Below are 115,343 nucleotides of genomic sequence, written 5' to 3' on the forward strand. Positions count from 1 at the left end.
TGAGCCGCCAACTCCTGGGCCCAGTACAGCGCGAGGTAGAAGTGGCTGCCGCGGTTGTCGATCGTGCCCAGCGCGCGGCCCGGCGACTTGTCCTGCTCGAGGAACGTTCCGGTCGCGGCATCCAGCGTGTCGGCGAGCACCTTCGCGTGAGCGTTCCCGGTGTACTCGGCGAGGTGCTCGAACGAGGCGGCGAGGGCGAAGAACTCGCCCAGCGAGTCCCACCGGAGGTAGTTCTCGGCGACGAGCTGCTGCACGTGCTTCGGAGCCGAACCGCCCGCGCCGGTCTCGAACAGACCACCACCGGCCAGCAGCGGGACGATCGAGAGCATCTTGGCGCTCGTGCCCACCTCGAGGATCGGGAAGAGGTCGGTCAGGTAATCGCGCAGCACGTTGCCGGTGACCGAGATGGTGTCCTCGCCACGACGGATGCGCTCGAGCGAGTAGCGCGTCGCGTCGGCGGGAGCCAGGATCTCGATCGTGAGGCCGTCGGTGTCGTGGTCGGCGAGGTAGGTCTTCACCTTCGCGATGAGGTTCGCGTCGTGCGCCCGGTTCTCGTCGAGCCAGAACACCGCGGGCACGCCCGTCGCACGCGCGCGGGTGACGGCGAGCTTCACCCAGTCGCGCACCGCGACATCCTTCGTCTGCGTCGCACGCCAGATGTCGCCGGCCTGGACCTCGTGCGACAGCAGGACACCGCCCGACGAGTCGACGACCTCGACGGTTCCCGCGGCGGGGATCTCGAAGGTCTTGTCGTGCGAGCCGTACTCCTCGGCGGCCTGAGCCATCAGACCGACGTTGGGCACCGAGCCGATGGTGGCGGGGTCGAGGGGGCCGTGCTCGATGACGTCCTCGATCGTCGCCTGGTAGACGCCGGCGTAGGAGGAGTCGGGGATGACGGCGATCGTGTCGTCCTCGCCGCCGTCGGCGCCCCACAGCTTGCCGCCGTTGCGGATGAGGGCGGGCATCGAGGCGTCGACGATCACGTCGGAGGGCACGTGCAGGTTCGTGATGCCCTTGTCGGAGTTGACGTACGACAGGCGCGGGCCGGAGGCGATGGCCGCTTCGAAGGCCGCGCGGATCTCGTCGCCGTTCGCGAGCTGCGAGAGCCCCGCGAGGATGGCGCCGAGACCGTCGTTGGGGGTGAGGCCGGCGGCGGCCAGGTCTTCGCCGTAGCGCGCGAAGACGTCGGCGAAGAAGGCGCGCACGACGTGGCCGAAGATGATCGGGTCGCTGACCTTCATCATCGTCGCCTTCAGGTGCACCGAGTACAGCACGTCGTCCGACGCGGCCTGCGCGACGGTGTCGGCGAGGAATGCGTCGAGGGCCGCGGCCGAGAGGAACGTCGCGTCGACGACCTCGCCCGGCAGGACCTTCAGGCCCGACTTCAGCTCGGTGACGGTGCCGTCCTGAGCCGTGAAGCGGATGGCGAGGACGTCGTCGCCCTCGATGACCGTCGAGGTCTCGTTCGACTTGAAGTCGTCGTGACCCAGCGTCGCGACGCGGGTCTTCGACCCCTCGGCGAACGGCTTGTTGCGGTGCGGGTGCTTGCGCGCGTAGTTCTTCACCGACAGGGGCGCACGGCGGTCGCTGTTGCCCTCGCGCAGCACGGGGTTCACGGCGGAGCCCTTGATGCGGTCGTAGCGCGCGCGGACGTCCTTCTCGTCGACGTTCTGCGGCTCGTCCGGGTAGTTCGGGATGTCGTACCCCGCGGCCTGCAGCTCGGCGATGGCCGCCTTCAGCTGCGGGATCGAGGCCGAGATGTTCGGCAGCTTGATGATGTTGGCCTCGGGCAGCGTCGCCAGGCCGCCGAGCTCGGCCAGGGCGTCGCCGACCTGCTGCTCGGGGGTGAGGTTCTGCGGGAAGGCGGCGAGGATGCGGCCCGCCAGCGAGATGTCGCGGGTTTCGATGGCCACGCCGGCCGCACCGGCGAAGGCCTCGACGATGGGCAGGAAGGAGGCGGTGGCCAGTGCCGGCGCCTCGTCGGTGTACGTGTAGATGATGGTCGAGTCGGGCACGTGTCGTCTCTCCAAAAAGCGCGTCGAGGGTCGATCCTCAGCGTATCGCACGGGCGTGGTTCTCTCGATGTCGAGATATCTCTCACGCCTGCGGGCTTCGCGCTAGGGTGAGCGCGTGCCGCGCTTCGATCTCTCGCTCGCCGAACTTCAGGACTACCGCCCGGAGGTGAGCGAGCCCAGCGATTTCGACGATTTCTGGTCCGCCACGATCGCGGGCTCGCGTGAGGCCGGCGGCGAGGTGACCGTGTCTGCGGCATCCGAGCTGTACGCGACGGTCGACGTGCACGACGTGACCTTCCCGGGGTACGGCGGCGACCCCGTGAAGGCGTGGCTGATCCTCCCCGCGCATCGCGAGAGGCCGCTGCCGGCGGTCGTGGAGTTCGTCGGCTACGGCGGCGGACGCGGTCTGCCGACCGAGCGGCTCGCCTGGGCCACCGCGGGGTACGCCTCGTTCGTCATGGACACCCGCGGACAGGGCAGCGTGTGGGGCAGCGGCGGCGAGACCCCCGACCCCCACGGCTCGGGCCCGGCCGTGCCCGGCTTCATGACGCGCGGCATCGAGTCGCCCGAGACCTATTACTACCGGCGGGTGTTCACCGACGCGGTGCGCGCGGTCGACGCCGTGCGATCGCTGCCGGAGGTCGACGCCTCCCGGGTCGCCGTCACCGGCGGCAGCCAGGGCGGCGGCATCGCGATCGCCGCAGCCGGCCTGAGCGAGGGTCTCGTCGCGGCGATGCCCGACGTCCCCTTCCTCTGCCACTTCGAGCGTGCCATCGGCTTCACCGGCAGCGACCCCTACCAGGAGGTCGTGCGCTGGCTCGCCGTGCACCGCGGCGCCGAGGCGCGGGCCTTCGAGACACTGTCGTACTTCGACGGCGTGAACTTCGCTCGCCGCGCCGACGCGCCGACCCTGTTCTCGGTCGGACTGCTCGATCCCGTGTGCCCGCCCTCGACGGTCTACGCCGCGTTCAACGCCTACCGCGGCGAGCACAAGGAGATGTCGGTCTTCCCCTTCAACGAGCACGAGGGCGGCCAGGGATACCAGTGGGAGGCGCAGGCCGCCTTCCTGCGTCGTGTGCTCGGCGGCAGCGCATGAGCACACGACGAGTGCTCGCGATCGACGCGGGACAGAGCGGGATCAAGGTGCGCGCGGCTGCGGCATCCGGCGGCGACCTGCTCTTTCCCGGCATCCGGACCGGCGAGCCGCTCCTCCCCCAGCTCGCATCCGTCGTGGCCGAGACGATCGCACGCACGGGCGCACCGCCAGACGTGGTGGTCGCGGGCATCTCGGGGCTGACCGACGCGAATGCCGACGCCGACGCGATGCTCGCTCTCACGGCGGCCCACGGCGTGCGCCGCGTCGTCCTCGCCCACGACTCGACGACGTCCTTCCTCGGCGCGCTCGGCGACCGGCGTGGGGCTGTCGTCGCGGCCGGCACCGGGGTCGTCACGCTCGCCGTCGGCGCGGAGACCACCGCTCGCGTCGACGGGTGGGGCTGGATCATGGGCGACGCCGGCAGCGGATACTGGATCGGCCGTGAGGCCCTGGATGCCGTGATGCGCGCCTATGACGGCCGGGGGCCGACGACCGAGCTGACGGCGGCGGTCTCGGACCGCTGGCCGGACCTGTCGCAGGCCTACATGAGTCTGCAGGCCGACCCCGACCGAGTCCGCATCGTCGCGAGCTTCGCGGCCGTCGTCGCGCGTGCCGCAGTCGCCGGCGACGCCGTCGCGCAGGACATCTCGGTGCGTGCCGCGCATGAGCTCGCGCAGAGTGTGCGCGCGGCGATCGCCCAGGTCCGCACCGACGAGGAGACCTTCCCGGTGTGCGCGATCGGCGGTGTCTTCGGCTCGGCACCGCTGCTCGAGGCATTCACCGCCGACCTGCACGCCGGCGACGCGTCGGTGCGGCTGGTTGACCCCGTCGGCGTCGGCATCGACGGGGTGATGGCCCTCGCCGATCTCGACACCGCGCATCCCCTCGCCGCGGTCACCCACCGCGCCGGCTGAGCCGCCGCCACCGAGAACGCATCGCGCCCGCGAGAACGCACCGTTTCGGGTGCGTTCTCGCGACGGCGGTGCGTTCTCGGCGGGCCTCAGACGAGCGACTCGCGCCAGGCGCTGTGCAGCTGGGCGAACTTGCCGGTGCCGGCGATGAGCGCGGCGGGGGTGTCGTCCTCGATGATGCGACCGTGCTCCATCACGAGCACCCGGTCGGCGATGGCGACCGTCGACAGGCGGTGCGCGATGATGATCGCCGTACGGTCGGCCAGCAGCGTGCCCAGGGCTTCCTGGATCTGCCGCTCGCTCGGGATGTCGAGCGACGCCGTCGCCTCGTCGAGGATCAGCACCGCCGGGTCGGCGAGGAAGGCTCGCGCGAACGAGATCAGCTGACGCTGCCCCGCCGACACCCGGCCGCCGCGCTTGTTGACGTCGGTGGCGTAACCGTCGGGCAGCCGCTCGATGAACTCGTGCGCCCCGACGGCCTTCGCCGCCGCCTGGATCTCGTCCATCGTCGCGTCGGGCTTGCCGAGCGCGATGTTGTCGGCGACCGTCCCGCTGAACAGGTACGCCTCCTGCGTGACCATGACGATCGCCCGGCGCAGATCCTTCGGGTGCAGCTGGCGCAGGTCGACGCCGTCGAGCGTGACGCGCCCCTTCGTGGGGTCGTAGAACCGCGCGACGAGCTTGGCGAGCGTGGACTTGCCCGCACCTGTCGTGCCGACCAGCGCGATCGTCTGCCCGGCGGGCATGTCGAGCGCGAAGTCGGGCAGGATCGTCACGGCATCCGAGTACCCGAACGTCACGTCCTCGAAGCGCAGGTGCCCGCGGGCTTCGCGCAGCTCGACCGGATCGGTCGGGTCGGGGACCGTCGGGTCTTCCTCGAGCACACCCGACACCTTCTCGAGCGCTGCCGTCGCCGACTGGTACGAGTTGAGGAAGAACGCGACCTCCTGCATGGGCGCGAAGAAGTTCCGCACGTACAGCACGGCCGACAGCAGGAATCCGAGGCTCAGCGTGCCGTCGACCACCCGGAATCCGCCCCAGGCCAGCACGAGGGCGAGCGAGACGGATGCCACCGCCATGAGCGCCGGCTCGAACGTTCCGAACAGGCGGATCGAGCGCATGTTCACATCGCGGTAGTCGCTCGAGAGCCCCCCGAACTCGGTGTCGTTCGCGGGTTCTTTGCGGAACGCCTTGACCGCACGGATGCCGGTCATCGACTCGACGAACTTCACGATCACCTTCGCGCTGATGACACGCGACTCGCGGTAGACGACCTGCGACCGCAGGTAGAACCAGCGCATGAGCAGGAACAGCGGGATGCCCATGACCGCGAGGATGATCCCCGACTGCCAGTCGAGCAGCAGCAGCGCGATGAGCGTGAACCCGCCGTAGAGCAGACCCGAGACGAGCTCGTTCAGGCCGCCGTCGAGCAGCTCGCGGATGGTGTCGAGGTCGCTCGTCTGGCGCGAGATGATGCGTCCCGACGTGTACGACTCGTGGAACTCGAGGCTGAGGCGCTGCGTGTGGCGGAAGATGCGCTTGCGGAGGTCGATCATGACCGCCTGGGTCAGGCGCGCCGCCACCACGGCGTACCAGCCGATGAGCGCGGCACCGCCGAGAGCGGTGATGAGGAAGACGATGACGACCGCGATGGTCGGCATCCAGTCCGCTTCCTGCTGTACGGCGGGCAGGGCGTTGGCGATGCCCCAGCCGACGAGGGCGGGGCCTGCGACGCGCAGCGCCGTCGAGACGACGAGCACGACCGCGGCCAGCGCGAGCTGCATGCGCAGCGGAGAGACCAGCGACCCGAGCAGGCGCAGCGAGCGACGCCGGATCTCGCGGCTCTCCTCGCGGGTGTAGTCGGAGCGGTCCTCGCCGCTCGTCCCGGTGACGGTGCTCACAGGGTCACCTCCGTTTCGTCGTGTCGTTCCTGGTCGTGTCGTTCCTGCTCGTCCTCGAGGCTCGAGATGACGTGCCGATAGTGCTCGCTCGTGCGCAGCAGCTCGGAGTGGGTGCCGACCGCGGTCACGCGCCCCTCCTCGAGCAGTGCCACGCGGTCGGCGAGGGTCACGGTCGAGGGGCGATGCGCGACGATGAGCGCCGTCGTGTCAGCCAGCACCTCGCGGAGCGCGTCTTCGACGAGCGCCTCGGTGTCGACGTCGAGCGCCGACAGCGGGTCGTCGAGCACCAGCACGGCCGGGCGGGCGGCCACGGCACGGGCGAGCGCCAGGCGCTGGCGCTGGCCACCCGACAGGCTCAGCCCCTCTTCGCCGATGACCGTGTCGACTCCCTCGGGCAGCGTGTCGACGAAGTTCGCCTGCGCGACCGACAGCGCCTCGCGCATGACGCGCTCGGCTTCCGCGCTGCCGCGTTCGAGGTCCTCGCGACCGAGCAGCACGTTCTCCCGGACGGTCTGCGAGAACAGCGTCGCGTCCTCGAACGCCATGCCGACGTGACGGCGCAGCTCGTCGAGCCGCAGGTCGCGCACGTCGACGCCGTCGAGCAGCACGCGGCCTCCCGTGACGTCGTACAGGCGCCCGGGCAGGGTCGTCAGCGTCGTCTTGCCCGAACCCGTGAGGCCGACGAGGGCCATCGTCTCGCCCGGTCGCAGCGCCAGGTCGATGCCGTCGAGCAGGTCGCGCTCGCTCTCGGGGGCGTCCTGGTACCGGAAGTGCGCGCCTTCGAAGACGAGCGCGCCCCGCGGCTGCGCGATGGTCGTCGGGTTCTCGGGGTCGACGATCGTGTTCTGCTCGTCGAAGACCTCGAAGATACGGTCGGTCGCCGTCCGCGCATCGACGAGGAACGAGAAGAGGAAGCCGATCGACTCGACGGGCCAGCGCAGGATCGTCGCCATCGCGAAGAAGGCGATGAGCGAGTCGACACCGAGCTCACCGGCCTGGACGAGGTAGATACCCGCCCCGAGGCACAGCGCGAAGGCGATGTCGGGCAGCAGCACGAGCCAGAACCAGATCCAGCCGACCGCCTTGGCCTTCTTCACCTCGGTCTCGCGCAGGGTCTCGGCCTGACGCGTGAACTTCTGCAGGGCGTGTCCGCCGCGGCCGAACGCCTTCAGCACGCGGATGCCGTGCACCGACTCCTCGACGGCCGTGGCGAGGTCGCCCGCCTGGTCCTGGCTCTGGCGGGAGAGCAGGCCGTAGCGGTTCTCGAAGATGAATCCCGCGATCCACAGCGGCGCCGAGACCACGACGAAGATCGTGCCGAGCAGCCAGTGCCACCGGAACAGGATGATCGAGCCGACGACGATGGTCAGCATGTTCACGACGAGCAGGACGATGCCGAAGGCGAGCCAGCGGCGGATGAGGCTGATGTCCTGCATCATCCGGCTGAGCAGCTGACCCGACTGCCAGCGGTCGTGGAAGGCGACCGGCAGTCGCTGCAGGCGCGCGAAGAAGTCGGTGCGCAGCTCGTACTCGACCTTGGTCGCCGGGGCGAGGACGAACCAGCGGCGCGCCCAGACCATGAGTGCCTCGAGCAGACCGAGGGCGAGAACGGCGCCGGCGCCGAGGACGATGAGCCACGGGTCGCCCGAGTTGATCGGGCCCTCGGGACCGACGATCACCTCGAGGACGAGCGGGATGCCGAGGGCGAGCAGGCTCGCGATGAGCGCGCTGACGAAGCCGAGGCTCAGCCGGGGCAGCACCGGTTTGGCGAAGGGGAGCAGACGCGCGAGCGCGCGCGGCGTGGACAGACGAGGGGGCGTCGAGGAAGTCATGATCCTGAGGTGTGTCGAGCGGATGCCGAAGACGGCGAGGGGCGCGCGCGAGCGCGGCGAAGCGGGACCGGGGCCCCGCGGGAGGAAACGTCGGAAGCGGCGAAGCGCTTCCCGGAGCTACCGGGCGATTCCTCCGTGTGCGGGGCGTCCGTCGGCCGTGACGAGGAGAGCGACGGACTTCGTGATGACGATGGCCGGGGACATGGCTTCCTCCTGAGGTCGAGCGGACAGAGCACCCGCTGCACACACGGGAGCCCTCCAGGCTATACCTGAGTATTCGCTGAGTGCAAGGACGAATCCGCGCTCAGCCGTTGTGCCGCGCCTCCCGCGCCAGCAGTCGCTGCTTCACCTCGACGCCCCAGGCGAACCCGCCGAGCGCCCCACCCGTGCGGAGGACGCGGTGGCACGGCACGAAGAGGGCCGCGGCGTTGCGCGCGCAGACGGATGCCGCCGCGCGCACCGCGCCGGGCGAGCCGAGCGCCGCCGCGAAGCCGGTGTAGGTCAGCGGCTCGCCCGGCGCGATCCCGCGGAGCGCCTGCCAGCCGGCTCTTTGCATCGCCGTGCCCGACTGGCGCACCGGCACCGCGTCGATCGCCGCGAGGTCGCCGTCGTAGTACGCGGCGACCGAGGCGGCGGCATCCGTGGGGGCCTCGACGACCCGCGCGGGGCGGGCCGCGGGCCGGAGCCGGTCGAGGATCGCGACCGGGTCGGCCGTCCACCCGGACGCCAGCACCGCTCCGCCGGCCTCGAGGATCGTGAAGGGACCGTCGGGGGTCGCGACGGTCTGGATCGAGGCGATTTCGCCCCGCGCGGACGCGGTCGCGGCAGGCTCGAGCGGCGTGGGAGCGTCGGAGACGGCGGTCATGTGCGGGCCTTTCGAGACGTCGGGAGGGTCGGCTCGGTCGCGCTTTCGCGCCAAGCCTGCGTGACGGGTGCGGCGTACCAGAGATGCGCCATGAGGTAGCTGCGCCAGGGCGCCGTGCGTTCGGCCCAGGCCACGAGCTCGGACGGGCCGGCCGGGATGCCGGCGGCGGCAGCGCCCGCGCGTGCCGCGACATCGCCGGGCAACAGGATGTCTGGGTCGCCGAGCACCCTCATCCGCACATAGTCGGCGGTCCAGGGCCCGATGCCGGGCAAGGCGAGGAGCGCAGCGCGCTGCTCGTGGGTGTCGTCACCCGGAGACAGGCGCAACGAGCCGTCGGCGAGCGCGGTGGCGGCACCGACGATCGCCCGGATGCGTGCCCCGGGCCCGCGCAGGACCTCAGCGCCGCGCTCGGCGATCGCCGCCATCGTCGGGAAGAGGGTGGCGGGGCCGGCGGCGGTCTCGACCGGCTCGCCGAGCTCGGCGGTCAGGCGCCCCTGCACGGTGCGGGCGGAGGCGACGCTGATCTGCTGGCCGATCATCGCGCGGATGAGCATCTCGTCGGGGTCGATCGCCGCCGGCAGGCGCACGCCCGGGATCCGCGCCACGAGAGGCGCGATCTCGGGATGCCGCGCGAGGGCCTCGTCGATGGCCGTCGGATCGGCATCGAGATCGAACAGCCGACGCACGCGGGCGATGAGGGTCGACAGATCGGCCAGCGAGGCCAGCTCGGCACGCAGGCGCACACGCCCCGCGTCATCCTGGCGCACCTCGAACCACGCAGGCCCGCCGGCGAGACGGATCACGCGGGCGAACGAGCGCTCGTCACCCGACTCGACGCCGGGGATCGCGTGCGCGCGCATCCACCCGAACAGGCCCGCGGCGTCGAACGGCTCGCGCACCGGCAGGACGAGGTCGATGCGGCCCGGCATCCGCTCCCCCGCCTGCCGTCGCGCACGCAGCTGGCCGGGAGGCATCGCGAAGACCTCGCCGACCGTCTCGTTGAACTGCCGGATGCTCGCGAACCCTGCGGCGAAGGCGACGTCGGCGATCGGCAGGTCGGTGTCGACCAGCAGCGTGCGCGCGATGTGGGCCCGGTGGGCGCGGGCGAGGGCGAGCGGGCCCGCGCCGAGTTCCGCCGTGAGGAGCCGGGTGAGGTGGCGCGACGAGTACCCGAGGCGGGATGCGAGCCCCGGAACGCCCTCGCGGTCGACGACACCGTCGGCGATGAGGCGCATGGCCCGGGCTGCGAGATCGCCGCGAAGGTTCCACTGCGGCGACCCGGGGGTGGCCTCGGGCAGGCAGCGCTTGCACGCGCGGTATCCAGCCTCGTGGGCGGCGGCGCTCGTCGGATAGAAGGTCACGTTGGCGGGCCGAGGGGTGCGCGCGGGGCAACTCGGGCGGCAGTAGATGCCCGTCGAGCGCACTGCCGTGACGAACTGGCCGTCGAAGCGGCGGTCGCGCGCGTCGATCGCGCGGTACCGCTCGTCGAACGTCATCCCGTCACTGGCCATGCCCCCAGCCTGACATGCCCCGCCGACACCGGCTCGCGGAAATCGGACACGACTGTCCCCGGCTCCCTCCCCCGTCGACTCGCCACAGAATGCGGATGCCGCCCCCTCCGGATCCGCGCTTTCTGGCGAGTCGACGGGGGCGGCGGGTCACGGCGGCGGGAACGAGAACGACGGTTTGGAGGCCGGACCGTCGACGGCGGGGAGGCGGCGCCAGACATCGTCCGGCAGGCGTTCTTCGGCGAAGACCTCAGTCGCGAGATCGTGTGCCGATCCTGGGGCGCACTCTGTCTCGGCCGAAACCCGCACCTGGCCCGTCGCGGGACGGATGCTGACGACCGCCCGCTCGGCCATGCCGCCCTCGGCTACGACGGTCACTTCTCGCGCCTCGCCCTGCCCCCGGTCGGCCATGTGGCTGTCGATTCCCAACGAGGCGAAAGCCTCGACTGCCACCCCGGCCACTTCCCGAGGATCGCGTCCCGGCAGCTCGAGACCGCGGACGGCGACGAGGCGGTATCCCCCGCCCTCGTTGAGCGCGCGCTGACATCCCGTCGGGTGAGCGCCGTACGACCCGTCCACGACGCGCCACTCGGTCGGCTCGATCGCCATGACCACCGTGTGCACGCCCGTCGCCATCGCGACGAAGCGGTCCCGCGCCTGCGCATACGTCTCGCCGCCTTCGAGCCCGACCGGATTCGCGCATCCGCTCGCCAGCAGCACGGGGAGAATCACGACGGCGGCGATGCCGAGGCGGCCCGCGCTCGTCTCGCGCAACGTCCGCCAGCGGCGCAGGCCTTCATCGCGAGGGGACCGGGGCATCCGTCACGAGCGGCTGCGGCTGCACCGGCGTTCCGTCTTCGTTGTAGTAGATCGGGCCGTCGGGCGGGAAGAAGAACTGCGGCACCGACAAGGGGCCTTCCGTTGCGGGGAGCCGCCGCCAGACGTCGTCGGGGTACAGTTCCTCACCGAACATCGTCGTGAGGATGTCCGAGCTCGCGCCCGCCGTGCAGGCGGTCTCACCGGAGACGAGCACACGACCATCGAGGGGCCGGATCACGACCACGGTACGGGCGGCGTCGCTCTCACCCACGACCGTCACCTCTCGCGCATCCCCCGAACCGCGCTCGACGGTCTCCGCGTCGATACCGAGCTCGGCGAAGCCCGTTGATGCCGCTGCCGCGATCTCCGCGGCATCCCGATCCGGCAGCTCGAGCGCGCGCACCGCCGTGAACGAGTATCCGGTCTCCGAGCTCACGCCCAGCTGGCATCCGCTCGGGCGCGCTCCGTACTGCCCCTGATCGACGCGCCACTCGGTCGGCTCGATCGCCATGATCACGGTGTGCAGTTCGTCGGCCATCGCCGTGAACTGCTCGCGCGCCTGGGTGTACAGGTCTGCGGCCGGCTGTTCGTCACCCGGTGTCGCCGCACACGAACTCATCATCAACACCAATCCGACAGCGAAGGCCGTCATCGTCATTCGCGAGGTCGATCTCATCAATCACGTCCGGTAAGGGTCAACGGGCAGCCACTCCAGCCAATCGGGCAGATCCCAGAAGCCGCGCTCGCTGCCTTCGCCGTCCATCTCCGTTCCAGGCTCACCGGTCAGGACGATCTGCTGGATGTTGTAGAACGACTCCGATCCTTGCACGAGGTACCCCTCGCCGTCGCCGGAGGGAAGCGGGCCGTTGCCGCCTTCGTGCGCGCCGTGTCCCGGGGTGGGTGCGAGGTGCTCACCGTCCGCATAACCGCCGTCGCTGCCGAACTCGGTCACGCCGGGGAGCGTCTCGGGAACCGTGCCGTGCGCGCCGCCCCAGCTCGTGTCACGGCCGATCCGGGCCCAGGCATCGTTCTCCGACAGCGTCGCGTACATGCGCAGGCCCCCGGCGTTCTGGAGATTCGACAGGATCTGCGGGTCGCTCGGGAACCCGGCCGATCCGACCGCGATGAACTGGTCGACGCCGAGTGCGTCCGGACGCGACCCGATCGCGAGGGCAGCGGTCGTACTGCCGTAGGAGTGCGCGATGACGGCCTTCTCCGCGGTGGGATGCACCGCATCGATCCCGAGCAGGAACGAGCGGAGCGCTGCCGCGCCATCGCGCGCCCGTTCCATCCCGGGCTCCTCGATCTCGTTGGGAGAGTCGTAACCGAACCATGCGATCGTCGCCAGGCCCGGCCCCGCGTTGTTGAGAGCGCGAGCCGAGTCTCCCCACTCGCCGATACCCGCCACGGACGAGTTCATACCGGGGACGAGCACGTTGATGTCGGTTGCAGCAGCGAGATCGCCGTATGCCAACGCCGCGGTGGTCTGCGCTGAGCCGTCGGGATCGAACGAGACGAGGAGCGGGAAGGGAGGGCCATCCGTCAGCTCTTCCCACAACGCCGCGACATCGTCGCCGAGCGCACCGTCCGGGTTCGTGGCGCGCAGCGCCTCCAGGCGCTCGCGGTTGATCCGTCCGCGGACGTCGTAAGGGATGCCGTCGAGGTTGCCGATGATATCGGGATGCGCTCGGGCGATCTCATCCTGCAGCTCGGGATGCGCGAGCCACAGCTCGAGCACGGCCTGCGGGGTGTCCGCCGCGAGCAGCTGGTCGAGCAGGTTCTGCGCCTGCGACGTCATCGCCGGCCCCGCACCGCCGGCGAGCTCGGCGAGCGCCGCGTCGTAGGCCGCGTCCCATGCCGAGTAGTGGCTCTCGAACTGCTCCCACAGATCGGCGAGATCCCGCGCCGCGGCATCCCGGGTCGCGACGGCATCCTGTGCGGCGTCATTCGCGCGCCGGACGTCGGCCGGCTCGCCGGAGCGAGAGGTCCACAGCGCGTTCAGCCCGGCTTCATCGGCCGCGACTGACGCCGACGACAACGACGCGTGGGCCGACTCGATGTCGTCAATGAGCCGGTTCGCCGACTCCGCCGACGACGAGAACGCGTCCGCGTACCGCTGCAGCACCCCCGCGAGAAGCTCCGCCTCGGCGATCTCCGTCGCCAGCCCGTTGGCGACTTCCTGCGCTTTCGAGCGTGCCGAGCGGATCGATGCACCGACACCGTCGAGGTCGGTCGCGGCCTGGACGGTGGTGCGGAGGTCGCCGAGCGACGCCGCCACGCGACTGAACGCGCCGCTCCACCAGCTCATCGACCCAGGATTGCCCTCGAGGCGCTCGAGCGGGTAGCCGCGGTTGGGTGAGGTGAGCGTCACGGCTGCTCCTGACCGGTGAGCTCGACATCGAGGTCGGAGTAGCGCGTCGTGATCGCGGTCAGCAGGGCGCCGACCTCGGATGCCGCGGTCGTGCGCTCGAGCACGGCGCGATTCAGCCCGCTCAGCCGCCGGTTCATCTCGAGACGAAGCGCGACCCGGTGCGCGGGGTTCTCGACACCGGTGTCGTCGCCCTGGATGTCGGCGTTGTCCATCACCGCGCTCGAGACCCGCGTCTGGATCGCATCCGCGGCGCTCGTGAGCGCGTGGTAGTAGATCTCGACGTCTGACATCGGGCCCCCTCCGCCGGCTCGGTCCGGCCGACGCTCACACGCTATCGGGGGCCCGCACGCCGCGTCGATGGGGAGAACTCCCCTGCCTCGCCGGCCGGCGACCCGCCGTCGCCTCGTGCCCCAAACAGGCTCACCCCCTCGCCATGCCCGCTCACGGGTCGCATCGAGCCTCTCAGCCTGTTGGCGGCACGCGCACCCGCGACGACCGGCAATGCGCGACCGCGCTGAGCGCAAGTGCTGGCGCACAGCCGGCAACCGGGGTTAGCGTCGCGACATGAGCGAACGCACCTACGACCTCGTCGTCATCGGAGCCGGTCCTGTCGGAGAGAACGTCGCCGACCGCGCCGTGCAGGGCGGCCTGAGCGTCGCCATCGTCGAGAGCGAACTGGTCGGCGGCGAGTGCTCGTACTGGGCGTGCATGCCGTCGAAGGGTCTCCTGCGGGCCGGCGCCGCCCTCCGCGCAGCGCGCGCGGTCGACGGCGCGAAGCAGGCCGTGACGGGCGACATCGAGGTCGCCGGGGTGCTTCGCCGCCGCGACTCGCTGACCTCCGACTGGAACGACGCGTCGCAGGTCGAGTGGCTCCAGGGAGCCGGCGTCGACCTCGTGCGCGGGCACGGCCGCCTCTCCGGCGAGAAGCGCGTCGAGGTCGCCGGACCCGACGGCTCGCTCACCACCCTCGTCGCACGTCACGCCGTCGCGGTGTGCACCGGTTCGGCGGCGCTCCTCCCCGACGTCCCCGGCCTGGCCGATGTGTCTCCGTGGACGAGCCGCGAAGCGACCGCCGTGCAGGAGGTCCCGGGCTCGCTCGCGATCGTCGGCGGCGGCGTCGTCGCCGCGGAGATGGCGACGGCGTTCGTCGACCTCGGCAGCGAGGTGACGCTCATCGCGCGCAGCCGGCTGCTCGGACCGATGGAGCCCTTCGCGGGCGACCTCGTCGCGCAGTCCCTCACCGACCGAGGTGCGCGGGTGCTGCTTCACACCGACCTCGTCTCCGCGCAGCGCGTCGACGACGGTCAGGTCGAGCTCGAGCTGTCGAACGGCACGCGCGTCCGCGCCGACGAGGTGCTCGTCGCGACCGGACGCGTCCCGCGAACCGAGGATCTCGGGCTGGATACCGTCGACCTGGAGCCCGGCTCGTGGCTGGATGTCGACGACACGATGCTCGTCCGCGGATCCGATTGGCTCTACGCGGTCGGCGACGTCAACCACCGCGCCCTCCTCACGCACCAGGGCAAGTACCAGGCCCGCGCAGCCGGCGACGTCATCGTCGCCCGGGCGACCGGTGGCACCGTCGACGACGCCCCGTGGGGTGCGCACGTCGCGACTGCCGACCACGGCGCCGTGCCGCAGGTGACGTTCACCGACCCCGAGGTCGCCTCGGTCGGTGAGACCGAGGCGTCCGCGCGTGCTGCGGGACGCAACATCCGCGTGCTCGACTACGACCTCTCGTGGATCGCGGGCGCGTCGACGCGGTCGGACGCCTACACAGGGCAGGCACGCGCGATCGTCGACGAGGACCGCGGCGTTCTCATCGGGGCGACCTTCGTCGGGGCGGATGTCGGCGAGCTGTTGCAGTCCGCGACGATCGCGGTCGTCGGCGAGGTTCCGCTCGCACGGCTGTGGCACGCCGTGCCGGCGTACCCGACGCTCAGCGAGGTGTGGCTGCGCTTCCTCGAGACTTACGGCCGTCCGACCGTCTGAGCCGGAACGGCCGGCCGCCGCAGCCACCGCCTCACGCGCGCCGCTCGGCGTCGAGGAGGAACAGCGTTCCCGGCTCGCACCCGAGGGCCCGCTCGAGGGTGCCGGCATCGATCAGGCCGCGCTCGTGCAGCACCGCGAGGGCCGCGTTGCGGTCGTCGACGATGGCCTGACGCTCATCCCCCGGCAGCGCCGCGATGCGGGCGCGGATGCCGCCGACGCTGAGACCCGTCTCGGGCACGGCCTCGCCGTCGCCATCGGGCTCGCGCACGCGGAAACGCACCAGCATCACGAGGGCTGCCAGCCCGGCGACGCCGAGCGCGATGAGGACCGGAACCCGCCACTGCTGCCACCCGATGTAGTCGTCGAGCTCGGCGATGCCCGGCATCGTGCCGAGCGCGAGAATGGCCATCGTCCCCGCCACGAGGTGGATGGAGAACTCCGGCCACGAGAACCGGGCGCCCCGGACCAGCCAGATGACCAGGAGGATGGCCTGGGCGACCGCCGCGACGGTGAAGATCGCGCCCGCGATCGGCATCGCCCGCTGGGCCTCGATGCGGTGGAAGTCGAAGCGGTCGCCCATGAGCACGGCGAGACCCGCGATCGGTGCGAAGAACGCGCCGATCACGACGGCCCACAGCACGACGTCGAGGACGCCGCGCACTGGCGACCTCTTCGCGTTCGCGTGCAGGCGGTGCGCCATCGCGGCCCCGTCGGCGCCGAAGTGCTGGAAGATCTCCGGATGCCGCTGGTAGGCCACGGCCTCGAGCTGAGCGAATCGGACGTCGGCGGCGAGCGAGTGGTCTTCCGCCCAGCCGCGAGCCGTGGTGTGGAGAAAGCTCATGAGCCACCGGCAGCGTCAGCGTATGCGGCAGGTGAAGCGTGCCTCAGCGCGCGCGCACCGAGCCCGTCAGCCACGCCCACAGCGGGTCGCCCGCACTCAGGCCGTTGACGATACGCAATACGCCGCCGATCTGACCGATGCCGCTGAGGGCGCCGCAGATGCCGACCAGCAGGACCGGCACCGTGAAAACCGAGACGCCGGCGCCGAGGTCACGCACGAAGACCGCGACACCGCCGATGGCGACGAGCAGCGCCAAGGTCGCCGTGCTCAGACGGACCAGGATGCGCGGCTCGAGGTTGACGGTACGCGCCTGTACCCATCCTGCGGCGCGCGGCGCGCGCTGGCCCGCGACATACGGTGCGCGCAGCCAGAACGACGCGGCGCGAGTCAAGGCGCGACCCGTGCGCCACAACACCACGAGCAGCGCGACGCCTCCGAGCGCGATCGCCGCTGCGATGACGATGACGATGACGGTGTCCGGTGTCACGACGCCCATCGCCACGACGGTCGCGACCAGCCCGCCCGCGAAGAACACGCCGCCCGCGGCAGCGACGAAACCGACGATTCCGAGCGCCCAGCGCGACCATCGCTCGTAGTCGGCACGCAGGACGGCGACAGCACGATCGGCGTCGGACGGCCCCGCGGATGCCGCAGGCTCCCCCGCCTCGCCCGTCTCGAGGAGCGGGCGGGATGCTGCCTGGATGAAAGCGAACGCCATGGACAGAATGCTACGTGGCGGCGGGCTCGGGCTCCGCGGGCTCGACACCCTCGGGCAGAGCCTGAGTGGTCGTGAGCGCGAACGCGACGTGCAGCGCCAGCTCGGCCGACTGCTGCGGGTCGGAGCACAACCCCATGACGACGGCGGTGCCCGCCCCGCCGGGAAGACGGATCTCGCCGACCGCCGTGAGGTGCGGCATCCCGCCGTCCGCCGACGCACCGAGGGTGATGGTGCCGACGCGGCCGTCCGGGGTGGTGAAGCTCTCGCTGCGCCCGCCCTCGCCGAACCGCGCGAGCGGGAGCAGCCGGTGGAACGCCGTCGCGGCGGCGTCGGTCTCGGCCGTCCCCGGCACCACGTTCGTGCAGAGGAAGAACGCCGCCGGGCGCTCGCCCAACGTCAGCGAGACACCGGCGAAGGCGAAGGCTGTGTCGGCGAACAGCTCGACGCCGGCGCGGAAGCCGTCGACGATCGCGTCGCGCGCAGCATCCGGGAGCCAGCCCTCGGCACTCACGAGGTACCAGTCGAGCCACTCCTGCGGCGAACGATCGCCGAACGAGCGGAACTCGATCCACCCCTGGGGCACGCGCTGCCAGACCCGCAGCGGCGCACCCTCAGCCGCGATCGGGTCGAGCGTCGCCTCCTGCTCGGTCATCAGACCTCCTCGTCGGTGCGCGGACCGTTGCCGCGCAGGGTGTTGTTGAACCGCTCGGAGAGGTTCTGCCACGGCCCGGTCAGACTGTCGACGAAGTCCGTCCCCTTGCTGTGGGCGTCCATCGCACTGTTCACGGTCCAGTAGGTGTTCGCGACCATGTTGGGCAGATTGACGTTGAGCGCCACGGCGACGCTTCCCGCCGCGGCCCCACCGCCGGCCATGGCCGGCGTCATGCCCTGGATCGACGGGATGAGCACCTGTCCACCGGGGCCGATCAGCGCCTTTGCAGCCTGCCCGAGCGCGCCACCCGCGAGCAGTCCGAGGGCGCCGGTGGCGAACTCGGCGAACGTTCCACGACCGGTCGCCCATTGCAGGCCGTCGATCGCGACGAGCGCGATGGACATGATGAGCGCCACCGTGCCGAGGACGGGGATGAAGAGCGAGAGGATCGCGATGATCGGCAGCGCCGCCCGGAGGATGTCCTCCAGGATCGGCACCACGTTGTCCATGAGCCAGTTGCCTGCGTCGGCGAGCCAGTCGCCGGCCGAGCCCAGGAAGTTCATCACCGGATTGCCGGCGTAGGAGTTCAGCGTGTCGCTCGCGGACAGCAGCGCTCCGGCCGCGGCGGCAGCATCGGCGTCGACCTCGTCCTTGAGCTGACGAGCACGCGCGCGGATCGACTCCAGCTCGCCCTGCGCGTTCGCCAGCGCCGTCGACGCGTTCGACACGGCATCCGGGTCGGCGTCCTCGGCGTCCTTGTTCGCCTGTGCCTGCGCATGGGCCGATTCCGATGAGGCGACGCTCGCGGATGCCGCTGAGGCCTCCTCCGCGAGCGCTGCGGCACGCCGCTGGTAGTTGGTGAGCTGATCGGTCCAGGTCGCGAGGGCGGTCCGCGATGTGCGCAACGCCTCGCCGGTGTCACTGAGGTGCGGTCGGAAGTCCTCGCTGAGTGCGGCGCGGAACGCCGTCGCCGACTTTCCGATCCAGGCGCCGTCGTCGGAGCCGTCCATCATCGACAGCGCGTCATCGACGCCGTCGCAGCTGGTGGTGAGCGCATCCACATATCCGGAGAGCGTCGCGACATCGCCAGGGGCGGGGTCGAAGCCGAGAGCGGAGAAGTCGGTCACGACGCCGATCCTTCCTGCGGAACCATGCTGTTGCCGAGCTCGGTGTCGAGCTGCTGGAATGCCTCGAGAATGCCCTCGAGTCCCGTGCCCGCGTCTTCCGCATAGCGGGCGAGTTTGTCGATACCGCCACCCCACGAATCGTGGAGATCCTCGAGACGCCGCCGCAGCACGTCTTGGGGCACGGCCGCGCCCGACACGTTCGACATCGCCCGTGTCGCCCCGTCGAGAACATCCCGCATGTTCGCGTAAGCGTTGCGGCTGGCGCGCATCGCGCCGTAGTCGATCCGCACGTCGACCATGGTCACCTCCGAGAATCGAGCGGAGCCGAGGCGCCCAGGACGCCTCGGCTCCGGGAAGACGAGATCAGCTGCCGGCGAGCTGCTGGTCGAGGTCCTGGATCGCGCGCATCATGCCCAGCAGCGACTCGGACATGTCGTTGATGCCATCGACCGCGTTCTTCAGACCCGTGGTGAGCTCGGAGTAGCCCTCACCGAACTTGCCCGACGCGTGCTGCGTCTTGAAGTCATCGCCCAGCAGCGTGTCGACCTGCGACTTCAGGGTGTCCAGCTGACCCTGAATGTCATCGCGAGCCTGCGACAGCGAGCTCGCAACCTGCTCCATCTCGCCATAAGATGCACCGAAATCAGCCATGACGGCCCTCCTGAAAGTAGATGTCCCGACCCCCCTCCGGAGCCGACACCCAAAACCTATCGGCAGCCCAGGCCCGAGGTCGATGGGGAGAACTCCCCATCTCGGAATGTGATAGGCAATCGCTTTCCGTCAGAACGACGGCCGGGGCGAACACAGACGGGTGCCGCGGGCCTCGGTTGCCCGCTCCGTCTGCGGGCGGCGGGAAAGAGGGCAGCCGCAGCTCACCGCGCGACCCCAGGCGAATGTCCGCGACGCCCCTGACGGGCGAGCCGGCGCGCGAGCCGACGCGAACGGCGCTCTACCCGACGCCGAGACGACGATTCGCGTCGGGTCGTCGTTCGTCGACGACGGCGCGATCCGCACGCTCCCCACAGCCTCGGGTGCGCGCGACGCGCTCGCCCGGGCACGGGCGAGCTGAGACGTCGACGAGAGAAGACCAGTCTTCGGTCCGTTCGCCGCGATGACGGCATGCGCAAGCGCCGCCAGGTGAGCGATATTCGCGTCGTCGCCGGGTAACCGTCGAGGTTGTCTCGCCTTGTGGGTCTCGGACTCAGCGAATGGTCTCGGTGACGGTGTCGGTCGACACGGCCTCCCCCGCGCCCGCCGCGACCGGCCGGGGCGCCGCGACGGTCTCGGACTCGACGAGCGGCATCTGCACCGTGACGGCGCGACCGGCCTGCACGAAGATCCCGCGGCCCTCGGGGAAGTCGCTGCGCTTGACCTTCGGGAACGGCACCTTGAACACGGCGTCGCCGTCGAAGGCCTCCGGTTTGAGGATGATGCCCTTGCGGCCGCCCTTGAAGTCGCCCACAAGGCCGAAGCCGCTCGTGACCTGCGTGACGTCGGCATCGCCGATGAGCAGGTGGTCGCTGCGGTTGACCGCCTGGAACAGGGCCTTCAGCGGGCGCTCCGCCGGCGAGTCGGCGAACTGCGGCACGTCTTCGACGACGATGAGGATGCGGCGTCCCAGCGTCTCGTCGGCGACGAGTTCGGCGAGCTCGGTGGCGAGTTCCTTCGCATCGTCGGGCGTCGTGGCGCTGCGCACCCACGGCGCGAAGTCGCGCAGCTGCGAGCGCCGGCCGCCGAAGTGGAACAGCGTCACCTCGGGGTCGAGGCGCGTCATCGACGTGATGATGGCCTTCATCGCGGTGGTCTTGCCCGCCATCGGCGGGCCGGCCACGACGAACGTTCCCACGGGGTCGAACTCGCGCGCGGCCAGGGTGTCTTCCGCGACGCCGAGCACCGGGAACTCGCCGATGCGGTCGGGAAGGTCCGCGGGCGCGAGACGCGTCGGCAGCGAACCGATCTCGGCGACCTCGCGCACGCCGCGCGAACGCAGCTCGTCGGCGAGCTGACCGAGCAGCTTCGTCTGCTCCGCGACGTTCGGCGTTCCGCCGAGGACGGCGATCTGCGTCTCGAAGCCGTCGACGATGGCGCGTCCGGGCGCGGATCGCTCGTCGAGCACGTCCTTCGGCGCGTTCAGCAGCGCGTAGGCGTTCTCGTCCGAGAGGCGCAGCACGACGCGGCGCGAGATGTTCGAGCTGACCGCCGTCGGCACCGACCCCGAGCGATCGGCGGTCGCCACGACGTGGACGCCGAGCGGGCGGCCCTCGCCGAGGATCCGCATGAACGCCTGGTAGAACGGCATCCGTGCCGTGGTGGACTCCCACTCGGCCCGGAACTGCGGCAGCCCGTCGAGGAGCAGCACGATGCGCGCCTCGTCCCGGCCGGTGAGCTCGCGGTACTCGGCGATCGTCGACGCGTTGGCGGCGCTGAAGCGCTTGCCGCGGTCGTCGAGCACCTTCCCGAGCGAACGCATGATGCGCTGCACGCGCTCGGCGTCGTCGCCGGGGATCACCGAACCGACATGCGGCAGGGTCTCGAGGCTCTTGAGCGAGCCCGATCCGAAGTCGAGGCCGTAGACCTCGATGTTCTCGGCTCGGCGGCCGGTCGTCGCGGCGGCGATGGCTATCGTGCGGAGCACCGTCGATTTGCCCGAGCCGCTGGTGCCGTACACGAGGAGCGAGCCGTCGCGGTCGGGCTCGAAGTACACGGCCTCCTGAAGCTGGCGTTCGGGGATGTCGCTCTTACCGATGAGGATCGACCCGGCGCGGCCCGCGGGCAGCGAGCGGATGTCGACGGTCGTCTCCAGGTCGTCGAGCCACGGCCGTCGGGGAGCCGGAATGGCCGCGCGGTTGGCCGCGGCGACGAGGGTGGCGACGATGCGCTTCTGGTCGTTGGGACCGGGATCGACCTCGGCGGCCGGGTCTTCGGGCTTCTCGTCGACCTCCCAGCGCTGCACGGATCCGAACCGCAGCTCGGCGACGCTCACATCCGCGGCGACGACCTCGTCGGTGCTCCAGCCACCGGCGTAGGCGGACTGGAAGGGAACGAGACGTCCGGGGCCGGTCTTGGCGATACCGCGGCCGGGGATGCTGGGATCGAATCGGGCCGCCACCGGGTCGTCCACGACATCCTTCGAATCCGACTCGTCGGCCATGCGGAGCGCGACGCGGAGGTTGGTGTTGGCGCGGAGGTTGTCCTTGATGACGCCGGCGGGGCGCTGCGTCGCCATGATGAGGTGGATGCCGAGGGAGCGACCGCGCTGGGCGATGTCGACGACGCCGTCGACGAACTCGGGCACCTCGCCGGCGAGCGCGGCGAACTCGTCGATGACGAGGACGAGCGCGGGCGGGGTCTCGGGGTCTCGGCGCTTCTCGAGCTCGAGCAGGTCCTTCGCCTTCTTGCGATTGAACAGGTGCTCGCGGTGGTGCAGCTCGGCCCGGAGGCTCGTGAGCGCGCGCCGCACGAGGTGCGGGCTCAGGTCGGTGACGAGGCCGACGGTGTGCGGCAGTTCGACGCAGTCGGCGAAAGCCGATCCGCCCTTGTAGTCGACGAAGAGGAAGGTGACACGGTCGGGGCTGTGGGCCGCAGCCATGCCGAGCACCCACGCCTGCAGGAACTCCGACTTGCCGGCACCCGTCGTACCGCCGACGAGGGCGTGCGGGCCCTGCGTCCGCAGGTCGAGCGTCATGGCGTCGGTGGCCCCCTGGCCCACGATCGCGCGGAGGTTGCCGGCTTTCTTCAGGCGGGGCATCGCGGCGCCCGACCGGTCGAGGATCGTGTTGTTCTCGCGCCAGCGCTCGACCGCGAACGTGGGGTCGGTCGCGAGCTCCGAGCCGACGAGCGAGAGGAACATCACCGAGTTCGGGATGTCGGAGGAGTCCTCGACGATCGTGCTCGCGTCGGTGACCGGTGCGAGCCGCTTCGCGAGCACCGTCATGAGCTCGTTCGAGACGCCCTCGACCTCGGTGACGGGGTACTCGACGCCGCTGCGCACCGTGCCGACGCGCGCCGCACCCAGGCCGGCCGAGACGTCGACGAACGTGCGGCAGACCGCCGGCAGAGCGTCGACGACGGGCGCGACGAAGATGCCGTAGACGCCGACGTCGGCGCCGCGCTCGAGCACCTGAATGAGTCGCGCGCGGTCGACGGGCGCATCGGAGGTCACGATGACGAGCACCGCGGTCTGCCCCGGGAAGGTCGCCTCCTCGGCGGCGCGCCGGACATCGGTGCCGTAGCGCATCGGGTCCCAGTCGTCGTCGAACGGCAGGCGCGGGGCGGCTGCCGCCTTCGACCGGCGCATCACGAGCTCCTCGAGCCCCGAGAGCAGGGCGGCACCGGTGGAGGCCGAGTCCGACAGCGGCATGTCGCGGAAGGGGCTGCGCTCGCTCGAGGTGTGAGGCAGCCATTTGAGCCACTCGAGCTCCTTCGCCCACTCGGGCTCGGTCAGCGCGACGGCGGCCAGGTCGTTCGGGGAGTGCAGACCGAACAGCTGCACGGCCAGTCCTCGAAGGGCGTCGGCCGCCTCACGAGCACCGCCGGCGACGCCCAGGACACCGACGCTCTGCAGTGACTCGAGCACCGGGACGCCGTCGATCAGGCGGTAGCGCTCACGCAGCCGATCGACGCGTTCGACGTACTCCTGAAGCGCGTCGGGGTTCTCGGCCCGCTTGACGCTCGTGCGCGACGGGGCCTCGGAGGTGCCCATGCGCACCGAGAGGAAATTCCAGTGCTCGGGGCGCCGAGTCCACAGCATCGGGCCGAGCTGCATCGCTTCCTCGAACACGACCGCCACCGGCGGCACCTCGGTGTTGCGCACCTCGCGCTCGCGCGGGCGCAGCCGGTACAGCTTCTCCTCGAGCTCCTCGAAGGTGCGCTCGAAGATCTCCACCTCCTTGCGCTGACGCTGACCGAGCTGCGTGCGCTGCGAGACGAAGTTGCCGAGCAGCATCATCGGCGTCATGAAGATGATCAGCAGCGTGCGGGGCTGATTGGTGATCGAGAACATCGCGATGCCGAGGATCAGCGGGGCGATGAGCATCGGCCACGGGAAGAGCCGCGAGACCGGGTCCTTCGGCATGCGAGGCTCTTCGAGCTCCTCGCCGACGTAGCGTGCCTCGACCCGGGGGCTGCGGTTGAATAGCAGGCTGCCGCCGCGCTCGAGGACCGGGTCCTGCTCGACCGGAGCGAAGGTCTCGGCCATCGAGACCACGAGCTCGGTGTCGCCCAGCTGGAAGCGCTGACCGGGGATGACGCGCAGACGCTGCACGAGACCGCCGTCGATCACGATGCCGTTGGCCGAGTTCAGGTCGACCAGCTCGACGGAGGCACCGATCTCGATACGGGCGTGGCGCTTGGACACCAGCCGGTCGTCGAGCACGATGTCGTTGCCCTGCGAGCGGCCGATCGTGAAATGGCCCTGAGGCAGCGAGAACTCGCGTCCTGCGAGCGGTCCGCCGACGACGTGGAGGATGGCGGCCACGGGGCCGCCGGCTCCGCGAGTGGCGACGTAGTCCGCGCCGAGGTTCGTCACGGAGGCGACGAAGCCCGAGCCGATCGGCGCGTCGCTGACCAGCATGTGCGGGTCGAGCATGACGAAGTCGGGCGACGTGGGCGGGGCCACCGTCAGCGTCAGGACATCGGAGTCGCCCGCGGCGACCTCGCGCCGCGGGTCGCTGTCGACGATCCGGCGCGCGACGTCGTGGACGGTCGCCGTCGAGTCGGACGTGACGACGATGTCGGTGCCGGTGTGATCGCGGCGCTGGAGCGTCAGCTTGAGTCTCATCGAGGATTCCTGTCAGCCGTGCGACGTCGGTCGGCGGGGAGGTCAGCGGATGGCGACGACCGCGGAGCGATCGCCGAAGCGGATGGTGTCGCCGTCGTGCAGCTCGACGGGCTGGCCCGGGACGAGCGCCTGCTCTCTTGAGCCTCGGACGAGCACGCTGCCGTTCGTCGAGCCGCGTTCGACGGCGACCACTCGGGCATCGACGCGCAGCAGCGCCCAGTGCGTCTTCGAGATCGACCGGGTGTGGTCGACGACGGGCACCGGTGCGACGTCGCGATCGTCGGGGCCGGTCGCCGGGGCACGCCCGAGCACCACCCCGCCCCCGGGCACCGCGATCGTGTCGCCCGAGTCGAGCGTCAGCTCGACGACCGCCGGGGATGCGGATGCCGGTCGAGCCGGTGACTCAGCGGCCGGTGCCGCGGGTGCGGGCGGCGCGGCCGCGGGTGCGGCCGGCGCAGCCGCGGGTGCGGGCTCCTCGAGGAGGGGCGGCGGCGTCCACGGGGCCGACCCGGCCCCGGGCGCGACGATGGCTCCGGGGGCGACGGCGGCGGGCATGGGTGCGGGCGCGGAAGCGGCCGGGACCGCGGGCGCCGGGGCCGCCGGGGGCAGACCCGGCGCAGGCGCCGCGAACGGCGCGGGGGCCACGGTGGTGGGGATGCCGGGGCGCGCTTCCTCCTCGGCGGCATCCGTCTCGCCGATGATGCCGCTGCCGGGGGCCGACCGCACCGCGCCGAGGACACCGCCCTTATTGCGCGCGAGGGGCACGTAGGCCTCCGCTCCGCCTGAGGCGACCGGCGTGGCCAGCGAGGGGAGCTCGGCCTTGACGTCGAGCAGATCCGTCGCGACGGTCTTCCGAGCGATGCGCATGCGCTTGTCGTCGTAGGGGTTGAGCCCGCGCTTGACGTCGACGAGCCAGACGGCGGCGGCGAAGTCGGGCCAGCTGCGACCCCGGCGGTCGGGGTCGAACAACGGCGACAGTGCGATGACGAGCAGGGGGCCGAGGACCGGAACGATCGTGCTCGCGCAGAGGACGAGGTAGCGCACGACCGCTCCGCGCCAGAATCCCGGCCGCTCGAGGGTGCGGACGTTGACGGCCCGCAGTCCCGTCAGCGCCTTGCCCAGGGTGACCCCGCGACGGCCGAGCAGGATGAGCTGGGTCAGGAGGAACGCGGTCGAGAGGCCGGAGCTGACGGCGGCGAGGATGATCAGCAGCACGACGTCGTCGCGTGCCGTGAGCGCCTCGACGGGGTCCGTCGCCAGAGCGACGGTGGTCAGCGCCGGGACCACGACGATCAGCATGGGCGACTGGATCAGCAGCAGGACCAGGGCTTCGATGACGGTAGCCAGCGCGCGTCTGCCGAACGGAGCGCGGCGCAGCCCGAGTGACGCGGCGTACTCCGGCCTCGGGCGACCGTCGGCATCGAGCCCCTCGATCGTCCGAGCGCGCTCATCGATCTCCCAGATCACTCGTTCCTCCCCGAAACGCTCCACACCCGAAGCGACCCTATCGCCCGTTGCGGGGCCGCCGATCACCTGTTGACTCGACGGGCCCGCAACGGTCAGCGGAAGACGCCGGCGTGTCAGTGGAAGAAGTGGCGCTCGCCCGTGAAGAACATGGTCACTCCCGCCGCGCGAGCCGCGTCGACGACCTCCTGGTCGCGCACCGAGCCGCCGGGCTGGATGATCGTCTTGATCCCGGCGTCGATGAGCACCTGGGGGCCGTCGGCGAAGGGGAAGAAGGCGTCGGATGCCGCGACCGAGCCGGCCGCACGGTCGCCCGCGCGCTCGACCGCCAGGCGGCACGAGTCCACGCGGTTGACCTGGCCCATTCCGATCCCGACCGTCGCCGAGCCCTGGGCGAGCACGATCGCGTTCGACTTGACGGCCCGGCACGCCTTCCACGCGAAGATCATGCCCTCGAGCTCGGAGGGGTCGGGGCGCTCGCCCGAGACCAGCTGCCAGTCCTTCGCGACCGACTCGATGTCGTCGGGGAACCGGTCGGCGTCCTGCAGCAGCAGCCCGCCCGAGACGAGGCGGACGTCCATGCGCTCCTGCCGCCAGTCGGCGGGCAGGCGCAGCACCCGCAGGTTCTTCTTCAGCTTGAACACCTCGAGCGCCTCGGGCTCGAAGTCGGGGGCGACGATCACCTCGGTGAAGATGTCGCGGAGGTTCTCGGCCATCTTCAGCGTGACGGTACGGTTGGCGGCGATCACACCGCCGAAGGCCGACACCGGGTCGCACTCGTGCGCGCGCAGGTGCGCGGACGCGATGGGGTCGAGCGCCTGCGGGGCGGTGACGGCGATGCCGCAGGGGTTGGCGTGCTTGATGATCGCGACGGCCGGCTTGACCATGTCGAAGGCGGCGCGCAGGGCGGCATCGGCGTCGACGTAGTTGTTGTACGACATCTCCTTGCCCTGCAGCTGCTCGGCCTGGGCGATGCCGTGGCCGCCCGCGCGCGTGTAGATCGCGGCGCGCTGGTGCGAGTTCTCGCCGTAGCGCAGCGTGGCCAGGCGCTCGGCGCGGATCGTCAGGTGCTGCGGCAGCTCGTCGCCCTCGAGCGTCGACTCGGCGAACCACGTCGCGACGGCCCGGTCGTACTCGGCCGTGTGCGCGAAGGCGCGGGCGGCGAGGTCGCGACGCTGCGCGAGGCTCGTGCCACCGGCAGCGACCGACTCGATGATCGCGGGGTACGACGAGGGTGAGACGACGATCGCGACGTTGGCGAAATTCTTGGCCGAGGCGCGCACCATGGCGGGTCCGCCGATGTCGATCTGCTCGACGACGTCGTCGGGCGCAGCCCCCGACGCCACGGTCTCCACGAACGGGTACAGGTTCACGACCACGAGATCGAACGCCGAGATGCCGAGTTCTCCGAGCTGGGTCTCGTGGCTCTCGAGACGCAGGTCGGCCAGAAGCCCGGCGTGCACGCCGGGGTGCAGCGTCTTGACGCGTCCGTCGAGCGACTCGGGGAACCCGGTGACCTCGGCGACATCGGTCACCGTCAGACCGGCGTCGCGCAGGAGCGCCGCCGAACCGCCGGTCGAGACGATCTCGACACCGGCGTCGGCGAGGGCCTGCGCGAGCGGCAGGAGGTCGGTCTTGTCGCTCACCGAGATGAGCGCGCGGCGGACGGCGACGAGGTCGCGCGCGCGGTAGAGGGCGGGGTCGTGGCTCGGTCCGGCCATGGCGGTTCTCCTCGGGTGCGGTGTGGGGCCTGCGGTGCGTCAGGCCGTCGGAGCGGTCGGGTTCGGGGAAGCGGGCGCGGCGAGGTCGATCTCGCCGGTCGCGATGCGGCGGACGACATCGATCAGCAGACGGCGCTCGACGGGCTTGATGCGTTCGTGGAGCGTCGTCTCATCGTCGCCGGGCAGGACGGGAACGCGCTCCTGCGCCAGGATCGGTCCGGTGTCGACGCCGGCGTCGACGACGATGACGCTCGCGCCGGTCCGATCGGCGCCTGCGGCCAGAGCATCGCGAACACCGTGGGCGCCCGGGAACTCGGGGAGGTACGCCGGGTGGGTGTTGATGATGCGGGGCGACCATGCGTCGACGACGGCGGCCGGCAGCAGACGCATGAGACCGCTGAGCACGATGAGGTCGGGAGCCCAGGCCTCGAGCTGGCGGAGGAGCTCGTCGCCCCACTCCTCCCGCGTCGCGTACTCCCGGAACGGAACCGCGAAGGTCGGGATGTTGAAGGCGTCGGCATGAGCCAGGCCGTCGGCGGGCCGGTCGGCTCCGACGACCACCACACGGGCCGGGAAGCCGGGCTCGGCCGCGGCATCCAGGAGGGCCCGCAGATTCGACCCGCCACCGGAGATGAGGACCGCGACCGTCAGCACCGTCCTACTCTACCCGCGCCGTTCCGGCCAGCCGTGCGGCGTCGTCATCCCCCGCTGCGGCGCCCTCCTCGCGCGTGTCGACGCGGTGTGACGAGCGCGGGCCGAGGAGCGCGATCGTCACACCGATGCCGATCTCGACGGCGAACGCGAGGCCGACCGCACCGGCCGACGGGCCGATCTGGTCGAGTCGTCCGGGCCCGAAGGCACCGGAAGCCAGGAGAGAGAGCACGGCGGCGGCGACGCCGCCCCCGACTGCCACGATCGCCGCGGCGGCCAGGCGGGGCAGGACGGGGTCGGCGGCAAGAGCGGATGCCGGCGCGGGCAGACGGCGGCGCGCCGCAGCACCGGCGACGAATCCGACCGCGACGAAGAGCAAGGCGACGAGCAGGAGCACGGGCGGCGTCGTCGGCGGTATCGCTCCGAGCACCGGAATCCCCGGCACGACGCCCAGCTGGGTGCCGGAAGCCGCCACCGTCGAGCCGGCGCCGAGCGAGAACCCGGGGCCTGCGGCGAACGCTCCGCCCCACACGAAGAAGGTCGGTAGATACGCCGCCTGGCCGAGGGTGACGACCGTCGCACCGATGGCATCGACGTTGGCCGCCTGGAACAGCGAGACGATCTCTCCGCCGCGCACGAGCACAGCGACCCCGACGAGGAATGCTCCGACGCCGACGAAGCCGGTGACGGCGATCGCCAGCCCGCGGGCGCCGGCCGACACCGCTGCCGCATAGCCGGTGCGGTCGAGCCGGACGAACAGCGAGTCGACGGGCCCGTCGTCACCGTCGCGCCACGCGCGGGTCACGGCGCCGAGCAGGGCGGGAACGGCGAAGACGAGCGTGGGCAGCAGAACGGCCTGCCAGGTCTCGACGACGGCGTACGGGGTTGCGGCGGTGGCGGCCACGACGGCCGAGGCGACAGCGACCGTCAGCGTTCCGGCGAGCACCCCGGTGAATCCGGCGCCGGCTCCGGCGGCGCGCGCGCCCGAGCGTGCGGCGAACAGGGCGATGAGCAGCGCGACCGCGAGCGGCGGCAGCGAGAGCGAGAACGAGACGGCGTCCGTGCCGATCCCGGTTCCGACCGTGTACTCCTGCGGAAGGGTCACCTGCAGCGGCACGAGATTGCCGAACTGCCACAGACGCACCGACGCGGGCCAGAGCGACGACCAGTCGGCTCCCCCGCCGAAGGCGACCGCCCACAGGACGGTCAGCGGCGCCAGGGCCGCGGCAACGCCGACGGCCACCGCGACGAGGGCGTCGAAGGCGGAGAGGAGGGCGACGAGCAGGCGATTCATGCCTGATCGACCCTACCCAGCGAGTCTGTGCGTGTCGGGCTGACGCGCGCGGGGGCGCTACCGTCTTCTCGGAGGATTTTGTGAACACTACGCAATCGCGCGCGCCCCAGGGTGCCATCGACCGCTTCTTCGACATCAGCCGACGCGGCTCGACGATCGGCACGGAGGTCCGCGGCGGCCTCGTGACCTTCGTCACGATGGCCTACATCGTCATCCTGAACCCGATCATCCTGTCGGGCAAGCCGGATGTGGCGGGGACGAGCCTCGACTTCGCGGCGGTCAGCGCCGCGACCGCGCTGACCGCGGGCGTCATGACGATCCTGTTCGGTCTCATCACCCGCCTCCCCTTCGCATTCGCGGCCGGGCTCGGGATCAACGCCTTCGTCGCGTTCGGCGTCGTCGGCGAGGTCACGTGGGCCGAGGCGATGGCGCTCGTCATGATCAACGGCGTCATCATCGTGCTGCTGGCTGCCACCGGCCTGCGCAAGCTCATCTTCGATGCCGTCCCCGTGCAGCTCAAGCTCGCGATCACGGTGGCCATCGGCCTGTTCATCGCGTTCATCGGCTTCGTCAACTCTGGTTTCGTGACCTCGACCGGACAGGCCTCTCCCCCGGTCGGTCTCGGTGTCGGCGGCTCTGTCGCATCGGTGCCGACCTTGATGTTCGTCATCACCCTCCTGCTGACCGGCGTCCTCGTCGCTCGCAAGGTCAAGGGCGGCATGCTCATCGGCATCGTCACGGGCACGGTCCTGTCGATCGTCGTCGAGGCGATCTGGCACCTCGGCGCGGCGACCGAGAACCCCGGCGGGTGGGGACTGACCGTCCCGGCGCTCTCCGGCTCTCCCGTCAGCGTCCCCGATCTGAGCCTCATCGGCGCCGTCGACTTCGGCTTCGACCTCGGCAAGGTCAGCATCGTGACCCTCGTGATGCTCGTCTTCACGCTCGTCTTCTCGAACTTCTTCGACGCGATGGGCACCATGACGGGACTCGCGAAGGAGGCGAACCTCGCCGACGCGAAGGGGGACTTCCCGCGCATCAAGTCGGCGCTGATCGTCGAGGGTGTCGGGGCGATCGCGGGTGGCGCGACGAGCTCGTCGTCGGCCACGGTCTTCGTCGAGTCCGGCTCGGGCATCGGCGAGGGGGCGCGCACGGGACTCGCGAACGTCGTGACGGGCCTCGTCTTCCTGCTCGCGATGTTCTTCACCCCGCTGACCTCGATCGTCCCGACCGAGGTCGCCGCCGCAGCGCTCGTCATCGTCGGAGCGATGATGCTGTCGCAGATCGCGCACATCGACCTGACCGACTTCCGCGTCCTGCTGCCGGTGTTCCTCACGGCGACCGTCATGCCGCTGACCTACTCGATCGCCAACGGCATCGGCGCGGGGTTCATCTCGTGGGTGCTCGTCAACGCGCTGTCGGGACGCGTCAAGCAGATCAGCCCGCTGCTGTGGGTCGTCGCCGGCGGCTTCGTGATCTTCTTCGCCCGCGGCCCCCTCGAGGCGCTGCTCGGGGTCTGATAGCCGCCGAAGGCCGCTTCGGAGAACAGCGAAGGGGCGGATGCCGCAGCATCCGCCCCTTCGTCGTGTCCGGGAAGCGTCAGAGCTTCTCGATGATCTCCCGCATGAGCGCGGCGGTCTCGGACGGCGTCTTGCCGACCTTGACACCGGCGGCCTCGAGGGCCTCCTTCTTCGCCTGCGCGGTTCCCGCCGAGCCGGAGACGATGGCGCCGGCGTGGCCCATCGTCTTGCCCTCGGGGGCGGTGAAGCCCGCGACGTAGCCGACGACCGGCTTGGTGACGTGCGCCTTGATGTACTCGGCCGCGCGCTCTTCGGCGTCGCCGCCGATCTCGCCGATCATGACGATGGCCTTCGTCTCGGGGTCGGCCTCGAACGCCGCGAGAGCGTCGATGTGCGTCGTGCCGATGATCGGGTCGCCGCCGATGCCGATGGCGGTCGAGAACCCGAGGTCGCGCAGCTCGAACATCATCTGGTAGGTCAGGGTGCCCGACTTTGACACGAGGCCGATCGGGCCCTTGCCCGTGATATTCGCCGGCGTGATGCCCGCGAGAGCCTCGCCGGGCGTGATGATGCCGGGGCAGTTCGGCCCGATGATGCGGGTCTTGTTGCCCTTCGACTTCGCGTACGCCCAGGCCTCGGCCGACTCGCCGACGGGAACGCCCTCGGTGATGACGACCAGCAGCGGGATCTCGGCATCGATGGCCTCGACCATGGCGTCCTTGGTGAACGCGGGCGGCACGAACGCGACCGAGACGTCGGCCCCGGTCTTCTCGATCGCCTCGGCGACCGAGCCGAACACGGGCAGCTCGACGGCGTTGCCGTCGGCGTCGGTGTGCGAGACCGTGGTGCCGGCCTTGCGCGCGTTCACGCCGCCGACGATGTTGGTGCCCGCCTTGAGCATCAGCGCGGTGTGCTTGGTGCCCTCACCGCCCGTGATGCCCTGGACGATGACCTTGGAGTCCTTGTTGAGGTAGATAGACATGTCGTTGGTCCTTTTCGCGTCCGGAGCTCAGGCGTTGGCCAGCTCGGCGGCCTTGTCGGCGCCCTCGTCCATACCGGCGGCGAGGGTCACGAGCGGGTGGTTCGCGTCGGCGAGGATCGCGCGGCCCTCGTCGACCTGGTTGCCGTCGAGACGCACCACGAGCGGCTTGGTCGCCGAATCGCCGAGGATCTCGAGCGCCTTGACGATGCCCTCCGCCACGGCGACGCACGAGGTGATGCCGCCGAAGACGTTGACGAAGACGCTCTTGACCTGCTCGTCGCCGAGGATGACGTCCAGACCCGAGGCCATGACCTGGGCGTTGGCGCCACCACCGATGTCGAGGAAGTTGGCGGGCTTGACGCCGCCGTGCTTCTCGCCGGCGTAGGCGACGACGTCGAGGGTGGACATGACCAGGCCCGCGCCGTTGCCGATGACGCCGACCTGACCGTCGAGCTTGACGTAGTTCAGGCCCGACTCCTTGGCCTTGGCCTCGAGCGGGTCGGCGGCGCCCTTGTCCTCGAGCTCCTCGTGCTCGGGGTGGCGGACCTCGCTGGCGTTCTCGTCGAGCGAGACCTTGCCGTCGAGGGCGACGATGTCACCGGCGCCCGTGCGGACGAGCGGGTTCACCTCGACGAGGGTCGCGCCCTCGCCCGTGTAGACGGCGTAGAGCTTGACGAACACGTCCGAGACCTTCTCGACGAGGTCCTCGGGGAAGTTCGCGGCGCGGGCGATCTCGACGGCCTTGGCCTTGTCGATGCCCTGCAGAGGGTCGACCTCGACGCGCGCGAGCGCCTCGGGACGCTCGACGGCGAGCTCCTCGATCTCCATGCCGCCCTCGACCGAGCACAGGCTCAGGTACGAGCGGTTGGCGCGGTCGAGCAGCACCGAGAAGTAGAACTCCTCGGCGATGTCGGCGCCCTGCGCGACCATGACGCGCTGGACCACGTGGCCCTTGATGTCGAGGCCGAGGATGGCCTCGGCCGCGGCGAACGCCTCGTCGGGGGTCTTGGCGACCTTGACGCCGCCGGCCTTGCCGCGACCTCCGGTCTTGACCTGAGCCTTGACGACCACGACGCCGCCGATCTTCTCGGCCGCCGCCTTCGCCTCCTCAGGGGTGTCGGCGATGATGCCGGCGAGCACCGGCACCTCGTACTTCTCGAACAGGTCTCGGGCCTGGTACTCGTAAAGGTCCACTGCAATCCTTCGCTGGGCGACGGTGGGTGATGGGGCGTGAGAAATCTCGATGTCGAGATATCGCCCGATCGGAAAGCCTACTACCCGTGTCTGACGGCCCCGTGCCCGATCCCCGCCGAACGGAGGGGACGGCGTCAGATCCAGCCGCGCTCGCGCGCCATGATCGCCGCCTGCTGCCGGGTGGCGAGATGGAGCTTGCCCAGCACCGACGAGACGTGGTTGCGGACCGTGCCCGCCGACAGATGCAGCGTCGCCGCGATCTCGGCGATCGTCTCCCCTCGGGCACCCGCCCGCAGCACGTCCAGTTCCCGGTCGGTGAGGGGGCTGCGCTCGTCGCTCAGCGCATCAGCGGCGATCTCGGGGTCGACGTAGCGCCGCCCGGCGGCAACCTCGCGGATGACGGCGGCGACGTCGTCGGCGCGGCGCGACTTCGGCACGAAGCCGTCGACGCCGGCGCTCAGCGCGCGGCGGAGAACGCCGGGCCGCGCGTGCCGGGTGACGACGACGCAGCGCGCCGGCACCCGCTGCCGGATGCGGGCGGCCGCCTCGACCCCGTCGATGCCCGGCATCTCGAGGTCGAGCAGGCAGACGTCGGGACGCAGCTCGAGCGCTCGCTCCACCGCGCTCTCGCCGTCGCGGCACTCGGCGATCACCTCGAGGTCGTCCTCGAGACGCAGCAGCGCGGCGAGCGCCGAACGGATCATGTCCTCGTCATCGGCGATGAGCACGCGGATCATCCCGGCATCCCCTCGCCCGCCGGCTCCCGGGTCGCGCCAGCGGCAGTGCCGGGCGCTCCCGCGGGGACCGAGACGACGACCTCGAACCGCCCGTCTTCACGGCGGGATCGCAGGTCGCCGCCGGCCACCCCGACCCGGTGCGCGATGCCGGCGAGGCCCGAGCCCGCCCCCAGCGCGGAATCCGGCCCCGGGTCGTTGGCGAAGGCGACGCGCCAGTACCCGCCCTCGCGATCGAGCCTCAGCTCCGCCCATCGACCACCGCCGTGCTTGAGCACGTTGGTCGTGCACTCCCGGATCACGGGGCCGAGGATGTCGGCGGGCGCGAGCACCGCGTCGGCCGCGACGTCGAGCCGCACCGCGAGTCCGGCCGCGCGCAGCAGGTCGGCGGCGTTGGCCAGTTCGTCGGGCAGCGGTACGCCGCGGAAGCGCCCGGCGAGCTCGCGCGTGCCCGTGCGGGCTGCGTCGACGGAGGCGCGGGCCAGGCGGATCTGCTCGCCCGCGGCATCCGGGTCGCGCCCCAGCATCCGCTCCGCGAGCTCCAGCTGCAGCGCGATCACCTGCAGATGGTGCCCCTGCAGGTCGTGCAGCTCGCCCGCCAGGCGCAGCCGCTCCTGCGTCGCGGCGAGGCGCGACTCGGTCGCGCGCGCACGGTCGAGCTCGAGCACGACATCCCACGACCACAGGGACAGGGCGATGGACGCCGGCAGCGCGACCGCGAAGACGAGCAGCGCGAACGTCAGCGAGCCCACGCCCGCGAGGGCGCCCTCGATACGTGCCCGCTCCGCGAACCACAGCGCGACGAGCGCTGCCTCGACGAGGATCACGCCCCGCCAGCGGATGCCGGGCCCCCAGCGCACCAGGCACAGGATCGTCGCGAGGACCGAGGCCCCGAACAGCACCGTCATCGTCGTCGCGCCGAGGAGCAACGACCCCGCCACGCCCAGAAGAACCGGCCACGACAGGAAGCGGCGCAGGCGAGGCGGACGATCGGCCTCCCCCACGTCGCCGTCGGTGCGGTATCGAACGAGCAGCACGACCGTCGAGACCAGGACGGCGACCGAGCCGGCCGCGTACCCGACGATCACCGCCGGGTCCTCCAGGCGGGTGCGGACCTGCAGCGCCCACAGGCTCCAGATGCCGAGCGCCGAGATCATGAAGAAGACGATGGATACGGCGATGTACCACGAGGTGGCCGCGACCTCACGGGCCAGTGCCGTGCGGCGCGGCGCGGATGCCGTGCGGGGGTCGCGGTCGTTCACGAGGCCCACAGTACGGCCATGACGTTTGTCACGGTCCGGGTCGCGGAACCTCCCGGGCACCGGTGACGCCCCGACACTGCCGCGGACTTCCGGGCGCCGCTGGGATGGATCCATGACCAACCCCCTCGCAGACCTCATCCTCGGCTTCCAGGACCTCGTGGCCCGGATGCCCGACATCCTTCAGCCCGTCATCGTCGCCCTCGCCGGCGCGGTGCCGTTCATCGAGGGCGAAGGCGCGGCCGGCATCGGCATCATCGGCGGCATCCACCCCGTCGTCGCCGCCCTGGCCGGCGCCATCGGCAACTTCGTCTGCGTCGCCGTCGTCGTGCTCGTGGCCGCCCGCGTGCGCACCGCCGTCACCACGCGCGGCGGGGCCCCCGAGAAGCCGAAGTCGGCCCGCAGCGAGAAGTTCCAGAAGGCGTACCACCGCTACGGCACCCCGGGCGTGAGCCTGCTCGGTCCGCTTCTGCTGCCCACGCAGTTCACCGCGGCCGCCCTGACCGCCACCGGAGTGCCCCCTCGCACCGTCCTGCTGTGGCAGGGAGCGGCGATCGTCATGTGGACGACGATCATCACGCTGTTCATCACCGGTGTGCTCTACGTCGCGACCTGACGCGGCGGAGCACGCCCGATAGGCTCCGCTCGGCGACACTGACACCGACACCGACACCGAGGAGACGACGATGACCGCGCTCGAAGAACGCCTCGACGCCCTCGTGGCCAATACTGTCGTCCCGGTGCTCAAGCCTCGCGGGTACCGCAAGAAGCGTCTGGTCTGGACTCGGGAGACGCCGGGGGTGCTCCACGAGGTGACGTTGCAGCGCAGCCAGGGGAACGCCGCTGGCCACCTCCGCGTGTACGTCGAGGGCGCCGTGTACGTCGCGGGCTTCGACGAGGCGATCGGCAGGACAGCGCCCTCACCCCTCTCGCGCGCCACGCCGCAGTACCGCCGTCGATTCGAGGACATCGTCGGATGGCCGGCGCAATGGATCGACCTCGAGACGTGGTCCGACGACGAGCTCGTGCCGCGTCTGCACGAGGCGATCGGCACGCTTGCGGACCACCTCGAGCGCATCGACTCCGCCGAGGGACTCGCCCTGGCGAAGCAGGAGTCGGGCGCGGGCCTCGACCTCGATCTGTTCGCTTGGTGGTGCGCCGCCGGCGACGACGCGGCACGCAAGGCCCAGCTGGCGCAGGCGCACGTGGGTTTCGGGCACGAGGAGCGCTGGCCCAGCCTCCTCGCCGGGTTCGTGCGGGTGGGCGAGCGCTACGGCGTCGCCGTCGCGGTCTGACCCGCGCGGACGCGGCGCCACGGGACCGCCCCTCTCGCGGACCGGCCGATCGGCGCGAAACCGGCGCCGTATTCAGCGGCGGGCATGTCGCGGAATGCAGGATGGGGACATGACCGCCCTCGAGTCCCGCCCGTGGCTGTCGGCCTACGCCGACGGCGTCCCCGCCGAGATCGACGAGGTGACGCAGACCCTGCCGGAGATGCTCGCCGCGACCGTCGCCCGACACGGCAACCGGACCGCCCTGGAGTTCTTCGGCGCCACCACGACGTATCGCGAGCTCGGCGAGAGCGTCGACCGCGCCGCGGAAGGCCTGCGCAGGCTGGGGGTGACCGCGGGCGACCGGGTGGCGATCGTGCTCCCGAACTGCCCGCAGCACGTCATCGCGTTCTACGCGGCACTGCGCCTCGGCGCGATCGTCGTCGAGCACAACCCCCTCTACACCGCGCGTGAACTGCGCCACCAGTTCGAGGACCACGGCGCACGGTTCGCGATCGTGTGGGACAAGACCGTCGACACCATCGCCGACTTCCCGACCGACCTGCGGGTCGAGCGCATCATCAGCGTCGACGTCACCGAGGCGCTGCCGCGCGGCAAGCGGATGCTGCTCCGCCTGCCGATCGCGAAAGCGCGGGAGTCGCGCGCCCAGCTGACGGCGAAGCCGCGAGCGAAGGATGCGCTGCCGTGGTCGAAGCTCGTCCGACACCGCCCCCTGTCGCGTCGTGCGGCGGGACCGACGCTCGACGACACGGCACTGCTGCAGTACACCAGCGGTACGACCGGCATCCCCAAGGGCGCCGTCCTGAGCCACCGCAACCTGCGGGCGAACGCCATGCAGGGTCGCGCATGGGTTCCCGGTCTCGTCGAGGGCGAGGAGACGTTCTACGGCGTCCTGCCGCTCTTCCACGCCTACGGCATGACGCTCTGCCTGACCTTCGCGATGAGCATCGGGGCGAAGCTCGTGCTGTTTCCGAAGTTCGACGTCGGCCTCATGGCGGACGCCGCCAAGAAGAGCCCGCCGACGTTCCTCCCCGCGGTGCCGCCGATCTACGACCAGCTCGCGCGTGCGGCATCGCGTGGCGCGATCGACCTGTCACGCGTGCGGTTCGCGATCTCGGGAGCGATGAGCCTGCCGGTCGCCACCGTCCGCCGGTGGGAGGACACCACGGGCGGGCTCCTCGTCGAGGGTTACGGCATGACCGAGTCCTCCCCCGTCGCGCTCGGCAATCCCATGGGCCCCTCCCGCCGTCCCGGCACGGTGGGAGTGCCGTTCCCGAGCACCGACATCCGCATCGTCGACCCCGACGACCCCTCGGTCGACCGCGAACCGGGCGAGGAGGGCGAGCTGCTGCTGCGCGGCCCCCAGGTCTTCTCGGGCTACTGGCGCCGCCCCGCCGAGACCGCGGACGCACTGCTTCCCGGCGGCTGGCTGCGCACGGGAGACATCGCCGTCGTCTCGCCCGACGGCTTCGTCACGATCGTCGACCGGCTCAAGGAGCTCATCATCACGGGCGGGTTCAACGTCTCACCCAGCGAGGTCGAGGACACCCTGCACGCGCACCCCGACGTCGAGGCCGCGGCCGTCGTCGCCGCTCCCCGTTCCTCGGGCGGAGAGGAAGTCGTCGCCGCGGTCGTGCTGCGCGATGGGGCCGAGCTCGACGTCGAGGGTCTGCGCGACTTCTGCCGGACGCGCCTGGCCGCGTACAAGGTCCCGCGCCGGATCGTCGCGGTCGACGACCTTCCCCGGTCGCTCATCGGCAAGGTGCTGCGACGTCAGGTGCGCGAACAGCTGCTCGCGCGGGACTGACCGCTCGGGTCAGCGCAGACGCCGCAGGCCCGTCGAGGCGGGACCCTCGATGCGCTCGCCGTCCGGGGTGAACCGCGACGCGTGCAGGGGACAGTCCCACGTGCACTCGAGGTCGTTCCACTCCAGCACGCCGCCCAGGTGGGGGCAGATCGCGCTGACCGCCCGCGTCTGACCGTCGATCGTCGAGACGCCCACCGGCCGGGCATGGTGCTGCGCGACGGTTCCTTCGCCCTCCGCGGGCTGCGCCACCGGGGTGGACCGCCTCGCGGCCGAGGCCCAGCCGCGCGCCGCGACGGCGCCGATCTTGGCGTTCTCGGCCGCGCCGCGGGCGAGATCCGCGGGCACCGTCAGCCGCGTGCCGATCACCGTCATCCACGTCGGGCGCTCGCGCATCCTCTCCCCGCGGAGTTCGCTGGCGATCCGCAGCGCCGCCGCGGGCGCGTTCGTGAGCCCCCATTTGGCGTATCCGGTCGCGAACCGAACGCGACCGAGCGAGCGGGGCATCGCGCCGATGAACGGCACGAGGTTGTGCGAGGTGTAGTCCTGCGCCGACCAGCGGTGGGTCTCCGCGCCCACGGGGAACGTGTCCCGAGCCCACGCGACGAGCTCCTCGAGCTTCGCGAGCTCGCTGTCGGTCCGGCCGACGGGGTGTCCGGCGCCGCCCACGACGAGCTGCGGCGACCGCTCGGGGCCGCCCGCACCGTCTGCCGCCGTCACGGTGCGCACTGACCGGGTGGGGCTGTCGGCCGACAGGTACATGCCCTCGGGCACTTCGCCCTCGAGGTCGAACGAGACGCACGCCGACCGCATGCCGCTCACCTTGGCGAAGTACAGCCCGCGGTCGGTGATGGGCGCGCCCGTGGCGAGCACGATCTTCTCGGCGAACAGCGGCCCCGCCTCGGTGTCGATCCGCGGCCGCGGCACGACCCGCACCCGTCGCACGGCCGTGCCCAGGTGGAGCCGGCCTCCGGCCGCGACGAAAGCGGTCGCCAGTGCCGTCAACAGGCTCATCGGGTCGATCGCGCGCTGCTCGTCCAGAGCGACGGCGCTGGTCATGCGGACGGGGCCGGCGGCGAGCTCGTCGGCACCCGCGAGTCGCACGTCGAGGCCCGCCTCTCGAGCCGCCCGGTACTCGTCGGTCACGGCCGCGACACCCTCGGCGCCCTGGGCGTGCGTGTACGCGGTGCGGGTGGTGGTCGAGACCCCGAGCTCGTCGGCGGCCCGGGTGATCCACTCGAAGCCGTCGCGGTTCGCGTCGACGTAGGCACGGACGAGGGATGCCGGGTGGTGCCGGCGCAGCGACGACAGCGTCGTGCCCTGCAACAGCGACATCTTGCCGGTGTTCGAGCCCGAGGCGAGCTCGCCGATGCCGCCGCGCTCGACGATCGCGACGTCCATCCCGCTGCGGACGAGCTCGAGCGCCGTCGCGAGGCCGGTCAGCCCTGCCCCCACGATGACCACGTCGTGGCGCCGTCCCGGCTCGAACGGCGCTCCGGCGGGCACGGCGACGTCGGACTTCCACAGCGCGGTCATTCCCGCAGTCAACGCCGCGCACCGGACGGCGGCAAGCGACTTGACACTAGGCTCGGTGCCCATGACCGAGGCCCCCCGCACCCCCGGCGACCCTCTCGTGGCCGCGGCGGTCGCGCTGTTCGACGAGCAGGGGTACGAGCGCACCTCGGTCGACGACATCGCGCGGGCCGGCGGCCTGTCGCGCTCGACGTTCTTCCGGCAGTACGGCGGCAAGGACGATGTGGTCTTCGCCGACCACGACGTCGCGATCGCGGCTCTGCGCGAGCTGCTCGAGAGGCCGAACGAGAGCCCGTGGCGGGCCGTATGCGACGCCGCCCTCGCGGCCTTCGACCACTTCGCCGCCGACGTCGAGCTGGCGCGGCGCCGCTATCGCGTGGTCCGCGGAGTCCCGGCGTTGCGCGAGCGCGAGATCGTGATGGTCTTCCGGTACGAGCGGCTCTTCGGCGATCATCTGCGCGGGCGTCTGCCCGACCTCGATCCCGCCGAGACCGTCGCCTTCAGCGCCGCGGTGACCGCCGTGCACAACCATGTCCTGCGCCGGCTCCTCCGCGGCGAGGACGCCGTCACGCGGGCCACGGTGGAAGCGGCGCTCGATGATCTGCTGCGTCGGTTCGGCGTGCATCCCGACGGCGGGGCACCCGCCGACGACGACGTCGTGGTGGCCGTCTTCCCGCGCCGGATGCCGCTCGCCGAGGTGACCCGCCGCCTCCGCGCCGACCTCTCCTGAACAGATGTGGTGACACCCAGTGTCATTCGGGGTGATACTGGATGCCATGAGCGATGAAGCCGACCGTCACCTCGACGCGCTCCCCGGCGAGCGCGTCGCGTCATACGCCCTCACGGGCCGCCGTGACACCGATTACTACGGCGTCTTCGCCGACGTCGACGACGAAGACCGCGCCGCCTGGGATCGCGCCCGGGCCTTCGTCGATGAGGTGGGCGAGCGGATGCAGCACGCCTGGGACGCCGCGACCTACCCCCTCGACCTCGTCCGCCGGATGGGCGAGCTCGATCTCTTCGTCGACGGCATCGACCACCCCGAGCTCACGCGCATCACGCCACTCGGCGCGGGCATGGTGACGATGGAGATCTCCCGCGGCGACGGTTCGCTCGGCACGGCGCACGCGGTGCAGGGCGGGCTCGCGTTGCGCACCCTCGCCCTCTTCGGCTCCCCCGCTCAGCAGGAGCGCTGGCTGCGACCGCTCGCCGCGGGCGAAGTGCTGGGCGCCTTCGCGCTCACCGAGCCCGACCACGGCTCCGATTCGGTCTCGCTCGAGACGGTCGCCCGTCGCGAGGGCGACGAGTGGGTGCTGCGCGGGGCCAAGAAGTGGATCGGGAACGGGGCGTCGGGCGGCATCACGTTCGTGTGGGCTCGGGTCGACGATGAGGGCGACGAGCTGCACGGTGCGGTGCGCTGCTTCCTCGTCGAGCAGGACCGCCCGGGCTACACCGGCACCGTCATCGCGGGCAAGGCGTCGCTGCGCGGCATTCATCAGGCTCACGTGGCGCTGCGCGATGTGAGGCTGCCGGCCGATGCCGTCCTCGAGGGGACTCGTTCGTTCCGGGATGCCTCGACCGTGCTCTACGCCACGCGTTCCGGGGTCGCGTGGTCGGCGCTGGGTCACGCGACCGCGTGCTACGAGGCTGCCGTCACCTACGCCGGCGAGCGCATCCAGTTCGGGCGTCCGCTGGCCCGCTCGCAGATGGTGCAGGAGCGGCTGGCTCAGATGCTCGACGAGCTCACCGCGATGCAGCTCTACTGCCGCCGCCTCGCCGACCTCGAGACCTCGGGCGGCCTGCGTCCCACCCAGGCCTCGCTGGCGAAGTACCACAACACCCGGGCCGCGCGACGGATCGCGCAGATCGCGCGCGATCTGCTCGGGGGCAACGGCATCCTGCTCGAGAACGGCGTCATGCAGCACATGACCGACATCGAGGCCATCCACACCTACGAGGGCACGGAGAGCGTCCAAGCCCTCCTGCTCGGCCGCGACATCACGGGCGTCGGCGCGTTCGCCTGAGCCGCCGGCCGGCGAACTGCGACTCAGCGCGCGCGCCGGCGCACCACGATGACCGCCGCGAGCGCGATGATCCCCGCACCCGCCGCGAGGACGGCGATCGACGACCACGGCACGGCCGGTGATGAGAACCCCGAGGATGCCGGTTCGGGGAGCGGCACCCGATCGTCGCCGAGCGAGATCGGGGTCACGGTGACCTCGCCGGCGGCGAGGAACAGCGGCGCGAGCGGCAGCTCGATGCGCTGCGTCGCCGTGCCGCCGGGCAGCACCTCGAACGCCTCGGCGACGCCACCGCCGGGAAGAAGCCCCAACGGGCCCGCAGCCTCGGCGGCACCGCTGGCCCCGAAGCGGACGTTGCCGATGTTGGTCACCTGGTACTCCACCGTCAGGGTGCCGGGAGCGAAGGGGATCCACGAGGGCGTGAAGCTCGCGGTGGCCGCGTCGATGCGGAGCGCCGGAGCGATGTCACCGGCGACCTGCAGGTGCACGCGCACCCCGACGCGGTGCGTCACCGTCACCCCCGATCCCTCGGCGCTGAGCCCCACGACGATCCCCGCGGGGTGATCTCCCGGCGTCGCATCCGCCGGCACCGTGATCGTGACCGGGAGCACACGGGTCTCGCCCGCAGCGAGCGCGAGGCCGTCGCCGTCGAGCCCGCCGACGTCGATCCACGCGCCGCCCGCTTCCGGATCGTCGGCACGGACGTCGTACGCGCCGTCCGCGCCCACCACGCCGTCACCGGCGGCGACGGTGAACACCGCGGGCTCGACGGAATGGTTGGTGACCGCGATGGCATCGGTGATCGCGGCGCCCGGGTCGATCGTGTGGCGCAGCGACACGCGGCCGTCGGGGCCGGCGGCGTCGGCGGGGACGACGCCCCACTCGATCGCGGGCGGCTCCGGCGCCGCGGCCGATGCCGGGACGACGGCGAGCGACGCGGATGCCGTGAGCGCGGCGAGCACGCCGACCGCCAGCAGCACGGCACGGACGGGAAGGATGCGGGGCATGAGGTCTCCGGTGAGCTGGGGGCGGGGACGGGCCGGAGCCCGCCCCCGCCGATGCATCGCTGTCGCGCGGACCGGTCAGTCCTGGGCGAACAGGGTGAGCGTGATCTCGCTGCCGTACCGGCCGCCCGCGGCGTCGGCCGGGACCGTCAGATCCAGATCGGCCCCGATCACCGTCGAGCCCAGGCGCGACGTCCGGTCGGCGGTGGCGAGCGTCGCGGGCGCGGCGAGCGTCGCCCGGCCGCCCGCGGCGGCACCCGCCTCGGATCGGACGATGCGCGGCGCCCACGCGAGGTTTTCAGCCGACAGCGTGCGGTTGCCGGCCACGAAGTCCGTCGCCGTTCCCGCGAGCGTCCAGCCACGCCCCTGGGCGCGGACCTCGTTGCGCGTGTCGGCGACGGTCACGAGCGGCAGCGTGGCATCCAGATCCGCCCCGGAACCGCCGAACGAGACGCGCTCCCCGTGTCCGGCCACGCTCAGGCTGAGCGCGCCGTCCGCCGGCTGGCCGGCGATCGTGGCCTCGAGCGCGACCGCGTCCGCCGAGCTGCGTTCGCCGTGGCCGAGGACGTCGAAGATCGTCTCGCCGATCGCGGTGTTGTCGAGGTAGGCGCCGCGGACGAGATCCCACTGGTCGGCCCGGGCTTCGAGCACGTCGGCCCCGGCACCCTTGGCGAAGAGCGGGACGAGCGCGTTCGTGTGGCCGCCCGAGTGCCACGTCAGGTCGGGGAGCTGCCCCGCTGCCCCCGTCATCGGCGTCCATCCGGTCTCGGCACCGGCACCCGCGCCGGCGAGGTAGCCGGTCTCGTGGTCGGCGGTGACGATGACGAGCGTCTCGTCCCAGCTGCTGTTCTCCTCGACCCACGACTCGACGGCCTCGACGGCGTCGTTGAAGGCGATCTGCTCCTCGACGAGGCGCGTGGTCTGATTCGCGTGGCCGGCCCAGTCGACCGCGCCGCCCTCGACCATGAGGAAGAAGCCCTCGTCGCCCGTGTCGAGCACGTTCAGCGCTCCCCGGGCGAGAGTGTCGAGGTCGGCGACGTCATTCGCCGGATCGGTGTACGGCAGCGCGGTGTCGTTCGCCAGCCCGGGGCGGTTGTACTGCAGGGTCTCGGCGACCTGCGCGAGACCGAACACCTTGTCGGGGACGGCGGTGCCGGCGGCGAGAGCGTCGAAGTCGGCCTTGTCCTCGATGAAGGTGAACGGCGTCGCTCCGGTCGAGACGCGCTCGTAGTCGCGCTGCGCGATCCACGTCCAGTCGGCGGGGCGGGGCTCGTGTGCGTCGGTGTACATCGGGTGCCCGCCGCCCATCAGGACGTCCACGCCGCTGTCGATCATCTCGGCGGCCAGGCCCTGGTAGTCGTTTCGGTCGGCGTTGTGGGCGATGAAGCCCGCGGGGGTGGCGTGGTTGAACGGTACGGAGGTGACGAGCCCGACCTTCTTCCCGACCTCCTGCGCCTGCTCGCCCACGGTGAGCAGGCGATCACCGCCCGGTGCGAAGCCGAGCGTCCCGTTGTTCGTCTTCACGCCGGTTCCGAGTGCCGTGCCCGCCGCGGCGGAGTCGGTGGCGCCCGAGGCGACCCAGCCGAAGTCTCCCCACGCCTTCTCGGTGACGTACTCCGCCCGGCCCGACGCCGAGTAGTGAGACTGGGCCACCTGGACGGGCCAGGTCTCGTAGACCTGACCGGGCGTGGCCGCCTCATGCGCGATCGCGCCGGTCGCGGGATCGACGGCGACCTGGTGCGCGCTCGTCCCGTGCTCGTAGAGGCTCGCGGCGTCGAACTGGTTGTAGCCTGCGCCGTCCGAGATCATCAGGATGACGTTCTTCGGAACGGATGCCGCGTCGGCATCGGCCGCGCTCGCGGCGACGGCCGGGACCGACGCGAGGACGAGACCGGCGGCGACGCTCGTCGCGGTCAGGGTGCAGGCGCGCGTATGCGCTCTCCGGTGCATGGAGATCCTCTTTCGTATCTGGGGGGAGGTGCGAAAGCCGCCGCGTGCGGGCGGCACCTCCACCGTCCTCGGCGGGGGTGGCCGCGCGGCGACCTCGAGGCGACGCGCGGGTGAACGGGAGCAACCGCGGAGGTGACCACGATGAATCGCGCCCTGCCCCGCGCGCGGCTCGAGCGCAACCCCGCGTCCGGGGCGGCGCGGTCCGCTAGCGTCGTCGTCATGAGCCTGTTCCGACGCAGACCGCGGCCCGAGATCGTGCTGGCGGATGCCATCGACCGCGACGCCGAACGACCCCCCGCGGGCCTGTGGGCCGACGGCTTCGGCCGGCTCGCGATCCGCGGCGTGCAGATCATCGTCCTCGTGATCATCGCGATCGGCGTCGTCTACGTGCTGCGGCAGGTGTCCGTCGTGGCCATCCCGCTCATCCTCGCGCTCATCTTCGCGTGCGCGTTCGCCCCCGCCATGGGCTGGATGCGCCGCCACGGCGTACCGTCGCTGCTCGCGACGATCATCACCCTCCTCACGATCGTGGTGCTGCTGAGCGGCCTGTCGTGGCTCATCGTCTGGGCCGTCCGCGACCAGTGGGACGACCTGTACTCGCAGGCGGAAGAGGGCTTCCAGCAGCTCGTCGCGTGGGCGCAGACGCTTCCCTTCTCGATCGATCAGGAGCAGATCGACGAGTGGCTGGGCGCTCTCGGCGATTTCGTCACCAGCGCTCAGTTCGGTTCGGGCGCCATCGCGGGCGTCAGCGCCGTGGCGACCTTCATCACCGGCGCCGTGCTGCTGGTGGTGATCCTGTTCTTCTTCCTCAAGGACGGACCCCGCATGTGGGAGTTCCTGCTGCGCCCGTTCCGCGGGGCGAACGAGATGCGCGCCCGTCGCATCGGCGACAAGACGGTGGTCGTGCTCGGCTCCTACATCCGCGGCACCGCGGCTGTCGCCTTCGTCGACGCGGTCGGCATCTTCATCGCGCTGCTCGTGCTCCAGGTGCCCCTCGCCATCCCCCTCGCCGTGCTCGTCTTCCTCCTGGCCTTCATCCCGATCGTGGGTGCGACCCTGGCCGGCATCCTGGCCGCACTCGTCGCCCTCGTCGCGAACGGCCCGCTCAACGCCGTCCTCGTCGTCGGCGCCGTCGTGCTCGTCAACCAGCTCGAGGGCAACTTCCTCCAGCCGGTCCTCATGGGCCGCACCATGAAGCTGCACTCGTTCGTCGTGCTCGTCGCTCTGACCGCCGGCACCGCGATCGGCGGCATCCTGGGCACCCTGCTCGCCGTCCCGATCACCGCCGTCGTGTGGGGCATCGTGCAGGTGTGGGACGGCCCGAACCTTCCAGCCCGCTGGGCCCGGCCCAAGCCCCGCGAACAGCTGCAGGACTGAGGGATCGCGATGACGTACGACATCCCCGCCCCGATGCTCGCGAAGGCGGTGCCCGCGATCCCGGATCCGGGCCGCTATGAGGCGGGGCTGTCGTTCGAGCCCAAGTGGGACGGATTCCGTGCGATCGTCTCGTGGGACGGCGAGAGCGTCGAGATCGGCAGCCGAGGGGCGAAGCCTCTCACCCGCTACTTCCCCGAGCTCGTCGACGCGTTCGCGCGGCTGCTTCCCGAGCCGTGCCTCATCGACGGCGAGATCGTCGTGGCGACCGACACGGGGGCCGGCCGGCGGCTGCAGTGGGAGGCACTGTCGCAGCGGATCCACCCCGCGGCCTCCCGCGTGGCTCTGCTCAGCCGGCAGACCCCGGCGATGTTCATCGCGTTCGATCTCCTGGCCCGCGGCGAGCACGATCTCCAGGGCGATCCCTTCTCGCGGCGACGCAGCGAGCTCGTCGATCTGCTTCGCACCGTGCCCGATCCGATCCACGTGACGCGCGCGACGGACGACGTGGACACCGCCCGCCGCTGGCTCGCCGAGTTCGAGGGCGCGGGGCTCGACGGCGTCGTCGCCAAGCCCAACGATCAGCCGTACGCCCCGGGCAAGCGCACGATGCTCAAGATCAAGCATGCCCGCACCGCGGACGTCGTCGCGATCGGATACCGCATCCACAAGTCCGGCACAGGCGTCGGCTCGCTCCTCGTCGGTCTCTACGGCGACGACGGCGCGCTGCACGGCGTCGGCGGCGTTTCGGCCTGGAGCGACAAACGGCGCCGCGAGCTGATCGACGAGCTCGAACCGCTGGTCGAGCGGGATGCCGCCGGGGAAGCGGTCACCGGTGAGTCCGACCGCTCGCGCTTCGCGTCGTCGAAAGACGTCTCGTTCGTCCGGCTGCGTCCCGAGCTCGTGCTCGAGGTGCGCTACGACCAGCTCGAGGGACGGCGGTTCCGGCACACGGTCCAGTTCGAGCGCTGGCGCCACGACCGGGACGCCCGCTCGTGCACGTTCGACCAGCTCGAGACGGCCGCGGCCTACGACCTGGCCGACGTCCTGGACTGACGGCGCGGCCGACACCGCCCGTTCACTCCGCGGCCACCGGTCGTTGCGCGCCCCTTCCTAGCGTGCGGGAGTCGCTCTCCCCCGCACCGAAGGACCGCCGCATGCCTCCCGCTCCCTCCCGTCCGCAGTCGCGCCCGCGTCGCACCGCCGTCCCCGCTGCAGCCGTTGCCGCGTTCACCGCCGCGTGTCTCACCCTCGGCACGGCGGCGCCGGCCGGCGCCGCCGACGGAGAACTCCTCGACGACGGTGCGATCGCGCCGCACGCAGCCCCCTACGGCACGTTCGTCGACACCTACACGGCGAACAGCTCCGCCAACGCGACCCCCGGGACGAACCCCGCGATCGGCGTGCTCTCGGGCATGCTCGACCTCTGGCAGCCGGGCGCCACATGGGACAGCGGGCGGGCGACGGATGCCGGCGCACCGGTGCTCGACGCCAACATCGCGCGCAACGTCGAGGTGGCGCACACGCGCACGGCAGCGCAGGAGTCCGCCGCCTGGGTGTTCGACCGCCGCCATCAGAGCTACAGCGCCGTCGACGGGCTCGGTCCCGCCGCGGCCGCCTTCCGCGAGGCGATGAACGCCGGCACCACGATCCCGGGCACCGTTCCCGCCGATGCCACGACCGTGCGCTACGACGACGGCGGCAACTCCGCGGGACGCTGGGCCGACCCCGGCTCCGAGCTCGGTTCGGTCGTGTCCCTCGTCGACACGGTCCGCGGGCCCGCGGCATCGTCGAACCCGTCGAAGAACTTCTTCGGCTACAAGCGGCCGTTCCGGTGGGTCGACGACTCGATCATCGTCCCCGCGCTGCTGCCGGTGCGCAAGCCCGACAGCGAGGCGGCGAGCGACGGCGGCTTCCCGAGCGGTCACACCAACGCCGCCTACCTCGCGTCGTTCGCCCTCGCCGACGCGGCGCCGCAATATCAGGACCAGCTCATCGCGAACGCCGCCGAGATCGGCGACAGCCGGATCGTGGCGGGGATGCACTCGTCGCTCGATGTCATCGGCGGCCGCGTGCTGGCGACCGCCCTCGCCGCCGCCAGCCTCAACGATCCGGCCAACGCCGAGCTGCGTGCCGCCGCATCGGCCGAGGCGCAGGGGCTGCTGGCGACGCTCCCCGCCGCGGCATCCCCGCCCGTGCTCGACGACGCCGGCTACGACGCCCTCGCGCAGGAGTACCGCGAGCGCATGACGTACGGGTTGCCGACGACGGGCGACACCGGCCGGGCGGCGCGCGTGCCGGCCGGTGCGGAGGTGCTTCTCGAGCACCGGCTGCCCTACCTCGACGCCGAGCAGCGCCGCTGGGTGCTCTTCTCCACGGCCATCGACTCCGGCCACGCCGTGCTCGACGACCCCGAGGGCTGGGGGCGGCTCAACCTGTTCGAGGCGTCGAACGGATACGGTGCCTTCGACACCGATGTCACGGTGACGATGGACGCCGAGGCCGGCGGCTTCGCGGCGGCGGACGAGTGGCGCAACGACATCGACGGTGCCGGGTCGCTGACGAAGGACGGCTCGGGCGCCCTCATCCTGTCGGGCGAGAACTCCTACGCGGGCGGCACCGTCGTCGCCGCCGGAACCCTCCGGGCCGCGGCGCCCACCGCGCTCGGTGCGGGAGACCTCACGGTGGCCGGCGGCTCGCTCGTGGAGACGACGTCGGGGCTGACCGTGGGCGGCGACTTCGCGCAGGCGGAAGCCGCCACGCTCGAGCTGTCGGTCGACGACGCAGTTCCCGCTCTCGCGATCTCCGGTACGGCCAGGCTCGGCGGGACCCTCCGCGTCGATCTCGCCGGGGCCGCCCCGGTCTCGCCCCTGCGGCTGATCTCCTACGGCTCCCGTGCCGCCGACACCAGCTTCGACGCGGTCGAGCTCACCGGCGCCGGGGCGGGCTTCGACGCCACGCTGGAATACCGCTCCGACGGCGTCTACCTGGTCGAGGCCGCGGCCCCCGGCGAGGTGCCGGGTGAGACGCCCGGCGAGATCCCGGGACAGACCCCGGGCGTCCCGGCGCCCGCCGACCCGGATGCCGCCGGAAGCGGCTCGGCCGCTGCCGGCGGCGACGGCGACGCAGCAGGGCCGGCCGCCGACCGCATCGCTCGAACCGGCGGCGAAGGGGCGCCGATCGGCTTGATGATCGGGGGCGTCCTCCTGGCAGCGGGCGGCGGAGCCGTGCTGCTCTCGCGCGGCCGACGTCCGGCGCGGCGCTGACCGGACCGCGACCGGATTGGTCCGGCTGATCCTCCCACCCGGGCCCACGCCGCGGGTGGGAGGATCGAACCATGCGGGATGACCAGCACGACGACGTCCCCGACGGCACCGCCGAACTGCACCTCGAGCCGTTGCGATTCATCGCACGGACGGATGCGGTGCTGCGCCTCGGGACGCTCATGCTCGGCGCCGGTGCCTCGTCGGCGCGGGTGCGCGACACGATGGACCGCACCGCCCACGGGCTCGGTCTCGAACGCCTGGAATCCCGCGTCGGGATGACCGACATCGTCATCACCGCCCAGCGGGGACAGCTGTTCCGAACGCGCGTGGCCGAGGTGCGGCATCCGGTCGTCAACTCCGAGCGCATCGCCGAGGTCATGCACCTCTCGCACCGGGTCGCGGGGGGTGTCACCGCCGACGAGCTGCAGCGTGAGCTCGACCGGATCGAACGGATGCCGCCGCGCTACCCGGCCGCGGTGCGGGTGCTCGCCGCGGCCGCGGCCTGCACGGCCTTCGCGTTCCTGAACAACGGCGGCTGGGCGGAGTGCCTCAGCGTCGCGCTGGCCGTCGCGCTCGGCCAGTACGTGCGCATCCGCGGAGCCCGGCTGCAGGTCAACGAGTTCCTCCTCGTGTTCCTGTCGGCCTCGGCCGCTCTCCTGGCCTTCCTCGGCGTCTCGCACCTGATCGAACTGCTCGGCGCGCCGTCGCCGCAGTACGGCGCGGCCCTGACGAGCGCCGTGCTCTACCTCGTCCCCGGCTTCCCCCTCGTCACGGGCGCGCTCGACCTCGCCCGACTCGACCTCAACGCGGGGGTGAACCGCGTCGTGTACGCGTGCCTGGTGCTGCTGTCGACGGGGTGCGCGGTGTGGGCGGTGGCTGCCGTCTTCCAGACGAGTGCCGTCGCCGTCGCCGCCCCGGAACTGGGCGAGCCGCTGCTGTCGCTGGGACGCCTCGTCGCGGGGTTCGTCGGCGTCATGGGCTTCGCGCTGCTGTTCTCGACGCCGTGGCGCATCGCTCTCGCCGCGGCGGCGATCGGCACGATCGCCAACGTGGGCCGTCTGCTCATGATCGACCACGGCGCGATGCAGCCCGTCGCGGCAGCGGCCGCCGGCGTCGCCGTCGGATTCGGGGCCTTCGCCGTCTCCCGCTTCGTGCGGGCGCCGCGCATCACGCTGACCGTGCCGGCCGTCCTCATCATGGTGCCGGGAGCGTCGGCCTACCGCGCGATCGTCGGCACCATCGAGGGCGACACGATCAGCGCCGTGCAGTACGGGGTCACCGCCGTGTTCGTCGTCGTCGCTCTGGCGGTGGGTCTCACCGTCGCCCGTGTCGTCACCGAGCGCGAATGGCAGCGCCCCTCCGCACGGTGACGCGAGCGATTCGCGCCGCCGCGGCGCCGGCGCCGGCGCCGCTGTGGCTACTCGGGCTGCCGAGCGCGGCTGGGCTGCACGCGCGGCGGCTCGCCCGGCATCTTGGGGAACTCCGGCGGGAACGGCAGCTCTCCGAGTCCGGCATCCAGATCGCGCTGCCACCACTCCAGGAGGGTGTCGATGCGGCCGGGCGCGGCCTGCAGCTCGGCCCAGGGATCGCCGATCTCGGCCAGCCGCTGCGGCACCGAGCGGACCGTGAACGATGACGGGTCGACTCCGGCCTCGAGCTCGTCCCAGGTGATCGGGGTGGCGACGGTCGCCGCCGGCAGCGCCCGCGCACTGTAGGCACCGGCCATCGTGCGGTCGCGGTTGGCCTGGTTGAAGTCGACGAAGATGCGCTCGCCCCGCTCCTCCTTCCACCAGTTCGTCGTGACGCGGTCGGGCATCCGGCGCTCCAGCTGGCGTCCGGCGGCGATGACCGCGTGACGGACGTCGAGGAACTCGTGCGTCGGCTCGACGGGGCAGAACACGTGCAGCCCGCGGTTGCCGCTGGTCTTGAGGAACGCCGTCAGCCCCGCCTCGGCGAGGACCTCGCGCAGGGCGGGTGCGACGGTCGCGGCATCCCCGAAGTCGGTCCCCGGCTGCGGGTCGAGGTCGATCCGCAGCTCGACGGGGTTGTCGGTGTTCGCGGCGAGCGACGCCCACGGGTGGAAGACGACGGTGTTCATCTGCACCGCCCAGACGACGGCGGCGGTCTCGCTCAGAACGACCTGCGGATGCCGCCGCCCGCTGTTGTAGGTGCACACGACCTGATCGACGTAGCCCGGAGCGCCCTTCGGCGGATTCTTCGAGAAGAACCGCTCGCCGTCGATGGTGTCGGGGAAGCGCTCGAGCGAGACGGGGCGATGGCCGTTCGCGCGGAGGAACGGCTCGGAGACGGCGATCGCATACTCGGCGTACTCGTGCTTGGTGATCCCCAGCTCGGGCCACAGCACACGATTGGGGCTCGACAGGCCGACCTCCCGGCCACCGTCAGGGCCCGGCACGGTCAGGGTGATGCGCTCGCTCGCCATGGCCCGACCCTAGGGCGTCGGGCTCGGATGACGTACCCCCTGGACAATCCCCTCGGCGGAATGCTCGGCGACGGAGCCGACGTATCGATACACCTGTCGGATCGGCGGTGCTGGTTGTGCCTCGAGCCGGGAGCCAGGGCTCACGAGCCCCGCAGGCCCGACGGATGTATCAGCGCGACGGCGTCGTCAGGATGCCGGTGGCTCGGAGGCCGGCTCGGGAGCCGGCTCGGCCGGCGCAGGCGCAGGCGCGGGGTCGGGCTCGTCGGCGCGCGCGAGGACGGGGCCGAGATCGGCCCGATCGACGTGGATCCACGGCCCACCCGGGTCGACGATGACGCCGCTCAGTGCGGGGTTCGACTGCAGAGCCCGTCCGAGCTGCGCGGCGGTGACCGGCACCGGACGGTCGCCGCGCTGAAGCACGAGCACCTCGAGCGGGTGCGAGTAGACCTCGAGGCGCCGCTCGCCCGACGCGGTGCGCGACTCGGCGAGGCCGAGCTGACCGCTGTCGCCCGCGGGACCCGCGGCGACCCACAGCGGCGCCTGCGCGAGGGCCTCGCCCACGGCGGCAGCGGTCTCGCCGCTGCGCGGTCCGGCGAGCAGGTTCTTGATCGTGAAGGCGGGATCGCCCTCCTCGAACGCCTTCGTGATGAGCTGCACGGGAAGCACGATGCGCGAGCCTGCGACCGCGTGATCGATGATGAGCCCCTCGTACGGCCCCTCGATGGCGTTGCGGAAGACGTTCGCGACCGGAAGCCCGAGCGCCGAGGTGTCACGATCGCCGTCGGCCTCGACGCTCGCGCGAAGCGACGCGCCGCCGGTGAAGGCGAGGAGGAAGCGGGCTCCGTCGATCTGCGAGACGGCCAGGGTGATCGGCTTGCCCTCGGCCGTGAGTGCGCGCGCATCGCCGCGCACGCGGACGTACATCGTGCCCTGCATGCTCTGGCGCATGACGTTCATGACGTCGACGTTGCCGGGCTTCTCGGGCAACGAGGCCAGCGCCGCCTGCACCAGCGTGTTGTCGGGCATGCCCGTCACCGTCTCGGTGCGAGCGGGCGCCTCTGCCGGCGGGCGGGTGACCGTTCGCTGGGGCTGGGCCGGAGCGACGGGCTGAGCGGGCGCGCCGAACGTCGACATCGAGATGCCCACGTGGGGTACGGTCTCGACCGGCGCCTCCTCGGCGGCGGGTGCGGCGGCATGGCCGTCGACGTCGGCGTCGACCTCGTCGGCGTTCGTGGTCTGGCTCGTGGTGTCTCGCGCGGAGCGCTTGAAGATCGCCATGCCCTCGAGCCTAACCCGCACCCCCGGCGCATCGCCGGGGGGTTGCGTCACAGCTTGACGATCGGTGCGATCTTGATGAGCAGCTTCTTCGGGCCGGCCGAATCGAAGCGGACGTGCGCAACGCGCTTGGCCCCCTCGCCCGTGACCGCGTCGACCCGGCCCTCGCCGAAGTCGTCGTGCTTGATGCGATCGCCGGGTCCGAGCTCGAGATCGCCGTTGTCGCGGACCTTGGCCGGGATGCGATTGGCGAACTTGGCGATGTCGCCGCTCTTCTCCCGGCGCGGGAGCGGCACGAGATCGTCGCCGTAGCGCTTGCCCGACCCGCCGAATCCGCCGCCGGAGCCACCCGTCCGCCGTCCGTTGAGCGCGCGCGACTGCATGCCGCCGCGCGAGTTCACGTCGCCGGGGGACTGCCGCCAGTCGATCAGGTCGTGCGGGATCTCCTGCAGGAAACGGCTCGGCATGGCGGCGGAGACCTCACCGAACTGCGCCCGGGTCATGGCGAGCGAGAGGTGCAGGCGCTTGCGCGCTCGGGTGAGCGCGACGTAGAAGAGGCGTCGCTCTTCCTGCGGACCGCCGGGCTCGTTCGCCGAGATGCGGTGCGGGATGAGGTCCTCTTCCACGCCCGTGACGAACACGGCGTCGTACTCGAGGCCCTTCGCGGTGTGCATCGTCATGAGCGACACGGTTCCCGAGGCGTCGTCGAGATCGTCGGCGTCGGCGACGAGCGCGACCTCGGTGAGGAAGTCGAGGATGGTGCCCTCGGGGTTGTTGCGGGCGAACTCGCGCGTCACCGCGATGAGCTCGTCGAGGTTCTCGAGGCGCGCCTCGTCCTGGGGGTCGCGGCTCGCGCGCAGCGCATCCATGTAGCCCGACTTGTTGAGCAGAACCGTCAAGCCCTCGGTCACGGCTGTCGGCGGAGCGATCTCGCCCGAGCTCGGCAGCATGATCTCGGACGCCTCGGCGAGCACGGCGTCGAGCTGCGCGATCGCGGCCTGGATCTTCGGCCCCACACCCAGCGCCGAGGCGTTGGCGAGTGCATCGCGGAAGGTGATCTGGTGGTCGGCCGCGTACCGGGCGATGGACGTCTCGGTCACGTCGCCGATCCCGCGACGCGGACGGTTCAGGATGCGGCGCACCGCCAGTTCGTCGGCGGGGTTCGCCACGGCGACGACGTAGGCCAGCGCGTCCTTGATCTCGGCACGGTCGTAGAACTTCGTGCCGCCCATGATCTTGTACGGGATCGCCGCGCGGATGAAGATCTCTTCCAGCGCGCGCGACTGCGAGTTCGTGCGGTAGAACACCGCCATCTGCGAGTACGGCACCGACGAGCGGTGCAGCGCTTCGATCTCATCGGCGACGAACTGGGCCTCGTCGTGCTGCGAGTAGCCGGTGAAGCCGACGATCGCGTCGCCGGCGCCGACATCCGTCCAGAGCTTCTTGTCTTTGCGGTCGAAGTTGTTCGAGATGACGGCGTTCGCGGCCGAGAGGATGTTCTGCGTCGAGCGGTAGTTCTGCTCGAGGAGCACGACCTTCGCACCGGGATAGTCGCGCTCGAACTCGGTGATGTTGCGGATGTCGGCGCCGCGGAACGCGTAGATCGACTGGTCGGAGTCGCCGACGACGGTCAGCGAGGCCGCCTCGACCTCGGGGGCCGACTCGGGCTCGAAGATCATCATGCCGCCCGATGAGAACGCGTCGCCGCCCTGTCCCTGAACGGGACGGGTCAGCTCGTGGATCAGCGCGTACTGAGCGTGGTTGGTGTCCTGATACTCGTCGACGAGGATGTGCCGGAACCGCTTGCGGTAGACGTCGGCGACGTGCGGGAACGCGCGGAACAGGTACACAGTCTGGGCGATGAGGTCGTCGAAGTCGAAGGCGTTGGCGCGCTGGAGGGCGGACTGGTACGCGCCGAAGAGTTCGACGAAGACGCGCTCGGCGGGATCGGACATGTTCGCCTGGCGCGCGTACGAATCGGCGTCGGCGAGCTCGTTCTTGAGCTTCGAGATGCGGCTCTGGACACCAGCGGGGGTCAGACCGAAGGCGTCGGCCTCGTGCTCTTTCACGAGACGCTTGATGAGCGCGCGCGAGTCGCCCGAGTCGTAGATCGTGAAGTTCTTGGTGAAGCCGAACTGCTGCGCCTCGCGCCGGAGGATCCGCACGCAGGCCGAGTGGAACGTCGAGATCCACATGCCCTGCGCGCTGTCGCCGATCAGCTGCTGCACGCGCTCGCGCATCTCGCCGGCAGCCTTGTTGGTGAAGGTGATGGCGAGGATCTGGCTCGGCCACGCCTCTCGGCCGCGTAGAAGCGACGCGATGCGATGAGTGAGCACCCGCGTCTTGCCGGAGCCGGCGCCCGCCACGATCAGCAGGGCCGGGCCGCGATAGGTCACAGCTTCACGCTGGGGCGGGTTGAGACCCTCGAGGAGGTCGGCGTCGGGACGCTCGCCCGAGGAGGCGCCGGGGCGCGCGGATGCGGCGGACCCGACGATGACGGGCTTGATGGGCTCTGGCATGACTGTTCGATTCTACGTTCGGCCGCCGACACCCGCCCGGCGGCTCAGAGCAGGCGACGGGCCGTCGCCCAGGCGGTCAACTCGTGCCGCGACGACAGCTGCAGTTTGCGCAGCACCGCGGAGACATGCGTCTCGACCGTCTTCACCGAGATGAACAGGTCGGCCGCGACCTCCTTGTAGGCATAGCCGCGCGCGATGAGGCGCATGACCTCCTGCTCGCGCGACGACAGCCGGTCGAGCTCGTCGACCGCCGTCGCCGTCTCGCCCGCCACCGCGCCGAACGCGTCGAGCACGAAACCGGCGAGGCGCGGCGAGAAGACGGCGTCGCCGCCCGCCACCGCCACGACGGCCCGGCTCACCTCGTCACCCGACGACCCCTTGGTGATGTATCCCCGCGCACCGGCTCGGATGACGCGGACGACGTCGTCGGCGGCATCCGACACGCTCAGCGCGAGGAACCGCGCCGGTGTCGGGGCGGTCCGGCCGATCACCTCGGCGCCCCCGGCACGGTCCTCGCCCGACCCGCCGGGAAGATGCACGTCGAGCAGCACGACGTCGGGCTCCGTTCGCGCGATGACCTCGGCGGCGGACTCCACGTCGGCCGCCTCGCCGACGACGGCGATCCCGGCGGACAGATCCGCGCGGAGCCCCGACCGGAAGATGGAGTGGTCGTCGACGATGACCACGCGCAGCCGATCAGCCACGCGCATCTCCGGGGCCGCCGACGTGGAGGTGGATCTCGGAGCCGCCCGATGCCGCCGTCCGGACCGTTGCCGATCCCCCGGCGCGCCGCATCCGGCCGATGACCGACTCACGGACGCCCAGCCGATCGTCCGGGATCGCGGTCACGTCGAACCCGGGGCCGCGATCCCGGACGTACACGTCCACCCCGCGGGAGCCGCCCTCGATGTAGACCGAGACGTCGCCGCCTGCGTGGCGGGCGGCGTTGAGCATCGCCTCGCGCGCCGCCGCCGCCAGTTCGCCGCTGGCCTGCTCCGCCGACAGCCCGGCCGAGACCACGTCGATCCGCACCGCGTAATCGAGCTCGAGCGCGGCGGCGTAGTCGCGCAGGTCGGTGACGAGATCGCTGTCGGGATGCGCCTCGCCGTCGAAGAGCCAGGCGCGGAGCTCGCGCTCCTGCGCCCGGGCGATGCGGGCGGCCTCGCTCGAGGCGCCCGCCGTGTTCTGGATGAGCGCGAGAGTCTGCAGCACCGAATCATGCAGGTGCGCCGCCATCGCGCTTCGCTGCTCCTCGCGGATGCGCCGCACGCGCTCCCCCGACAGATCACCCCACCGGCTCGCGAGGGCGGACCCGACGAGCGCGATCAGTCCCGCGACGGGAACGGCCAGGGCAGGAAGCGCCACGATCCCGTCGGAGTCGACGCGCGGCAGCATCGCGAGGAGCACGACGAACAGGATGCCGGCCGCGGCGGCCCGCACCGCGACGGCGTGTCGGTCTCCGCGATCGACGTCACGCCGGTCGACGAGCTCCGCCCAGCATCCGGCGGCCGTCGCGAGCACGCTCACGAACGCGACGACGGCGGCGAGCGCCGGCGAGAACGACCGTGACGTCCAGGCGTCACGCGCCTCGACGGCCAGCACCGCGACGAGGACCGGCAGTGCGACGGTCGCCGCCGACACACCGATCCACGCCATCGGGGCCCGGCGTGTCGGCGCGGCCGGACCCGGCTGCCACGGCACGAGGACCCAGAGCCACAGGTACAGCAGCGGCCCCGCCCCCGCGACGAGCGTCAGGACGACGAACAGCGCACGGATGCTGCCCGCACCGACCCCGAGGTGCCTCGCGAGCCCCGCGCTGACGCCCGAGACGATGCTGTCGCGCGAGCGCTCCAGCGGCGGTCGCGCGCCCGGGCCGATGACCGGTCGCGGGGGCGGAGGTCCCGGGTGCACGGCGGGAGTCGCGAGAGCGGAGGACATGGCCACATCCAATCACTCCGGTCGCGCCGGCACACCGGCGCCGGAGCAGGATCAGGGATGCCTCAGGGCGATCCCCCATATCGTCCGGCACCCCGTTCGCCGCAGGATCGGATCATGACTTCCGCGCCACCCCTCGCCGCCCCGCCGGCTCCCGATCCCACGTCATCGACGGAGGGCGGGTTCTTCCGCTGGGTCGATGCCCTCGGCGTCGCCCGCCGAGACGGGTGGATCGGCGGGGTGTGTGCGGGAATGGCCGCACGATGGGGCATCGACCCCGTCATCGTGCGCGGTCTCGCCGCCGTCGCGACCGTCATCGGTCTCCCCGCCATCGTCGCCTACGCCACCGCCTGGGCGATCCTGCCCGATATGTCGGGGCGTTCCCACGCCGCCGACCTCGAGCGCGGCCGGTTCTCGTACACTCAGAGCGCGATCCTCGCCGTCGCCATCATCGGCGTGCTCCAGGTCCTCGGCCTGCTCGTCACCGCCGTGGCGCTCGCGACCGGCACGAGCGCCGGAGCCGTCGGGACCGTCCTCGTGGCGCTCGTCCTCGCGGGCGGAACCGTGCTGACGGCCGCCGTCATCGCGCTGCTGGTGCGCAGAGCCCGCCGGGCCCCGCATACCGAGGAGGCCCCAGGCGCGTCGGCCGGCGGGTCCCGCGTGGATGCCGCCGCCGGTGCCGGCCCCCGCGCGGCGGAGGCCGCGGTCGCGCTCACCGAGCCCGCGCCCCCGAGCGACGACGCCCACCCCGACGACCTGGCCGCCTGGCGCAGGCAGCACGCGGCCTGGAAGGAGCGAGATCGCGCCTGGCGTCGCGAGCAGGGCGACGCCGATCGCGCGGCTCGCACCGCCGAGCGGGAGGAGCGCCGCGCCGCCGCCGCAGTGTTCGCGCGCGAGGCGGCGGAGCGTCGCCTCCTTCGCCGCGCCGAGCGCCCGCGCACGAGCATCGCGTTCCTCGCGGTGACGGCCGGCGCTGCCGCCGTCACAGGCACGATCGCTGCGCTCACTGCTTCGGGCGAGGCGGCGGTGGCGCTCGGGCTGTTCGCCGCGGCCGCCGTCACCGCGCTCGCCATGATCGTCGCCGGAGCCATCCGCCGGCGGAGCGGCTTCCTCGCCTTCGCGAGCGCGTGCCTGCTCATGGGCGGAGGCCTCGCCCTCGCCGTCTGCGTCGCCGAGGAACTGCACATCGGCGTCTACGAGATCTCGAACGTCTCATCCGATGCCGGGGCGGGGACCTACCGGCAGACGTTCGGCGAGCTCCGCGTCGAGCTGGTCGATGCACCCGATGCGGCGCCGCTGACCATCGAGAAGGGGGCGGGCTCGACCTACGTGACGGTCGCCCCGGGTGTCGAAGTGACGCTGCACGCATCCGTCGGCGACGAGGCGTCGCTGATCCTCTCGGAGGGCGACGCATGGACCGTGCTCACCGACGGACCCGACGCGCGAGACCTCGGCGCGAACCGGACCGCGGTCGATGTGACGATCCCCTCCCGAGGCGAGACGACGACGCGTCAATCGGTCGCCCTCGACCAGGAGAGCGGCTACATCGAGATCCGCATCCTCGAACCGAAGGACACCGACCGATGACCGACATCGTCATGACCGAAGACACAGCGTTCCCCTCGCCTCCTGCTCGTCCCCGGGTGCGGTGGGCCGGCATCGTGTGGGGCCTCGCGTTCGCGACGCTCGCCATCGCGGGCATCGTGCTCACCCGGTCATCGGACGCCTACGGCGGGCTGATCGAGTGGGTGACGGCCATCTCGATTCCGACGCTCGTCGCCACGGCGCTGTTGAGCGCGGGCGTCGCGGTCCTCATCGCGGGGATCGCCGGCATGCTGCGGCACGCTCAGCGCTCGCTGGCGGCGCGCCGCGCCACCGGGCCGGGCGCGGACCCCGTCGGCGAGACGGCCGCTCGTCACACGACGTAGCACGACGACTCCGGTCTTCACACCTCTGGCGACCCGGCGGGGCGCCCACGTAGCGTGAGGGCATCGCGGCGATCCGGGTGGTCCCGGGCATCGGCTCATAACCGATCGCGTTGCGGGTTCGACTCCCGCCGTCGCGTCCATTCGGGTCTCAATCCCCATCGAGCGCATCAAGCCGTCGCAGCGCATCCCGCGCCCGGGCGAGACGGTCGGGCTCGGGCTCGTCCCACCAGTACGGGCCGCGCTCCCCCAGGCCGTGCTTGGCGAGGTCCACGCGCTCGCGTGCTGCGGCGACCGCGTCGTCGTCTCCGCGACGCTTCGCAGCTCCCACTGCGGACCGGCCCCGTCCGAGGTGGCTTGTCAGCGCGGCGACGACATCGTCGGGCAGGGACGGGTCGGTGCGCCGCCAGCGCCGCCCGTCCACGACGAGCCAGCGCTCGGAATCGACATCGGCCACGGACTCAGTATGAGCCGTGGCCCGATGTCGACGTGATGCTGCGGATCAGGCGCGACGGAACTCCGCGCGCATGGGGCAGTCGAACGGGTCGCGGGCGGCGAGGCCGACGCGGTTGAGGTAATCGATGACGATGGCGTACGACCGCCACAGGCTGGTCTCGGTGTAAGGCACGTTCAGGGCGTCGCACTGGTCCTTGACGATCTCGCGGGCGCGGGCGAGTGCCGGACGCGGCATGTTCGGGAAGAGATGGTGCTCGATCTGGTAGTTGAGGCCGCCCATGAGCCACGTCGCCCACCAGCCGCCGCCGATGTTGCGCGAGGTGCGCACCTGCTTGCTGAAGAAGTCGAGCTTCGCGTCGGGCGCGATGATCGCCATGCCCTTGTGGTTCGGCGCGAACGAGGCGCCCATGTACAGCCCGAAGACGGCGACCTGCACCCCGAAGAACGCAAACGCCATGCCGATCGGCAGGAAGATGAACACCGGAGCCACGAAGAGCGCGAACCGCGCCAGGATCAGGGTGATCTCGAGCGCGCGCTTCTTCACCGGGCCGCGGCTGACCAGGTGGCGCATCGACAGCGCGTGGAGGTTGAGGCCTTCGAGCAGCAGCAGCGGGAAGAAGAACCAGCCCTGGCGCTGCGTGATGAACCGGCGGATGCCGCCGGCGGTCGCGGCATCCTCTTCGATGAACGAGATCGTGTCGATCTCGATGTCGGGGTCCTTGCCCACCTTGTTCGGGTTGGAGTGATGCCGGGCGTGCTTCGACGTCCACCACGACAGGCTCATGCCGACGACGCCGACGGCCAGGAAGCGGGCGAGCCGGTCGTTCGCGGGGCCGGAGGCGAGCACCTGACGGTGGTCGGCTTCGTGGGCGAGGAACGCGACCTGCGTGAAGACGATGCCGAGCGCTGCGGCGATGAGCAGCTGGAACCAGCTGTCTCCGAGGAGGACGAAGCCGGTGACGCATCCGCCGATCGCGAGGACGAGGGCGAGGCCGACGAGGCCGTAGAACCACGGCGTGCGGCGAAGAAGACCCGATTCACGGACGACGCGCGAGACATCGGTGAAGGCGTGGGCCATCGGAGGGAAATCGGCTGTTCCGGCATAGGTGGTGCGGACGGGGCCGAGACGCGACTCGACGACGGATGAAGCGATGGGAGCACCTGCTGACTCGTTCGTGACCGGGATGGTCGGGGAGCGGAAGGCGGATGCCGACGGCTGCGGCCCACACTACGGAGCGGTGGATCGCCGCAGCGGTATATGCCCCACTCTCACCGGTGACGCACGGCTGTCGCTCAGGCGGGTTCGACCCGTCGGTCACTCCGAGCCGTCGAGGAACGTGCCGTTACGGGGCGAGTCCGGCGGCTCCGGCACGACGTAGAGCCCCGTCGGGGAGTTGGCGGTGTAGGTCAGTGCCTCGAGCCACGCGCGATTGAGCGACGGCGTCCGGCTGCCGTAGTACTTGAAGACGAGGCCGCAGCCCGGGTGCAGCCATACCGTCGTGCGGCCGTCACCGATGCTGATGTCGTCCTTCCACGTGAGCGTGAACGCCTCGCCGCGCCGCAGCTTCGTCGTGATGACGGTCTGAAGGTGCGCGAGCGTCCGATCCTCGAAATCCGCTCGGATCTGGTTCTCATAGATGAAACGGCCCATCGCGTCTCCTTCCGGTCCGGCCCGAACCTAGTGCCCGCTGCCCACAGCCGGCATCCCCTTGTGCTCGACGCCCGAATCGGTAGTCTCGCCTGACGCGGCGTGCTCGACGCCGCTGCGATGAAGGGGGAATGCCGTGTCCAAGAGAGTCGACGTGTTCTACGGCGGTCGCCCCTACAGCATCGGCGGCCGCAACATCGATGACATCCGCGCCGAGATCGCCGCCGCCCTCGCGCTGGGGCACGGCTGGCTCACCGTCAACGACGGCGAGGGCGTGGCGCTGACGACGGATCTGCTGATCACCCCCGGCGTCGACGTCACCCTCGCCGACATCCCTGGCGAGTGAGCGTTTTACGTACTCGACCGTAAAAGTCAACCCCCTCCCCACTTCCTGACAACTGCCTGAAATCTGCGGTGGCACAGCACGTCTGTGCGCGTCGCGGATCGAGTGCGCGCGGAACGGATTCTTCCGCACGACCCCCCGAGTCGATCGCGGAAGCTGTTGATCGCGCCGTTGGGCGCGCAAGGAGGAATATTGGGCAGGTTTGTTTACGACGGCAACAATCGCGCCGAGATCGAGGACCGTACGCTCGCACACCTCCAGATGACCATCGGGGCGAAGCTCCGTCGCGGCGAGGCATTCTTCTTCACCTGGAAGGACGACGTCAGCGTCGGCAAGGGCCGCACGACCGTGTGGATGCACGCCGGCGCATCGCTCGTCTTCACCTTCCACGGCAGCCGCACCCCGGCGATCAACCGCGCCTGGCTCGAAGCGCTCATGTACACGGCGAACTCTCCCAGCGGGCTCTACATCGTCCCCGAGCCGGCGGAGTCGGCATCCGACAAGCTCGGTGTTGAATAGTCAGCCCAATCGGCGGGGGTTGCAGACCGACGACCCCGGTCGGGCACAGGAATCGGTCAGCTCGCTGTTCGAGACCCCCGTGTCGCTCGCCGTCGACGGGGCAGCGCCGTTCCGGTACGAGATGGCGGCGCTGGACCACCCGGCCGCCGCCGCAGCCGCCATGCGGTTCACCGGGACGATGCGCTCGGGCACACGGGCTTTTCCGCGTCTCGTGGTGGCGCACGCGGCGCACGGGAACCACCGCTGGCAGATCGGCAGCGAGTCGGGCGACGGCCGGACCCCCTTCATCGTGCCTCCGGACACGGAGTTCGCGGCCGAGTTCGGTCAGCTGCACCTGCGCACCTTCAGCATCACGACCGAGACGCTCGATCACGTGCTCCGGGCGATGCTCGGCGACGACCCACGCCACCTGCAGTTCTCGGGCCTGAACCGCCGGGCCGAGAACCCGAGGCTCGTCGCCGAGACCCTGCGCTTCCTCGAGGCAACCGTGCTGGCCGACGAGAAGGTGGCCGCTTCGCCCCTCATGCGCACTCAGCTGGTGCACCAGGCGGTCGCGTCCCTCGTGACCGCGTTCCCCCTCATCGACCCTGACGACGGGGAACGGCGCCGCCCCACGGCGCGAGCCGTCCGTCGCGCCGTGGCGTTCATGGAGAAGAACGTCAGCAACCCCATCAGCATCAGCGATATCGCGGTGGCATCCGGCACGTCGGTGCGCGCGCTGCAGAGCGCGTTCCACAAGGCGTTCGAGATTCCGCCGAGCACATACCTGCGCCGCCTGCGGATCGAGGGTGCGCATCGCGAACTGCGCGCGGCGCCTCCCGGATCGACGACCGTCCGGGATGTCGCCCTGCGCTGGGGCTTCGCACACACGGGGCGCTTCGCTCAGCTGTACGCCGCGATGTACGGGGAACACCCGTCGCATACGCTCCGTCGCTGAGGACGGTTCCGTCAGGCGGCCGTCGGATCCGGGATCAGGATCCACACGCGCGCGCCGCCGAGGGGTGAGTCGTCGAGACCGATGCGCCCGCCGTGTGCTTCGATCACACGGCGGCAGGTCGACAGTCCGATGCCGAGCCCTTCGGCGTCGGAGTCGCCGCGCTCCATGAGGGCGAAGACGCGTTCGCGGTCGGCCGGCGGCACACCCGGACCGTTGTCGTCGACGGTGATCCGCCACCCGCCGTGGACGGCATGCGCCCCGACTCGCACCTGCGGAACCCGCCCCGCCGTGGCCGTGAACTTCAGGGCGTTGGCGACGACGTTCTGCAGGACCGCGCGCAGGAGGGTGGGGTCGCCGACGGGGTCGACCTCGAGGGCCTGGCGAATGTCCGCACCCGACGCGGTGATCTGCGCGTCGAGATCCTCGACGACGGCGTGCATGACGGCGTCCAGGTCGACCCGCTTCCGCTGCGGGCTCGCACCGCCGACACGAGCGTAGGAGAGGATGTCGGAGATCATGGCGTTCATGCGGTCGGCCGCCGACTCGGCGCGAGCGAGCACCCGGGCCGCCTCGGGGGCGTTGTCCATGTCGGGGCTGTCGATCGCGAGCTCGAGGAAGCCGGTCAGGGCCGTCAGCGGGTTGCGGAGGTCGTGGCTGATCTGCCCCGCGAACCGCGAGAGCTGATCGTTCGACGCGCTGAGCTCGCGACTGATGCGGCGCAGTTCGAGCAGATCGACCACCTGATGCGCGAGCAGGTCGAGCGCCTCGCGAGACGACTCGTCGAGGTCGCCGACCGAGTCGTTGAACACGCAGAGGGTGCCGATGGCGACCCCCGCCGGCGTGATGAGCGGGCTCGAAGCGTAGAACCGCACGTGCGCGATCTCGCCGGTGACGAAGGGATTCGCGGCGAAACGCTCGTCGAGTCGCGCGTCGGGCACGACGACCCGGCCGGGGCGCGCGATGACCGCGGCGCACATCGAGTCCTCGCGCGAGCAGACGGCGGGTTCGAAGCCGACGGCGGCGATCTGATGCTGCGAGCGGTCATCGATGATGTTGATGACCGCGGTGTCGACGCCGCAGACCGTTGCGGCCAGGCGGACGATTCCCTGCAGGTCGGGCGCGGGCGCCTCGCCGATCACGTGGTAGGCGTCGATCGCCTCACGGCGGGTGATGTCGAGTTGCGTGATCATGACACTCTTACGCTATCCGCGTTCCGGGCGGCAGGCTCCGCGCCGGCGTCCTCGTCCGCGACCATGCCCCCGCCACCAGCAGACCGGCGACGATCACCTGTCCCCCGAGCCCGACGAACCAGCTCGGCACCGTCCGATCGCGAATCTCCGCGGGGGTCGGGAAGACCTCGTCGAGAGCCGGGCGGCACTCGTCGAAGCCGGTCTCGAGATCCGGCGCGATCTGCGCCTGGCGGACCCCCGATGCGATCTGCCCGAACAGGTCGACGGGGTAGCCGGACCGGTCGTATTCGGCAGGGGTCGCGTCGGCGAGGATGACGAAGGGATTGGCCGCGAGCACCCACCAGACGCGATCGAACCGCGGCACGGTGTAGGTCGACTCCTGCGGCTCGCCGCACACCATGCGGGCCGGATCGTTCCAGCACTCGTCCGTGCCGTCGACGCACTGCGGCGACCCGTCGGCGTTGTACATCGCGGGGCGATAGGTCGTCGTCGCCTCGCTCGAGAAGGCGGTCGCGCCGAGGCCGAACGCGATGAGCGTTCCGAAGACGAGTGCGGAGACCACGAGATACGTCGCCGCCACCGAGAAGAGCGGGCGGGCGATGAGGCCGCTCAACCCGACGCCGATCGCGGCGATGATGCCGATCTCGGTCACGAGGACGGCCAGCGAGACCACCACGACGACGGGGTCCACTCCCCCGGCCAGGGTCGCGATGACGAGGAACGGGGCCGCCACAGCGGCGAAGGCGAGCCCCGTGATCCAGGCGGCGAGGACTTTGCCGAGCAGGATCTCGGAGGTGCGCGCGAGGGTCACCTGGACCGGAGCCAGGGTCGCGGCATCCCGGTCGCCGTTGACGGAGTTGCCGCTCAGTGTCGGTGAGACCAGCACGACGAGCAGCAGCGTGATGATGACGATCGTGGAGTAGATGCCGGCACCGCGCTGGTCCGCTTCGGTGACGATCCCGCCGAAGGCCAGGAATGCGAGCGCCGTCACACCGATGAGCAGCACGGCGAAGATTCCGAGCAGCACGTACCACGACACGGTGCGCACGCGCTGGAGCAGCTCGAGCCGAGCGACGGTCCACAGCCGGGCGATGCTCATGACGCCTCCTTCCCCTCGGCGCCGAGATCGAGGAAGGTGTGCTCGAGCATCCCGGTCGCCGCCGAGAACTCGGCGACCGCGACGCCGGCATCCACCAGCGTCCGCAGCCCCGCGGCCGCCTCATCCTCGGAGGCGAACGGGATCAGCACGTCGCGACGATCGATCGGCACCCGCGCGACATCGAGCCCGAGGGCCGTCGCGACCGGGAGCACCGCGGCATGCGCGTCGAGGTCGGCGACGCGGACCCGCCAGGCGCGGGTGCGGCGCGCGGCGGCGGCGACCCGATCGGGGCTGACGGTCGCGCCGTCGAGGAGGAACACCGCGTCGTCGACGACCTCCTCGAGCTCGGAGAGGATGTGGCTGGATATCATCACGGTCTTCCCGGCCGCGGCGAAACCGCGCAGGAGCCCGCGCAGGTCGACCCGCGCCTGGGGGTCGAGTCCCGAGGCCGGCTCGTCGAGGAGGAGGACGGACGGGTCGTGCACGAGCGCGCGCGCGAGTCCGAGCCGCTGCTTCTGCCCGCGTGAGAGCACGCGAGCGGGCGACCCGGCCAGCCCCGCGAGTCCGACCTGATCCAGAAGCTCTCCCGCGCGGCGAGCCGCGGCGGACGCGTCGAGGTCGTAGAGCCGGCCCGTCATCTCCAACGTCTCGCGCACGGTGAGCGACCCCCAGGCCCCGAGAGCATCGGGCATCCATCCCAGCCGCGAGCGGGCCTGCGCGGGGTCGGCGACGGGGTCGATGCCGGCGATCCGGATGCTGCCGGCGTCGGGCTGCAGCAGCGACGCGAGCATCAGCAGCAGCGTCGTCTTGCCGGCGCCGTTGGGGCCCACGAGCCCGGTGACGGCCCCGGCTCGCGCCTCCAGGTCGACGCCGCGGACGGCTTCGACCCGCCCGAACGAACGACGGACATCACGGACGCTGATCCCGGCGGTGAGCATGTCCGACACCCTAGGGGACGGCGATGGCGGGATCGAGCGGCGGATCCGAGAGGGGCGCGTCGGCCCGCGGGAGCCGGACGACCGCGGTGGTGCCCCGCTCCGCTCGGGGCAGCAGGCGGATGTCGCCGCCGTGGGCGCGGGCCAGCCCCCTCGCGAGCGAGAGCCCGAGGCCGAGGCCCTGCTCGGCGCTCCGGCGCGACCGGGCGGTGCGATAGAACCGCTCGAAGGCCTGTCGGCGCTCGGCGGGACTCATGCCCGAGCCCGAATCCGCCACGGCGATCGCGACCTCTTCCGGGGCGGTCGTGATCGTCACCGAGACCTCGCTGCCGGGAGCTGACGCCTGCCGGGCGTTGCGCAGCAGCTCGGTGATGATCGAGTGCAGATCGCGGGCGCCGATCCTCGCGAGGGTCGGAGCGCCCGACACCAGGACCCTCGCTCCGGGGTCGCCGTCGCCCGCATCGTCGACGGCACGCTCGACGACGGCACGGACGTCGCACGACGACGGTCGGGGCGCCACGTCCGCGCGACCGGTCGCGAGCATCAGTTCGACCGTGTGCTCCAGGCGCTCGGCCGCGCGATGGACGGTCTCCCAGCGGTCGCGATGCTCGGGCATCGCCCCGGCGACGGCGAGCTCGGCGTTGCCGAGGATCACCGTGAGCGGGGTGCGCAGCTCGTGACCGACCGTGTCGAGGAAGCGGTCCCGCACGTCGACCGCCTCGACCAGCTCGGTCACGTCCTGAGCCACGACGAGCACTCCGATGGGCTCGCCGCCGAGGGCGATCGGCCGCGCCACGAAGCGCAGTGCCACCTGATCGCCCGGCTGACCGACCCACACGCGACGCGGTTCGGCGAGTTCACCCGAAAGGATGACGTCGCGGAGCCAGGGGCCGAGCCCGACCGGGGTGATCCGGTCTTCCTCGTAGACGAACGTCCGTCCGTCCTGTTCGAGCGAGATCGCGATCCCGGCGCGTCGCGAAAGCGCGCGTGCGGGGGCGTTCGCGAGCAGCACCGCGTCATCGTCGCCGAAGACGACGATCGCGTCCGGGCTCGTGTCGAGCAGTTGTTGCAGCGCCGCGTCGGTCCGGCTCGACGAGTCGATCGCCTCGGCCATCCGGTGGCTGGCGCGCCTGGCGTTCGTCCGCTGGCGTCCGAGATCGACCGCGACGAAGCGGGTGCCGATCGCGAACATGCCCAGCAGCGCCGGCACCGTCACCAGCGACACCCATTCGCCCAGCCCCGAGGGGACGGCGGGCGACGCGGCAAGAGGAAGCAGCCCCGCGATGACCACTCCGAGCGCCGTGACGAGGGGCGGGAACGCGAATGCGAGCCAGGCTATGGGGAAGATCACGAGCATCCCGGTCACCGGCAGCAGATCGATCGCGCTGCTGCGCAGCGGCGCGCAGGCGAGGATCGACGCGAGCGGCACGATGCACACCCAGACGGTTCCGCGGGTCGGCTTGTCGTGCCAGACCAGCGCCATGGCGATGCAGGCTGCCAGGATGACGCCGACGCCCGCGACATACATCCCGGTGATGCGCGCGGGGTCGACCACCGCGACGGTCGTGGAGATCATCGCGGTCGACGCCCCCATCAGATACTGGGCGTACGGCTGGATCCGGGGTCTGCTGAGCATCGGGCCTCATCCGCGGGCATCCGCTCGCCCGACGACGATCACCCTCCCGATCAGGCGGCTCCGCTGTCAAGTCCGTGACAGTCCGACGTGTCAGTACCCGAAGACCTCGACCCCGAGATCAGGGTGGTCGACGAACACGCCGTCGACACCGGATGCGGCCAGTTCACCCCACTCGCCGCGGTAGTCCCCCCACGCGGCCCGCCCGCCGGCTCGTCGGTGGCGGCGGACGAGGAACGCGTTCTCGGGCCGGGCCGTCCACGTGAACACGATCAGCTCGCGCTCATGCGCGGCGCTCACGAGATCATCCCCGTCCGCGCCGCGCGGGGGTTCGAGGATCATCCGCTTGTCGAGGCTCACACCGGCGACGCGTCCGCGGAGAGCGTCGAGTCCCGCCGGCGAGGCCCACTCGCGGTAGCCGCGGGCCCGGCCGCCCTCGGTGGCGACCAGGTCGTACGGTGCGCCGTCGGATTCGAGGAGGAAGATCCGAGTGCCCTCCACCCCGGCGTCGGCGAGGCGGTCGAGGATGGTCAGCTCGAACGACTCGATCCACAGCGGGAGGTCGGCCGCGTCGAGCCGGGCCGCCGCGAGCTCGGCGCCGATGAGCGCGGCGACGTCGAAGCCCGCGCCCGCGAAGAACGTGGCGTGCTTGATCTCCACGACGATGCCGGGTCTGCGCCCCGACGCCTCGGCGAACCTCGCGACCAGGTCGAACAGATCCCGCAGCCGCATCACCGGCTCCGCCCCGTCGTTCCGGGCGCTATCGGGCCGAAGCCGCGGGAGTCGCTCGCGGCAGCGCAGCCGCGACAGCTCGTCCCACGTGAAGTCTTCGGCGAACCAGCCCGTGACCTCGATGCCGTCGACCGTCTTCGTCGTGCGCCGCGGCGCGAACTCCGCGTGGTCGGCGACGTCGGTCGTCGAGCCGATCTCGTTCTCATGGCGGATGATCGCGACGCCGTCCCGACTGAAGACGACATCGGGCTCGACGGCATCGACCCCGCTCTCGAGCGCGAGGAGATAGGACGAGCGCGTGTGCTCGGGACGATACCCGGGCGCTCCTCGGTGGCCGATCACGAGCGGGCGGGTCACGGTCCCAGGCTAGGGCCGGGCTCGCCCGGTTTCGCTGAGGGCGATCGGCTTCATGGCCTGCTCACAGCAGGGAACGTACACCGCGGGAACCGGTTCCCGTAGGCTGGGTGAACACGGCATCCAGCTGTGTCGACCCTCGACTTGGAGTGTGAGAGCAGTGGCCCTCAATAACCCCGCATTCGACAATCCCGCGTTCAAGGAGCAGCGGCCGGGTCTGACGCCGCCCGCCGCCCCCGGCATGCAGACCGCTTCGGCGCAGCACGCCGGTGTGGACGTCGCCTCCCAGGCGCAGCTCGAAGGCATGTACGCGGCACCGGCCGCCGGTGCCCGTGAGACCTCCCGCATGACGGTCGAAGACACCGTCGTGAAGACGCTCGGGCTCTTCGCCGTCCTGCTGGCCGCGGCCGTCGTCGGCTGGGTCTGGACGCTCTCGCCGGTGACGCGCGACAACCCCGCCCCCACGATGATGCCCTGGATCATCGGTGCGCTCGGCGGGTTCGTCCTCGCGATGGTCGTCACCTTCACCTCGCGCAAGAAGGTCCGCCCCGGCCTGATCTTCGGCTACGCCGCGTTCGAGGGCCTCTTCGTCGGCGGGATCTCCGCCTACTTCGAGTTCATCTGGCAGGGCATCGTCATGCAGGCGACCCTCGCGACGCTCGCCGTCGTCGGCGTGACCCTCGCCCTCTTCGCCAGCGGCAAGGTCCGCGCGTCGGCCAAGGCCACGAAGATCTTCATGATCGCGATGCTCGGCTACCTCGTCTTCTCGCTGCTGAACGTCGGCCTGATGCTCTTCGGCGTGTTCCCGAGCGGCATGATGTTCGGCCTGCACAGCCAGACAGTCGCCGGTATCCCGCTCGGCCTCATCATCGGCGTGCTCGTGGTCATCATGGCCGCGTACTCGCTCGTGCTCGACTTCGACAACATCCAGCGGGGCGTCCGCAACGGCGCGCCCCGTCAGTACGGCTGGGTCGGCGCGTTCGGCATCATGGTGACCGTCGTCTGGCTGTACGTCGAGATCCTCCGCATCATCGCGATCCTGCGCGGCAACAACTGACGCTCCCCCGCGATCCTCGAAGGCCCGTCCGGTTCGCCGGGCGGGCCTTCGTCATGCGCCTGCGCAGTATGGTTCGACGGGAGGAACCATGAGACGCGGCTCGAACCTGCCGGCCGTCGGCACGTACAACCAGACGCTCGTGCTCGACCTGATCCGGCGCTCCCCCGACGGCATCAGCCGCATCGAGCTGGCTGCCCGCACCGGACTCTCCGCGCAGACGCTCAGCAACGTCGCCCGCCGTCTCGTCGCGGAAGGCTGGGTGCGCGAGGGCACTCCCGTCGTCTCGGGTCCCGGCAAGCCCCGCACGCCCCTCCAGCTCGACCCCGCGGCGCGTTGCGCCGTCGGCATCCATCTCGATCCGGCCGTCGAGACGGTTGTGGTCGTCGACCTGCTGGGCCAGGTCGTCGCACAGACCGAGCGCACCCCGCGGCCCGATGCGACACGAGAGCAGATCCTCGGCGACCTCGTGGACACCGTGGAGTCCCTGCTCGCCGAGGGCGGCAGATCACGCGCATCCGTGCTCGGGATCGGCGTCGCAGCGCCCGGCCCGCTCGACGCGGAGGCGGGCATCCTGTTCGAGCCCCCGCTCCTGCCCCCGGTCTGGCACGACCTCGCCCTGGGGTCGCTGCTGCACGCGGCGACGGGGCTGCCGACGACGGTCGAGAAGGATGTCGTCGCGGCGATGGTGGGCGAGCTCTGGCGGGATGCCGCCCAGGAGCTGCAGGACTCGATCTTCGTGTACTACGGGGCCGGCGTCGGGGCGGGTCTCGCCGTGGACGGGACGCCGATCCGGGGCCGCACGGGCAACGCCGGCGACGTCGCACACCTCGTCGTCGAACCCGGCGGCCCGGCGTGCGGATGCGGTCAGCACGGGTGCCTCGGCGCCGCCATCGCACCCGAGCGGCTGCTCATCGACGCCGGCGTCATCGACGGCGGAGAGCCGGTGGCCGCCTCCGCCCTCCGTGAGCACGTGCGCGATCTCGCCACACGCGCGCAGGGCGGGGACGACCGCGCCGTGGCCGCTGTACGACGCGCGGGGGCGAGCCTCGCGCGGGCCGTCGTGCAGATCAACAACCTGCTCGACGCGGATGTCGTGGTCGTCGGCGGCCCGCTGTGGACGCTGCTCTCGGCGACCGCGGGTCCCGCCCTCGTCGAGGCGGTCGCCTCCAGCACCGAGACGGCGACGGTCCGCGGCATCCGGGTGCTCGAGAGCGGCCTGGCCACCGACGCCGCCGCTGTCGGCGCCGCGTGCCTGGTGCTCGATGCCGCGATGACGCCGCGCCCGACCGACCTCATGATCGCCGGCACGGCGCACTGATCTCGGCGAGAAAGGTCCGGCGAAGCCTTGTCCTTTTATTCCATTTGGTTTAGAAAAGACGTGCGCGCGCACCAGCGCCCTCGTCAAAGCAAAGGAGCTTCGACCATGAAGAGATCCACCACGACCGCGGCAGTCGTCGGAATCGCCGCGTTCTCACTCGCTCTCACGGGCTGTGGCAGCGGTGGCGGGGGCGGCGAGGCGTCGTCCGACACGATCCGGGTCGCCTACCAGAAGACCACCTCGTTCACGGCGATGGACGAGCTGATGAAGAAGGCGAAAGAGGAGTACGAGGCCGCGAACGAGGGGATGACCGTCGAGCTCGTGCCGATCGAGGCCGAGCAGGACCAGTACTTCACCAAGCTCGCCCTGATGAACGGGTCGGCGGGGACCGCCCCCGATGTCATCTACGAGGACACCTTCCAGATCCGGTCGGATGCCGCCGCCGGGTACTTGCAGCCCATCGACGACTACCTCGCCGACTGGGACCAGTGGGAGCAGTACGACGACGGCGCCAAGCAGGCCGGCCTCGGTGACGACGGCAAGACCTACGGCGTCTCACTCGGCACCGACACCCGCGGGCTCTACTTCAACAAGCAGCTCTTCGCCGCTGCGGGCCTGCCCGAGGACTGGGCGCCGGAGAGCTGGGACGACGTGCTCGAGGCCGCTCGCACCATCAAGGAGAGCAACCCCGACGTCATCCCGTTCAACATCTACGCCTCGCAGGCGCTGGGCGAGGCCACCTCGATGCAGGGCTTCGAGATGCTGCTCTACGGCACGGAGGACGAACTGCTCGACACCGACACGAACAAGTGGGTCACGGGGTCGGCCGGGTTCCTCGACGCACTCGAGTTCTACCAGACCGTCGCCGACGAGAAGCTCGGCCCCGACCCCGCTCAGGCGCTCGACGCCGGCTGGGGAACCAAGGTCAGCACCGAGCTCCTCCCCCAGGGCGGCATCGCGATCGCCCTCGACGGCTCGTGGCTGCCGAGCAACTGGATCGACGGCGAGAACGCCTGGCCGGAGTGGGAGCAGACGATGGGCTTCGCCGCGATGCCGACGCAGGACGGCGGCGGTGACGGCTTCACCTCGATGTCCGGGGGCTGGACGCTCGCGATGGGGTCCAACGCGAAGAACCCGCAGGCCGCGTTCGACTTCATCGCGCAGGCGCTGACGTTCGAGAACGCGCTGATGTACCACCAGGAGGCCGGGCAGATCGCGGTGCGCAAGGATGTCGCCGCCAGTCAGGAGTACCTCGACTACAACCCGTCGTTCGAGTTCTTCTCGTCGCTGGTGCCGTACACCCACTTCCGGCCGGCGACGCCCGACTACTCGCAGATCTCGGCGAACATCCCACGCGCGACCGAGTCGATCTTCACCGGTCAGGCGACCCCGCAGGATGCGCAGGCCGCGTACGACTCCGCTCTCGTCGGCATCGTCGGCGAGGAGAACACGCAGGCGGGCTGATCCAGCGATGACCGCGACCGCCACCGTCACCACCGGCGGGCGGCACCGTCCGGGCCGGGACATCACCTCCCGGTCCGGCCGGTCGGCCGGCCGTGCCGCCGCACGACTGCTCCCCCTCCTGCCCGCGGTGCTCCTGCTGCTGGCGTTCATGCTCGGGCCGATCGTCTATGCGCTGTACGGCTCGCTGACCGACCGCGCGATGACCGGCCCGCGCGCCGCGAACCCGCAGTTCATCGGGCTCGACAACTACACGGCCCTCTTCGCCTCGGGAGAGTTCTGGCTCTCTCTCGGGCTCACGGTCGTGTTCGTGCTCGCGTCCGCCGTGATCGGCCAGAACGTCCTCGGGATGCTGCTCGCAGTCCTCATCCGCAGCTCGGTGAAGCCCCTGCGCTCGATCGTCGGCGGTCTCGTGGTGCTCGCCTGGGTGCTGCCCGAGATCGTCGCAGCCTTCGCCCTGTACGCCTTCTTCCAGACCGACGGCACGCTCAACACGTTCCTCGGCTGGTTCGGCCTCGAGGGCACGAGCTGGCTGTACTACTTCCCGATGCTCGCGGTCATCCTCGCGAACATCTGGCGGGGCACCGCCTTCTCGATGATGGTCTACAACGCCGCGCTGTCCGAGGTGCCGCCGGAGCTGATCGAAGCGGCGACGATCGACGGCGCGGGAGCTTGGCAGCGGTTCATCCGCGTCACCCTCCCCGTCATCCGCCGCTCGATCTCGACCAACCTGCTGCTGACGACGCTGCAGACCCTCGGCGTCTTCACGCTCATCTGGGTCATGACCGGGGGCGGCCCGGGAACGCAGTCGTCGACGTTGCCGGTACTCGCGTTCCAAGAGGCGTTCAAGTTCGCCCAGGTGGGCTACGGCACCGCCATCGCGGTCGTGACGCTCCTGATCGGCGCGGTCTTCTCCGCCGTCTACATTCGCATCCTCAAACCGGAGGTCGACTGACATGGCCACCATCGCCGCCTCCGTCTCGGCGCCGCGGAAGCGGGCCCAGACCGTGCTGTCGTCGGTCATCCTCGCCGCGATCGGCGTGCTCTTCCTCGTTCCGCTGCTGTGGATCGTGTTCGCCTCGTTCGACGGCGACGCGAAGGTCACGATGAAGGTGCCCGACACCTGGACGCTCGAGAACTACACGCAGGTGATGACGTGGGAGCTCACGTTCCAGCCCCTGCTGAACTCCATCCTCGTCTCGCTCGGAACCGCCGTCATCACCGTCGTCGTCGGCGTGCTGGCGGCCTACCCGCTCTCGCGCTACGCGATGCGGTTCCAGAAGACCTTCATGTACGCGATCCTCTTCGGTACCGGACTGCCGATCACCGCCATGATGGTGCCGGTCTACGCGCTGTTCGTCTCGTTCGGCCTCCTCGACTCGGTCTGGGGCGTCATCGTCTTCATGGCCGCGACATCCCTGCCGATGGCGATCTGGATGCTGAAGAACTTCATGGACTCCGTGCCGATCTCGCTCGAGGAGGCCGCCTGGGTCGACGGCGCCGGATCGATGCAGGCCCTCGCTCGCATCGTCATCCCGCTCATGCGCTCGGGCATCGGCGTCGTGTTCATCTTCGTCTTCACGACCGCGTGGGGAAACTTCTTCGTCCCCTTCGTCCTGCTGTTCACCTCGTCGAAGTTCCCGGCCGCGGTGTCGATCTTCAACTTCTTCGGGCAGTACGGCTCGATCGCCTACGGCCAGCTCGCCGCCTACTCGGTGCTCTACGCCGCACCGATGGTGGTGCTGTACGTCCTCGTCCAGCGCTTCTCCGGCGGGGCGTTCGCGCTCGCCGGCTCCGTCAAGGGCTGACCTGCTCCTCCCTCGAAAGGCCCCTCATGCACGACCGCTCCGCCCTCGCGCTGCTGCGCATCGACCGCTTCATGCGCGAGCGTCTCGCTCCGGCGATCCACCGCGCCTCGCATCCGCTCTCGGTCACCGCCTGGGACGCGCCGGGCGAACCGGTGGCATTCGAGGAGGCACGCGCGGGCGAGTACCGCCCGATCGACGTCGGCCAGCCTTGGGGACGCCCGTGGGGGACGACCTGGTTCCGCGTCACGGGCGACGCGCCGGCCGACTGGTTCGACGACGGCCGGCCGATCCCGGGGACGCGGGCCGAGCTCGTCGTCGACCTCGGCTTCACGACCGGACAGGCGGGCTTCCAGTGCGAGGCGATGGTGTGGTCGGTCGACGGCCGGCCGCTGCGCGGTATCGCGCCGTTCAACAACGCGGCGGCCGAGGCGGTCTCGCCGGGCGGAGCGATCGACGTCTTCGTGGAGGGCGCCTCCAACCCCGACGTCGGGAGCATCTTCACCTTCGCGCCCACGCCGGTCGGCGACCGGGCGACGGCCGGAGAGGACCCCGTCTACGTGCTGCGAACGGTCGACGTGCGACTGCGCGACCTCGAGGTCACGGCTCTGCTGGCCGACACCTCGGCGCTTCGGGGACTCGCGGCGCAGCTCGACCCGGCGTCGGCCCGCCGTGCCGACATCCTTCTCGCCTTGGAGCGGATGATCGACGTCGTCGATCCGCACGACGTCGCGAGCACCGCGGCTGCGGGCCGTGCCGTGCTCGCTCCCGTTCTCGCGGCTCCGGCCTCGGCGAGCGCGCATACGCTGCACGCCGTGGGGCACGCCCACATCGACTCGGCGTGGCTGTGGCCGGTGCGTGAGACGGTGCGAAAGGTCGCGCGCACGTTCTCGAACGTCCTCTCGCTCATGGACGAGGACCCCGACTTCGCCTTCGCCGCGTCGTCGGCGCAGCAGTACGCGTGGGTGAAGGAGTTCTACCCCGACCTGTTCGAGCGCATCCGCGCGCGCGTCGCGGAGGGCCGGTTCGTGCCGGTGGGCAGCATGTGGGTCGAATCCGACACGAACCTGCCCGGCGCCGAGGCTCTGGCCCGGCAGTTCATCGCCGGCAAGGGGTTCTTCCAGCGCGAGTTCGGTATCGACACCCCCGAGGTGTGGCTTCCCGACTCGTTCGGCTACAGCGGCGCCCTCCCGCAGATCGCGAAAGCGGCGGGCGCGCGCTGGTTCCTCACGCAGAAGACCTCGTGGAACGAGACGAACCGGATGCCGCACCACACGTTCCGGTGGGAGGGCATCGACGGCACGCGGCTGTTCACCCACTTCCCGCCGGTCGACTCGTACAACTCGGTCGTCTCGGCGGCCGAGCTGGCACACGCCGAACGCAACTACGCCGACAAGGGACGCGGCACCGTCTCGCTGCTCCCGTACGGCTTCGGCGACGGCGGCGGCGGACCCACCCGCGAGATGACGGCGGCGATCTCCCGCACCACCTCGCTCGAGGGCTCACCCCGCGTCGTTCACTCGACGCCCCGGCGGTTCTTCGAGACCGCCGAGGCCGAGTACCCCGAGCCGGAGGTCTGGGTGGGCGAGCTGTACCTGGAGTTCCACCGCGGCACCTACACGAGCCAGCTCGCCACGAAGCAGGGCAACCGCCGCAGCGAGCATCTGCTGCGCGAGGCCGAGCTGTGGGCGACGACCGCGACCGTGCGCACCGGCGCGCCGTATCCCGCCGACAGGCTCGCCCGCGTATGGGAGACGGTTCTGCTGCAGCAGTTCCACGACATCCTGCCGGGCTCGTCGATCGCGTGGGTGTACCAGGACGCCGAGCGCAACTACGCCGCTGTCGCTCGCGAGCTCGAGGAGATCATCGGCGACGCGTTAACGGCTCTGACGGGCGCGCCCGAGCCGGGAGAAGCCACCCACGAGCTCCGGGTCAACGCGGCGCCGCATGCCCGCGGCGCGGTCGCGGCCCTGGGTGCCGCACCTGCGGCCCCGGCATCTCGCGTGCGCCCCGAGCGCTCGCCCGAGGGCTGGGTGCTCGACAACGGCATCGTGCGCGTGGTGGTCGACGATCGCGGCCTGATCGTCTCGGCGGTGGATGTGGCGAGCGGCCGCGACAGCGTGCCGCCGGGCGCGGCATCCGCCCTGCTGCAGCTGCACCGAGACACCCCGACCCAGTGGGATGCCTGGGACGTCGACGTGCACTACCGGAACACCGTGACCGACCTCGTCGACCTCGACGCTCTCGAGGTCGACCGCGACGAGCTCGTCGTCACCCGGTCGTTCGGCTCATCGCGGGTGGCCGAGCGCATCGGGCTCGAGGCCGGGTCGCGCACCGTGGCGATCGGGTTCGAGCTCGACTGGCACGAGTCGCAGAAGCTGCTCAAGCTCGCGTTCCCCGTCGATGTGCACACCGACAGCGCGACGTCGGAGGTGCAGTTCGGTCACATCGAGCGGAAGACCCACACGAACACGTCGTGGGATGCCGCCCGCTTCGAGACCGTCGCGCAGCGGTGGGTGCGCGTGGGTGAGCCGGGCTTCGGTGTCGCGGTCGTGAACGACTCCACGTACGGACACGACATCACACGGGCCGAGCGCTCGGCCGGCGGCGGCACGATCTCGATCGTCCGCCTGTCGCTCATCCGCTCGGCGCTGTTCCCCGATCCCACGCAGGATCAGGGCAGGTATGCGCTGCGGGTCGGTATGGTCGTGGGTGCGGACGTCGAGGATGCCGTCGTCGAGGGCTATCGGCTGAATCTGCCCGAGCGGGTGGTGACGGGAACCGCATCTGTGATCGAGCCGATCGTGACGGCGGCGGATCCGGGGGTCGTCGTCGAGGCGGTCAAGCTCGCCGAGGACGGTTCGGGCGACGTGGTCGTACGGCTGTACGAGGCACTCGGCCGTCGTGTCGACACGGTCGTACGGCCCGGTTTCGCTGCGCTCGCGGTGGTTCAGACCGATCTGCTCGAGCGCGAGGCCACGGCATCCGCCCTCGTCGACGACGCCGTCCCCCTCTCCCTGCGCCCGTTCGAGATCGTGACGCTCCGCTTCGCCCGCTGACGACGCGCGCCCCGCGGCGAGTCGCCAGCTTCGGAGGATGTCGCAAACGTCGGACCGACGCGCACGATGAGTCCGATGTTCGCGACATCCTCCGCCGTTGACGCGCGGGCCCTGACGCGTATTTGTTCCGGCGCGCCACGCGCCCGCGGCACATCATGTAGTGGCTGAATCGAGGTCCGACCCCCATATCTGGGGAATCTCGTGAAGGGACTCACATGACCACGCGCTCCATCGTCGTCCGGACGACCGTCGACGAGTATCTGCAGAAGCACGACTGGCGCGTCAACGCGAACGCGAATCAGGGCTACAGCCTGGGCGGGCTCATCCTCAACGCCTCCGGCAAGCTCATCGCCAACTACTGGCTCGACGAGGTCTACGCTCCGGAGGCGGGCGCCGCGCACCGCGACGGCGACATCCACATCCACGATCTCGATGTCTTCGCCGGCTACTGCGCCGGGTGGTCGCTGCGACAGCTCCTCGAGCAGGGATTCAACGGCGTGCCCGGCGCGATCTCGTCGGCTCCGCCGAAGCACTTCTCGAGCGCCCTCGGTCAGATCGTCAACTTCCTGGGCACTCTCCAGAACGAGTGGGCGGGTGCCCAGGCGTTCAGCTCGTTCGACACCTACCTCGCGCCCTTCGTGCGGCTCGACGGGCTCGACGAACCAGCCGTGCGCCAGGGCATCCAGGAGCTCGTGTTCAACCTCAACGTGCCGTCGCGGTGGGGTACCCAGACCCCGTTCACCAACCTCACCTTCGACTGGACCTGCCCCGACGACCTCGCCGACGAGCGCCCGCTCGTGGCCGGTCGCCTCGCCGACTTCACGTACGGCGATCTGGCGCCCGAGATGGCGATGATCAACCGCGCCTTCCTGTCGGTCATGACGGAGGGCGACGCCGACGGCCGGGCGTTCACCTTTCCCATCCCGACGTACAACATCACGAAGGACTTCGACTGGGATGCGCCGGAGGTCGACGCGCTGTTCGGGATGACGGCGAAGTACGGCCTGCCCTACTTCCAGAACTTCGTGAACTCCGACCTCGACCCCGGAATGATCCGGTCGATGTGCTGCCGCCTGCAGCTCGACCTCACAGAACTCCTCAAGCGCGGCAACGGTCTGTTCGGCTCGGCCGAGCAGACCGGTTCCATCGGCGTCGTCACCGTCAACTGCGCCCGGCTCGGGTTCGTGCACGCCGGCGACCGGGCTGGCCTGTACGCGCAGCTCGACCGACTGCTCGAGATCGCCCGTGACAGCCTCGAGGCCAAGCGCGCCGTCATCGGGCGCCACCTCGACGCCGGCCTCTACCCCTACAGCAGGCGGTACCTCGGCACCCTCGCGAACCACTTCTCCACGATCGGGGTCAACGGTCTCAACGAGGCGGTGCGCAACTTCACCGACGACGGGCACGACATCACCACCGAGGAGGGGATGCGGTTCGCCGCAGAGCTGCTCGACCACGTGCGCGCGCGCATGGTGGAGTTCCAGGAGCAGACGGGGCACCTCTACAATCTCGAGGCAACACCGGCCGAGTCGGCGACCTACCGCTTCGCCCGCGCCGACATCGCGCGTTTCGCGGGCATCCGTCACGCCGGCACGGCGGACAACCCGTACTACACGAATTCGTCGCAGCTGCCGGTGGCCTTCACCGACGATCCGTTCCTCGCGATGGAGCTGCAGGAGGGTCTGCAGCAGAAGTACACCGGCGGCACCGTGCTGCACCTGTACATGGGCGAGGCCGCCCCGACGGCCGAGGCGTGCAAGGCTCTCGTGCGCCGTTCGCTCGAGCGGTTCCGCATCCCGTACATCACGATCACGCCGACGTTCTCGATCTGCCCGCAGCACGGGTACCTGTCCGGCGACCACGCGTCATGTCCGCAGTGCCTCGCCGAATGCGAGGTGTGGACGCGGGTGATGGGCTACTTCCGCCCGGTCTCGTCGTTCAACATCGGCAAGCGCGGCGAGGCGGCCGAGCGGGTTTCGTTCTCGTACGACCGCGCCGCGCTGGTCGGGTGACGTGCCCGTCGTTGCGGGCCGCAGCGCAGCCGAGCTGCGCATCGCAGGGCTCTCGCGGTTCTCGACGGTCGATTGGCCCGGCCGCCTGGTGGCGACCGTGTTCCTCCAGGGATGCCCGTGGGACTGCCGCTACTGCCACAATCCCAATCTGATCGATCCGCGCGGGCGCGGCAGCATGCCGTGGGAGGCGGTCGCCGCCTTCCTCGGCGAGCGCCGCGGTCTGCTCGACGGGGTGGTCTTCTCGGGCGGTGAGCCGACGATGCAACGGGCCCTCCCCGACGCGGTCGCACGGACCCGCGAGCTCGGGTTCGACGTCGGGCTGCACACGGGCGGCGCCTACCCGCGCATGCTCGATGCCGTGCTGCCGGCGCTGTCGTGGATCGGCCTCGATGTGAAAGCGGGAGCCGACGACTACGCCCGGGTGACGGGCCGGGGTCCGAGCGGACGCGCTGCGCTGCGCTCGCTCGACCTCGTGCTCGCCGCCCAGCGCGAGCGCGCCGCCTCGCGGCATCCGCTCGACGTCGAGGTCCGCACGACGGTGCACCCCGACCTCATCGACGACACCCGACTCGGTGATCTCGGCGAGCTGCTGGCCGACCGCGGTGTGCGGCGGTGGGCGATCCAGCGGTTCCGCGCGACGGGCAGTCGCTGCCCCGAACCGGAATCGCCGCCGCTGCGGCTCGACCGCCTACCGCGGGAGAGGTTCGAACGGGTCGAGGTGAGATGAGGCGTGGCGGCGTCATCACGGCGAGCCTCAGCGCACGCCCCGCGCGGTGAGGGCGTCGCCGAGCTCGTCGGCGTGCTTCAGCGCGAGCACGATGAACGCCAGCGCGGAGGAGCGGATGCCGCCTCTCGCGCCCCGGGCACGGTGCGCCTCGCTCACGTCGCGGGCGATCCGGGCGAGGTGCGGAACGGATCCGAGCGCGACGACGAGGAGGAGGGAGATGCGCTCGGGGTCGGCGCCGATCACCCGAGTAGGACCGAGGGCACGCTCGAAGAGGTCGAGCAGCGCGACGACGGGGGTCGTCAGCGCCAGCAGCGCGGCGAGCAGGATCGCGGCCAGGATGCGCACGGTCCCGATGACGGCCGGCTCGATCCCGAGGAAGATGAGCTGACCGGCGAGCGCGACGATCGCGAGCCAGCGCAACGCCCAGATCTGTCGGACCAGCTCGCGCCAGCCTGTTCCGGGAACGGCGTAGCAGGCCAGGCACAGGCCCGCGGCGGCCATCGCGGTCGCCGGCGCTGCGGGAAGCAACGACACCGTCATCACCAGGCCGAGGATGAGCACGGTCTTCGGCCCCGTCGGGAGCCGGTGCCAGCCGCGCGCGCTCGGCCGGTAGAGCGTCAGCATCGCGTCGCGGCCGGGCCGGTCGACGTCATCGCCACGTCCTCGCGTACGCGTCGACGACCGAGGCCGCGTCTCCCACGGCGACGACACGTCCCGCTGCGACGTGCACGCCGATCTCGCACCGTCGCGCGAGGTCGAGGTCGTGGGTCACGAGCAGCAGCCGGTGGCCGGCGTCGTCGAAGAGATGCCCCGCGATGAGGGCGGCGTTCCGCCCGTCGAGGAACGCGGTCGGCTCATCCGCGACGACGAGCTCGGGCTCGCGCACGAACGCTCCGCACAGCGCGAGCAGCTGCTTCTGCCCGCCCGACAGCTCGTGTGCGGGGTGGTCGCGAAGGCCGGTGAGGCCGAACCGTGCGAGCGCCCGGTCGACCCGCGCAGCACGGTCGGCGCGGGAGGCGCGATCGCCGCGAAGCGAGAAGGCGACGTCCTCGGCGACCGTGGGCATGACGATCTGCGCGTCCGGGTTGCTGAAGACGATCGCGACACGGCGCCGCAGCTCGACAGCATCCCGTACCGGGTCGCAGCCGAGCACCCGAACCTCCCCCGACGTCGGTCGTACGAGGCCGCCGATGAGCCGCGCGAACGTCGACTTGCCCGATCCGTTGTCGCCGACCACCGCGATCGTGCGAGCGTCGAGGTCGAGCGTGAGGGGCTCCAGCACCTGCACATCGCCGAGTCGTACGGACGCGGCCTCGAGCCGGATGCTACCCGTCATGCCGAGGCGGAGCTCACGCTCGGCGCATCGGTCTCGACCCGGGCACTGCCACGCGGTGCCCACGTGCGCCGGAAGGCGCGAGGGTAGCCGCGTACGAGGGCTCCGACCACGAGCGTCGCGACGACGACCTTGACGATGTCGCCCGGCACGAAGGCGAGGTTCGTCAGCGCGGCCTGCTCGACCGGCAGACGCAGCACGAGGCTCTGGATCGGGATGCCGCACGCGTACACGACCAGCACACCGCCCACGAGGAGCCCGGCCGCGGTGCGCCACCACACGGGACGCCGGCCGCCGGCGTGGACGATGAGCCCGACCACCACGGCGCCGACGAGCCAGCCGACGAGGTAGCCCGCCGTCGGACCGGCGAAGACCGCGATCCCGCCGCGGCCGCCCGCGAGGAGCGGCAGTCCGACGGCGACGAGAGCGAGGAACGTGCCGACCGAGGCCGCCCCGACGACAGGCCCGAGCACGGCACCCGCCAGCATCACGCCGAGGGCCTGCGCCGTGATCGGCACACCCCCGAACAGCGGGAACGACCCGGGCAGCCCGAGCACGGCGATCAGCGCCGCGAACACGGCGGCACGGGCGAGGTCGGTCGCATCGAGCGCGGCACGCGACGCAGGGATCGACGGGGTCATGATTCCTCCTGAACACCGTTCACGTGAACGGTGTTCAGGTAGAGTAGCCCCATGATCGCCGACGACTCAAACCGAGGGGGCCGAGCGACGCGACGCTCGCGGGACGACGTCGTCGACGCCGCTCTCGACCTGCTCGACCGCGTCGGGCTGCCCGACCTGTCGATGCGGCGTCTCGCCGATCATCTCGGCGTGCAGCCGAGCGCGCTGTACTGGCACGTCGAGAACAAGCAGCAGCTGCTCGCGGCCGTGAGCGCACGCATCCTCGGTCCGGTGAGCGCAGATCACGCCGACGGCGCGACCCTCGACGTCGCCGCGCGAGACGTCGCCGTGCGTCTGCACGACAGCCTGCTCGCCTACCGCGACGGCGCCGAGGTCGTCTCCAGCTCTCTCGCGCTCGGGCTCGTCGAGCCGCCCGCGCACGCACGGCTCCGCGCCGTCGCGCTGGAGCGCGGTGAGCCGGCCGCTCTCGCCGACACGATCGGCGACGCCATCACGCATTTCGTCGTCGGCTTCACCTTCCACCAGCAGCAGCGCCGCAGCGCCGACGCGTGGGGCGCGGCCTCCGGCGGCGTCGCTGCCTCACCCGAGCGCATCGCCGACGGCGACGACGACGGCTTCACCGCGGCGCTCGACCTGATCATCGCGGGGGCGACGACGGTGCTCGCCGGCGGCGCCACACAGCATCCAGCACCCCGGCGATGACGATTGTCACGACGTACACGAGCAGGTCGCGCGCGTCGAACACCGTTCCGAGCACCAGGACCGCCGGCGGGAAGACGGCGGCCGCCCGCGCGGGCAGATCGCTCAGCTGCAGCAGCTCGACCGCGATGCACCAGACGCCGGCGACCGCCGCGACGACGACGGTTGCGGCACGGGGTGCGACAGCGACGACGAGGACGTAGATCAACACGGCATACAGCGCGTCACCGGCGATGTCGGTCGCCGCGGTGTCGGGCAGGATGCCGTGGACGACGAGTCCCGCCGCGACGACCGCGACAGCCAGCGCCGCCGCACCCCAGCGCCGAGCGGCGGGGCCGGTCACAGGCGGTCGCGGAGCCACGACGTCGAGACCGCCCGGGCCCCCACCGCCTCGACGCGAGCGCGCAGCTCGCGGTCCGACGTCACGACGCTGACCCGCTCCCCCGCGGCCAGGGCGGCGGTGGTCGCCTGGACGATCGCATCGTCGCCGGAGGCCGGGGCGCGAGTGAGCTCGACCCCGGCGGGGGCGGCGACGTCGCGGGCCTGCCCTTCGACGACCGCCACCACGCGCGGGAACCAGATGTCCTCGGGAAGCTCCAGGCCCGCGGCATCCGTCCCCCGCTCGGCCAGCGCGGCCACCCGGGCGAGCAGCCGATCGGCGGCTCCGGCGCGGTCGCGCCACCAGCCGTCGGGGACCGAACCGACCACGTTCGCGACGTCCACGATGACGGTCGGACGCACCGAGAGCAGGCTGCGCAGCCGCGGCCAGGATGCCGCGAACCCGGGATGCAGCGGGAACGACTCGACCTCGTCGAGAGGAACCCACGCGAGCTCGCGGCTCTCGGGATCGCTGATGACCGGGTGGAAGGGCGTCGTGACGTCGGCCACGAGGGTGCCGTAGGTCCACACGCCGACATCGAGCACCGACAGGAACCGCGGCGCGACGGCATCCGCGGGAACGCCGGCCTCTTCGGCCGACTCGCGCAGCGCTCCCTCGCGCGCGGACTCCCCCGCGTGACGCGCACCGCCGGGAAGACCCCAGGTGTCGCCGAAGTGGCTCCACGACACCCGGTGCTGCAGCAGCACGCCGCGCTCCGGGTCGACGGCCAGCAGACCCGCGGCACCGAAGCGCCCCCAGTACCGCTCCCCCGACGGCGCGACGACCCAGGCGTCGCCGGGATCGCGCGGGCCGTGTGGCGGGCGCGGGGCGTCGGCGGGATCGTCGGTCATCCTCACAGCCTGACACAGCCGGGGTCCGCGGGCTCGTGATTGGCATCGTGTTACCAGCGGGGTCTCCTCGCCGCTGCGACGCACAATGGGGACGTGGAGTACGAGATCGATGATTCCCCCGCCCGCATCCAGCGCGACGTCGTCTGGCGCTGGCTCTCGTCCGAGGCCTATTGGGGCCGCTGGCGCGAACGCGCCGTGATCGAGGCACAGCTCGATACGGCCTGGCGTCTCGTCGGGGCCTACCGCGCCGACACCGGCGAACAGATCGGCTTCGCCCGTGCCGTTTCGGACGGCGCGAGCTTCGCCTACCTCGCCGACGTATTCGTCGTCGCCGAGCACCAGGGCGCCGGCGTCGCGAACCGGATCCTCCGGCGCATGATCGATGAAGGCCCCGGCCACGACTTCCGCTGGACGCTCTTCACGCGCGACGCGCACACCCTCTACGCCGAGTTCGGTTTCGAGACGCCCGACGAGACCGCGATGGTCCGCCGTGCGTCCCCCGCCAAGCGCTGAGCCCGCTCCCCGCAGCACCGCCAAGCGCCTCACCTGGCGGTTCGCGCCCCCAAAACTCGCGCCTAGGGCATGAACTGCCAGGTGAACGGCAGTCAGACGGTCAGCGCTGGCGCTTCTCGCGCACCCGCATGTTCGTCACGATCGGCGTGCCCTCGAAGCCGAAGATCTCGCGCAGCCGTCGCTGGATGAACCGGCGGTAGCCCGGGTCGAGGAAACCGGTCGTGAACAGCACGAATGTCGGCGGACGCGTCGACGCCTGGGTGCCGAACAGGATGCGGGGCTGCTTGCCGCCGCGCAGCGGGTGCGGGTGCTCCGCGACGAGTTCGGCGAGGAACGCGTTGAACTTGCCGGTCGGGATGCGCTGATCCCACGACTGCAACGCGGTCTCGAGGGCCGGCACCAGCTTGTCGAGGTGACGACCGGTGCGGGCCGAGAGGTTCACCCGCGGCGCCCACGTGACGTGCGCGAGGTCCTGCTCGATCTCGCGCTCGAGGTAGCGGCGACGATCGGCGTTGTCCATATCGGCGTCGTTGAGGCGGTCCCACTTGTTGAACGCGAGCACGAGCGCGCGGCCGGACTCGAGCACGAGGTCGATGATGTTGAGGTCCTGCACGCTGATCGACTCGGTCACGTCGAGCACGACGACGGCGACCTCGGCCTTCTCGAGAGCCGCCGAGGTGCGCAACGACGCGTAGAAGTCCGCGCCCTGCTGCAGATGCACCCGGCGACGGATGCCGGCCGTGTCGACGAGTCGCCACAGCTTGCCGCCGAGCTCGACGACCTCGTCGACCGGGTCGCGGGTCGTACCCGCGAGGTCGTTCACGACCACGCGCTCTTCACCGGCCGCCTTGTTCAGCAGCGACGACTTGCCGACGTTCGGGCGCCCCAGGATCGCGACGCGACGCGGGCCGCCCAGCTCGTTCTTCGCGACGGCCGAGACCTCGGGAAGCACCTTCATGATCTCGTCCAGAAGATCCGCGACGCCGCGCCCGTGGATGGCCGAGACCGGATGCGGCTCACCCAGGCCCAGGTTCCACAGCGCGGCTGCCTCGGGCTCCTGGCGCGCGTCGTCGATCTTGTTGGCGATGAGGAAGACGGGCTTGTCGGTCTTGCGCAGCAGACGCACCACGGCCTCGTCGGTGGCGGTGGCCCCGACCATCGCGTCGACGACGAACAGCACGACATCCGCGAGGTCGATCGCGACCTCGGCCTGCGCGGCCACCGAGCGGTCGATGCCGCGGGCGTCGGGCTCCCACCCCCCGGTGTCGACGAGGGTGAAGCGGCGGTCCATCCACTCGGCCTTGTAGCTCACCCGGTCGCGCGTGACGCCCGGGGTGTCCTCGACGACGGCTTCGCGACGGCCCAGGATACGGTTCACCAGCGCGGACTTGCCGACGTTCGGGCGGCCCACGATCGCGACGACCGGAAGCGCCGGCAGCACCTCCACGACCTCGCCGCCCGCTGTGAACCCGGCGAGCAGCTCGGTGTCGTCGTCATCGAGCTCGTAGTCGGCGAGCGACGCGCGCAGCGCAGCGGCCCGCTGGTCGGCGAGGTGCTCGTCGAGGTTCGCGAGCTTCTCCTCGAGCTGGTCGGGACCGCCCTCGTACTCGTCGTCGGTGGTAGCCATCAGTTCTCTCCTGTCGCGGTGCGCACGACGTCGATGACGGCGTCCACGGTCCGATCGAAGTCCAAATCGGTCGAGTCGACCACCACGACGCCGGGCGCGGCGGTGAGGAAGTCGACGACCTGCGAGTCCGACGCGTCACGTCGGTGGAGCGCCTCGGCGACAGCCGCGGCATCCTCTCCCGTGAGCTCGGCGCTGCGGCGCGCGGCGCGCACCTCGGGGCTGGCGGTCAGCAGGATGCGGACGGGCGCATCGGGGAAGACCACGGTGGTGATGTCGCGTCCCTCGACGATGACCCCGGCCGAACCGGATGCCGCCACGAGCGCGCGGAACAGCACGTTCACGCGCTCGCGCACCTCGGGCACGCGGGCGACGCCGCTGACGGCCGCCGAGACGCGCGGCTCGCGGATGTCGTCGGTGACGAAGACGTCGCCCACGCGGACCCAGTGGTCGTCGGGGTCGAGCGAGATCGCGTAGTCGAAGTCGTCGAGGGCGCGCACGACGGCCTGCGCGTCGGCGGTGTCGTCGCCGCGCTCGAGCACGCGCCACGCGAGCGCGCGGTAGGCGGCGCCGGTGTCGAGGAAGCCGTAGCCGAGAACACGCGCGGCCTGCTTCGAGACGCTCGACTTGCCGCTGCCGGCGGGACCGTCGATCGCGACGGTCACCGGAGACGATTCAGGCACGGGGAAGGACTCAGGCATGGGGAACACTCGCGATCTTCCAGCCGCGCTGCTCGAGCCCGGCGACGGCTTCATGGACGACGCTGGGGACGACGCTCAGCTCCGCCAGCCCGAACTGCGCTCCCGGGGAGTGCTCGAGGCGGAGGTCCTCGATGTTCACCCCGAGGTCGCCGAGGTCGCCGAACAGGCGCCCCAGCTGCCCCGCGGTGTCGTCGACGCGCACCACGATCTGCTCGAAGCGGCGGTTCTGCCCGTGCTTGCCGGGCAGGCGCTCGACGCCTTCGTTTCCTCGGCGGATGGTGTCGGCGAGCGCTCGTCGAGCGCCCGGGGCCGCCGGATCGCGCAGCGCGTCGGCCACGGCCCCGAGGTCCGCGGCGAGATCGTCGAGGACCGCGACCACGGGCGCGGCGTTCGCCCCGAGGATCTGCACCCACAGTTCGGGAGCGGATGCCGCGATGCGCGTCGTGTCGCGCACGCCCTGACCGGTCAGGCGCAGCGATCCCTCGGGAGCGGCGACGAAGCGTCCGGCGAGGAGGCTCGCGACCAGCTGCGGAACGTGCGAGGTGAGGGCGACCGCTTCGTCGTGCTCCTGCGGGGTCATCTCGAGCGGCATCGCACCGAGGTCGAGAGCGAGTCCCTCGACGACGGCGAGATCGGAGGCGCGCGTCTCGTCGTCACGGCACACGACCCACGGCCGCCCGACGAAGATGTCGGCGCGCGCCGAGATCGCCCCGCCGCGCTCTCGGCCCGCGAGCGGGTGCGAGCCGATGTAGTGAGTGAGGTCGACACCGCGCTTGCGCAGCTCGAGGTACGGTTCGAGCTTGACGCTCGCGACGTCCGTCACGACCACGCCGGGATGGGCGCGCAGCTCGCGCTCGATCACATCCGCCGTGACATCCGGCGGCACCGCGACCACGACGAGCACGGGACGATCGTCCGAGGCCGCGAGCCGGCCCGCGCCGTAGTCGACGGCGAGCCGCAGCTGAGCGGGCGAGGCGTCGTCGAGGACGACATCGACACCGAGCAGACGCAGCGCGTGGCCGATGCTCGAGCCGAGCAGGCCCGCGCCGACGATGCGCACGGTACCGGCCGTGCGCGCGGCACGGCCGGGGCGCACGGGATCGAGCGAGGAATCGGTCACGGGTTCTCCGGAGAAGTCGGGTGCTCGGGGGCACCGTCGGCGCTGCGCGAGAGCGTCAGCAGCGCACCGCGTTCCACTGTAGTCAACTCCCGGGCGCGTCCCGCCGGGAGGGTTCCCAGGTGGAGCGGGCCGAACTGGCGACGCACGAGCTCGAGCACCGGATGCCCCACCTCGGCCATCATGCGGCGGACGATGCGATTGCGCCCCGAGTGCAGCGTCAGCTCGACGAGGCTCGTCTCCCCCGATGTGTCGAGCAGCCGCGCCTTGTCGGCCGCGATCGGGCCGTCCTCGAGCTCGACGCCCTTGGTCAGCCGCGCGATCGTCTGCGGCGTCACGCGCCCGCGCACCTTCGCGATGTACACCTTCGTCACCCCGAACGAGGGGTGGGCGAGCACGTGGGCGAGCTCGCCATCGTTCGTGAGCACGAGGAGGCCGCTCGTCTCGGCATCCAGGCGGCCGACATTGTACAGACGCTCGTCCCAGTCCTTCGTGAACCGGCGCAGGTCGGCGCGGCCCTTCTCGTCCTTCATCGAGCTGACGACGCCCGTCGGCTTGTTGAGCATCACGTAGCGCTTCGTCGTGTCGAGCTGTACGGCGGTGCCGTCGACGTCGACGATGTCGACGGCCGGGTCGATGCGGCTGCCGAGCTCGGTCACGATCGTGCCGTTGACCCGCACGCGCCCCTCGACGATCAGCTGCTCGCAGACGCGGCGCGACGCCACCCCCGCGTTGGCGAGAACCTTCTGCAGGCGTACCCCTTCGGCATCCGTCATCGCGTCGCCTCTCCTTCGAAACCGTCGGTGCCGTCGTCGAGCAACGGCGAGATGGGCGGCAGCTCGTCGAGCGAGTTGATGCCGAGGTTGACCAGCAGCGCGTCGGTCGTGCCGTACAGGATGGCACCGGTCTCGGGGTCGTGGCCGACCTCGGTCACCAGCCCGCGCGAGAGCAGGGTGCGCACGACCGAATCGACGTTGACGGCGCGGATCGAGGCGACCTGGCTGCGTGAGACCGGCTGCTTGTAGGCGATGACCGCCAGGGTCTCGAGGGCGGCCTGCGAAAGCCGCGAGGGTGCCTGCGTGTTGACGTAGTCGCTCACGAGGGCGTCGTGCTCCGCGCGCACGTACAGGCGCCAACCGCCGCCCACCTCGCGCAGCTCGAATCCGCGGCGCGGCCCGCCGGTCTCGCCGTCGTAGTCGGCGACCAGGCCGGCGACCGCCTGGCGCACGGCGGCGACGGGCGCGCCGACGGCGGCGGCGAGCGCGACGAGGCTCTGCGGCTCGTCGACGACCAGCAGGATCGCCTCGAGCCGCCGCGCGACGTCCGCGATCGGGGTGGCCGTGGTCGGTGTCGGGTCATCGGTCATAGTCGGCTCCCAGGGTGGCGAGGTTCTCCTCGGACCAGCGCTCGGCGGTCCAGCGCAGCGTCAGCTCGCCGAGCGGTTCGAGCTGCTCGAACGACAGCGCCGCGTGCCGGTAGAGCTCCAGCACGGCGAGGAAGCGGGCCACGACGATGCCGGGCTGCGCGACGCCCGCGATGAGCTCGCGGAAGTTCAGGGTACCCGCGCCCCGCAGCAGCGTGACGACGACGGCCGCCTGCTCGCGGATCGACACGAGCGGCGCGTGCAGGTGGTCGAGCCCCACGACCGGGATCTCCTTCGGCGCGAAGGCGAGCGTCGCGAGCGCGGCGAAGTCGTCGGCGGTCAGTGTCCACACGAGCTCGGGCGCGGCTGCCCGATACTTCTCGTCGAGGCGCACCGATCGGGTGTGACGACGGTCCTCGGCGACGACCCGCTCGGCGAACCATCCGGCGACCTGTTTGAAGGCGCGGTACTGCAGCAGCCGGGCGAACAGCAGGTCGCGCGCTTCGAGCAGCGCCACCGACTCGGCGTCGATGAGTTCGCCCTGCGGCAGGAGACCGGCGACCTTCATGTCGAGCAGCGTCGCGGCGACAACGAGGAACTCCGACGCGGCGTCGAGCTCTTCGGGCTCGAGCCCGCGCAGGTAGCCGATGAACTCGTCGGTGACTCTGCTGAGCGACACCTCGGTGATGTCGAGCTCGTGCTTGCCGATGAGGTTCAGCAACAGGTCGAAGGGGCCGTCGAAGTTCGTCAGCGAGACCCGGAATCCCGGCTCGGCGGCATCCCCGCCCGCGTCGGGCTCGGCCGGCCCGGGCGCATCGACGATCCCGTCAGGCGACGGCGCCACGGGCGACGAGCTCCCGCGCGAGACGCAGGTAGGCCTGCGCGGCCTGATGCTCCGGCGCGAACGTGATGATCGGAACGCCCGCGACCGACGCGTCGGGGAACTTCACGGTGCGCCCGATGACCGTCTCGAGCACGTCGTCGCCGAAGGCCTCGACGACGCGTTCGAGCACCTCGCGCGAGTGCAGCGTGCGCGGGTCGTACATCGTGGCCAGGACGCCGTCGAGCTCGATGGAGGGGTTCAGCCGGTCGCGCACCTTGTCGATCGTCTCGATCAGCAGCGCGACACCGCGCAGCGCGAAGAACTCGCATTCGAGCGGGATGAGCACGCCGTGGCTCGCCGTCAGCGCGTTGACCGTGAGCAGTCCGAGCGAGGGCTGGCAGTCGATCAGGATGACGTCGTACTCGGACGAGACGCCGCGCAGCACGCGCGCGAGGATCGTCTCGCGGGCCACCTCGTTGACGAGGTGCACCTCGGCGGCAGAGAGGTCGATGTTCGCGGGGATGACGTCGAGCCCGGGCACCGACGTCTCGACGATGACCTCGTGGGGGTCGCGCTTGGTGTCGAGCAGCAGGTCGTAGATCGTCGGCACGTCGTGCGTGGCGATGCCCAGGCCAGCCGACAGAGCGCCCTGCGGGTCGAAGTCGACGGCGAGAACCTTGCGGCCGTACTCGGCGAGGGATGCCGCCAGGTTGATGGTCGTCGTGGTCTTGCCGACGCCGCCCTTCTGGTTGCAGAGGGCGATGATGCGGGCCGGCCCGTGACCGTCGAGCTTCGGCGGGGTCGGGAAACCTCGGTATGGCCGACCGGTGGGTCCGATCGGGGTGTCCTCCGTGGGGGCCTTCCCGGCCTTCCGCGACTTGTCCGTCACCGAGACTCCTGCTTTCCGTAGCGTGCGATCGATTCTCGCACAGGCACCCGGCGTGAGCCGATACGTTCGTCGGACGCGCGGGGCGGGAGCGGCCTGCATCGGCGCCCGAGGCGACACCAGCACCGCCGGTCCGACGAACGAATCGCCGCAACGCCTCCGGATCACAGGCTCCCGAGCACGTCGAGCCGCAGCTGGGCGGCGACGGCGATCAGGAGGTAGTCGACGACCACGACGAGAGGCGTCCACGCCAGCAGCAGGGCCCCGACGCCCTGCGGCGCGCGGCCCCAGACACCCTCCCGCAGGGTCCAGCCGAGAGTCGACCAGAACAGGGGGATCGCCACGAGCCACACGACCATGCACCACGGGCAGAGCGAGCCGTACTCGAACACGCTGCGGTACGCGAAGACATGGACGAGCACGAACGCCGCCGCGACGAACCCGGCGTACACCCGCCAGTACCAGGGACGCAGCCCGGCCGGCGCCGCGAGCCCGGAGACTCCCGCGTAGATCGCGCCCGGGAAGAGCACGATCCCGATGATCGAGTTGCTGAACCCGAGCAGGTTTCCGCCGGGGCTCAGCAGATTGGGACCGCAGGTGACGATCGGGCTGATGTCGCACGAGATGAGGGCTTCGGCGCCGGTCAGCTGACCGATGTACTCGTGGTAGAGCAGGAACGAGACAACCCACCCGGCGATGCCCACCACGATCCAGACGACGGCGAGCGCGGGCCCGGGGCGGATGCCGCGCTCGTTCTCCAGTGCGGAGTGGGCGGGTGCATCGGCGGGCATGCTGCCATCCTGCGGCGCCTGCCCCGCGGCCGCGGCGGCCCCGTGCCGGGAAAAACCGGCGCGATCGGATGCCGCGGAGACCGGCCCGGGCTTCAGCGCCAGGTAGCCGTGAGCAGACCGGCGACGACCCCGAAAACGAGGGGCAGCAGGCAGCCGATGGCGGCGGGGCGACCGACCCCGGGCCTGGTGAACAGGTGCGCTCGCGTCTCGGCCCGTTCCGCGTCGGTGCTGCGCAGCGCCCCGCTCGCCGACGGCTCCGGTCGAGCGGCGGCGGCATCCTCGATACGCGCGGCGACCGCGAGCAGGTCCTCGGTCCAACGCCAGAACGGAGCGGTGTAGCGCGGCAGTGTGCCCCGCGAGAGGACGTACATGCGGCGTCCGACGATCTCGAGGTCGACGTCGACCGCCACCGCGCTCAGGGCGGAGCGGACGGGCGGCGTGAGCATCCGCCGGACCCGATCCGCATCGGCGGGCGCACACCAGACGCCGAAGTGCTCGTCGAACCCGCCACCGATCTCGATCCGCTCCTGCCCGAGGGCCGGCCGCCAGGAGGGCGCGCCGGGCGCGTGTACCGCGACCAGGCCGGCCCGCGGCAGCTCGGCGGCGAGGTCGACGCGAAGGTACGTCAGCGAGTGCGGCATCCGGTAGCGGCCGATCCACGTGTCGAACGCGTAGTCCGCCGAGCGGAACGGGCACGGGTCGCTTCCCGTCACGACCGCGGTAGCCATCCGGCGCCTGCCGAGGCCGAAGACGGTCGCGCTTTCGTCGGGGTCGTCGTCGCGGTGGCGGATGTCGAGGCGGTTCGACGCCGCGAACCCCTCGAGACGGTACATCGCAGCTTCTGCGGCCCGCCGCGAGCCGCGCATCCCGCCGAAGCGGCTCACCGCGAGCGGCAGCACCATCACCGACGCGATCACGATGCTCGACCACGACAGCCCCGATCCGCCGGCCGCGGATTGGACGACGACGACGAAGAGCAGCGCGAGCACGCCCACCCCGAGCACCAGCACCGCCGAGACGAATACGGCCCGAACGGCGCTGGTCAGCGAGGCGCGCCGACCGGCTTCACCGAGAAGCCCGTTCTCGCCGGGACTCGGGAGAGGCGCTGTCAGCGCCTGCGTGTCGAAGCGGAGGGCGCGGGCGCCGTCCGGGGCGTCCCCGCTGCTCATGGTCCCATCCTGCCGTGCCGGAGCGCACGACGATGTTCCTCGCGTGCGGTTCAGCGCGCGCGAGGGTGCGAGGTGGCGTAGATCTCCCGCAGGGCGTCGACCGTGACGTGCGTGTAGATCTGGGTCGTCGCCACCGAAGCGTGCCCGAGCAGCTCCTGGACGACGCGGACGTCGGCTCCGCCCTGCAGCAGGTGCGTCGCGAAGGAGTGCCGAAGAGTGTGCGGCGACACGTGCGCCGTCAGCTCGGCGCGCTCGGCGGCCTGCTGGATGATCAGCCACGCGCTCTGCCGCGACAGCGGAGCCCCGCGCACCCCGAGGAACAGCCGGGGCGTCGCGCGTCCGCGCCGAGAGAGCTCCGGCCGGGCGCGGGCCAGATAGGCCTCGACGGCGGCGCGCGCGTACGACCCGACCGGAACGATCCGCTCCTTCGCGCCCTTGCCGCGAACGCGCAGCACGTCGCCGAGGGCGAGGTCGTCGACATCCAGCTGCACGATCTCCGACACCCGCGCCCCCGTGGCGTAGAGCAGTTCGAGCAGCGCGCGGTCACGCAGCGCCGCGAGATCGGTCGCCGCGACATCGCCCGGCGGGGGTCCGGCGGCATCGAGGAGACTCTCGACCTGGTCGATCGTCAGCGCCTTCGGCAGTCGCCGCGGGGTCTTCGGCGGACGCAGCCGCTGCGTCGGGTCGGCGTCGACGATCCCCTCGCGGGCGAGGAAGCGGTGCAGACCCCGCAGCGACGACTGCAGCCGCGCCAGCGACGTGGCCGCCGGTGGCGGGACGGCGGATGCCGCTTCCTCGGCGAACCGCGTCACGATCTCCGCCGTGATCTCGGACGTGTCGCCGATCTCCTGCTGGGCGAGCCACGCGGTGTACGCGTCGAGATCCCGCCGGTAGGCCGCGACGGTGTGCGCCGACAGCCCGCGTTCGACCGAGATGTGGCGCAGGTACGCCGCGACGGCGCGGTCGAGCCGCACGTCCGTCAGCTCCGGCGCAGCCGTTCGGCCGCCGCGAGCACGCCCGTCGCCAGGATGCCGTTGCGGAACCGCCCCGCGAGCACGCCGTCGATGACCTCGGTCAGCGGCACGCGCTCGACGCGCATGTCGGCCTCTTCGTCCTCGCGCTCGTACGCGCTCGGCGCCGCGCTGAGACCGCGGGCGAGGAAGACGTGGATGATCTCGTCGTTGCCGCCCGGCGTCGTGAAGATGCTCACGAGCGGTTCGAGCGACTCGGCGACGAGGTCGACCTCCTCGGCGAGCTCGCGCCGCGCCGTCTCGATGGGCGGCTCGCCCGCGACGTCGAGGAGCCCCGCGGGGATCTCCCAGTCGCGATGACGGATCGGATGCCGGTACTGCTGGATCAGCACGACGCGCTCTTCGTCGTCGATCGCGACGACCGCGGCCGCCCCCGGGTGGTCGACGAACTGGCGGGTGATCTCGCCGTCACCGAAACGCACCGTCTCGCTCCGCACGTCCCAGACGTGCCCCGAGTAGACCAGCTCGCTCGAGACGACCTCGGGCTCGACGGGCTCGTCGCGCAGCTCAGGCATCCTCGACCTCGAACAGCTCGCTCGCGCGGTGCCGGTCGAGGGCGGCGGCGACCAGCCCACGGAACAGCGGGTTCGCCTCGGTCGGACGAGACCGGAGCTCGGGGTGGGCCTGCGTCGCGATGTAGTACGGGTGGACGTCGCGCGGCAGCTCGACGTACTCGACGAGGTTGCGGTCGGGTGACAGACCCGAGAAGACCAGCCCGGCCTCGGCGATCTGGTCGCGGTACCGGTTGTTCACCTCGTAGCGGTGCCGGTGACGCTCGGATGCCTTCGTGGCTCCGTAGACCTCGGCCGCGAGCGAACCCTCGGCGAGGTCGGCCTCGTACAGGCCCAGGCGCATCGTGCCGCCGAGGTCGCCGCCGGCGATGATGTCGACCTGCTCGGCCATCGTCGCGATGACGGGGAACTCGGTCTCGGGGTCGAACTCGCTCGAGGACGCACCGGTCAGCCCCGCCATGTTGCGGGCGTACTCGATCACCATGCACTGCAGACCCAGGCAGATGCCGAGGGTCGGGATGCCCTGCTCGCGCGCGAACTTCAGCGCGCCGAGCTTGCCCTCGATGCCGCGGATGCCGAAGCCGCCGGGCACGACGATGCCGTCGACGCTCGCGAGCGCCTTCTCGGCGCCCTCGGGGGTCTCGCACAGATCGGAGGGGATCCAAGTGACGTTGACCTTGGTCTCCTGCGCGAAGCCGCCGGCCTTCAGCGCCTCGGTGACCGACAGGTAGGCGTCGGGAAGATCGATGTACTTGCCGACGAGACCGATCGTGACCTCGTGCTTGGGGTTGTGGACGGCGTCGAGCACCTTGCTCCACCGCGTCCAGTCGACGTCGTCGGCACGCTCGGCGAGGCCGAGGCGGCGCGCGATGTACGCGTCGAGTCCCTGCGAGTTCAGCGTCGAGGGGATGTCGTAGATGCTCGGCAGGTCGACGGTGTTGACGACACCCTCGACGTCGACGTCGCACATGAGCGCGATCTTGTTGCGGTTGCTCTCGCTGACGGGGCGGTCGCTGCGCAGCACGAGGGCGTCGGGCTGGATGCCGACCTGGCGGAGGGCGGCGACGGAGTGCTGGGTCGGCTTCGTCTTCTGCTCGCCGGAGGCACCCATGAACGGCACGAGCGAGACGTGCACGAAGAACACGTTGTCGCGGCCGAGCTCGTGGCGCAGCTGACGGGCGGCTTCGAGGAACGGCTGCGACTCGATGTCGCCGACGGTACCGCCGACCTCGGTGATGATGACGTCGGGGCGGGGCTCCTCGGTCGCCTGGAGCCGCATCCGGCGCTTGATCTCGTCGGTGATGTGCGGGATGACCTGCACGGTGTCGCCGAGGTACTCGCCGCGGCGTTCCTTGGCGATGACCTGCGAGTAGATCTGACCGGTCGTGACGTTCGCCGCCTGGGTGAGCTCGATGTCGAGGAAGCGCTCGTAGTGTCCGATGTCGAGGTCGGTCTCGGCACCGTCATCCGTCACGAAGACCTCGCCGTGCTGGAACGGGTTCATCGTGCCCGGGTCGACGTTCAGATACGGGTCGAGCTTCTGCATCACGACGCGAAGACCGCGTGCGGTGAGGAGATTGCCGAGACTCGCGGCGGTCAGTCCCTTACCGAGAGAAGAGACCACACCACCGGTCACGAAGATCTGCTTGGTGGTGTTCTGGGAAGAGGCCGCGCGATGAGTGTCCGTCACGGGCTTCTATTCTATCAGTCAGGAACGCGAGAGGTTCAGCAGTTCTCGGGCGTGCTCGATCGCGGCCCCCGAATCCGGCAGGCCCGACAGCAGACGCGCCATCTCGGCCTCGCGATCGCCGCCCTCGAGACGCCGGACGCTCGACGCGGTCACCGAGCCGTCGTTCGACTTCACGACGGTCAGGTGGTTCGTCGCGAAGGCGGCGACCTGCGCGAGGTGCGTCACCACGATCACCTGGCTCGTCTCGGACAGCCGGGCCAGCCGGCGCCCGACCTCGATCGCGGCGGCGCCGCCGATACCGGCATCCACTTCGTCGAACACGAAGGTCGGCACGGGATCCGTCCCCGCGATCACGACCTCGATCGCGAGCATCACCCGGCTGAGCTCTCCGCCCGAGGCGCCCTTGGCCACCGGCCGCGCCTCGGCGCCGGGGTGCGGTGCGAGGAGGATCGTCACGTCGTCGCGCCCCGACACCGAGGGGGTGCCGGGCTCGACGGTGACGAGCAGCCGCGCGTCGGGCAGCGCGAGCTGGCGCAGCTCGGCCGTGACGGCTGCGCCGAGTCGCTCCGCCGCCGCGGTGCGCGCTGCGGTCAGCTCAGCGGCGGCGGCATCCAGGGTGCCGGCGAGCTCGTCGCGCTGAGCACGCAGGCGCTCGATGCGGTCGCCGTCGTCGTCGAGCTCCATGAGTCGCGCCGATCCGCTCTCGAGGAGGGCCAGCGCCTCGTCGAGGCTGCCGTGTGCCCGCAGCAGTCCGTTCAGGGCGGCACGCCGTTCCTCGACAGCGGCGAGCTCCTGCGGCCCGCTCTCATCGAGGTCTGCGAGGTAGGCGCTCAGGCCCGTCACGAGGTCGGCGGCACGGTAGCCGAGATCGGCCAGCGGCTCGACGAACGCCGCGAGAGCCGCGTCGCTCGCCGCCGAGCGCTCGATCGCGCGCCGGGCCTCGGCCAGCAGCGAGACCGCGTCCGGAAGCTCGTCGTCGTTCGAGAGCGCGTCGTGCGCCGTGGCCGCGGCCGCGCGCAGCTCCTCGACGTTGGCGAGCTTCTCGGCCCGCTCGGCGAGCACGGCGTCCTCACCCGGCTGCGGGGCGACCGCCTCGATGTCGGCGATGCGTGCCCGCAGGTCGTCGGCCTCGCGGCGGCGCGCGTCGCGATCGGCGTCGAGCTGCGTCAGTTCTGCGTCGACGGCACGCCAGGCGTCGAAGGCCGCGCGGTAGCGTTCGCGCGCTGCGGTGATCTCGGGCCCGCCGAAACGGTCGAGCGCGTCGCGCTGGGCAGCCGCCGACTTGAGGCGCAGCTGGTCGGACTGCCCGTGCACCACGATCAGCTGCTCGGCGAGCTCGGCGAGCACCGCGGCCGGCGCCGGGCGACCCCCGACGCTCGCGCGGCTGCGCCCCTCGCTCGAGAGCACGCGGCCCAGATACAGCTCGGAGCGGCCTCCGCCGATCGGCTCGACGTCTCCCCCGGCCTCTCGGACGCGCTCGGCGACGGGGCCGTTCTCATCGACGATCCAGACGCCGTCGACGGATGCTTGCGGCGCGCCCGCGCGCACGGCTCCGGAGTCGGCCCGCTGACCAAGCAGCAGCCCGAGTCCGGTGACGACCATCGTCTTGCCCGCGCCCGTCTCACCCGTGATGGCGGTGAACCCGGGGCCCATCGGCAGCGTCGCCTCGGCGATGACTCCGAGGCCGCGCAGACGCATCTCTTCGATCACGACGCGCCCTCTCGCTGCTCGAGGCTGGGACCACGCCACCCGACGACCGGCAACCGGAACTTCCGGACCAGGCGGTCGGTGAAGGCGGCGGGATGCAGGCGCGCCAGGCGAACCGGCGTCTTCGACCGACGCACGACGACGCGCGCTCCGGGGGGCAGCTCCTGCGACCGGCGGCCGTCGGCCCAGAGGATGCCGGTGCCGTTCGTGCCCGCGCCGACCTCGATAGCCACCGATGCCTCCGGGCTGATCACGAGCGGACGGGCGAACAGCGCGTGCGCCGAGAGCGGGACGACCGCGACCGCTTCGACGTCCGGCCAGATCACGGGGCCGCCGGCGGAGAAGTTGTACGCGGTCGAGCCGGTCGGTGTCGCGATGACGACTCCGTCGCAGCCGAAGGCCGACAGCGGACGCCGATCGACCTCGAGGACGACCTCGAGCATCCGCTCGCGACTGGCCTTCTCGACCGTCGCCTCGTTCAGCGCCCACGTCTCGTAGACCACGGCCCCGGTGCCGTCCTTGACGCGGACCGAGAGCGCCATGCGCTCCTCCACGTCGTAGTCGCGGTCGATGACGCGCCGGACGGCATCGTCCATGTCGTCGGCCTCGATCTCGGCGAGGAACCCGACGTGGCCCATGTTGATGCCCAGGACCGGAGCGGTGCCGCCCCGGACGAGGTCGACGGCGCGCAGGATCGTGCCGTCGCCGCCCAGGACGATCGCGAGTTCGAGCTCGGCGACGCTCACGTCGAGGTCGAGCGTGAGGACGCCGGGCAGTTCACCCAGCTCCTCGACGAGCTCGGCGCGATCGTCGGCTGCGAGCACGGGACGAGCCCCCGCGCCGGACAGCGCGTTCAGGACGCGTTGCGCCGCGGCGACGGTGTCGGGACGGCGCGCGTGGGCGACGACGAGGATGTTGCGCATCGCGTCGGTCATCGGGCTCCCGCCAGTTCGTCCACCGTGTGTATCCATTGTGTCGGATTGCCCGTGTCATCGACGCGGATGCACAGGTGCACGACGTACTCCTGATTGCCGTGCGTCCCCGCGATCGGCGAGGCGATCACGCCGCGGGTGGCGAGCCCGGCGTCCCACGCCGACCACAGCACGCCCATCACCGCATCCGCTCGCAACGCCGGATCGGTGACGAGCCCGCCCTTGACCGCGGTGCGACCGACTTCGAACTGCGGTTTGACGAGGAGGATGACATCCGTCGTCGAGGCGCACACCGAGACGACCGCCGGGAGGACGTGCTCGAGCGAGATGAACGACAGATCACCGGTGATGATGTCGGGCCGGAACGGACCGCCAGCGAACCCGCTCACGGCCTCGGGCGAGAGGTCGCGGACGTTGAAGCCTTCTACGACGATCACGCCGTCGTCGGCCGCGATCGCCGGCGAGAGCTGACCGTGCCCCACGTCGACGGCGACGACCGGGCGGGCCCCGCGCTCGCGGAGCACTTGCGTGAAGCCGCCGGTCGAGGCGCCCATGTCGAGGGCCGCGCGCTCGGCCACGGCGATGCCGAACGCGTCGAGCCCGGCGATGAGCTTGTGCGCTGCGCGGCTGACGTAGTGGTCGGCGCCGGCGACGACGAGAGTCGCGGTGTCGGACACGGGGTGGGATGCCTTCACGACGGTGCGCCCGTCGACGGAGACGAGTCCGTCGGCGATCAGGGTGGCGGCGTGGCTCCGCGAGCGTGCGAGTCCGCGCGCGGCCAGTGCCGAATCGAGGCGGGTGCTCACGCGGCGCCGGTCGGACCGGAGTCGAGGCGGCGGGCGAGCTCGTCGTGCAACGCGGCGTACGACGATGCGCGCTCGCTCAACGGCTGGTCCTCGATGACGTCGAGCGACGACAGCAGGTCGTCACGCCACTGATCGGCGATGCTCTGAGTCGCGCTGTCCGCGGCGCTCGCCTCGCGCTCGCCCGGGTCGGCACCATCCATCGACATGGATCCCACGATACGCGGGGTCAGGGACGGTGGAACGGATCCGCGTAGAGACGCTCGGGAACCCGGAAGCCGTAGATCGCACGGCCGGTCGCCCAGATCGCCGCGGCGCCCGCGCGCACGAGGTCGATGGGGCGATCCCCCTCCGAGACGATGACGATGTCGGCGCCGTCGATGCGTACCGACGCGTTGCCGACGGTCGTCACGTCGCCCTTCGTCCTGACCTCGGGGTAGGGCTCGTGGAGCTCGCGCAGGTCGCTGACGATGTAGGTCGGCCGTGCGTTGGCGGGCGCTGCGAGCAGGTGCTTGGGCCGGTCGATGCCGGTCAGCACGAGCACCGAGCGGATGCCGGCAGCCTGAGCTCCGGCGATGTCGGTGTCGAGGCGGTCGCCGATGAAGAGCGGCTGCGAGGCGCCGAAGCGAGCGACGGCCTCGTCGAAGATCGGACGTTCGGGCTTGCCGGCGACGGTCGCGAGTCGACCCACGGCAGTGTGCACGGCGGACACGAGCGTGCCGTTACCCGGCGCGATCCCCCGCGCCTGCGGAATGGTCCAGTCGGTGTTGGTGGCGATCCACGGAATCCCGCCCTCGTCCTCGGGGGTCGCGAGCGCGTACGCCGCCTCGGCGAGCTGCGCCCAGCCGACCTCCGGGGCGAAACCCTGCACGACAGCGGCGGGCCCGTCCTCGGCCGACCGTGTGGGTACGTAGCCCGCCTTCTCGAGTTCGTGGACGAGCCCATCGCCGCCCACGACGAGGATCGTCGCCCCGGCGGGAACCCGCTCTCGCAGCAGGCGCATCGCCGCCTGCGGGCTCGTGATGACGTCCTCGGGGCGCGTCGCTGTCAGGCCGAGTTCCCGCAGATGGTCGGCGACCACCGAGTCGCGCCGGGACGCGTTGTTGGTGATGTAACCGAGCCGGCGCGTCTCCCCCGCACGGTTGAGGCTGTCGATCGCGTGCGGCAGGGCGCCGGGACCGGCATAGACGACACCGTCGAGGTCGGCCAGGACGGCATCCACACCGTCGAGCGGTGTCGAGGTTGCCCGGGAGAACAGGCCCATCAGCCGCGCTCCTCCGTCTTGCTGTCCGCCGGCGCCTCGCTCTCGAGCGCGGCGTCCTCGTCGATGTCGTCGACCACGATCAGCTCACGGTCGGCGTCGGTCGCGCCAAGGGCCTCCTCGGCCACGAGGGCGCGCCGCTGCCAGAGTGCGGCTTCCTCGGACCGCCCGAGGTCCTCGAGCACCGCGGCGCGGGCGGCGAACAGCGCGGGGCTCCATGAGAAAGCCCGGTCGGGGTCGAGCTCGGGAATGTCGAGCTCCTGCAGCGCACGCTCGGTCTCACCGAGGTCGAGACGTGCGCCCGACATCGCGATGGCGAGTTCGACACGCACCTCGATCGGAAGCGTCGACCGGTCCACGGCGCGACCGACCTCGAGCGCGCGGTCGGGGCGACCCACGCCACGCTCACTGTCGACCATCATCGCGATCTGGTCATCGCTGCCGGAGATGCGTCGATACGTACGGAGCTCGCGCAGCGCGAGGGCGTAGTCCCCCGTGGCATACGCGGTGATGGCGACCGTCTCACGGACCACGCCGACACGGCCGGCACGGCGGGATGCCGCGAGCGCGTGCTCGTGCGCGAGCTCGGGGTCGTCGTCGATCAGCTGGGCGACCATCGCGAGGTGACGGGCGACTTGCTCCGCGTTCTCCTTGCTCAGGGTCTTCAGTTCGTTGCGCGCAGCTCCCGGAAGATCGCGAGCCGTGACGGTCTCGGGGATCTCAGGGCCGCGCGGAATGTCGCGACGCTCGGACCCCTGCGGCGGACGCGACGAACGTGCCCCATCGCGGTCGTCGCGACGCGGGCGCGCGTCGCCATCCCGGCGCGGGTACGACGGACGATCGCCATCCCGGCGCGGACGGGAGTCGCCGTCGCGGCGCGGATACGACGGGCGATCACCATCCCGGCGCGGACGGGAGTCCCCGTCCCGGCGCGGGCGAGAGTCGCCGGCGCCATCGCGACGCGGATACGACGGGCGATCACCATCCCGGCGCGGACGGGAGTCGCCGTCACGGCGCGGGCGAGAGTCGCCGGCTCCGTCGCGACGCGGATACGACGGGCGATCGCCATCACGACGGGGCCGCGAATCACCGTCACGCTGGGGACGCGCGTCACCATCGCGGCGGGGACGATCGCCGTCCCGGCGGGGACGATCGCCGTCCCGGCGGGGACGGTCATCGTTGGAACGCGGTGGACGAGCATCGCCGTCGCGACGCGGACGCCGTGCTCCGGAGTCCGCAGCAGAGTAACGGGGCTTGCGCTCCGATCGCGGGCGGTCTTCTTCAGTCACGACGTTCCTTTCGTCCCGGAAACGAGAAAAGGCCACCCAACACTGGGTGGCCATTTCACGAAAGAAGTCCGGCGGTGTCCTACTCTCCCACAGGGTCCCCCCTGCAGTACCATCGGCGCTGTGAGGCTTAGCTTCCGGGTTCGGAATGTAACCGGGCGTTTCCCTCACGCTATGGCCGCCGAAACACTATTGATGTTTCAGTCTGCACAACGATTGATCGTTATGCGGTTCTCGACCGTACATCGAGAACCACTCAGTGGACGCAAGCACCAAAAACGGTGTGTTATCAAGTCATCGGCTTATTAGTACCGGTCAGCTTCACGTGTTACCACGCTTCCACATCCGGCCTATCAACCCAGTAGTCTAGCTGGGAGCCTCTCGCCCGAAGGCATGGAAATCTCATCTTGAGGCCGGCTTCCCGCTTAGATGCTTTCAGCGGTTATCCATCCCGAACGTAGCTAACCAGCGGTGCTCCTGGCGGAACAACTGGCACACCAGAGGTTCGTCCAACCCGGTCCTCTCGTACTAGGGTCAGATCCTCTCAAATTTCCTACGCGCGCAGCGGATAGGGACCGAACTGTCTCACGACGTTCTAAACCCAGCTCGCGTACCGCTTTAATGGGCGAACAGCCCAACCCTTGGGACCTACTCCAGCCCCAGGATGCGACGAGCCGACATCGAGGTGCCAAACCATGCCGTCGATATGGACTCTTGGGCAAGATCAGCCTGTTATCCCCGAGGTACCTTTTATCCGTTGAGCGACAGCGCTTCCACAAGCCACTGCCGGATCACTAGTCCCGACTTTCGTCCCTGCTCGACCTGTCAGTCTCACAGTCAAGCTCCCTTGTGCACTTACACTCGCCACCTGATTGCCAACCAGGTTGAGGGAACCTTTGGGCGCCTCCGTTACTTTTTGGGAGGCAACCGCCCCAGTTAAACTACCCACCAGGCACTGTCCCTGAACCGGATTACGGTTCGAAGTTAGATATCCAGAGTGACCAGAGTGGTATTTCAACAATGACTCCACGGTAACTGGCGTCACCGCTTCAAAGTCTCCCACCTATCCTACACAAGCCACACCGAACACCAATACCAAGCTGTAGTAAAGGTCACGGGGTCTTTCCGTCCTGCTGCGCGTAACGAGCATCTTTACTCGTAGTGCAATTTCGCCGAGTTCGCGGTTGAGACAGTTGGGAAGTCGTTACGCCATTCGTGCAGGTCGGAACTTACCCGACAAGGAATTTCGCTACCTTAGGATGGTTATAGTTACCACCGCCGTTTACTGGGGCTTAAATTCTCAGCTTCGCCTTGCGGCTAACCGGTCCTCTTAACCTTCCAGCACCGGGCAGGCGTCAGTCCGTATACATCGTCTTGCGACTTGGCACGGACCTGTGTTTTTAGTAAACAGTCGCTACCCACTAGTCTCTGCGGCCTCCACACCCTTTCGGAGTAAATCCTAATAAGTGGAAGGCCCCCCTTCTCCCGAAGTTACGGGGGCATTTTGCCGAGTTCCTTAACCACGATTCTCTCGATCTCCTTGGTATTCTCTACCTGACCACCTGAGTCGGTTTGGGGTACGGGCAGCTAGAACCTCGCGTCGATGCTTTTCTCGGCAGCATAGGATCACCCACTTTTTATCCGCATCGTGTCTCAGCCTGTATGAGTCACGGATTTGCCTATGACTCGGCCTACGCACTTGCCCCGGGACAACCATCGCCCGGGTTGGGCTACCTTCCTGCGTCACACCTGTTAATACGCTAGCCGCACCAGCATGGGGTCGAGCGTTAGACCGGACCGTCTCACCCCGAAGGGATCAACTAAGCCCGGGTTAGGACTCTTAGCACCACTGGATTAGCTTGGGCGGTTCTTCGCCGGTACGGGAATATCAACCCGTTGTCCATCGACTACGCCTGTCGGCCTCGCCTTAGGTCCCGACTTACCCAGGGAAGATTAGCTTGACCCTGGAACCCTTGGTCTTTCGGAGGACGTGTTTCTCACACGTCTTTCGCTACTCATGCCTGCATTCTCACTCGTGTGCCGTCCACGGCTGGGTCACCCCGCCGCTTCACCCGGCACACGACGCTCTCCTACCCATCAACACGGCTGGACCACGAAGGCCTACCAATAATGTCAATGCCACAACTTCGGTGGCGTGCTTGAGCCCCGTTACATTGTCGGCGCGGAATCACTTGACCAGTGAGCTATTACGCACTCTTTCAAGGGTGGCTGCTTCTAAGCCAACCTCCTGGTTGTCAGAGCAACTCCACATCCTTTCCCACTTAGCACGCGCTTTGGGACCTTAGTTGGTGGTCTGGGTTGTTTCCCTCTCGACTATGAAGCTTATCCCCCACAGTCTCACTGCTGCGCTCTCACTTACCGGCATTCGGAGTTTGGCTGACGTCAGTAACCTTGTAGGGCCCATCGGCCATCCAGTAGCTCTACCTCCGGCAAGAAACACGCAACGCTGCACCTAAATGCATTTCGGAGAGAACCAGCTATCACGAAGTTTGATTGGCCTTTCACCCCTATCCACAGCTCATCCCCTCAGTTTTCAACCTAAGTGGGTTCGGTCCTCCACGACGTCTTACCGTCGCTTCAACCTGGCCATGGATAGATCACTTCGCTTCGGGTCTAGGACACGCGACTGAATCGCCCTATTCAGACTCGCTTTCGCTACGGCTACCCCACACGGGTTAACCTCGCCACGTATCGCTAACTCGCAGGCTCATTCTTCAAAAGGCACGCTGTCACCCCTACTAAGGAGGCTCCAACGGTTTGTAAGCAAACGGTTTCAGGTACTATTTCACTCCCCTCCCGGGGTACTTTTCACCTTTCCCTCACGGTACTTGTCCGCTATCGGTCATCTGGGAGTATTTAGGCTTATCAGGTGGTCCTGACAGATTCACACGGGATTTCTCGGGCCCCGTGCTACTTGGGATACTCTTCACGCCAAGAGAAGCATTTCGACTACGGGGTTCGCACCCTCTATGACCAGGCATTCAAACCTGTTCGTCTATACCTTCTTGTAACGTCGACCACTCGGCAGAATGATCAGAAAAGTCCCACAACCCCCAACGTGCAACGCCTGCCGGCTATCACACACGCAAGGTTTAGCCTGATCCGGTTTCGCTCGCCACTACTAACGGAATCGCTGTTGCTTTCTCTTCCTGTGGGTACTGAGATGTTTCACTTCCCCACGTTCCCTCTACCCGCCCTATATATTCAGGCGGGAGTCACTAGGTCGGCACGCCGCCCAGCGGGGTTTCCCCATTCGGACACCCTCGGATCACAGTGTGCTTATCCACTCCCCGAGGCTTATCGCAGATTGCTACGTCCTTCTTCGGCTCCAGATGCCAAGGCATCCACCGTTTGCTCTTAAAGACTTGAAATCACATGAGTTGAATCGTCAAAAAATTGACTAATGATCTTTAAGATCATCTTCACGACACAACACCCGAAGGTGTCGCATCGAAGATGCTCGCGTCCACTGTGTAGTTCTCAAAGTACGGGCGGTACCCTCCCCACATGCCACCCAAGCAGCATGAAGAAAAGGCCCAGAGGTTGCGGACTCTCATCCGGTCCCTCAGGACCCAACAGCGTGCAGGTGCGACACCCGAAACCCTCCCCGTTCCCACCGCAAGCGGCGTACTAGAGAAGAACCTCATCCTTCGCACCATGTCAAATGTTCCACCCATGAGCTCCCAGCGAAGAACATGTGCCTTCGAACTGGGTTCTGGACTCCGAAGAGTCAGATGCTCCTTAGAAAGGAGGTGATCCAGCCGCACCTTCCGGTACGGCTACCTTGTTACGACTTAGTCCTAATTACCGATCCCACCTTCGACGGCTCCCTCCACAAGGGTTGGGCCACCGGCTTCAGGTGTTACCGACTTTCATGACTTGACGGGCGGTGTGTACAAGACCCGGGAACGTATTCACCGCAGCGTTGCTGATCTGCGATTACTAGCGACTCCGACTTCATGAGGTCGAGTTGCAGACCTCAATCCGAACTGGGACCGGCTTTTTGGGATTCGCTCCACCTCACGGTATTGCAGCCCTTTGTACCGGCCATTGTAGCATGCGTGAAGCCCAAGACATAAGGGGCATGATGATTTGACGTCATCCCCACCTTCCTCCGAGTTGACCCCGGCAGTATCCCATGAGTTCCCACCATTACGTGCTGGCAACATAGAACGAGGGTTGCGCTCGTTGCGGGACTTAACCCAACATCTCACGACACGAGCTGACGACAACCATGCACCACCTGTATAGAGACCTTGCGGGGCGACTGTTTCCAGACGTTTCCTCTATATGTCAAGCCTTGGTAAGGTTCTTCGCGTTGCATCGAATTAATCCGCATGCTCCGCCGCTTGTGCGGGTCCCCGTCAATTCCTTTGAGTTTTAGCCTTGCGGCCGTACTCCCCAGGCGGGGAACTTAATGCGTTAGCTGCGTCACGGAATCCGTGGAATGGACCCCACAACTAGTTCCCAACGTTTACGGGGTGGACTACCAGGGTATCTAAGCCTGTTTGCTCCCCACCCTTTCGCTCCTCAGCGTCAGTTACGGCCCAGAGATCTGCCTTCGCCATCGGTGTTCCTCCTGATATCTGCGCATTCCACCGCTACACCAGGAATTCCAATCTCCCCTACCGCACTCTAGTCTGCCCGTACCCACTGCAGGCCCGAGGTTGAGCCTCGGGTTTTCACAGCAGACGCGACAGACCGCCTACGAGCTCTTTACGCCCAATAATTCCGGATAACGCTTGCGCCCTACGTATTACCGCGGCTGCTGGCACGTAGTTAGCCGGCGCTTTTTCTGCAGGTACCGTCACTTTCGCTTCTTCCCTGCTAAAAGAGGTTTACAACCCGAAGGCCGTCATCCCTCACGCGGCGTTGCTGCATCAGGCTTGCGCCCATTGTGCAATATTCCCCACTGCTGCCTCCCGTAGGAGTCTGGGCCGTGTCTCAGTCCCAGTGTGGCCGGTCACCCTCTCAGGCCGGCTACCCGTCGACGCCTTGGTGAGCCATTACCTCACCAACAAGCTGATAGGCCGCGAGCTCATCCCTGACCGAAATTCTTTCCAGCTACTGACCATGCGGTCGCAGCTCGTATCCGGTATTAGACGCCGTTTCCAGCGCTTATCCCAGAGTCAGGGGCAGATTGCTCACGTGTTACTCACCCGTTCGCCACTGATCCACAGAGCAAGCTCTGCTTCACCGTTCGACTTGCATGTGTTAAGCACGCCGCCAGCGTTCATCCTGAGCCAGGATCAAACTCTCCGTAAAGAAAATTTGCTGCGACCAGCCGGAAAAAGACTGGAGCAGCGAGTTTGATGCTGACCAAAGAGATAAATCATTGCTGACTATCCGTTGCCTCCCCCAAAGAGGAGGTCTTTGATCCAAAGGAATCTCACCCCACCGAAGTGGAGTCGAGGTTATTTGGCATTTGACAAGTGCACGCTGTTGAGTTCTCAAGGATCGGACGCTCCCCCAACTGACCTCACAGCCAGCCCAGAGGGCAACTTCACAACCATACCCCACCCGCGACGCGCTTCGATCTGCCTTCGGAACGAGGTTCCGCGACAGTCGAGGACTGCTGTTCGGGGTGGAGGTTCCATCCTAGACGCAAGCGTCTTGTTCTCGCAAGAGGTTTGGGATGGGATTCGTTCTCCGCTTGAGGGGGCGTCGGCCTTCCGGCCCTTCGCTCTTCCCTGTGGGGCGAACAAGTAATAAGTTACGCGGCTCCCGGCATCGTGGCAAAGCGGCGTGACATCCCGGGCGTGTCGCGCAGCTGCCAGAAGCTGGCGATCCGCGTCATGACGCGGAAAACGGCGGATGCCGCGGCTCGTTCGGCCGCGGCATCCGCCGTTTCGCTGTGGAGCGTCGCTGGCGCGCTCACTCCCACTCGATCGTCCCCGGGGGCTTCGACGTGACATCGAGCACCACGCGGTTGACCTCGCGGACCTCGTTCGTGATGCGGTTCGAGATCTTCGACAGCACGTCGTAGGGCAGCCGCGTCCAGTCGGCGGTCATCGCGTCCTCGCTCGAGACGGGACGCAGCACGATGGGGTGGCCGTAGGTGCGCCCATCCCCTTGGACGCCCACCGACCGGACGTCGGCGAGCAGCACGACCGGGCACTGCCAGATCTCGGCGTCCAGTCCCGCCTTCGTCAGCTCGGCGCGCGCGATGGCGTCGGCGTCACGCAGGATCTCGAGACGATCAGCGGTGACCTCGCCCACGATGCGGATTCCGAGGCCGGGCCCCGGAAACGGCTGGCGTCCGACGATGGCCTCGGGCAGACCCAGCTCGCGCCCGATCGCGCGGACCTCGTCCTTGAACAGCGTCCGCAGCGGCTCGATGAGCTCGAACTGCAGGTCTTCGGGCAAGCCGCCGACGTTGTGGTGGCTCTTGATGTTCGCCGTGCCGGCGCCACCGCCGGACTCCACGACATCCGGGTACAGCGTGCCCTGCACGAGGAACCGGATCGGCTCGCCATCGGCGGCCGCCTCGGCCATCAGGTCGCGCTCGGCCTGCTCGAACGCACGGATGAACTCGCGGCCGATGATCTTCCGCTTTTGCTCGGGGTCGCTGACGCCGGCGAGAGCCTCGAGGAACCGTTCGCGCGCATCGACCGTGATCAGCCGAACGCCGGTCGAGGCGACGTAGTCGTTCTCGACCTGTTCCCGCTCTCCCTTCCGGAGCAGACCGTGGTCGACGAAGATCGCCGTCAGCTTGTCACCGACCGCCTTGTGCACGAGGGCCGTCGAGACCGCCGAGTCGACACCGCCCGACAGCGCGGAGATCACCCGCCCCGAGCCCACCTGTTCGCGGATGCGCTCGACCTGCTCGGCGATCACGTTGCCGCTGTTCCAATCGGCGGGGAGCCCCGCCGCCTTGTGCAGGAAGTTCTCGAGCACGTTCTGTCCGTGGTCGGAGTGCTTCACCTCGGGGTGCCACTGCACGCCGTAGAACTTGCGCACATCGTTGGCGAAGGCGGCCACGGGGGTGGCGGCGGTACGGGCGAGCACCTCGAAGCCCTCCGGCGCGCGCGACACCTGGTCGCCGTGACTCATCCAGACGTTCTGCTCGGCGGGCTGCCCCTCGAGCAGCGTGCCCTCCGTGACGATGGTCGCGTCGGTGGCTCCGTACTCGCGGAGCCCCGTGTTGGCGACCTCGCCGCCGAGGGCCTGCGCCATCACCTGGAATCCGTAGCAGATGCCGAGGGTCGGCACCCCGAGATCGAACACACCCGGATCGATGGCCGGGGCGCCGGGCTCGTACACCGACGACGGACCGCCGGAGAGGATGATGCCGACCGGCTCCTTCGCGGCGATCTCCTCGGCGGTCGCGGTGTGCGGGACGAGCTCGCTGTACACGCCCGCCTCACGCACACGGCGGGCGATGAGCTGGGCGTACTGCGCGCCGAAGTCGACGACGAGGACAGGACGCTGCGACGTTTCGGTCTGTGTGGTCACCGGGTGCCTTCCGTGGCGGGGATGGATGCGGCTGCCTCAGCGGCTTCGCGCTCGGCGAGGTAGGTCCTCACCTCGCGTGCGACGCGGGCCTCCATGAAGAACGACAGGGCGGGAACGACTCCGCCGAGCGCGAGCAGGATGAAGCGGGGGAACGACCAGCGCATGAGACTCCACACGCGGAAGCACGAGAACAGGTACACGACGTAGAACCAGCCGTGCACGACGAGGATCGCCAGCGAGACGTTGAACCCGTCACCCGTCGAGAGCATCTCGCACGAGTTCGTCTGCGGCAGGAACAGCGACCACCACTCGCAATCGGCGCCGGCGATCACCGGGGCGAACCACAGGAGGCCGCCCGAGCCGCCGGCGAAGAGCTCGGTGTGGATCGGGGTGTACTTCAGGATCATCTCCGCGAGCAGGAGCAGCAGACCGACACCCGTGATCACCGAACAGATCTGGTAGAAGCGCAGAGCGTTCCGGATCGCCGGGAACGTGGCGAGTTTCGGGGCGCGAGGCATGGCGTCCAGTCTAGTCGCGGCCCGGCGGGGCGCTTCCCGCGGCGGCGACGTCACCATCCGCGCGCTCGTCCTCGAGGTCTTCGAGTTCCTTCTCCCACGCGTCCTTCGCCAGGCGGTACCACATGTAGAAGGCGAAGCCGGCGAACACCGCCCACTCGACGGCGTAGAAGATGTTGAGCCAGTTGACGTTGGAGCGCTCGTCGGGTGCCGGCGAGTGGATCGCGGTCAGGCCCCCGAATGACTCCGCGGAGGTGAGGTAGCCGCGGTAGACGTCGAGCCCCGCGGTGTCGTGCCAGCGGCTGAGCAGCGCGGCGGGCGACATCCGCGTCATCTCCTGGGGGTCGGCGCCACGCCCAGGCAGCGCAGGACCTTCGTCGGAGATGATGCGCCCCGTGAGGGCGACATCCTGTGGCGGGTCGGCGTCGAGGGCAGCTGCCGCGGCGTCCGCCTCGGCGCGATCGGCCGTCCACCCCACGGCGACGGCGAGCGAGGTCGGGTCGGACGAGCGGGCCGACTCGGGGTCGACGCGGAGCTGGCCGGTCACCCAGTACCCCTCCTCGCCACGATCGAACCGCGACGAGACGACCTCGAAGTCGTCGGGGACGAACGAACCGCGTACCTCGACGCGCTGGCCCACGAGCGGTTCGGGCAGGTACGCGCCGGGTTCGGTCACATCGGCGAGCGGGCGCACCTGCTCGGTCTGCCCCGGCGGCGGCGGCGAGGTGTCGACGGCGCGCGAGAGCTGCCACTGCCCGAGCCACGCGAACACCGCGGCCACGAGCAGCGCGAACGCGAGCATGCCGAGCCACCACGGCCGGAGCATGACCTCGCGCAGCGTCGGCGCGAACGCGGCCGACGGCGGGGCGGGCGGAGCGGGATCGGTCGAGGTCATGTCACCGCACGCTGTACGGCGCCACCACGACCTCCACGCGCTGGAACTCCTTGAGGTCGGAGTAGCCGGTCGTCGCCATCGACTTCTTCAGTGCGCCGATGAGGTTCGCGGTGCCGTCGGCGACCGGGGCCGGGCCGTAGAGCACCTCTTCGAGGGAGCCGACCTGCTCGACCGCCACGCGGCGACCGCGCGGCAGCTGAGCGTGGTGCGCCTCGGGACCCCAGTGGAACCCCTGGCCGGGAGCATCCGTCGCACGAGCCAGGGCGACCCCCAGCATGACCGCGTCGGCACCCATCGCGAGCGCCTTGACGATGTCACCGGAGGTGCCGACGCCGCCGTCGGCGATGACGTGGACGTAGCGTCCGCCCGACTCGTCGAGGTAGTCACGACGTGCTCCGGCGACATCGGCCACAGCCGTCGCCATCGGAGCGTGCAGGCCCAGCGTCGCGCGCGTGGTGGAGGCGGCGCCGCCGCCGAAGCCGACGAGCACGCCCGCCGCACCGGTGCGCATGAGGTGGAGGGCCGCCGTGTAGGTCGCGGCACCGCCGACGATCACGGGGACGTCGAGGTCGTAGATGAACTTCTTGAGGTTCAGCGGTTCGTCGACGCTCGAGACGTGCTCGGCCGACACCGTCGTGCCGCGGATGACGAACAGGTCGACGCCCGCGGCGACGACGGTCTCGTACAGCTCCTGCGTGCGCTGCGGAGTCAGCGAGCCGGCGACCGTGACGCCCGCCGCGCGGATCTCGGCCAGGCGGTCGCGCACGAGCTCGGGCTTGATCGGCTCGGCGTAGAGCTCCTGCATGCGTCGCGTCGCCGACGCGTCGGGCAGCCCCGCGATCTCGGCGAGCAGCGGCTCGGGGTCGTCGTACCGCGTCCAGAGTCCTTCGAGATCGAGGACGCCCAGTCCGCCGAGCTGACCGAGCATGATCGCCGTCCGGGGGCTCGTGACCGAGTCCATCGGGGCGCCGAGCACCGGGATCGAGAACTGGAAGGCGTCGATCGACCAGGCGGTCGACACGTCCTCGGTGTTGCGGGTGCGCCGCGAGGGCACCACAGCGATGTCGTCGAACGCGTAGGCCCGACGGGCGCGCTTGGCGCGGCCGAGCTCGATCTCCATGGTCACCCCTCCAGCCTACCGGCCGGTCCGGACACGACAGCCGGACCGGCCTCGCGCTCAGCGCGCGCGGGCGACCCGCTGCTCGTCCCAGACCGCCTCGCTCGACTCGTAGACGCGGCCGTCGCCGCCGAAGACGACGAACCGGTCGAACGAGCGCGCGAACCAGCGGTCGTGAGTGACCGCGAGCACCGTGCCCTCGAACGCGGCGAGCGCCCGTTCGAGGGCTTCGGCCGACGTGAGGTCGAGGTTGTCGGTGGGCTCGTCCAGCAGCAGCAGCGTCGCACCCGAGAGCTCGAGCAGAAGCACCTGGAACCGCGCCTGCTGACCGCCCGACAGGCTGTCGAAGGTCTGCTCGGCCTGGCGGACGAGCCCATAGCGGTCGAGCGCCGAGCTCGCGGCATCCCGCGGCATCCCGACTCGGCGGTCGTCTCCGCGGTGCAGGATCTCGAGCAGCGTGCGGCCGGTGAACTCCGGATGCCGGTGGGTCTGGGCGAACCAGCCCGGGACCACCCGCGCACCGAGCGTCACCGTCCCGGCGTGCGCGACCGGCTCGAGCGCCGAGCCGACGGCGGTGACGTGCCCCAGCAGAGCGTCGGGCTCCGTGCCGCCCGCGGCGAGGAGACGCAGGAAGTGCGACTTTCCCGAGCCGTTCGAGCCGAGCACCGCGACCCGGTCGCCGAACCAGACCTCGAGGTCGAAGGGCCGCATGAGCCCCGTGAGTTCGAGCCCGTCGGCGACGACCGCGCGCTTGCCGGTGCGCGAGCCGCGCAGGCGCAGCTCGAGGTTCTGCTCCGGCGGACGCTCTTCGGGCGGCCCGGCCTCCTCGAACCGGCGCAGCCGCGTCTGCGCCGCGCGGTATCGCGACGCGAACTCGTCGCTGGCCGCCGCCTTCGCCTTCATGTCGGCGACGAACCGCTTCAGCTTCGCGTGTTCCTCGTCCCACCGGCGGCGCAGCTCGTCGAGCCGCGCCATGCGCTCGTCGCGGGCGCGGTGATAGGTCTCGAAGCTCCCGCCGTGGACCCAGGCGGTGCTGCCCGCTCCCCCGGCCTCGAGAGTCACGATGCGGTCGGCGGCACGGGCGAGCAGCTCGCGGTCGTGCGAAACGAGCAAGACCGTCTTCGCCGTCTCGCGCAGGCGGTCCTCGAGCCAGCGCTTCCCCGGAACGTCGAGATAGTTGTCGGGCTCGTCGAGGAGCAGCACCTCGTCGGGCCCGCGGAGCAGCGCCTCGAGAGCCAGCCGCTTCTGCTCGCCGCCCGAGAGCGTCGTCAGCTCGCGGTAGCGCGCCCGCTCGAACGGCACGCCGAGGGCCGCCGTCGTGCAGGTGTCCCACACCGTCTCGTACTCGTAGCCGCCCGCGTCGGCGTAGTCGGCGATCGCAGCGGCGTAGCGCATCTGGGTGTCGAGCTCGTCCGAGGCGATCACGGCGTTCTCGGCGTCGTCCAGCTCACGCGCCGCACGGCGGACGCGTTCGGGCGCGACCGAGATGAGCAGGTCGTGAACGGTCTCACCGGCACCACCGTGCCCGACGAACTGGTCCATGACCCCGAGGCCGCCGTCGATCTGGACGACACCGCCGTGGGCCGCGGCATCGCCGCGGATGATGCGCAGCAGCGTCGTCTTGCCTGCGCCGTTCTGACCGATCAGCGCGGTCGTCGATCCCGCACCGACGCGGAACATCACCTCGTCGAGCAGCGGTCTGCCGTCGGGGAGGGTGTACGAGACACCCTGAATGTCGAGCGATCCCATCGTGGACCGGGCCTTTCCGCTCCACTGCGGAGCCGACCAGGCTATCGCACCTCGGCGCGGGTGCCCGCGCAGCTCGGAGAATCGCACGGGGCTCGGATGCTGAGGACGAATGAGTCCGAGGATGACGCGATTCTCCGAGGACGGTCGCAGCTATGCACGGCGGCGCGGCACGGGGTGGGATGCTGGCCGCATGAGTCGCATCGTGATCGTCGGCGCGGGCGTCATGGGCCTCGCCACCGCGTGGGCCCTCGTCCGCCGCGGCGAACATCCTCTCGTCCTCGAGCGCTTCGGGCGGGGGCACACCCACGGCGCTTCGCACGGCGCGACGCGGAACTTCAACAACGCCTACGCCGACGGCCACTACCTCGACCTGCTGCAGCGAGCGCGTGAGGGCTGGGATGCGCTCGGCGAGGTCGACGGCGAGCCGCTGCTGCGGCGGCATGGGCTCGTGACCCACGGCGTGGGCGGTGACCTCGGTGGCGGCGCCGACGACGCCGATGGTCTCGAGACGATCGCGCGGAGCCTCGGCGCGCGCGGCATCCCCGCCGAGATGCTCTCGGCTGCGGAGGCGGGTGCGCGCTGGCCCGGGATGCGGTTCGAGACCGACGTG

At 70.4% G+C, this 115,343-nt stretch carries 99 protein-coding genes, 1 tRNA gene and 3 rRNA genes (2 of these 103 running past the window's edge); 30 read left to right on the top strand and 73 right to left on the bottom strand.

Annotated features, from left to right (window positions below):
- Positions 1–2,015, bottom strand: the 5' portion of a protein-coding gene (locus tag C1N74_RS12660; protein ID WP_137750648.1) for an NADP-dependent isocitrate dehydrogenase. 202 nt of this gene lie to the left of the window's left edge; 2,015 of the gene's 2,217 nt are visible here — the first part of the coding sequence; its start codon is at positions 2,013–2,015; its stop codon lies beyond the left edge, outside the window.
- A gap of 115 nt (positions 2,016–2,130) precedes the next feature.
- Between C1N74_RS12660 and C1N74_RS12665 the strand changes: the two genes are divergently transcribed.
- On the top strand, positions 2,131–3,111 hold the full coding sequence (locus C1N74_RS12665) for an acetylxylan esterase (RefSeq protein WP_137750649.1): 981 nt from the start codon (positions 2,131–2,133) through the stop codon (positions 3,109–3,111).
- Positions 3,108–4,025 (top strand): N-acetylglucosamine kinase, encoded by a 918-nt coding sequence (locus tag C1N74_RS12670; protein WP_137750650.1) that lies wholly within the window; start codon positions 3,108–3,110, stop codon positions 4,023–4,025. The genes C1N74_RS12665 and C1N74_RS12670 overlap by 4 nt, the downstream gene beginning before the upstream one ends.
- Before the next feature lie 86 nt (positions 4,026–4,111).
- Here C1N74_RS12670 and C1N74_RS12675 read toward each other — a convergent pair whose 3' ends face one another.
- The 8 genes from C1N74_RS12675 to C1N74_RS12710 all read right to left on the bottom strand — a co-directional run bounded on the left by C1N74_RS12675 (position 4,112) and on the right by C1N74_RS12710 (position 13,608).
- Positions 4,112–5,923, bottom strand: a complete 1,812-nt coding sequence (locus tag C1N74_RS12675; protein ID WP_088380572.1) for an ABC transporter ATP-binding protein — start codon at positions 5,921–5,923, stop codon at positions 4,112–4,114.
- Positions 5,920–7,755 (bottom strand): ABC transporter ATP-binding protein, encoded by a 1,836-nt coding sequence (locus C1N74_RS12680; RefSeq protein WP_137750651.1) that lies wholly within the window; start codon positions 7,753–7,755, stop codon positions 5,920–5,922. Before C1N74_RS12680 ends, C1N74_RS12675 begins: the two co-directional genes overlap by 4 nt.
- 304 nt (positions 7,756–8,059) lie before the next feature.
- A complete protein-coding gene (locus C1N74_RS12685) occupies positions 8,060–8,620 on the bottom strand; it encodes a methylated-DNA--[protein]-cysteine S-methyltransferase (protein WP_137750652.1) in 561 nt (186 codons plus the stop codon).
- On the bottom strand, positions 8,617–10,131 hold the full coding sequence (locus C1N74_RS12690; protein ID WP_137750653.1) for an AlkA N-terminal domain-containing protein: 1,515 nt from the start codon (positions 10,129–10,131) through the stop codon (positions 8,617–8,619). The genes C1N74_RS12685 and C1N74_RS12690 overlap by 4 nt, the downstream gene beginning before the upstream one ends.
- 147 nt (positions 10,132–10,278) lie before the next feature.
- Positions 10,279–10,947 carry a hypothetical protein gene (locus C1N74_RS12695; RefSeq protein WP_137750654.1) on the bottom strand — a complete coding sequence of 223 codons (669 nt, stop codon included), beginning with the start codon at positions 10,945–10,947 and terminating at the stop codon, positions 10,279–10,281.
- A complete protein-coding gene (locus C1N74_RS12700) occupies positions 10,925–11,569 on the bottom strand; it encodes a hypothetical protein (RefSeq protein ID WP_181405533.1) in 645 nt (214 codons plus the stop codon). The genes C1N74_RS12695 and C1N74_RS12700 overlap by 23 nt, the downstream gene beginning before the upstream one ends.
- A gap of 57 nt (positions 11,570–11,626) precedes the next feature.
- Positions 11,627–13,318: an alpha/beta hydrolase gene (locus tag C1N74_RS12705; RefSeq protein WP_137750656.1), complete on the bottom strand. Its 1,692-nt coding sequence runs from the start codon at positions 13,316–13,318 to the stop codon at positions 11,627–11,629.
- The gene (locus C1N74_RS12710) at positions 13,315–13,608 is read right to left on the bottom strand and encodes a hypothetical protein (RefSeq protein ID WP_023955656.1); all 294 of its coding nucleotides are present in this window, start codon (positions 13,606–13,608) and stop codon (positions 13,315–13,317) included. Before C1N74_RS12710 ends, C1N74_RS12705 begins: the two co-directional genes overlap by 4 nt.
- A 274-nt stretch (positions 13,609–13,882) precedes the next feature.
- Between C1N74_RS12710 and C1N74_RS12715 the strand changes: the two genes are divergently transcribed.
- Positions 13,883–15,310: an NAD(P)/FAD-dependent oxidoreductase gene (locus C1N74_RS12715; RefSeq protein WP_137750657.1), complete on the top strand. Its 1,428-nt coding sequence runs from the start codon at positions 13,883–13,885 to the stop codon at positions 15,308–15,310.
- Positions 15,311–15,341: 31 nt separating this feature from the next.
- On the opposite strand, the gene C1N74_RS12720 is transcribed toward C1N74_RS12715, so the two are convergent.
- The 11 genes from C1N74_RS12720 to C1N74_RS12770 form a co-directional block, all read right to left on the bottom strand.
- A complete protein-coding gene (locus C1N74_RS12720) occupies positions 15,342–16,151 on the bottom strand; it encodes a hypothetical protein (protein WP_137750658.1) in 810 nt (269 codons plus the stop codon).
- A 43-nt stretch (positions 16,152–16,194) separates the two neighbouring features.
- A complete protein-coding gene (locus C1N74_RS12725) occupies positions 16,195–16,869 on the bottom strand; it encodes a hypothetical protein (protein WP_023955662.1) in 675 nt (224 codons plus the stop codon).
- A gap of 10 nt (positions 16,870–16,879) precedes the next feature.
- Positions 16,880–17,521 (bottom strand): hypothetical protein, encoded by a 642-nt coding sequence (locus C1N74_RS12730; RefSeq protein ID WP_064955740.1) that lies wholly within the window; start codon positions 17,519–17,521, stop codon positions 16,880–16,882.
- The gene (locus tag C1N74_RS12735) at positions 17,521–18,648 is read right to left on the bottom strand and encodes a hypothetical protein (RefSeq protein WP_023955666.1); all 1,128 of its coding nucleotides are present in this window, start codon (positions 18,646–18,648) and stop codon (positions 17,521–17,523) included. The genes C1N74_RS12730 and C1N74_RS12735 overlap by 1 nt, the downstream gene beginning before the upstream one ends.
- On the bottom strand, positions 18,645–18,947 hold the full coding sequence (locus C1N74_RS12740) for a hypothetical protein (protein ID WP_023955668.1): 303 nt from the start codon (positions 18,945–18,947) through the stop codon (positions 18,645–18,647). The genes C1N74_RS12735 and C1N74_RS12740 overlap by 4 nt, the downstream gene beginning before the upstream one ends.
- Positions 18,948–19,011: 64 nt before the next feature.
- Positions 19,012–19,299, bottom strand: a complete 288-nt coding sequence (locus C1N74_RS12745; protein ID WP_023953920.1) for a WXG100 family type VII secretion target — start codon at positions 19,297–19,299, stop codon at positions 19,012–19,014.
- Positions 19,300–19,849: 550 nt separating this feature from the next.
- Positions 19,850–24,427 carry an FtsK/SpoIIIE domain-containing protein gene (locus C1N74_RS12750; RefSeq protein WP_023955674.1) on the bottom strand — a complete coding sequence of 1,526 codons (4,578 nt, stop codon included), beginning with the start codon at positions 24,425–24,427 and terminating at the stop codon, positions 19,850–19,852.
- Positions 24,428–24,469: 42 nt separating this feature from the next.
- Positions 24,470–25,894, bottom strand: coding sequence for an RDD family protein (locus C1N74_RS12755; RefSeq protein ID WP_181405534.1), 1,425 nt, complete (start codon positions 25,892–25,894; stop codon positions 24,470–24,472).
- 113 nt (positions 25,895–26,007) lie between these two features.
- Positions 26,008–27,612, bottom strand: coding sequence for a bifunctional phosphoribosylaminoimidazolecarboxamide formyltransferase/IMP cyclohydrolase (purH, locus tag C1N74_RS12760; RefSeq protein WP_023955677.1), 1,605 nt, complete (start codon positions 27,610–27,612; stop codon positions 26,008–26,010).
- A 39-nt stretch (positions 27,613–27,651) separates the two neighbouring features.
- A complete protein-coding gene (purN, locus tag C1N74_RS12765; protein WP_023955679.1) occupies positions 27,652–28,266 on the bottom strand; it encodes a phosphoribosylglycinamide formyltransferase in 615 nt (204 codons plus the stop codon).
- A 4-nt stretch (positions 28,267–28,270) separates the two neighbouring features.
- Positions 28,271–29,557 (bottom strand): DUF6350 family protein, encoded by a 1,287-nt coding sequence (locus tag C1N74_RS12770; protein ID WP_137750661.1) that lies wholly within the window; start codon positions 29,555–29,557, stop codon positions 28,271–28,273.
- 80 nt (positions 29,558–29,637) lie between these two features.
- Between C1N74_RS12770 and C1N74_RS12775 the strand changes: the two genes are divergently transcribed.
- Positions 29,638–31,074 carry an NCS2 family permease gene (locus C1N74_RS12775; protein WP_023955684.1) on the top strand — a complete coding sequence of 479 codons (1,437 nt, stop codon included), beginning with the start codon at positions 29,638–29,640 and terminating at the stop codon, positions 31,072–31,074.
- Between the two features lie 79 nt (positions 31,075–31,153).
- On the opposite strand, the gene sucD is transcribed toward C1N74_RS12775, so the two are convergent.
- From sucD to C1N74_RS12795, 4 genes are all read right to left on the bottom strand, one after another.
- Positions 31,154–32,056, bottom strand: a complete 903-nt coding sequence (gene sucD / locus C1N74_RS12780; RefSeq protein WP_023955687.1) for a succinate--CoA ligase subunit alpha — start codon at positions 32,054–32,056, stop codon at positions 31,154–31,156.
- Between the two features lie 27 nt (positions 32,057–32,083).
- A complete protein-coding gene (gene sucC / locus C1N74_RS12785) occupies positions 32,084–33,250 on the bottom strand; it encodes an ADP-forming succinate--CoA ligase subunit beta (RefSeq protein ID WP_071919175.1) in 1,167 nt (388 codons plus the stop codon).
- 134 nt (positions 33,251–33,384) lie between these two features.
- Entirely contained in the window at positions 33,385–33,987 is a 603-nt protein-coding gene (locus C1N74_RS12790; protein ID WP_023955690.1) for a DNA-binding response regulator, read from the bottom strand.
- A complete protein-coding gene (locus tag C1N74_RS12795) occupies positions 33,984–35,246 on the bottom strand; it encodes a sensor histidine kinase (protein ID WP_258317927.1) in 1,263 nt (420 codons plus the stop codon). The genes C1N74_RS12790 and C1N74_RS12795 overlap by 4 nt, the downstream gene beginning before the upstream one ends.
- Before the next feature lie 112 nt (positions 35,247–35,358).
- Between C1N74_RS12795 and C1N74_RS12800 the strand changes: the two genes are divergently transcribed.
- The 3 genes from C1N74_RS12800 to C1N74_RS12810 all read left to right on the top strand — a co-directional run bounded on the left by C1N74_RS12800 (position 35,359) and on the right by C1N74_RS12810 (position 38,342).
- Positions 35,359–35,859 (top strand): hypothetical protein, encoded by a 501-nt coding sequence (locus tag C1N74_RS12800; RefSeq protein WP_064955110.1) that lies wholly within the window; start codon positions 35,359–35,361, stop codon positions 35,857–35,859.
- Between the two features lie 70 nt (positions 35,860–35,929).
- On the top strand, positions 35,930–36,538 hold the full coding sequence (locus C1N74_RS12805) for a DUF4304 domain-containing protein (RefSeq protein WP_137750663.1): 609 nt from the start codon (positions 35,930–35,932) through the stop codon (positions 36,536–36,538).
- A 109-nt stretch (positions 36,539–36,647) separates the two neighbouring features.
- Positions 36,648–38,342: a long-chain-fatty-acid--CoA ligase gene (locus C1N74_RS12810; RefSeq protein ID WP_137750664.1), complete on the top strand. Its 1,695-nt coding sequence runs from the start codon at positions 36,648–36,650 to the stop codon at positions 38,340–38,342.
- Positions 38,343–38,351: 9 nt separating this feature from the next.
- On the opposite strand, the gene C1N74_RS12815 is transcribed toward C1N74_RS12810, so the two are convergent.
- The gene (locus C1N74_RS12815) at positions 38,352–39,875 is read right to left on the bottom strand and encodes an FAD-dependent oxidoreductase (RefSeq protein WP_137750665.1); all 1,524 of its coding nucleotides are present in this window, start codon (positions 39,873–39,875) and stop codon (positions 38,352–38,354) included.
- A 61-nt stretch (positions 39,876–39,936) separates the two neighbouring features.
- Between C1N74_RS12815 and C1N74_RS12820 the strand changes: the two genes are divergently transcribed.
- A complete protein-coding gene (locus C1N74_RS12820; RefSeq protein WP_137750666.1) occupies positions 39,937–40,602 on the top strand; it encodes a TetR/AcrR family transcriptional regulator in 666 nt (221 codons plus the stop codon).
- 46 nt (positions 40,603–40,648) lie between these two features.
- A complete protein-coding gene (locus tag C1N74_RS12825; protein WP_137750667.1) occupies positions 40,649–41,896 on the top strand; it encodes an acyl-CoA dehydrogenase family protein in 1,248 nt (415 codons plus the stop codon).
- A 23-nt stretch (positions 41,897–41,919) separates the two neighbouring features.
- Here the strand turns inward: C1N74_RS12825 and C1N74_RS12830 are convergent, their stop codons facing one another.
- Entirely contained in the window at positions 41,920–42,900 is a 981-nt protein-coding gene (locus C1N74_RS12830; protein WP_064955116.1) for a hypothetical protein, read from the bottom strand.
- A 75-nt stretch (positions 42,901–42,975) separates the two neighbouring features.
- Positions 42,976–44,847, bottom strand: coding sequence for an alkaline phosphatase (locus C1N74_RS12835; protein WP_103843229.1), 1,872 nt, complete (start codon positions 44,845–44,847; stop codon positions 42,976–42,978).
- 219 nt (positions 44,848–45,066) lie between these two features.
- On the opposite strand from C1N74_RS12835, the gene C1N74_RS12840 reads away from it, so the two are divergent.
- The 4 genes from C1N74_RS12840 (at position 45,067) to C1N74_RS12855 (ending at position 50,857) form a co-directional block, all read left to right on the top strand.
- Entirely contained in the window at positions 45,067–46,224 is a 1,158-nt protein-coding gene (locus C1N74_RS12840; RefSeq protein ID WP_137750668.1) for an AI-2E family transporter, read from the top strand.
- 9 nt (positions 46,225–46,233) lie between these two features.
- Positions 46,234–47,277: an ATP-dependent DNA ligase gene (locus tag C1N74_RS12845; protein WP_137750669.1), complete on the top strand. Its 1,044-nt coding sequence runs from the start codon at positions 46,234–46,236 to the stop codon at positions 47,275–47,277.
- 101 nt (positions 47,278–47,378) lie between these two features.
- A complete protein-coding gene (locus tag C1N74_RS12850) occupies positions 47,379–49,487 on the top strand; it encodes a phosphatase PAP2 family protein (RefSeq protein ID WP_137750670.1) in 2,109 nt (702 codons plus the stop codon).
- Positions 49,488–49,558: 71 nt separating this feature from the next.
- Complete coding sequence (locus C1N74_RS12855; protein ID WP_137750671.1) at positions 49,559–50,857, top strand: threonine/serine exporter ThrE family protein; 1,299 nt, start codon at positions 49,559–49,561, stop codon at positions 50,855–50,857.
- A 47-nt stretch (positions 50,858–50,904) separates the two neighbouring features.
- On the opposite strand, the gene ligD is transcribed toward C1N74_RS12855, so the two are convergent.
- From ligD to C1N74_RS12880, 5 genes are all read right to left on the bottom strand, one after another.
- A complete protein-coding gene (ligD, locus tag C1N74_RS12860; protein WP_137750672.1) occupies positions 50,905–51,930 on the bottom strand; it encodes a non-homologous end-joining DNA ligase in 1,026 nt (341 codons plus the stop codon).
- A gap of 186 nt (positions 51,931–52,116) precedes the next feature.
- Positions 52,117–53,208, bottom strand: coding sequence for an SseB family protein (locus C1N74_RS12865; protein WP_137750673.1), 1,092 nt, complete (start codon positions 53,206–53,208; stop codon positions 52,117–52,119).
- 47 nt (positions 53,209–53,255) lie between these two features.
- On the bottom strand, positions 53,256–55,724 hold the full coding sequence (locus C1N74_RS12870; RefSeq protein WP_071919168.1) for an ATP-dependent helicase: 2,469 nt from the start codon (positions 55,722–55,724) through the stop codon (positions 53,256–53,258).
- A 44-nt stretch (positions 55,725–55,768) separates the two neighbouring features.
- A complete protein-coding gene (locus C1N74_RS12875; protein ID WP_181405535.1) occupies positions 55,769–56,434 on the bottom strand; it encodes a response regulator transcription factor in 666 nt (221 codons plus the stop codon).
- Positions 56,421–57,662 carry an ATP-binding protein gene (locus C1N74_RS12880; protein ID WP_137750675.1) on the bottom strand — a complete coding sequence of 414 codons (1,242 nt, stop codon included), beginning with the start codon at positions 57,660–57,662 and terminating at the stop codon, positions 56,421–56,423. Before C1N74_RS12880 ends, C1N74_RS12875 begins: the two co-directional genes overlap by 14 nt.
- Before the next feature lie 114 nt (positions 57,663–57,776).
- Between C1N74_RS12880 and C1N74_RS12885 the strand changes: the two genes are divergently transcribed.
- The 3 genes from C1N74_RS12885 (at position 57,777) to C1N74_RS16430 (ending at position 59,727) form a co-directional block, all read left to right on the top strand.
- Positions 57,777–59,246 (top strand): PspC domain-containing protein, encoded by a 1,470-nt coding sequence (locus C1N74_RS12885; RefSeq protein ID WP_181405536.1) that lies wholly within the window; start codon positions 57,777–57,779, stop codon positions 59,244–59,246.
- Positions 59,243–59,587 (top strand): hypothetical protein, encoded by a 345-nt coding sequence (locus tag C1N74_RS12890; RefSeq protein ID WP_064955539.1) that lies wholly within the window; start codon positions 59,243–59,245, stop codon positions 59,585–59,587. The genes C1N74_RS12885 and C1N74_RS12890 overlap by 4 nt, the downstream gene beginning before the upstream one ends.
- 64 nt (positions 59,588–59,651) lie before the next feature.
- A tRNA-Met gene (locus tag C1N74_RS16430) sits at positions 59,652–59,727 on the top strand.
- Between the two features lie 8 nt (positions 59,728–59,735).
- Here C1N74_RS16430 and C1N74_RS12895 read toward each other — a convergent pair.
- The 3 genes from C1N74_RS12895 to C1N74_RS12905 all read right to left on the bottom strand — a co-directional run bounded on the left by C1N74_RS12895 (position 59,736) and on the right by C1N74_RS12905 (position 61,691).
- Positions 59,736–60,041 carry a hypothetical protein gene (locus tag C1N74_RS12895; RefSeq protein ID WP_023955727.1) on the bottom strand — a complete coding sequence of 102 codons (306 nt, stop codon included), beginning with the start codon at positions 60,039–60,041 and terminating at the stop codon, positions 59,736–59,738.
- A gap of 45 nt (positions 60,042–60,086) precedes the next feature.
- Positions 60,087–61,193, bottom strand: coding sequence for a fatty acid desaturase family protein (locus tag C1N74_RS12900; protein WP_375538058.1), 1,107 nt, complete (start codon positions 61,191–61,193; stop codon positions 60,087–60,089).
- A gap of 162 nt (positions 61,194–61,355) precedes the next feature.
- On the bottom strand, positions 61,356–61,691 hold the full coding sequence (locus C1N74_RS12905; protein WP_023955733.1) for an ATP-dependent DNA ligase: 336 nt from the start codon (positions 61,689–61,691) through the stop codon (positions 61,356–61,358).
- A 133-nt stretch (positions 61,692–61,824) separates the two neighbouring features.
- Here C1N74_RS12905 and C1N74_RS12910 point away from each other — a divergent pair, with 133 nt between their 5' ends.
- From C1N74_RS12910 to C1N74_RS12920, 3 genes are all read left to right on the top strand, one after another.
- A complete protein-coding gene (locus tag C1N74_RS12910; protein ID WP_023955735.1) occupies positions 61,825–62,034 on the top strand; it encodes a hypothetical protein in 210 nt (69 codons plus the stop codon).
- 189 nt (positions 62,035–62,223) lie between these two features.
- Positions 62,224–62,550 carry a hypothetical protein gene (locus tag C1N74_RS12915; protein ID WP_023955737.1) on the top strand — a complete coding sequence of 109 codons (327 nt, stop codon included), beginning with the start codon at positions 62,224–62,226 and terminating at the stop codon, positions 62,548–62,550.
- A gap of 19 nt (positions 62,551–62,569) precedes the next feature.
- Entirely contained in the window at positions 62,570–63,487 is a 918-nt protein-coding gene (locus C1N74_RS12920; protein WP_071919164.1) for a helix-turn-helix transcriptional regulator, read from the top strand.
- Between the two features lie 11 nt (positions 63,488–63,498).
- On the opposite strand, the gene C1N74_RS12925 is transcribed toward C1N74_RS12920, so the two are convergent.
- The 5 genes from C1N74_RS12925 to C1N74_RS12945 all read right to left on the bottom strand — a co-directional run bounded on the left by C1N74_RS12925 (position 63,499) and on the right by C1N74_RS12945 (position 69,433).
- Positions 63,499–64,677, bottom strand: a complete 1,179-nt coding sequence (locus C1N74_RS12925; protein WP_088380593.1) for an ATP-binding protein — start codon at positions 64,675–64,677, stop codon at positions 63,499–63,501.
- Between the two features lie 7 nt (positions 64,678–64,684).
- Positions 64,685–65,776 carry an ABC transporter permease gene (locus C1N74_RS12930; protein WP_137750678.1) on the bottom strand — a complete coding sequence of 364 codons (1,092 nt, stop codon included), beginning with the start codon at positions 65,774–65,776 and terminating at the stop codon, positions 64,685–64,687.
- Entirely contained in the window at positions 65,773–66,714 is a 942-nt protein-coding gene (locus C1N74_RS12935) for an ABC transporter ATP-binding protein (RefSeq protein WP_137750679.1), read from the bottom strand. Before C1N74_RS12935 ends, C1N74_RS12930 begins: the two co-directional genes overlap by 4 nt.
- Before the next feature lie 10 nt (positions 66,715–66,724).
- The gene (locus C1N74_RS12940; RefSeq protein ID WP_137750680.1) at positions 66,725–68,347 is read right to left on the bottom strand and encodes a HAMP domain-containing sensor histidine kinase; all 1,623 of its coding nucleotides are present in this window, start codon (positions 68,345–68,347) and stop codon (positions 66,725–66,727) included.
- Positions 68,348–68,437: 90 nt separating this feature from the next.
- Positions 68,438–69,433, bottom strand: coding sequence for a glycerophosphodiester phosphodiesterase family protein (locus C1N74_RS12945; RefSeq protein WP_137750681.1), 996 nt, complete (start codon positions 69,431–69,433; stop codon positions 68,438–68,440).
- A 157-nt stretch (positions 69,434–69,590) separates the two neighbouring features.
- Here C1N74_RS12945 and C1N74_RS12950 point away from each other — a divergent pair, with 157 nt between their 5' ends.
- The 8 genes from C1N74_RS12950 to C1N74_RS12985 all read left to right on the top strand — a co-directional run bounded on the left by C1N74_RS12950 (position 69,591) and on the right by C1N74_RS12985 (position 80,869).
- A complete protein-coding gene (locus C1N74_RS12950; RefSeq protein WP_023955744.1) occupies positions 69,591–70,487 on the top strand; it encodes a Bax inhibitor-1/YccA family protein in 897 nt (298 codons plus the stop codon).
- An 88-nt stretch (positions 70,488–70,575) separates the two neighbouring features.
- Complete coding sequence (locus C1N74_RS12955) at positions 70,576–71,805, top strand: ROK family transcriptional regulator (protein WP_064955546.1); 1,230 nt, start codon at positions 70,576–70,578, stop codon at positions 71,803–71,805.
- A gap of 105 nt (positions 71,806–71,910) precedes the next feature.
- Positions 71,911–73,269: an extracellular solute-binding protein gene (locus C1N74_RS12960; protein ID WP_023955746.1), complete on the top strand. Its 1,359-nt coding sequence runs from the start codon at positions 71,911–71,913 to the stop codon at positions 73,267–73,269.
- A gap of 7 nt (positions 73,270–73,276) precedes the next feature.
- A complete protein-coding gene (locus C1N74_RS12965) occupies positions 73,277–74,221 on the top strand; it encodes a carbohydrate ABC transporter permease (protein ID WP_023955747.1) in 945 nt (314 codons plus the stop codon).
- 1 nt (position 74,222) lies between these two features.
- The gene (locus C1N74_RS12970) at positions 74,223–75,074 is read left to right on the top strand and encodes a carbohydrate ABC transporter permease (RefSeq protein WP_137750682.1); all 852 of its coding nucleotides are present in this window, start codon (positions 74,223–74,225) and stop codon (positions 75,072–75,074) included.
- Positions 75,075–75,100: 26 nt separating this feature from the next.
- Complete coding sequence (locus C1N74_RS12975; protein WP_137750683.1) at positions 75,101–78,130, top strand: glycoside hydrolase family 38 C-terminal domain-containing protein; 3,030 nt, start codon at positions 75,101–75,103, stop codon at positions 78,128–78,130.
- 215 nt (positions 78,131–78,345) lie between these two features.
- Positions 78,346–80,142, top strand: a complete 1,797-nt coding sequence (locus tag C1N74_RS12980) for a ribonucleoside triphosphate reductase (protein WP_023955752.1) — start codon at positions 78,346–78,348, stop codon at positions 80,140–80,142.
- Position 80,143: 1 nt separating this feature from the next.
- Positions 80,144–80,869: an anaerobic ribonucleoside-triphosphate reductase activating protein gene (locus C1N74_RS12985; RefSeq protein WP_137750684.1), complete on the top strand. Its 726-nt coding sequence runs from the start codon at positions 80,144–80,146 to the stop codon at positions 80,867–80,869.
- Positions 80,870–80,896: 27 nt separating this feature from the next.
- On the opposite strand, the gene C1N74_RS12990 is transcribed toward C1N74_RS12985, so the two are convergent.
- Genes C1N74_RS12990 through C1N74_RS13000 form a run of 3 tightly spaced genes read right to left on the bottom strand, consistent with a single transcriptional unit; the run spans position 80,897 to position 82,843 of the window.
- On the bottom strand, positions 80,897–81,493 hold the full coding sequence (locus C1N74_RS12990) for a CbiQ family ECF transporter T component (protein WP_023955756.1): 597 nt from the start codon (positions 81,491–81,493) through the stop codon (positions 80,897–80,899).
- 25 nt (positions 81,494–81,518) lie between these two features.
- Complete coding sequence (locus C1N74_RS12995; protein ID WP_137750685.1) at positions 81,519–82,205, bottom strand: energy-coupling factor ABC transporter ATP-binding protein; 687 nt, start codon at positions 82,203–82,205, stop codon at positions 81,519–81,521.
- Positions 82,202–82,843, bottom strand: a complete 642-nt coding sequence (locus C1N74_RS13000) for a biotin transporter BioY (protein WP_137750686.1) — start codon at positions 82,841–82,843, stop codon at positions 82,202–82,204. The genes C1N74_RS12995 and C1N74_RS13000 overlap by 4 nt, the downstream gene beginning before the upstream one ends.
- A gap of 51 nt (positions 82,844–82,894) precedes the next feature.
- On the opposite strand from C1N74_RS13000, the gene C1N74_RS13005 reads away from it, so the two are divergent.
- The gene (locus C1N74_RS13005; RefSeq protein WP_064955554.1) at positions 82,895–83,545 is read left to right on the top strand and encodes a TetR family transcriptional regulator; all 651 of its coding nucleotides are present in this window, start codon (positions 82,895–82,897) and stop codon (positions 83,543–83,545) included.
- Here the strand turns inward: C1N74_RS13005 and C1N74_RS13010 are convergent.
- Together C1N74_RS13010 and C1N74_RS13015 are read right to left on the bottom strand one after the other, a co-directional pair.
- Positions 83,481–83,885 carry a DUF2809 domain-containing protein gene (locus C1N74_RS13010; RefSeq protein ID WP_064955555.1) on the bottom strand — a complete coding sequence of 135 codons (405 nt, stop codon included), beginning with the start codon at positions 83,883–83,885 and terminating at the stop codon, positions 83,481–83,483. The genes C1N74_RS13005 and C1N74_RS13010 overlap by 65 nt on opposite strands.
- Positions 83,882–84,772, bottom strand: coding sequence for an NUDIX domain-containing protein (locus C1N74_RS13015; protein WP_103843272.1), 891 nt, complete (start codon positions 84,770–84,772; stop codon positions 83,882–83,884). Before C1N74_RS13015 ends, C1N74_RS13010 begins: the two co-directional genes overlap by 4 nt.
- 93 nt (positions 84,773–84,865) lie before the next feature.
- Between C1N74_RS13015 and C1N74_RS13020 the strand changes: the two genes are divergently transcribed.
- Entirely contained in the window at positions 84,866–85,285 is a 420-nt protein-coding gene (locus C1N74_RS13020) for a GNAT family N-acetyltransferase (protein WP_137750687.1), read from the top strand.
- 100 nt (positions 85,286–85,385) lie between these two features.
- Here the strand turns inward: C1N74_RS13020 and der are convergent, their stop codons facing one another.
- The 28 genes from der to C1N74_RS13150 all read right to left on the bottom strand — a co-directional run bounded on the left by der (position 85,386) and on the right by C1N74_RS13150 (position 114,733).
- The gene (der, locus tag C1N74_RS13025; RefSeq protein ID WP_023955770.1) at positions 85,386–86,912 is read right to left on the bottom strand and encodes a ribosome biogenesis GTPase Der; all 1,527 of its coding nucleotides are present in this window, start codon (positions 86,910–86,912) and stop codon (positions 85,386–85,388) included.
- Positions 86,912–87,610: a (d)CMP kinase gene (gene cmk / locus C1N74_RS13030; protein ID WP_036305983.1), complete on the bottom strand. Its 699-nt coding sequence runs from the start codon at positions 87,608–87,610 to the stop codon at positions 86,912–86,914. The genes der and cmk overlap by 1 nt, the downstream gene beginning before the upstream one ends.
- Positions 87,603–88,730, bottom strand: a complete 1,128-nt coding sequence (locus tag C1N74_RS13035; protein ID WP_071919150.1) for a prephenate dehydrogenase — start codon at positions 88,728–88,730, stop codon at positions 87,603–87,605. Before C1N74_RS13035 ends, cmk begins: the two co-directional genes overlap by 8 nt.
- Complete coding sequence (locus C1N74_RS13040; protein ID WP_036305985.1) at positions 88,727–89,503, bottom strand: pseudouridine synthase; 777 nt, start codon at positions 89,501–89,503, stop codon at positions 88,727–88,729. Before C1N74_RS13040 ends, C1N74_RS13035 begins: the two co-directional genes overlap by 4 nt.
- Complete coding sequence (gene scpB, locus C1N74_RS13045) at positions 89,500–90,093, bottom strand: SMC-Scp complex subunit ScpB (RefSeq protein WP_023955778.1); 594 nt, start codon at positions 90,091–90,093, stop codon at positions 89,500–89,502. The genes C1N74_RS13040 and scpB overlap by 4 nt, the downstream gene beginning before the upstream one ends.
- Positions 90,083–90,934: a ScpA family protein gene (locus tag C1N74_RS13050; RefSeq protein WP_036305986.1), complete on the bottom strand. Its 852-nt coding sequence runs from the start codon at positions 90,932–90,934 to the stop codon at positions 90,083–90,085. The genes scpB and C1N74_RS13050 overlap by 11 nt, the downstream gene beginning before the upstream one ends.
- Positions 90,918–91,802, bottom strand: coding sequence for a ParA family protein (locus C1N74_RS13055; protein ID WP_023955781.1), 885 nt, complete (start codon positions 91,800–91,802; stop codon positions 90,918–90,920). Before C1N74_RS13055 ends, C1N74_RS13050 begins: the two co-directional genes overlap by 17 nt.
- A gap of 161 nt (positions 91,803–91,963) precedes the next feature.
- A complete protein-coding gene (locus C1N74_RS13060; RefSeq protein WP_064955557.1) occupies positions 91,964–92,590 on the bottom strand; it encodes a vitamin K epoxide reductase family protein in 627 nt (208 codons plus the stop codon).
- A 92-nt stretch (positions 92,591–92,682) separates the two neighbouring features.
- Positions 92,683–93,759 (bottom strand): hypothetical protein, encoded by a 1,077-nt coding sequence (locus C1N74_RS13065; RefSeq protein ID WP_137750688.1) that lies wholly within the window; start codon positions 93,757–93,759, stop codon positions 92,683–92,685.
- A 50-nt stretch (positions 93,760–93,809) separates the two neighbouring features.
- On the bottom strand, positions 93,810–94,733 hold the full coding sequence (gene xerD, locus C1N74_RS13070) for a site-specific tyrosine recombinase XerD (protein WP_137750689.1): 924 nt from the start codon (positions 94,731–94,733) through the stop codon (positions 93,810–93,812).
- A 5-nt stretch (positions 94,734–94,738) separates the two neighbouring features.
- Positions 94,739–95,305: an NUDIX hydrolase gene (locus C1N74_RS13075; protein ID WP_023955789.1), complete on the bottom strand. Its 567-nt coding sequence runs from the start codon at positions 95,303–95,305 to the stop codon at positions 94,739–94,741.
- Positions 95,298–96,992: a CTP synthase gene (locus C1N74_RS13080; RefSeq protein WP_023955791.1), complete on the bottom strand. Its 1,695-nt coding sequence runs from the start codon at positions 96,990–96,992 to the stop codon at positions 95,298–95,300. The genes C1N74_RS13075 and C1N74_RS13080 overlap by 8 nt, the downstream gene beginning before the upstream one ends.
- A gap of 18 nt (positions 96,993–97,010) precedes the next feature.
- Positions 97,011–98,702, bottom strand: a complete 1,692-nt coding sequence (recN, locus tag C1N74_RS13085) for a DNA repair protein RecN (protein WP_064955560.1) — start codon at positions 98,700–98,702, stop codon at positions 97,011–97,013.
- On the bottom strand, positions 98,699–99,634 hold the full coding sequence (locus C1N74_RS13090) for an NAD kinase (protein WP_023955795.1): 936 nt from the start codon (positions 99,632–99,634) through the stop codon (positions 98,699–98,701). The genes recN and C1N74_RS13090 overlap by 4 nt, the downstream gene beginning before the upstream one ends.
- Positions 99,631–100,437, bottom strand: a complete 807-nt coding sequence (locus tag C1N74_RS13095) for a TlyA family RNA methyltransferase (RefSeq protein WP_137750690.1) — start codon at positions 100,435–100,437, stop codon at positions 99,631–99,633. Before C1N74_RS13095 ends, C1N74_RS13090 begins: the two co-directional genes overlap by 4 nt.
- Positions 100,434–100,643, bottom strand: coding sequence for a hypothetical protein (locus C1N74_RS13100; RefSeq protein ID WP_071919144.1), 210 nt, complete (start codon positions 100,641–100,643; stop codon positions 100,434–100,436). Before C1N74_RS13100 ends, C1N74_RS13095 begins: the two co-directional genes overlap by 4 nt.
- A 20-nt stretch (positions 100,644–100,663) precedes the next feature.
- Complete coding sequence (locus tag C1N74_RS13105; protein WP_137750691.1) at positions 100,664–101,698, bottom strand: HAD-IIA family hydrolase; 1,035 nt, start codon at positions 101,696–101,698, stop codon at positions 100,664–100,666.
- Positions 101,698–102,312 (bottom strand): hypothetical protein, encoded by a 615-nt coding sequence (locus C1N74_RS16520; RefSeq protein ID WP_237049147.1) that lies wholly within the window; start codon positions 102,310–102,312, stop codon positions 101,698–101,700. The genes C1N74_RS13105 and C1N74_RS16520 overlap by 1 nt, the downstream gene beginning before the upstream one ends.
- A gap of 47 nt (positions 102,313–102,359) precedes the next feature.
- Complete coding sequence (locus C1N74_RS16525) at positions 102,360–102,872, bottom strand: hypothetical protein (protein ID WP_219994741.1); 513 nt, start codon at positions 102,870–102,872, stop codon at positions 102,360–102,362.
- A gap of 178 nt (positions 102,873–103,050) precedes the next feature.
- A 5S ribosomal RNA gene (rrf, locus tag C1N74_RS13115) occupies positions 103,051–103,167 on the bottom strand.
- A 99-nt stretch (positions 103,168–103,266) separates the two neighbouring features.
- Positions 103,267–106,373, bottom strand: a 23S ribosomal RNA gene (locus tag C1N74_RS13120).
- A 374-nt stretch (positions 106,374–106,747) separates the two neighbouring features.
- Positions 106,748–108,267, bottom strand: a 16S ribosomal RNA gene (locus C1N74_RS13125).
- The 16S, 23S and 5S rRNA genes sit together here, the layout of an rRNA operon.
- A 448-nt stretch (positions 108,268–108,715) precedes the next feature.
- Positions 108,716–108,880: a hypothetical protein gene (locus C1N74_RS16435; RefSeq protein ID WP_162815289.1), complete on the bottom strand. Its 165-nt coding sequence runs from the start codon at positions 108,878–108,880 to the stop codon at positions 108,716–108,718.
- Positions 108,877–110,457, bottom strand: coding sequence for a glutamine-hydrolyzing GMP synthase (gene guaA, locus C1N74_RS13130; protein ID WP_023954420.1), 1,581 nt, complete (start codon positions 110,455–110,457; stop codon positions 108,877–108,879). Before guaA ends, C1N74_RS16435 begins: the two co-directional genes overlap by 4 nt.
- Positions 110,454–110,975 (bottom strand): DUF3817 domain-containing protein, encoded by a 522-nt coding sequence (locus C1N74_RS13135; protein ID WP_023954418.1) that lies wholly within the window; start codon positions 110,973–110,975, stop codon positions 110,454–110,456. The genes guaA and C1N74_RS13135 overlap by 4 nt, the downstream gene beginning before the upstream one ends.
- Positions 110,976–110,985: 10 nt before the next feature.
- Positions 110,986–111,867: an SURF1 family protein gene (locus C1N74_RS13140; RefSeq protein ID WP_375538046.1), complete on the bottom strand. Its 882-nt coding sequence runs from the start codon at positions 111,865–111,867 to the stop codon at positions 110,986–110,988.
- A gap of 1 nt (position 111,868) precedes the next feature.
- Positions 111,869–112,987 carry a GuaB3 family IMP dehydrogenase-related protein gene (locus tag C1N74_RS13145; protein WP_023954414.1) on the bottom strand — a complete coding sequence of 373 codons (1,119 nt, stop codon included), beginning with the start codon at positions 112,985–112,987 and terminating at the stop codon, positions 111,869–111,871.
- A 57-nt stretch (positions 112,988–113,044) separates the two neighbouring features.
- A complete protein-coding gene (locus tag C1N74_RS13150; RefSeq protein WP_023954412.1) occupies positions 113,045–114,733 on the bottom strand; it encodes an ABC-F family ATP-binding cassette domain-containing protein in 1,689 nt (562 codons plus the stop codon).
- A gap of 121 nt (positions 114,734–114,854) precedes the next feature.
- Between C1N74_RS13150 and C1N74_RS13155 the strand changes: the two genes are divergently transcribed.
- Positions 114,855–115,343: the 5' portion of an FAD-dependent oxidoreductase gene (locus C1N74_RS13155; RefSeq protein ID WP_309147414.1), read on the top strand. The gene runs 693 nt beyond the window's last position; 489 of the gene's 1,182 nt are visible here — the first part of the coding sequence; it begins with the start codon at positions 114,855–114,857; the stop codon falls past the right edge of the window.

The organism is Microbacterium sp. SGAir0570 (assembly GCF_005491085.2).
In the GTDB taxonomy this organism is placed as follows: Bacteria; Actinomycetota; Actinomycetes; order Actinomycetales; family Microbacteriaceae; genus Microbacterium; species Microbacterium arborescens.

Bases quoted from the DNA above. Each gene is read 5' to 3' on its own strand.
- C1N74_RS12670 (WP_137750650.1), top strand. From the start codon at position 3,108: ATGAGCACACGACGAGTGCTCGCGATCGACGCGGGACAGAGCGGGATC.
- C1N74_RS12680 (WP_137750651.1), bottom strand. From the start codon at position 7,755: ATGACTTCCTCGACGCCCCCTCGTCTGTCCACGCCGCGCGCGCTCGCG.
- C1N74_RS12685 (WP_137750652.1), bottom strand. From the start codon at position 8,620: ATGACCGCCGTCTCCGACGCTCCCACGCCGCTCGAGCCTGCCGCGACC.
- C1N74_RS12690 (WP_137750653.1), bottom strand. From the start codon at position 10,131: ATGGCCAGTGACGGGATGACGTTCGACGAGCGGTACCGCGCGATCGAC.
- C1N74_RS12695 (WP_137750654.1), bottom strand. From the start codon at position 10,947: ATGCCCCGGTCCCCTCGCGATGAAGGCCTGCGCCGCTGGCGGACGTTG.
- C1N74_RS12700 (WP_181405533.1), bottom strand. From the start codon at position 11,569: ATGATGAGTTCGTGTGCGGCGACACCGGGTGACGAACAGCCGGCCGCA.
- C1N74_RS12710 (WP_023955656.1), bottom strand. From the start codon at position 13,608: ATGTCAGACGTCGAGATCTACTACCACGCGCTCACGAGCGCCGCGGAT.
- C1N74_RS12715 (WP_137750657.1), top strand. From the start codon at position 13,883: ATGAGCGAACGCACCTACGACCTCGTCGTCATCGGAGCCGGTCCTGTC.
- C1N74_RS12720 (WP_137750658.1), bottom strand. From the start codon at position 16,151: ATGAGCTTTCTCCACACCACGGCTCGCGGCTGGGCGGAAGACCACTCG.
- C1N74_RS12725 (WP_023955662.1), bottom strand. From the start codon at position 16,869: ATGGCGTTCGCTTTCATCCAGGCAGCATCCCGCCCGCTCCTCGAGACG.
- C1N74_RS12730 (WP_064955740.1), bottom strand. From the start codon at position 17,521: ATGACCGAGCAGGAGGCGACGCTCGACCCGATCGCGGCTGAGGGTGCG.
- C1N74_RS12740 (WP_023955668.1), bottom strand. From the start codon at position 18,947: ATGGTCGACGTGCGGATCGACTACGGCGCGATGCGCGCCAGCCGCAAC.
- C1N74_RS12745 (WP_023953920.1), bottom strand. From the start codon at position 19,299: ATGGCTGATTTCGGTGCATCTTATGGCGAGATGGAGCAGGTTGCGAGC.
- C1N74_RS12750 (WP_023955674.1), bottom strand. From the start codon at position 24,427: ATGAGACTCAAGCTGACGCTCCAGCGCCGCGATCACACCGGCACCGAC.
- purH (WP_023955677.1), bottom strand. From the start codon at position 27,612: ATGGCCGGACCGAGCCACGACCCCGCCCTCTACCGCGCGCGCGACCTC.
- C1N74_RS12770 (WP_137750661.1), bottom strand. From the start codon at position 29,557: ATGAATCGCCTGCTCGTCGCCCTCCTCTCCGCCTTCGACGCCCTCGTC.
- sucD (WP_023955687.1), bottom strand. From the start codon at position 32,056: ATGTCTATCTACCTCAACAAGGACTCCAAGGTCATCGTCCAGGGCATC.
- C1N74_RS12790 (WP_023955690.1), bottom strand. From the start codon at position 33,987: ATGATCCGCGTGCTCATCGCCGATGACGAGGACATGATCCGTTCGGCG.
- C1N74_RS12800 (WP_064955110.1), top strand. From the start codon at position 35,359: ATGACCAACCCCCTCGCAGACCTCATCCTCGGCTTCCAGGACCTCGTG.
- C1N74_RS12805 (WP_137750663.1), top strand. From the start codon at position 35,930: ATGACCGCGCTCGAAGAACGCCTCGACGCCCTCGTGGCCAATACTGTC.
- C1N74_RS12810 (WP_137750664.1), top strand. From the start codon at position 36,648: ATGACCGCCCTCGAGTCCCGCCCGTGGCTGTCGGCCTACGCCGACGGC.
- C1N74_RS12815 (WP_137750665.1), bottom strand. From the start codon at position 39,875: ATGACCGCGCTGTGGAAGTCCGACGTCGCCGTGCCCGCCGGAGCGCCG.
- C1N74_RS12820 (WP_137750666.1), top strand. From the start codon at position 39,937: ATGACCGAGGCCCCCCGCACCCCCGGCGACCCTCTCGTGGCCGCGGCG.
- C1N74_RS12825 (WP_137750667.1), top strand. From the start codon at position 40,649: ATGAGCGATGAAGCCGACCGTCACCTCGACGCGCTCCCCGGCGAGCGC.
- C1N74_RS12830 (WP_064955116.1), bottom strand. From the start codon at position 42,900: ATGCCCCGCATCCTTCCCGTCCGTGCCGTGCTGCTGGCGGTCGGCGTG.
- C1N74_RS12835 (WP_103843229.1), bottom strand. From the start codon at position 44,847: ATGCACCGGAGAGCGCATACGCGCGCCTGCACCCTGACCGCGACGAGC.
- C1N74_RS12840 (WP_137750668.1), top strand. From the start codon at position 45,067: ATGAGCCTGTTCCGACGCAGACCGCGGCCCGAGATCGTGCTGGCGGAT.
- C1N74_RS12845 (WP_137750669.1), top strand. From the start codon at position 46,234: ATGACGTACGACATCCCCGCCCCGATGCTCGCGAAGGCGGTGCCCGCG.
- C1N74_RS12850 (WP_137750670.1), top strand. From the start codon at position 47,379: ATGCCTCCCGCTCCCTCCCGTCCGCAGTCGCGCCCGCGTCGCACCGCC.
- C1N74_RS12855 (WP_137750671.1), top strand. From the start codon at position 49,559: ATGCGGGATGACCAGCACGACGACGTCCCCGACGGCACCGCCGAACTG.
- ligD (WP_137750672.1), bottom strand. From the start codon at position 51,930: ATGGCGAGCGAGCGCATCACCCTGACCGTGCCGGGCCCTGACGGTGGC.
- C1N74_RS12865 (WP_137750673.1), bottom strand. From the start codon at position 53,208: ATGGCGATCTTCAAGCGCTCCGCGCGAGACACCACGAGCCAGACCACG.
- C1N74_RS12870 (WP_071919168.1), bottom strand. From the start codon at position 55,724: ATGCCAGAGCCCATCAAGCCCGTCATCGTCGGGTCCGCCGCATCCGCG.
- C1N74_RS12875 (WP_181405535.1), bottom strand. From the start codon at position 56,434: ATGCGCGTGGCTGATCGGCTGCGCGTGGTCATCGTCGACGACCACTCC.
- C1N74_RS12880 (WP_137750675.1), bottom strand. From the start codon at position 57,662: ATGTCCTCCGCTCTCGCGACTCCCGCCGTGCACCCGGGACCTCCGCCC.
- C1N74_RS12885 (WP_181405536.1), top strand. From the start codon at position 57,777: ATGACTTCCGCGCCACCCCTCGCCGCCCCGCCGGCTCCCGATCCCACG.
- C1N74_RS12890 (WP_064955539.1), top strand. From the start codon at position 59,243: ATGACCGACATCGTCATGACCGAAGACACAGCGTTCCCCTCGCCTCCT.
- C1N74_RS12905 (WP_023955733.1), bottom strand. From the start codon at position 61,691: ATGGGCCGTTTCATCTATGAGAACCAGATCCGAGCGGATTTCGAGGAT.
- C1N74_RS12925 (WP_088380593.1), bottom strand. From the start codon at position 64,677: ATGATCACGCAACTCGACATCACCCGCCGTGAGGCGATCGACGCCTAC.
- C1N74_RS12930 (WP_137750678.1), bottom strand. From the start codon at position 65,776: ATGAGCATCGCCCGGCTGTGGACCGTCGCTCGGCTCGAGCTGCTCCAG.
- C1N74_RS12935 (WP_137750679.1), bottom strand. From the start codon at position 66,714: ATGCTCACCGCCGGGATCAGCGTCCGTGATGTCCGTCGTTCGTTCGGG.
- C1N74_RS12940 (WP_137750680.1), bottom strand. From the start codon at position 68,347: ATGCTCAGCAGACCCCGGATCCAGCCGTACGCCCAGTATCTGATGGGG.
- C1N74_RS12955 (WP_064955546.1), top strand. From the start codon at position 70,576: ATGAGACGCGGCTCGAACCTGCCGGCCGTCGGCACGTACAACCAGACG.
- C1N74_RS12960 (WP_023955746.1), top strand. From the start codon at position 71,911: ATGAAGAGATCCACCACGACCGCGGCAGTCGTCGGAATCGCCGCGTTC.
- C1N74_RS12965 (WP_023955747.1), top strand. From the start codon at position 73,277: ATGACCGCGACCGCCACCGTCACCACCGGCGGGCGGCACCGTCCGGGC.
- C1N74_RS12970 (WP_137750682.1), top strand. From the start codon at position 74,223: ATGGCCACCATCGCCGCCTCCGTCTCGGCGCCGCGGAAGCGGGCCCAG.
- C1N74_RS12975 (WP_137750683.1), top strand. From the start codon at position 75,101: ATGCACGACCGCTCCGCCCTCGCGCTGCTGCGCATCGACCGCTTCATG.
- C1N74_RS12980 (WP_023955752.1), top strand. From the start codon at position 78,346: ATGACCACGCGCTCCATCGTCGTCCGGACGACCGTCGACGAGTATCTG.
- C1N74_RS12990 (WP_023955756.1), bottom strand. From the start codon at position 81,493: ATGCTGACGCTCTACCGGCCGAGCGCGCGCGGCTGGCACCGGCTCCCG.
- C1N74_RS12995 (WP_137750685.1), bottom strand. From the start codon at position 82,205: ATGACGGGTAGCATCCGGCTCGAGGCCGCGTCCGTACGACTCGGCGAT.
- C1N74_RS13000 (WP_137750686.1), bottom strand. From the start codon at position 82,843: ATGACCCCGTCGATCCCTGCGTCGCGTGCCGCGCTCGATGCGACCGAC.
- C1N74_RS13005 (WP_064955554.1), top strand. From the start codon at position 82,895: ATGATCGCCGACGACTCAAACCGAGGGGGCCGAGCGACGCGACGCTCG.
- C1N74_RS13015 (WP_103843272.1), bottom strand. From the start codon at position 84,772: ATGACCGACGATCCCGCCGACGCCCCGCGCCCGCCACACGGCCCGCGC.
- der (WP_023955770.1), bottom strand. From the start codon at position 86,912: ATGGCTACCACCGACGACGAGTACGAGGGCGGTCCCGACCAGCTCGAG.
- cmk (WP_036305983.1), bottom strand. From the start codon at position 87,610: ATGCCTGAGTCCTTCCCCGTGCCTGAATCGTCTCCGGTGACCGTCGCG.
- C1N74_RS13040 (WP_036305985.1), bottom strand. From the start codon at position 89,503: ATGACGGATGCCGAAGGGGTACGCCTGCAGAAGGTTCTCGCCAACGCG.
- scpB (WP_023955778.1), bottom strand. From the start codon at position 90,093: ATGACCGATGACCCGACACCGACCACGGCCACCCCGATCGCGGACGTC.
- C1N74_RS13060 (WP_064955557.1), bottom strand. From the start codon at position 92,590: ATGCCCGCCGATGCACCCGCCCACTCCGCACTGGAGAACGAGCGCGGC.
- C1N74_RS13065 (WP_137750688.1), bottom strand. From the start codon at position 93,759: ATGAGCAGCGGGGACGCCCCGGACGGCGCCCGCGCCCTCCGCTTCGAC.
- C1N74_RS13075 (WP_023955789.1), bottom strand. From the start codon at position 95,305: ATGCCTGAGCTGCGCGACGAGCCCGTCGAGCCCGAGGTCGTCTCGAGC.
- C1N74_RS13090 (WP_023955795.1), bottom strand. From the start codon at position 99,634: ATGACCGACGCGATGCGCAACATCCTCGTCGTCGCCCACGCGCGCCGT.
- C1N74_RS13100 (WP_071919144.1), bottom strand. From the start codon at position 100,643: ATGTCGATGGATGGTGCCGACCCGGGCGAGCGCGAGGCGAGCGCCGCG.
- C1N74_RS13105 (WP_137750691.1), bottom strand. From the start codon at position 101,698: ATGGGCCTGTTCTCCCGGGCAACCTCGACACCGCTCGACGGTGTGGAT.
- C1N74_RS16520 (WP_237049147.1), bottom strand. From the start codon at position 102,312: ATGGTCGCCCAGCTGATCGACGACGACCCCGAGCTCGCGCACGAGCAC.
- C1N74_RS16525 (WP_219994741.1), bottom strand. From the start codon at position 102,872: ATGACCGTCCCCGCCGGGACGGCGATCGTCCCCGCCGGGACGGCGATC.
- C1N74_RS13135 (WP_023954418.1), bottom strand. From the start codon at position 110,975: ATGCCTCGCGCCCCGAAACTCGCCACGTTCCCGGCGATCCGGAACGCT.
- C1N74_RS13140 (WP_375538046.1), bottom strand. From the start codon at position 111,867: ATGACCTCGACCGATCCCGCTCCGCCCGCCCCGCCGTCGGCCGCGTTC.
- C1N74_RS13145 (WP_023954414.1), bottom strand. From the start codon at position 112,987: ATGGAGATCGAGCTCGGCCGCGCCAAGCGCGCCCGTCGGGCCTACGCG.
- C1N74_RS13150 (WP_023954412.1), bottom strand. From the start codon at position 114,733: ATGGGATCGCTCGACATTCAGGGTGTCTCGTACACCCTCCCCGACGGC.